Source organism: Ochrobactrum sp. Marseille-Q0166, from assembly GCF_014397025.1.
Taxonomy (GTDB): domain Bacteria; phylum Pseudomonadota; class Alphaproteobacteria; order Rhizobiales; family Rhizobiaceae; genus Brucella.
Genome location: NZ_JACJUO010000001.1, coordinates 173,014 through 288,356 on the forward strand (window position 1 = coordinate 173,014; position 115,343 = coordinate 288,356).

The following is a 115,343-nucleotide window of genomic DNA, read 5'->3' on the forward strand; positions in this document are numbered from 1 at the left end:
CAATGTATGCTTTTTGCCGCCATTCTTTTCCGGCGAAAATGCCGACCCCTTGCGGATGGCCTGCACAGCCAGCCAAACCAGATAAAGCGCACCGACGGTTTTCAACACCGTGAAGGCTGCGGGCGATGCTATGATCAGCGCGGACAAGCCAAGCGCCACCATGCTCGTGTGAAATACGATCCCGGTACTGGCACCCGCCATACACGCAAAGCCTGCAGCCTTTCCTTCCGACAAAGCGCGACCGACGAAAAGCGTCATATCCGGGCCGGGCGTGATGGATAAAATTGCAGTTGCGATCACGAACTGGACGAAGATGGTCCATTCAGGAACAAAGGTCAGGTTTGTCAGGAAAGACATCAAAAGAGACTCCGGGAATTCGCGGCAAGCTAACGCGAATACAATCTGGCCGCCACAGCTTTCTTTCATCCTTTTTGATAAGTGTTGAGCATCCGGCTTGCGCACGGCTTGGCAACTGATAAAAGAACTGCAACATCCTGTTCTACGGCCCTTTGGGCCATCATCGCATCTCAGACGGAAGTGAACTATGAGCAAGCTGAAAGACGTTAAAAAGGTCGTTCTCGCCTATTCGGGTGGTCTCGACACCTCAATCATCCTGAAATGGTTGCAGACTGAGCTTAACGCAGAAGTCGTCACCTTTACCGCCGATCTTGGCCAGGGCGAAGAGCTTGAACCTGCACGCAAGAAAGCGGAAATGCTCGGTATCAAGGAAATCTTCATTGAGGATGTGCGCGAAGAATTCGTGCGCGATTTCGTCTTCCCGATGTTCCGCGCCAATGCCGTCTATGAAGGCGTCTATCTGCTCGGCACCTCGATTGCCCGTCCGCTGATCTCCAAACATCTCATCGATATCGCAAAAAAGACCGGCGCTGACGCCATTGCACACGGCGCGACCGGCAAGGGCAATGATCAGGTTCGCTTCGAGCTTTCCGCCTATGCGCTGAACCCGGACATCAAGATCATTGCGCCATGGCGCGACTGGTCGTTCAAGAGCCGCACCCATCTGCTGGAATTTGCTGAACAGCACCAGATTCCTGTCGCCAAGGACAAGCTTGGCGAAGCGCCATTCTCTGTTGACGCCAACCTGCTGCACTCCTCTTCTGAAGGCAAGGTTCTGGAAGATCCGGCAATCGAAGCGCCTGAATATGTGCATATGCGCACCATTTCACCGGAAACCGCCCCGGATACACCGACCATTATCAAGATTGGTTTTGAAAAGGGTGATGCGGTTTCGATCAATGGCGAACGTCTTTCGCCTGCAACTTTGCTTGCCAAGCTTAATGATTATGGCCGCGACAACGGCATTGGTCGCCTTGACCTCGTTGAAAACCGCTTCGTCGGCATGAAGTCGCGCGGCGTCTATGAAACGCCGGGCGGCACGATCCTGTTGGCGGCCCACCGCGCCATCGAATCGATCACGCTCGACCGTGGTGCAGCACATCTCAAGGATGAGTTGATGCCGCGCTATGCAGAACTCATCTATTACGGCTTCTGGTTCTCGCCGGAACGCGAAATGCTGCAGGCCGCTATCGACCTTAGCCAGCGTCACGTCGAAGGTGAAGTCACGCTGAAGCTCTATAAGGGCAATGTGATTGTGATCGGTCGTGAAAGCGACAAGTCGCTTTATTCCGACAAGCTCGTCACCTTTGAAGACGATCAGGGCGCATATGACCAGAAGGACGCAGCCGGCTTCATTAAGCTCAATGCACTTCGTCTGCGCCCCCTCGCTGCACGCGACCGCCGCTAAGCTTTTTAAAACACGGCAAAAGCCCGCCTTCCGGCGGGCTTTTTATTTTAAAAAAGGACATGGCTGTGCTTCTTTATCTGGCGATGCCCCTTTGCATTTTCCTCGGAATTTATCTGCTGATCCGCTGCATTTCCATTCTTTGGCGCATCATCATGCCAGCGATCCGGCATCGCTTTAAAGCGGACATTAAGCCGTATGTCTTTCATTTACCCAAGGCCGGGCGATACACCCTCAGCATCGTGTTTCCACCGCTGACGATTATTTCGGGAACAGCTTACTTCTCCGCGCAATTTGCAATCAAGGAACACGAGAGCGGCGCAGCAATCGCCTATCGCTCGACAAGCCGTTCTCTGCTCGGTGTCAGACGCACGGATATGCGCGGCTATGCTTCTCATGCCCTTGGCAATTTTGAATGCATGAAGCCCGGTGATTACGCGATAACCTGTCTCACGCCTGAAAAAATCCGGCCAGAATTTCAGCTGAAAATATCGCCCTATGTTTCGTTTCTGAAGCTGGTGCCTGTAATCTTAGGAACGATTCTCGCAAGCGGAATGATTGTTGGCGGGACGATCATGCTTATCCTTTTGCTCGCTGGCAAAATCGGATGATCTTCACACTGCATGACCGATTGACGCGAGCATCTTTTCTTCGCCTGGGCGTAGGGTCAGGACGCGCACGCCATTCGACGTGACGGCCACTGTATGTTCAAACTGGGCTGACAATTTTCCATCGCGCGTCACCACTGTCCAGCCGTCTTTTTCGGTCTTTACCTTGGCTGTGCCCTGATTAAGCATCGGCTCGATAGTGAACACCATCCCTTCCCGCAGACGCGCGCCTGTACCGGGTTTTCCAAAATGCAGAATCTGCGGTTCTTCATGCATTTCGCGGCCAATTCCATGGCCGCAATATTCGCGCACCACGCTATAATCATGACGCTTTGCATGGCGTTCGATAGCATAGCCTATGTCACCGAGCGTCGCACCGGGTCGCACGGCAGCAATCCCCTTCCACAGCGCCTCATAGGTTACGCGGACCAGACGTGAAGCGAACGGAGCGACTTCACCAACCATATAAGTCTTGCTGGAATCAGCGATATAACCGTTCTTCTCCAGCGTAATGTCGAAATTGATAATTTGGCCATTGGCGATTGTTTCATTATCGGATGGCATACCGTGGCAAACGACTTCATTCTGAGAGGCGTTTAACACATAGGGAAAATCATATTGGCCTTTGCTGGCCGGGCGTGCCTGTAGCTCGCGGGTGATATAATCTTCGACCAGATCATTGACCTGCATCGTGGTCATGCCAGCAAGCGGTGTACGGTCGAGAAGCGTAAAAACGGAAGCCAGCAGCGCACCGGAAACTGCCATCTTTTCCACCTCGGCAGGTGTTTTGATCATGATGTCTGCACCGCCAGAACCGGAAGCTCGACTTGTGCCGCACGCAACTGCATCTGCACAATTTCATTGAACGACATTTCCGGATTTGCCTGCGCCAGCATACCGATTTTCATCCAGTATTCGGCCTGTGCATTGATCGATCGGCACATGACATCGCTTGCCTTACGCAGTTCCTCATGCAGTTCATCACCAATTTTAACGATACCCATAGCGCCTTCCACTGAAATATACGAAACATATATAAACCGTATATATGTCACAAGCAAGATCAGCCAATTTCAGCCTGCTGTTTAAATCAGTTGCATTTAATATGGCGCCATACTATATGGCGACGTATGGAAATAATCGAACAAAAACACGATGCTCTTTTAGGCGAACTGGAACGCCGTCATAGCCCATTTGTGAATGCGCTGAAGACCTGCTTTGAGGTGCTGTCGCTGGCGGCAGCCATTGATCGCGATTGCGCAAACAGGCTTGCGCCCCACAAGCTTTCCGAAGGCAAGTTTATTCTGCTGTTTCTGTTGGAGAATTCGCCCGACGGTCTCTCGCCGCACGAGCTTTCAGAACGCGCTGGCGTGACACGCGCAACCATTACCGGTTTGCTGGATGGCCTGGAACGTGACGGTTTTCTCATGCGCCATGCAGACACACAGGATCGCCGCAAGCTCACAGTCAGGCTCACACCAGATGGCGCACATCTGGCAAAACAGCTTTTCGATCAGCATACCGCATGGATTGCGGGCCTGATGAGCGATCTGTCAACCGGTGAGCAGCAGCTGTTAAGCACCCTGTTGCGCCGCATCTGGAGCCGCACCGATGCGGGCCAGTCTTTTAAAATCACTGAAACCCTAAGGGATATGACATGACCTATTACCTGGCAGAGCTTTATTCACCCAAAACAAGCTGGCTGACACTGGATGCAAAAGGCAGGCAGGCTTTCTTTGAAAAGGTCGGCGCCGGGATGGGAGGACTTGCGGCGGCTGGCATCGAAGCTTTGGCTTTAGGCCCAGTTGACGCGACGAAACCCTATGCACCAGAGCAAAGCTTCTTTGCTATCTGGCGTTTTCCGGATGAGGCAGCGCTGGATATGCTGATTGCCGGAATCACTGCCACCGGCTGGCATGATTATTTTGACACCCTCAATGCAGCAGGTGTCGGCACCGATCTTGGCGGCCATCTCGCCCAACTGGCGGGCGTGCCTTTCAAAGAAGCCGCCTGATCTGATAAAGCATGACTACAGCAATGCTTCCTTTTTGGGGGCATTTTTATTATCCACATTTGCTCACAGCTGATCCCGCTTGACTCTTGGCGGAGTCGATTCAATACTGGAACATAAAGTGAACAAATAGCATTCCAGTAAAAGCATAAAGTGGCTTGCGTCTGGAATCGCATCCTTACAAACACAGGGTTTTGAACGTGAGCGGCATCGACATCACGGCGTTGCGGCGCATGGTTACGGCCATCGAAGGCAATGCCTCACAGGCGAGTTTTACAGGCGAGACAGCAACAGGCTGCGGACATGCCGGCAGTTTCACGCTCGGCCTTGCCGGAGCTGATGATGCTTTTCCGCATGGCCTGCGAGGCGATGCGCTGCATGAGGTTTTTGCTGAAAACCCCGGCGCACATATGGCCGCGACCGGCTTTGCGCTGGCAATGGCTTTGCGTGCATCCCCTTCAAGAAGACCCATTATCTGGATTGAGGAAGAAAGCGCCTCAAGCGAATATGGCGGGCTTTATCCACCGGGGCTTCATGCCTTCGGAATCAATCCGTCACGGCTACTGATCGTACGCTGCCCCACCGCACAGGATGTTTTGAAAGCATCAAATGATGCGCTTGAAGAGGCAAGCGGCAAGGCTTCAAATCTCATTTCCGGCATCGTCGCCTCGGTGGCCGGCCAGCCGAAATGTCTTGACCTGACCGCCTCGCGTCGCCTGCTTCTGGCAACCGAAACCGCGCATTTGCCTGTCATCCTGCTCAGGAGCCACCGAACAGGCGTGCAGAGCGCTGCCGTCAGCCGCTGGCGGGTGGCACCTGCCCCCTCCCGTTCCAGCGGCGCGAATGCACCCGGAAAGCCGGTCTTTTCCGCAATTCTGGAACGGAATCGACACGGCACCTGTGGGCAATGGATTATGGAATGGAACAATGAAACCTTCGAATTTGGAGCAGCACAACGGGACGACGGATCGCGTGTTCCTCGCCCTCTGGTTTCCGTTTCTGCCGACCGACCGGCTTCACAGCAGCATTCGGCATGACGGCCCAGAAAAATTGCCGCTTGTCGTCACCGAGCGCACGGCCAATGCGCTGCGTCTTACAGCTGTAGACGCCAAGGCTGCAAAACTCGGCCTTTTCCCCGGCATGGCGCTGACTGATGCGCGGGCGCGGGTGGAAAAGCTTGACGTGGCAACAGCCACACCGGAACGCGATGCGGCCCTGCTCAAGCATCTTGCCCATTGGTGCGAACGCTACACACCGCTTATAGCTTTTGACCCGCCGCATGGGCTTATGCTCGACATCACCGGCTGCGCACATCTTTTTGGCGGACTTGCCGCCATGCGTGAAGACGCAATAATGCGGATTGAACGAACTGGTCTCAACGCACAGGCAGCGATTGCCGATAACAGTTTTGCCGCACGGCTGCTGGCCCGCGGAACCCGAGGCGGTGTTTTCAGCAAGTCTGAAGCCGACCGGCTGTTGCCGCGCCTTCCTCTCTCCTCGCTTGAACTTTCCGAAGCCGCCGAGACAGGCCTCAAGCGGGCTGGGCTGAAACGCATTGGCGATGTGATGGCGCTGCCCCGTTCGGCGCTCACTGCGCGTTTTGGAACCGACCTTGCCACCAAGCTTAACCGGTTGGCACGACAGGAGCGCACACCGATTTCGCCTTTGCGTATCGTGCCGCTCAACATTGCCGAACGCCGTCTCTCCGAACCAGTGACAGCCATGGAACTGGTCGAACATATCCTGCAGGAATTGGCGCAGGAGCTGTTTGCCCTTCTTGAAATCGAGGGCAAAGGGGCGCTTCTGATCGAAGCATCCTTCTTCCGTGTCGATGGTGAGGTGCGCCATATCCGTATCGAAACCGGTCAGCCCTTGCGTGAAAACCGGGTATTTCTCAGACTGGCGCGGGAGCGGCTCAAGGCTCTCACCGATCCGCTTGATGCCGGCTTTGGCTTTGACATGATCCGTCTGGCAGCACTTCGCAGCGGAGCAATTGTCCAGCGCCAGACAGGGCTTGATCAACATGAAGAAGATGAGGCTGGCTTCAGCCAGTTGATCGACCGGCTTTCGGCGCGACTGGGGCAGGAGCGTGTGCTGGCTTTTTTCTCGCGCAACACGCACATTCCCGAACGTGCTTTTGGCCTGCGCCCTGCCCTGCACATGAGCAAGAGCGAAGGCGACTATGAAACCATCCCAACACTTCCCTATGATCCGCCCGCGCGACCCATCAAACTGTTTCGCCCACCGCAGCCAATCGAGAGTATTGCGGAAGTGCCCGACAGTCCGCCTTCATTTTTCCTGTGGCGACGCGTGCGCCATTATGTTCGGCTTGCCGAAGGGCCGGAACGGATCGAGCCGGAATGGTGGCTTTCCATCGGCCATAATGTGCCGCAGCTGCGCGATTATTACCGCGTGGAGGATGATAACGGCCAGCGCTTCTGGATTTTCCGCGAGGGACTTTATAACGGTTCCAATCATCCACGCTGGTTTTTGCATGGGCTATTTGCGTGATGTCCTGTTATTTTGAAATGGCGGTGGCCAGCAATTTCTCCTTCCTCTCCGGTGCATCGCATCCGCAGGAGCTGGTCTTGCAGGCCCATGCACTCGGACTTTCAGGCATCGGTATTGCCGACCGAAACACGCTGGCCGGTGTGGTTCGCGCCCATGCAGCATGGAGGGAGTTTAGTGACAAATGCGACTTTCGCCTGTTCATCGGCTGTCGCTTGTCCTTCATCGATGGCACGCCGGATATGGTGGTCTATCCGCGTGATCGCGCCGCTTATGGTCAATTGTGCCGCCTGCTGACGGAGGGCAAGCACCGTGCTTTAACCAAGGGAGAATGCCATCTCGAATGGGGTGATCTGCTGTTTCGGGCGCGACAATTTCAGATCGCAGTCTTTGCCCCCGACGAAGATGAGCCGGAGTTTGCCGCACGTCTGACAGAGATTTCACAGGCCGCTCCCGGTTCAGTCTGGCTGGCGCTGACCATGCCGCATCAGGGTCATGACGGACGCCGCGCAGAGCGCATCGCACGCTTTGCCGCGGCAGCAAATGTGCCGCTGCTCGCCACCAATGATGTGCTTTATCACCATGTGGATCGGCGTGCCTTGCAGGATGTGCTGACGGCAACACGGCATTACACAACGGTTTTCGCGGCAGGGCAATTGCTTGAAAAAAACGCCGAGCGGCATCTCAAACCACCCCATGAAATGCTGCGTCTGTTCCGCAATTATCCGGCAGCGATTGAGGCCACCGCTGCTTTCGTGGCACCCATCACCTTCAGGCTCGATGAACTGAAATATGATTATCCTGATGAGCCAGTGCCGCCCGGCAAGACACCGCAACAGCATTTGCATGATCTGACATGGGCGGGCGCTGCCAGGCATTATGGCGCGGACAACATACCACCAAAGGTGCAGGGACTGATCCGCAAGGAACTAGCTCTCATTGAGCAACTGCAATATGCGGCTTACTTTCTCACCGTCCATGACATTGTGAACTTTGCCAAGAAAGAAAAGATTCTGTGTCAGGGACGAGGATCAGCAGCCAATTCCGTTGTTTGTTTTTGCCTTGGCATAACGGGCGTCGACCCGGCAGAAGTGGATCTTCTGTTTGAGCGTTTCCTTTCTGTCGAACGCAAAGAACCGCCGGACATTGACGTCGATTTTGAGCATGAGCGGCGCGAACAGGTAATGCAATATATCTATGATCGCTACACGAGAGACCGTGCGGCGATTGTCGCGACCGTCATCAGCTATCGCTCGCGCAGTGCCATCCGCGATGTCGGCAAGGCGCTGGGCTTGACCGAGGACGTGACGGCTGCACTTGCCAACACAGTCTGGGGCATATCGGGCGGCGGCATCGACAAGCAGCATATCCGGCAGGCAGGACTTGATCCCGATAATCCCATCATCCGGCGTGCGGTCGAACTGGCGCTGGAGCTGATCGGCTTTCCCCGCCACCTTTCGCAGCATGTGGGCGGGTTTGTACTGACACGTGACCGTCTGGATGAGACTGTGCCAATCGGCCCGGCTGCAATGGAGGATCGCTCGTTCATCGAATGGGACAAGGACGACATCGACGAAGTCGGTCTGATGAAAGTCGATGTGCTCTCACTCGGTATGCTCACCTGCATCCGCAAGGCTTTCGACCTCATTCATGCGCACAAGCCGCATCTTTATGGTGGCGATAAGCTGACGCTCGCCACTCTGCCGCGTGAAGACAAAGCCGTTTACGACATGCTCTGCAAAGGGGATTCGCTTGGTGTGTTTCAGGTGGAAAGCCGCGCACAGATGAACATGCTGCCGCGTTTGCGTCCTCAAGAATATTATGACCTTGTCATTCAGGTCGCCATTGTACGCCCCGGCCCTATTCAGGGGGATATGGTGCATCCTTATCTGCGGCGGCGAAGCGGACAGGAAAATGTCACATATCCCTCGCCTTCGCCCGAATATGGCGAGCCAGACGAGCTACGAAAAATTCTGGAAAAGACCAAAGGCGTGCCGCTGTTTCAGGAGCAGGCCATGCGCATTGCCATTGAGGCCGCGAAATTCACGCCAGATGAAGCCAATCTGTTGCGCCGTGCCATGGCGACCTTCCGCAAAATGGGCACCATCCACACCATGGAAACGAAGATGATCGATGGCATGGTCAATCGTGGTTATGATCGGACCTTTGCCGAGAATTGCTTCAACCAGATCAAAGGGTTCGGTGAATATGGCTTTCCGGAGAGCCATGCCGCAAGCTTTGCGCATCTGGTGTATATTTCCGCATGGATTAAATGCCATCACCCGGAGGTGTTTGCCGCGGCTCTGCTCAACTCGCAACCCATGGGTTTTTATGCGCCAGCGCAGATCGTGCGCGATGCACGCGAGCATGATGTGAAAGCATTGCCTGTCGATGTGAATTTCAGTCAGTGGGACAATATTCTGACAGAAACGCAGGACGGGAAACTTGCGCTTCGGCTCGGCTTTCGTCAGATCGACGGGTTTTCCGAGCGCAACGCCAAGCTCCTTATTGCTGGCCAGCATGATCCTTATCGCAGCATTGAAGACATGCACCGCCGCCTGCGGCTGGACCGGCGCGCATTCACTCTCCTCGCTGATGCCGATGCTTTCGGCTCACTCGACATTGACCGCCGTGCCGCATTATGGGCCGTGCGGCGTTTACCCAATGATGAAACATTGCCGCTGTTTTGTGCCGCCGAAACAAGCGAACTCGCAGAAGAACCGCGCACGAAACTTCCTGAAATGGCTGCTTCCGAACATGTGATTGCCGACTATGAAACGACCCGGCTCTCGCTCAAAGGTCATCCGCTGCAATATCTGCGTGAAAGGCTAACAGCGGAAGGCGTTTCCACCTGTCGGGCCGTGCAGCAAAGCAAACAGGGAATCCGCATGAAAGTTGCAGGCATCGTCACCGTGCGCCAGCGTCCCGGCAGCGCCAAGGGTGTGGTGTTCCTCACCATTGAGGATGAAACGGGTATTGCCAATATCGTCGTCTGGCCAAAGATCATGAAGACCTTCCGCCGCGAAGTGATGGGGGCACGGCTTATTCTTATTGATGGGCAGGTTCAGCGCAGCCCGGAGGGGGTCGTACATCTGGTGGCGGCAAAAATTCAGGATCGTTCCGCTACACTCATTGAGATGAGTGGGCGCGAACCGCAAAGGCTCATTGCGCCCTCACAGACGACCGCACGTCACCCACGGAATGTGAAGATCATGCCGAACTCACGCGACTTTCATTAGGATTGAGGTTCACGTTCCTACAACAAACACTGCACAGTAATGCAAAGCTGCACCGACCACGACAAAGCCGTGCCAAATGGCATTTTGAAAACGCAAGCGTTCCCAGACGTGGAAGATCACACCCAGCGAATAGACCATACCGCCTGCCGCGATCAGCCAGAAGACGGCAGGCGGCAGAGATTGCACCATGGTGTCATAGACCATGACGCCACTCCAGCCGAGCGCCAGATAAAGCAGGATCGATAAACGATCAAAGCGTCCGGGCATGAAGAGTTTAAGAAAGATACCGACAAACGCCACGCTCCAGACAAAGAGAAGCAGCGGCAAGGCACGATCACCCATATGCATGGCAAAAGGCGTGTAAGTACCAGCAATCAAAAGATAAATGGCGGAATGATCGAAACGGCGGAGGAACCATTTGGTCGGCGAAACCGGCCAGATATTATAAACCGCCGAAATCCCCAGCGCACCCAAAAGACTCGCCAGATAGACGCTCGAAGAAATCGAAGTGGCTGCCGACATATTCGGCAGAAAATAGAGCAACATGGCAATGGCACCGGCAAGCGCCAGAGCAACACCCAGCACATGGATGACGCCATCAGCCCATAATTCGGCCCGGTCATATTTCCAATTGATCGGATAAGGCAGTTTTACATCCATCGCACTTACTCATGTCTTGTAAAAGTGAGAATCGGTTTTGGGATAAACCGCGACACGCTTTTGTTAAGACAGAAAACTGCCATCGCTTTGCAGCGTCAAGATGACAGTTTGTCGAATGAGCTTATTGAGCGGAAGGCGTATAGGAAGCCTGAATTGGTGCGACGCCCGGCAACGGAACAGCTGCTGCATCCGGCAGAGCGGTCGTTTCCGATGATGCCGCTGCAGCATCGCGGGTCGGGCCGCTGTGCTTCCAGCTGCCATCGAGCCCGGTTTCCTGCAACAATCCTTTGCGCTTGGCATCGTAATAATAGCCGCGCGCATAGAAACGAACAGCCTGACTTTCGTCTCCACCAGCCACTTTATAGGCGCCAGAGAGATAACGAACCGCGTATTTCAGGTTCGTCTCTGCATCGAGAAGGCCCTTGGGGTTGCCCTTGTAACCCATACCGCGTGCGGTTGGGTGGCTGATCTGCATCAGACCCCAATAAGGTCCGTTACGGGCGCCGGGATTGAAACGGCTTTCGCGATGGACCACGCGGCGCACGAGGCGCTCCGGCACATCATAGGCAACCGAATATTTTGTAATGAGATCGTCCAGACCTTCGGGCGCATGGTCCGGTGTTTCAAATGCCATATTGGTGGCAAGAGATGCAGGTGAAGTTGCAGCCTGTGCACCAGCAAAAGCTAGCATCGGCTCAGATTGCCCACGAACGCCCGGGATCGGCACAACCGACGGCAGAACGGGATTCTCAAGCGATGCAACTGCCTGCGTTCCGTCAACAGGAGCCGTCACAGAAGCAACCGTTGTGGCGCTTGCAGCTGAATTTGCCTTTTCACCCGTTGCGCTCGTTGTCGCTGAATTATCAGATGGTGAAATAAGGGCGGTCTTTACAGGCTTTCCGTCACTTGTGGTGTTGCAAGCGCTCAGAGCAACCGCGCAACCAAGGAGAAAAGCACCTTTAACAAAGGTCAAAGAAAGTGGATTTGATGGAGCTTGATTACGCATGGCCAACCGATCCTAAGAATCGAAATCTTGTTCAATGCGTTTTTCGAGTTCAACCAGATCTTCTGGCAAAGGCATACCTGTCGCTTTAAGCGTATTGAGCTTCTCGCGAACGATTTCACGAACCTCATGAACGTCTTGCGGCTGGTTAACCATCTGCTCAAACAGCAGAGCGATTTCTGCCTTGATGTCCTCGAATGCCATAAGATCCTCTTGGCTTAACAGGCGCAAGTGCGGCCCGGTTCAGACAATATTCTTTCAATCGATGACAGTGATGTACCACGCTAAATGCGTAAAACGGAAGCCCTGAACGTCATCACCGCGTCAAAATGAATATTTCAAAGCGTAACAGAACGGTTTCAAGCTTCACAAAATGCGGGGCAGCATCGTATCTATCGCATTGAATTCATGTGCAAAAATTCCAAAATCATCAAAACCGAGACCACCATCGGGATCGAACAGATAAATGCTCATCCAGATGAGCGCACATGTTAGCAAAACCGCCAAAATCGTCAGAAGCAGCAGGCGGCGACCGAGAGCTGCCTTATGGCCCGCTCCTTCAGGTGGAATTTTATTCATATTCAATCGTCATTCGTGGCGTTCAGTTCTTCAGGCGGTGTACCATGTTCTGTCGCTGCTGCAAGATAGCCCTGATGCACAAGCGCATTTCGGAGAATAAGAATAATCGCCTCAGTCTGATTGAGGCCAGGATGCGTTTCATTGATGAAACGCTCGAGAGCGTCATGCACGTCAGTGGGGAGATATGTGCTCATCGTTCCTCCTTGATCAGACGATTTTTACAACAACGGAACCAACGCCGCTTACGGTTCCCTCCAGCATGTCGCCACGCTGAACTGGCCCAACGCCCGCAGGTGTACCGGTATAGATGAGATCACCGGGTTGAAGTTCGAACAATGACGAAAGATAGGAAATTGTTTCGCCGACCTTCCAGATCATCTGATTAAGATCGCCCGACTGGCGTGTTTCGCCATTGATTTTCAGAGAGATTTCAGCCGATTCTGGGTGACCTATTTCCGATACGGGCACAATGGCCGAACATGGCGCGGAATGCTCAAAAGCTTTTGCCACTTCCCAAGGACGGCCGGCCTTCTTTGCAACTGCCTGCAAGTCACGGCGCGTCATATCAATGCCGACTGCATAACCATAAACATGCTCGAGCGCGTTTTGGACTGCAATATCCTTACCGCCTGTTTTGAGCGCGACGACAAGTTCGACCTCATGATGTACGTCTTCGCTCTTCGGTGGGTAAGGAAAATCACCACCTTCAATCACAAGGTTATCCGGATTTTTCTGGAAAAAGAAAGGCGGATTGCGCGTTGGATCACCACCCATTTCAATGGCATGATCGGCATAATTCTGACCGACACAGTAGATGCGGTGCACGGGAAAAAGCGCTTCAGTTCCCTTAACCGGCACGAATGGCTGCGGCAAAGGTGCGAAAACATAATTTGTCATGAACGGCTGATCCCGTGAGAATATAACTGGTATTGAATATCATGCAGGCAGGAATCATCTGCCGCAAGCCTTGGCTTTGCAATTTTCTGACATGCTTTATGCTGTTGTAACAACGTAATTTGCATTGCGTGACGTTGAAACCACGAGTTCAGCATTGGGAATATCATTGGAAAATGCACGTTCGCGTGCTGCAACTTCTGTATGCCCATGATCAAGCCAACGCTGGATAAGGCGACGTTCAAGCTCGGCAAACGGAACTTCGAGAAAGATCGTCATATCAAAGAACGGCGTGAGCTTTGTCCATGGCTGCTGATCAAGCAACAGATAATTGCCTTCGACCAGCAAAATCCGATGATCGGCATGCACAATTGCTGCGCCAGCACGTGCAAGATCAAGCGTACGGTCAAAGACGGGAATGACGACGTCTTCCGAAGCATTTTTCAAACGCCCCAGCAAGTCTGCAAAGCCCGCGCAATCAAAAGTGGGCGGCGAACCTTTGCGGCTCCGAAGACCGCGCTCATCAAGGATTGCATTATCCAGATGAAAACCATCCATCGGCACTATAACCGCAGGTTCCGTCCCACCTTTATTGATCGCATCTCGCAAATACTCAGAAAAGGTGGACTTTCCTGCTCCGGGAGGACCAGCGATTGCAACAATCAAACGACCATCGCTATTCGAGAGCTTTGTGAGGATTTCTTCCGGCAGGCTTTCCGGTGGGCATGGTTTCATATGAGTTAACCTGAAATGAGAAATAGGAGTATTTGTGTAGAACAGCACACAGTTTGTTATTTTCAAACAACAAGTTTGATCTATCTTGTCTTGCAATGACCGCAAAGACTGATCAATTGCTATTTCAAAATATTGAATCGAACGGGAAAAATATGACCGTCAAGACAGTTGCCACCACGCCCTTTCAGGACCAGCAGCCCGGCACATCCGGTCTTCGCAAGAAAGTCCCTGTTTTCCAGCAACCGAATTATGCTGAAAACTTTATCCAGTCGGTTTTCGATGTGCTGGACGGCTTTGCGGGCAAGACCCTCGTAGTCGGTGGCGATGGGCGCTTCTATAATCGCGAAGTGATCCAGAAAGTCATCAAAATCGCAGCCGCCAATGGTTTCGGTCGGATTATGATTGGTCAGGGCGGTATTCTTTCCACGCCTGCGGCTTCCAACATGATCCGCAAATACAAGGCTTTTGGTGGTCTCATTCTCTCCGCTAGCCACAATCCCGGTGGCCCGAACGAAGATTTTGGCATCAAATACAATATCGGCAATGGCGGTCCGGCACCGGAAAAGATCACCGAGGCGATTTTTGCCCGTTCCAGGGTGATCGATCAGTACAAGATTACAGAAGCTGCTGACATCGATCTCAACACACTCGGAAACACGAAAATTGGCGAGACCGAAATCGTAATCTTTGATCCGGTCACCGATTACGCCGAACTCATGGAAAGCCTGTTCCACTTTGATGCTATCCGCGCCATGATCAAGGGCGGCTTTGCATTGAAGTTCGATGCCATGCACGCCGTTACCGGTCCCTATGCCAAAGAGATATTTGAGCGTCGTCTGGGTGCGCCGGAAGGCAGCGTTATGAACTTTGTGCCGCTACCAGACTTTGGCGGTCATCATCCCGATCCGAATCTCGTTTATGCCAAAGAGCTTTACGACCTTCTGATGTCAGACAATGCGCCTGATTTCGGCGCAGCATCAGATGGCGACGGCGACCGTAATCTCATCATCGGGCGCGGCATTTTCGTAACCCCATCCGATTCACTCGCCATGCTTGCAGCCAATGCGCATCTGGCACCCGGCTATAAGGGCGGCATCAAGGGGATTGCCCGCTCCATGCCAACCAGCGCTGCGGCTGACCGTGTTGCGGAAAAGCTTGGCATTGGCATTTACGAAACACCAACCGGCTGGAAATTCTTCGGCAATCTGCTCGACCACGGCAAGGTGACGATCTGTGGAGAAGAAAGCTCAGGCACAGGCTCTGACCATGTGCGCGAGAAAGATGGGCTATGGGCAGTTCTGCTCTGGCTCAACATCCTGGCCGTGCGCAAGGAAAGCGTGAAAGCCATCGTCGAAGAACATTGGGCACGCTTTGGACGAAACTATTACACCCGCCACGACTATGAGGCAGTCGATTCCGATATTGCCAAGAAGCTGGTTGCTGATCTGCGTGGCAAGCTCACAAGCCTGCCGGGCACGAGCGTCAACGGTCTGAAGATCGAAAAAGCCGATGATTTCGCCTATCATGACCCTATCGATCATTCGGTAAGCGAACATCAGGGTATCCGCATCTATTTTGAAGGCGGTGCGCGCGTGGTGCTGCGTCTTTCAGGCACTGGCACATCGGGTGCCACCATCCGCATCTATATTGAGCGCTATGAGGCAGATCAGTCAAAGCATGATCTCGATACGCAGGAAACACTGGCAACGTTGATTGATGCAGCAGAACAGATTGCCGAGGTGAAAAAGCGCAGCGGAAGGACAGAGCCAAGCGTAATTACATAATAAAAAGGGCCCGTACGGGCCCTTTTCTTTGGGTTTTATTCAAACACAATGGCCGGGGCAGGCTTTCCAGCCCCGGCGCCTGACTTCATGTTTGCCCAAACCTTGGCTGCGATATCACGATAGATTTTCGCGTGTTCGCTGTCCGGTTCAACGACCGTTATCGGCGTACCGTTATCGGAATGCGCGCGCACATCCATGTGCAACGGCACTTCACCAAGAAATGGTACATTGAGGCGTTCCGCTTCCTTGCGTGCACCGCCGTGGCCGAAAATGTCATAGCGCTTTCCGGTATCGGGCGCGATGAAATAGCTCATATTCTCGACAATACCCAAAAGCGGTACATCGACCTTTCGGAACATCGCGAGGCCCTTGCGTGCGTCTATCAGCGCCAGATCCTGTGGCGTTGAAACGACCACTGCACCAGCCAAGGGCACCTGCTGCGCCATGGTGAGCTGGGCGTCACCCGTACCGGGAGGCATATCGACGACCAGAACGTCGAGATTGCCCCATGCCACTTCGCGCAGCATCTGTGTCAGCGCCGACATAACCATCGGTCCGCGCCAGATCATCGGTGTGTCTTCATCCACCATAAAACCCATCGACATCACTTTGATGCCGTAGTTTTCCATTGGCTTGAGAATGCGGCCTTCAACCGTTTCCGGGCGACCGGACAGACCAAGCAGCCTTGGCATGGATGGGCCATAAATATCGGCATCAAGAATGCCGACCTTCAGGCCATTTGCGGCCATACCAAGTGCCAGATTAACGGCGGTGGTGGATTTACCGACGCCGCCCTTGCCGGATGCAACAGCAATGATTGCACCAACGCCGGGAATCCCAGGCTTGGCCGCCGGGCGCGGTTGTGGTGGCTGGCGATGCGGCGCTCCCGCAGTCTGTGCGGGACGCGGCTGTGGTTTTGGTGGCGGGGGCGCATCATCACTTGTGCGCCCGCCCTTCTTTTCCGCAGTCAGCGTGACAAGCGCACCGGACACACCCGGGATTTCCTTGACCGCCTTTTCAGCAGCCAATCGCATTGGTTCAAGCCCGTTTGCGCGATCCGCAGGAACCGTGATGGAAAAGAAGACCTTGCCGTCGGCAATGAAAATATCCGACACCAGACCGAGCGATACGACATCGCTTTCGAAATCTGGCCCTGTCACAGCTTTCAGCCGTTCGAGAACCTGTTCACGCGTTACGCCTGACATTATTCCAACCTCGTCTGCGGCAAGCTCTCCGCTTGCCCGCTTTACATGTCTTGAGATAATCCAGTTTTAGCCAAAAGGCCAATAGAACCAAGCAAAGAGTTTTTGAGAGACAGGTGAAAAAATGGCCAAAGCCATCCACACGATGATACGCGTTCTTGATGAGGAAAAGTCGGTTTCTTTCTACGATCAGGCTTTCGGTCTGAAAATCGCAGAGCGCATCGATTTCGAGAGCTTTACACTGGTCTATCTGCGCAATGGCGAAGCGGACTTCGAGGTGGAGCTGACCATTAACAAGGGACGTACAGAACCATATAACCTTGGCGACGGCTATGGCCATGTGGCTTTTGTGGTCGATGATCTGGATGCAGAATATGCCCGTTTCACGCAGCTGGGTTTCAAGGTGGGCAAGCTGGTAGACTTTAAGAATGGTGACGTACAGGTCGCACGTTTCTTCTTTGTTGAAGATCCGGACGGTTATAAGATCGAAGTCATTCAGCACGGCGGACGCTATCAGTAAGATTACTCAGGCGTGCGCGCGCATAAAATTGCCGCTCGCCTGAACATCTTCCCATGAACAAGTTTCTATTTGACGCTTGGCAAAGACAGCCGCCCTGGAATAGATAAGGTCTATCCTGAAGGAGATTTTTGGGTTGAACACGTGCGCAGTCCAGTTTCGGGCAACACTGGCAATACGCATTTTGAGCGTATTTGCATTGATGCTCGTCGCTTTCGCGCACAAGCCGGTCGTCCTTGCTTCTCCTGAACAATTGCTGCTCGCAGAATATGTTTTGCCTGATGGCAGCTATCCGGTGCTGTGCATCACCGATCATGCGATCAATGATGAGGGCCATGATCAAAATCAGCATCTGCACGACAGCAATATCTGCGATGCTTGCCGAATTTCATCGGCCTTTCTATGCCCTGCACCTGCTGCATCAACGGGTGCCGCACCCCATATAACCGTGGCATTTGTTCCTCAACCGTCAGAACCTGTGCTCTGGCGCGATATCTATCCACCATCAGCCCCGCCACAAGCGCCTCCCTTCGCCTGAAATCAGTCTTTCCATGATCGCGGGTAACTCGCCGCGTCCCGAAATATGATTATTCAGGTTTGAAACAATGAAAAACGCTCGACTTTTTACATCCGCTATTTCGCTTTTTGCCCTTTGCGCCTCGGTTGGCATGGCCTATGCACATTCATCGCTGGATCAGAGTGAGGCAACAGCGGGAAGCCGTTATAAGGCAGTTATCCGCATTCCACATGGCTGCGATGGCAAGGCCACAACGTCTGTCAAAATTGAACTGCCCGAAGGTTTCGTATCAGCCCAGCCACAAGCCAAAGCCGGCTGGAAAATTGAAACAGCCAAAGGTGACTATGCACAAAGCTACAAAGTGCATGGGAAAGACGTGACGTCTGGCGTTAAGCAAATCACGTTCAGCGAAGGCGAACTGCCAAGCGACTTCTATGATGAGTTTGTCGTAGTTGGCCAGCTTGCCAAGTTCGATAAGGACACGACCCTCTCCTTCCCGGTCACGCAGTTCTGCGGCACAGATGATTCCGTCGCGTGGACCGAAATTGCAGCCGAAGGCCAAAACCCGCATGATCTCGAGCATCCTGCACCGCAGCTGCGCGTATTGGCAGCGTCGGCTTCCGATGATCATTCCGGCCATGGATCGCACGGCGATCATGCCACTCATATGATGGCACCAACCAAAGCAGGCGATCTCAGCATCAGTGGACCTTCGATCCGGGCTATGGTTCCGGGAGCAAAGGTTGCTGGCGGCTTCCTCACCATCAAAAATGATGGCAAGGACGCAGACAAGTTGACCGGTGTGACGACAACAGGCGTTAAGCGCGTTGAAATCCATGAAATGAGCATGGAAAATCAGGTCATGAAGATGCGCAAGCTCGACGGCGGTCTCGACATCCCTGCAGGCGAAACCGTCGAGCTGAAATCGGGCGGTTATCACCTGATGTTCATCCAGCCAGACCATCCTTACAAGGAAGGTGACAAGGTCTCTGTAACACTGGAATTTTCAAAGGCCGGCAAGGTTGACCTGGAATTTCCTGTAACTTCGCAAAGTGGCAAGCCGGAAGATCACTCGAACCATTAATTGATCGCTTAGGGCGGTAACGCGCCTCTCTCCGTGCATTATGCGCCCGTTTGCCGCAACCGCTACCCCGTTGTAGCGGTTGCGTTCTTCGTTTATAGCTATAAACATGACTTTAATAGTCTAGAATAATTCTACACTATTGAAATAATTCACTTTTATAAAAGCTGAGTAATTGACTCCAGATCAATTTACAGCTTTTATGCAGCAGAGTTATTTTGTGCAGCCTTTGATGTTTGGGCCTTGAACCCGTTCGATTGGAGGACCTTATGATCGGTCTGAGTGAGTGCCGGTCCGCAAATGTGGATGGATTGCCGTGGCAACTTCATCTTATGCCGACCGGATATTGCAATGCGCGCGGGGAAACAGAACGCCTCGCAAAGCAAAAGCAGCTATGCTGCGCGTCAGTTCGTACCTCTGAATGGAGGCGAGCATGAATATGCGTATAACAGAGCTGAACGGTGTCAACAGTGTGGGCTATTACGATCGCCTGCCTGAGAAGCTGGTGCTGGAAGGCTATCGCCGCTGGACAGCCGGTTTTGAAACCGGATCGATCATTCCCTGGGAAATGACCTGGGGCCTCTATTCGGAATTGCTTGGAGCATCGGAAGCAAAACGCGCTGTGAGTGAGCTTTCCCAGTTCATCCGTGTGCTGCGCCATTGTGCAAGCTGCCAGTTGCGCGCCTTTCCATTCGATTCGCACCATGTTTGCCGGGAAGAATGCCTGACGCTCGGGTTGATATCCGGCATCCAAAATCAGGATGGCTTGCTGCTCGATACATGCCTTGAAGCAATTGCCTGTAAACGCCGCAATCATGATGTAGCCGATGCGGCCCGCAGTTTTGCCGATACTTTGGCGGATTTCGGACAGACTTTGCTGCCAATACCCATTCATGCCATCGACAGTGCTTTGAATATAACCCGTCGCGCGACTTTTCACTGATCTGGAAACGCTGCACGGAAACCAATTTGGATTGAGGCCGCGAAAAGCGGCACGAGGAGAACAAAAATGCAAGCCAGAACCGAAAGACGCCTCGGCTTTGTAGCAGCGATTGCACTTACGGCATCAGCCTTCGCCATGCCAGCCATATCCACACAGGTGGCACAAGATACCACTGCCCCTGCTACGCTTCATGCATCGGTCGACACCATGAAGTTTGAGCTTTCCCGCCTTGTCGCCTTTGCCGACAGTGCGGCCAAGCCTGTTCATTACGAATAAGCAGAAACATCAAACAACCGGGCTAATACCTCCAGTCAGCACGGTAAAAATGAGAGCGCGTACATTGTGGAATGTACGCGCTCTAATTTTTTTAACCGTGAGCTAACCGATCATCCAACGATGATCGGTGCCTGTCCCTGAACACGATTATAGAGATCGATGATGTCCTGATTCATCAGGCGGATACAGCCCGACGACATCGATTGACCAATCGACCACCATTCCGGTGAGCCATGAATGCGATAGCCTGTGTCACGACCATTCTGGAAAATATAGAGCGCACGTGCGCCTAGCGGGTTCTGTGGCCCGGGCTCCTGACCGTTGCGGTATTTTTCGAGATCAGGCCTGCGCTGAATCATTTCCGGAGGAGGGGTCCAGCGAGGCCACTGCTTCTTGTACTGGACATTTGCACGCCCTGACCATTCAAAGCCTGCCTTGCCGATACCAACACCATAACGCAACGCCTCGCCACCTGGCAGCACATAATAGAGGAAATGATCCTTGGTGCTGACAACGATGGTTCCCGGTGCCTGCCCGGTCGGATCAGGCACGATCTGGCGCCGGAATTGCTTTGGCACCTTCTGGTAAGGGATGGCCGGAAGCGAATACTGACCTTCCTGCACCGCAGCATACATCACATCCGGTGTCGTGATGTTCTTATCGACGCTGATTTGCGGACGCATCGGCGTGATGCCACCCGTCGACATCGGATCAATATTCATCTGAAATGCCGACATGTCCATGGTCTGCGAACAGCCTGCAACACCGCCAAGCATAGCAGCGCCTGTGCCAAGCAGAAAATGACGACGGCTTAATTTCTCAGTCAACTTAGACATACAAATCGCCCAACTCAAAACAACCGGCAAAAATGCCCTGTGATCATTCTGACAATTTGCGTCCTTATGGTTGAGGAAGGGTTAAACGACTCGCGCAAACGTTAAGAAAAAATAGTTACCACGTGCGAGATAAAAAGAAGGCCGGGCAAATACCCGGCCTTTCAATATCATTTACGGATAGATCAATAGTCCTTTTCGTAGAAAATACCGGCACTGGAATCGCCATCGGAACCAACAGCACCCTTGATCTTTAGGTTTCGCGAAATATCGAGATTAACAGTCCCCTTTGTCGCTCCGGCAGATCCCGCTTCCACACCCAGGTAGATGTTATCGCGAATATAGCGCCCCGCACGCACGGCAGTCTGACCTTTGCTATCGGTTACGACATCGATGTCATCCAAGCCCGTACCCTGACGCAGCTTGCTCATCAGAGAGTTATTGGAACCACCAGCCAGTTCTGCGGCGGCAGCTGCAAGCTGTGCTATCTGGAAGGCCGACAATTCGCCGATCGAGCGCTTGAAGATAAGCTGCGCCAGAACTTCATCCTGCGGGAGTTCCGGCGAAGACGAGAAGACGATATTGAGGTTATCAACTGTCCCTGTAACCGTCACAATCGCGGTGATATTATCACCCTCGCTGCGCGCGACAAAATTGATCTGCGGATTAAGATCGCCGACCAGCGTGACACTGCCTTCATCAAACGTAATTCGCTGGCCAAGGATACTGATACGTCCGCGTATCAGGTCGAAAGAACCTACTGGCTGGATATTCGTGACCGGGCCAGTCAGACGCACACGCCCGCCCAGTTCTGTGTCAAGGCCGCGACCGCGTACAAAAATCTGATTTGGCGCATTGACCAGGACATCAAGGCGCGGAACGCTTGGGCGAGAGGTCGGTACAGGCACTTTGCTTTTGCGCGTTTCAACCTTGGCGCGATCAAGCGTTATCTGAACGTTCTTTGGCGTATTTATATGCCGCACTGGAACATAGGTCGCGCCGCCACCCAGATTTTCTGGAACGGTGATTTCAGCGCGTTCAACATCGATACGGCCAGCAATCAATGGATCGCGCATCAGCGGACCAGTGATCGAAATGCCGCCATTGACTGTCGCCACGACAAGCTTGCCATCCGCATAGCGTGCATTGTTGAGCTTGATATCGATATTAGCCGGGAAGTTTGCAGTCGCGTTCGTAGAAATGGTGCCTGTCGCAGACACAGATCCGCCGCCGCCCAAAGCTGCGTTGACCTGACGAAGCGTGATGGTTTCCCCCTCCATCGCACCCATGACATTGATATTGTTGAGGCGGAGATTGGTCTCAGGGTCGACGAACTGGGCACCGGCTGTCGAGAACATGCCGCGCAGCTGCGGCTTGTCAAAGCCACCTGAAACACTTGCGGTCACCGAAAGCGTACCACTTGCCTGCGAGCCACGATCAGCGAGGAACCGGTTGGCAAGCGCCAGTGGCACGCTGCCGGAAACATTGACGCCAAGTCCCTGTCCGGAAAATGGCACCTTGCCGTTGGCAGTGACATTGAGTCCCTGTGGCCCCTCAAGCGTCAGAGACGAAATATCGACAGCCTTTGCAGCATAGTTGCCTGCCGCCTGTAAGCTTATTGGTACGAGGCCATTTTCACGCAAAGGCTTTGCCGCGAGACCCGTTCCACGCAGATTAAACTGGGCCGCCGGATTGGTTAGAGGGCCGGTCACCCGCGCAGTACCGGTAACGTTGCCAGCCAGATCCTGCCCTTTGGCAGCGCCGTTAAGCAATGTCAGAGGCAGATTGGCGAGATTAACATCCACAGCAAGATCGCCCTTGCCAAGTGGCACGCCGCCCTTGGCGGTCACATCAATGCCATTTCCATTGCTGGCACCACCGGTGACATGCGCATCGATGTTGAGACGATTATTGTCAGAACTGCCCTTTGCTTCTGCATCCAGCGGCGCAATACCCTGCTTCTTAAGCTCGGCAGCAGTCACGCCACGCGCAACAATATCAAATGCAGCGTTCGGATTGTCTTTTGTACCCGTAACCCGAGCGGTACCATTGACTAAACCGCCCAGTCCAAGTTCAGGTTTAAACGTGTTGGCGAGAGCCAAAGGCAAGTTGGACAACGCGACCGAGAGATCAAGCTTCTCGCCAACAATGCCGTTGACCTTAACCTGTCCATCCCCCGTATTGACGATAACATCGCCAAAGGAAATGTTACTGCCTTTCATAGCAATATTTGCTGGAGCCGCCAGTGTTGCAGCAAGAGAGCCCTGCTTCACATCGGCAGATGTGAGCGCCAATTCAAAACCGCCATCCTTTGGCTCAAGCGAACCTGATGCATTGGCCGAGGTTCCGATTTTGAGCTTGGTACTGGCCGTGAAATCGGTTTTTGTACCGGTCGCATTTGCTTTGGCGTCAAAATTATCGATACCGAAAGTGCCTACCAGAATATCGCGTGCGCTTGCCGTACCATCAACAACCGGGACGCCTAACAGATCCTGCGCAGAGAGAGCGATATCTGCGGATTTAATGTGGTTATCGTTGATTTTAAGACCATTGGCCTTGGCGTTGACGGTTGCGTTCTGGCGTTCGCCGTTGGCATCGAGTGTAATATCCGCATTCACCGCACCCGTAGCATTGGCAAGAAAAAGCGCTGCCGCTGTCGAAATATCCGGTGCATCAACCTTTAACTGCCCTGCGAACAGACCTTTGGAATTTTGCGAAACATTTCCCGAAAGATGGGCGCCACCCGCGTTAAAAACCAGATCTGTCAGACGTTTCTCATCGTTAACAATGTCGATGACAGTGCCGAGATCAATCTTCTGGCCATTCAGGAATGCGTTACCGGCAAGTTTACCTGACAACGACGCGCCAGTCGTTGCATTGCCATCAAGCAGCGCATTGAAATCGATCACGCCTTCTGTGAGCTTTCGATCCGCCAGCGTTCCCTGCGGCGCATCAGCACGCAGCGCCAATGCAATCAGCTTGTCGTCACCACGCGCACTGCCCTTGATCGTCATACGACCGGAAGCTTTGTCCGACAAAAGCCTGAGGTCCGAGAGCATGACGCCGAAATCAAAGTCGGCCTTATCGGACGCGAAGGAACCATTGGCGGTTATTTCGCTCAGTTCGTTGCCAATGCGGAAATTACGCGCTGCAAAGCCCTGCGTACTACGGACAATCCCGCCGCTCAGCTTCACATCACCATCAAGGATATTATCTACCGCTTCTGTGCCGGTGCGCATGTTCTGCGCATCGCCATCAAGATTAAGGTCGAATGCGCCACTGATCGGTTTAACGGTACCCGATGCCTTGACATCAATGCTGCCTGCGAGATCACGGCCGGCGAGTGCCGCATAGGGCGCCAGGCTTGCAATCTTCGCTGCAATATCGCCGTTGAACGCGAATTCATCGATCTTGCCGTTAAGTTCCAGACTGAGGCCATTGCCCTCAATTGCAGCCTTTGCAAGATCGACAGCAGTGCCAGCCCGCCAGCCACCGGAAATTGCCAGATCAATTTTATCGCCCAACGCTTCCGCAACTTTCGCATCGGTCGCATCGATGCCGCTGACGCCGCCATTCACGTTGAAAGTGACGCGGCGGTTCGAAGCGTCATTTAGATTTTCTGCTACACCGCCCATATCAACCACGATATTGGAAGCAGAAACGGTAGCATTCTTGAAGCCTTCAACAGCAAGCTTGCCGGTCCAGTCATTGGTCGGGCGATCGCCATAGGAAATCTGCAAGGTTGCGTTGTTGATCGATGTTTCACCGCCTTTTACTGGCAAAAGCACCTGGCCCTTGCTGTCATCGCGAATATTCGCATCAACGCGCAGCTTGTTCAGAAAGCCATCACTACCGGACTCAGCTGAGGCTTTGACGTTCAGTGCAGCACTGTTAAGTGCCAGATCATCAAGACGGAAGCCGCCACCATCTTTGAGTAAGCCATTTGCAACGAGTGCAGTCTCCGCTCCAAAGAAGTCGCGGAATGCCGGTGGTACCAGAACGGCGATAGGCCCATTGATCTGCGTCGCAAATATGCGGCCATCAGCCCGACGTACCAGCGTGAAGCCACCGGTGAGTGTGCGGCGGCCATTTGTATCAAGCGCCAAATCGATCTTAAGGTCATCCAGCGTGCCCTTGCCGGTCAAAGTCAGATCAACCGGCGGACGACCATCGATATTAAGCACGTTGGCAACAATACCGTTGGCCGGTTCAGTCACTTTCAAATCAAGATCGAGCTTCTGATCAGCATTGGCATAGGCTGCGCGCAAAGCAAAATTGCCCCCCGGCCCATCAAGGCGCTTAATGTCAAAAGCAGAGGTAAGTGACCCATCGGCGAGCGACAGATTTCCGTTCAACGATACTTCCGACTGGAGCCCAAAAATATCCTGACCAAATTTCAGGCGCGCCACATCAAGGCTATCGATATTGATTGAAAGCGGCAGTTCGGGCAGGCTGAAACTTGTTGCTTCAGGGGATGGCAGACTGTTATCCGGCAATGGCTTGCGGATTAGGTCAATACGCTCAGCAACGAGTGACTGAATACTCAGGCGACCCGTAAACAGCGCTGTCCTGCTCCAGTTAAGTTTCGCATTTTCAATGCGCAGCCACACGCCTTCACGGTCGGCAATGGTGATCTGGGCAACACTTGCCTCAGACGACAAAAGCCCGCTCAAGCCAGAAAACTGGATGCGGCGGTTGGGCGCGGAAAGTTTGCTTTCCACGAAGGAGATAAAATACGACTTTTCCTCTTCCTGCTGCTGCTCCTGAGCAACGACAGGCACTGCGAAAAGGATAAAGGCGAGAAGTGCGAGAAATCTGGTCAAAACGCCTGTCCTATGCCCACGTAGAATGCATAGCTCGGATCGCCCGAGCGGCGGTTAAGTGGAAGAGCAACGTCAAAGCGGATCGGCCCAAGCCCTGTCAGGTAGCGCAGACCAAGACCGGCACCAACACGCATTTCTTCCGAAAAGTCTGGATAGGATTGTTCGCCGACATAGCCTGCATCGACAAAGCCTACGACACCTATGGAATCGGTTACGCGCGTGCGCACTTCCCCCGAGGTCTCCACCAGTGAACGCCCGCCAATCGTTTCGCCGGTCGATGTTTCGACACCAATGCTACGATAGGAATAACCGCGAATGGAGCCGCCACCACCTGCGAGGAACAACTGGTTGGGCGGCAAGTCTGCAATGTCAGCACCGACAACGGAACCCAATTTCACGCGGCCTGCGAGCACAACCCGGTCTGTCGAACCAAAGCCGTAATAAGCTCTGCCCTCAGCAGTGAAGCGCGTCGCAAAATTACCGCGCTGGAACTCGTAGAAGGGCTGTATATTGGCTTCGGCATAAAGGCCGGAAGTTGGATCGGGCTTGTTGTTACGGCCATCATAGAGAAGATTGCCTTCCAGCCCACCGACCGTGAACTCCCGCTTGCCGAAATAATCATCATCGAAGCGACCATGGCTGGTCTTTGCGTAGAGCGCACCAGAAAGCTCGTCGCTAAAAATCTGCGTGAAGCCTGTTTTCGCATTGATCGATGTTTCGGTATAAGCGTCAAGGACCTCCCGCTTAGCATCAAGTGCAGCCACAAAATCCGTATCCGGCGTATAAATACCCGGTTTCGCGAAGCTCGTTCCGAGCGTGTAGGTGAAATTTTTCGGGTCGAACGAATTGTCCTGTGAACCGCCAACACCACTGACCTTGGCATCGAAGCGCAGTCGCTCACCACGGCCAAACAGGTTGCGATGCATCCAGTAACCGGTAACACCAAAGCCATCAAGCGTCGAATATTCCGCACCAAAGCCAAAGCGGCGCGGCTTACGCTCCTGGACATTGAGTGTCATTGGCAGACTCCCATCCGGCTCGATCTTATCAGCTTCTTCAAAATTCATCGCACGGAAGACTTCCATCCGGCCGAGGCGCTTCTTCGCATCTTCAATGTCTTTGGGACTATATTGTTCGCCCGGTTTCAGTCCAGTCATCCACGCGACAAATTGTGGATCCATGCGCGCAGTACCCACGACACTCACTGGCCCGTAATGCGCCTTGCGGCCCGGATCGAGCGAAATATCTGCGGCAACAGTATCCCCGTCGTGATCCGCAACAATGTCCTCGGCGGTGATTTTCGCTTTCGCATAGCCCTGCTGGCGCCATGCTTCTACGGCCAGACGCTCGGCTCTCAGAATAGTGGTTGAGCGGGCAAGCTGACCGGGTGCGAAGCCAGCCTCTTCAGGTGTCTGAATCTTGTTGCGCTTATCAGTCGAAGGCGGCGCGATATTTGAAATGGCTGTTCGTGAGAACAAAAACTTCGGACCGGGATCGACAGAAATATCGATCTTTGCATTGTTGGGAATGTCGGTATCGGCAGGAATATCGGCTGCTTCACGCCCATTCACTTTGATGGAAATCGTGCCACCGTAGCGGCCTTCACCATAAAGTGCTGCCAGAATACGCCGATAATCGCCACGCGCTTTGGCCAAAAGGCCTGCTGAGCCTGAGGCTGGCGTTTGCTCATCAGTGACGAGCCCGGAAGCAGCATCAATCACCGGCTTCAAGTCGGCATCACTGCCGTCCGCATTTTTGCGGGCGCCGGAAGTTGTAACTTCAACAGTATAACTCTTTGGATCGATAATATCGGGATCGGCTTCTTTCTTCTCACCCCAAAGGTGAATGCCGAAAATCTCGAAAGCCATAGCAGGAGAAACAGTCATAGAAGCAAACTGCACAGCAAGTGCGAGTGCTATAAGACCTCTTCCCTGTATCGTCCTGTTACTCAAAGTCATACGCGCAACTGTCCGGTTTTCGTTAAACGGCCGCTTGAGAAGCGCCCCGCCCTCCCCCAATCCCAGGACGATTCAGGGATTACCATAGAGCAGACAGAAGGCTAAATTACAACCCAAGAGCCATTCGACTATCAGAATACAGCTGTCACAATGCCTTTTTTGGTAGCGTAGCCGCCCTAACTGCGCAGGATTGGCACGTAGACAAAAGCAATTGGGTCTGCATCCGATTCTGATTGTCAATCATCCCCTATTTTGAGCTGATTGAGTCAATGGAGCGTTAATTTTAAAAAAACAATGCGGCCCGCTGGACGGAGGAAATCCAGCAGGCCGCCAATCAGGTCATCGGGAGGGGAGAGAATGACCTGATAATTCAGTTTTCAATGAAAGAGGTTGCAAAACCAGACGGCGTTGCACACCACTCCGACATTACCTTCCAGAGTTATACGGGCGTGTATTTCCGATGAGACCTGAAGCGTAGGGTCCACGGGGTTGCCAGTCGGAAGACGTTGTCGGCCTTACCCCTTCGCCAATCCTTGGCGCAGGCGTGGGCAGTGGAGGTGCAACATTGGGTTCGCGATAAGGATCATATCCCGGAGCCCAACCTGGACCCGATGGAGTTCTTGGGCGAGGATTGTATCTAGGCCACCAATTCGTACGCCTGTGATAATGCCATCGCGGTATCCAGTACGGATTAGGATCTTCGTTCCATTGTTCCGCTAAGCCGCCAGCAATAATGACAGTTGTAGAAGATCTGGGATAGACTGGGCCTCGCGTAGAACCACGGAAATTTAGCAAACGAGATGCAACCCAGCCAATATTGCGACCCACCCTGATCTGACACCAGGTACCGCGGCATGGGCCAGCATCGACTCTAATCCCAGCCGGCAACGTGGCTAAACGCATATAATTAACACCCGGCCCACTGCGAACATTGACGTTAGAGGTAACAATCGCCGGTGCAGCAAACGCGTATGTCGGCAATAAAATTGCTGACACCAAAGCGCTCGCCTTTATAAAATTGTATTTAAGAAATCCGTTAAATAATTTCACCGCTAATACTCCAAATAAAAACAAAATAATTGACATATAAAGCGATATACAATTGGCAATATACATCATAAAAAATAAAATATCAAATACACCGTAAAATTGTCAATTATCTTTAAAATATATCGTCTAATATTACTACAATTCTAACTATTATAATCGACAAGATATTTGAAGTAAAATTTTATTAAATATTTATATTAAATAAAAACTTCTCTAAACCATTAGATACTTCCAAATAAAAAAAGCGCCCTGGAGGGAACCAGGGCGCCACGCGGCTTTTAAGGGGGAGAGGGAGGAAAAAGCCGCGCAACCGGGCCGTCAGACCTGGTTAGAGCGATCAGCGGACGGGAACTTAGCCCGCCCTACTGAAATTCACTAAGAGAGTCTTTGTCTGAAAACCGTTTTACGGTTTTCGGGATCGCTCTAAGGCAGATTACGCGCATCATCCGGCGTCATATACATCGGCATCATATTGGTATCGAGGTGATGCATGACCCAGATGGAACCAGCAAGCACGATCGCCAGAATGATAACCGTGAAAATGAGCGCCATAATATTCCACCCATTTTCCGACTTCGGATCAAGGTGCAGGAAATAAACCAGATGCACCACGATCTGAACGGCAGCCATACCGACAACAATTGCTGCGGTCGTCGCTGGCGTAAAGTATCCGTTCATCGCCAACATGAATGGAACGATGGTGAGAATGATCGCGAGAGCCAGACCAATCAGGTAGGACTTCAGGCTGCCATGTGCGGCTTGATCGTGTGTTTCGTGTCCAGAGCTCATCACAATACACCCAGCAGATAGACAAGGGTAAAGACGCCAATCCAGATGATGTCCAGGAAGTGCCAGAAGAGGCTCAAGCACATCACGCGCGTCCGGTTCTTTTCGGTCAGGCCATCACGCAGAAGCTGGGCGGAAAGCACCAGAATCCAAATGAGGCCAGAGGTAATATGCAGACCGTGTGTTCCAACCAGCGCAAAGAACGCCGAGAGGAATGCGCTGCGGCTTGGCCCTGCACCTTCAGCGATCAGATGATTGAATTCATAGATTTCCATCGCGAGGAACGCGAAGCCGAGCAGAAAAGTCACGGCCAACCAGAACAGAACACCTGCACGATTGTTCCTGAACATCGAGAGCGTCGCCAGACCATAAGTCAGCGACGACGCCAGCAGGATCATCGTTTCGGTCAAGACAAACTGTAGATCAAACAGTTCACGACCGGTCGGGCCACCTGCGAATTGATGTGCCAGAACAGCATAGGTTGCAAACAATCCCGAGAAGAGAACGCAATCGCTCATCAGGTAGATCCAGAAGCCGACCAGTGTGGTCGACCCGGAATCATGATGGTCTTCGTGAGCTGGGTGCTCGTTGCCGCCCTTGAAAGGGCCAACTTTATAATAAGTAGCGCTCATGGATCAGGCCTCCTGAGCATTCAGTTGCCGAGTATAAGCGTCTTCGACGCGTTGTACTTCATCGGCCGAGACATAATAGTCTCTGTCATTGTTAAAGGAATGAGCAATTGCGACAGCAAGAACGCCAACAGATGCAGCAATTGCCAGCCACCAGATGTGCCACACCAACGCAAAGCCCAGAGGAATGCAGAGCATACCAATGATGAAGCCTGTACCCGTATTCTTCGGCATGTGAATGCGGGCGAACTTTTCAGTACGACGAACATAGCCGTTCTGCTTCATATCCCACCAGCTGTCGTGATCACGAACATGTGGAACTTCTGCGAAGTTATAGAATGGTGGAGGCGAAGAAATCGACCATTCCAGCGTACGTCCCGAACCCCAGGAATCGCCATCAACGACGCGCAATTTCTCGCGATCACGAATGGAAATCATAATCTGGAGAACCTGGAAGATGATACCAAGCAGAATGATTGCAACACCAATAGCTGCAACGATCAGATAGATGTGCCAAGCTGGATTTTCTGTGTGGTTGAGACGACGGGTCATGCCCATCAGGCCGAGCACGTAGAGCGGCATGAATGCGAGAATGAAACCAACGAGCCAGCACCAGAATGCCTTACGACCGAGACCTTCATGCAGCTTGAAGCCGAATGCTTTTGGCCACCAGTAAATGAGACCGGCAAAGCAGCCGAACAACACGCCGGAGATGATCACGTTATGGAAGTGTGCGATCAGGAATACCGAGTTGTGCAGTACGAAGTCCGCAGGCGGAACGGCAAGCAGAACACCCGTCATACCACCGACAACGAAGGTACACATGAAGCCAATGGTCCAGTACATGGGTGTCGTGAACTGGATGCGGCCCTTATACATGGTGAACAGCCAGTTGAAGACCTTGGCCCCCGTCGGGATCGAGATGATCATGGTTGCGACACCGAAGAAGGCGTTGACACTTGCACCGCCACCCATGGTGAAGAAGTGGTGCACCCAGACGAGGAAGGAGAGAATGGTGATCGCAACGGTTGCGTAAACCATCGACTTATAGCCGAAGAGACGCTTCCCGGTGAAAGTTGCAACAACTTCAGAGAACACACCAAAGCATGGGAGAACCAGAATATAGACTTCCGGGTGTCCCCAGATCCAGATGAGGTTCACATACATCATCGGATTGCCACCAGCATCATTGGTGAAGAAGTGGAAATCCAGATAACGGTCAAGCGAGAGCAGAGCGAGCGTGACGGTCAGGATCGGGAACGCAGCCACGATCAGAACGTTCGAGCAAAGGGCCGTCCATGTGAAGACAGGAACTTCCATCATCGTCATGCCCGGTGCGCGCATCTTGATGATGGTGGTGATAAGGTTAACGCCCGACAAAAGCGTACCCATACCAGAAATCTGCAAAGCCCAGATATAGTAATCGACACCGACATCGGGGCTGAACTCAATACCTGAAAGCGGCGGATAAGCCAGCCAGCCAGTTTTTGCGAATTCACCGATACCGAGCGAAACGTTAATCAGAATTGCACCAGCAACAGTCAGCCAGAAGCTCAACGAATTGAGGTAAGGGAAAGCAACGTCGCGTGCGCCGATCTGAAGCGGTACAGCGAAGTTCATGAGGCCGACAATAAACGGCATCGCCACGAAGAAAATCATGATCACGCCGTGAGCCGTGAAAATCTGGTCGTAGTGATGTGGGGGCAGAAAGCCTTCATTGGCACCGGAGGCAATAGCCTGCTGAGCGCGCATCATTACAGCATCCGAAAAGCCGCGGAACAGCATCACGAAAGCCAAAATAATGTACATCACGCCGATGCGTTTATGATCGACAGACGTCAGCCAATCATTCCAGAGGGGACCCCACTTTTTATAGTAGGTAATGGCTGCGAGAATAGCGAGCGCCCCACCAGCCACCGCGGTCAGCGTGACCATGATGATAGGCTCGTGATAGGGTATCGCTTCGAGCGTCAGTTTTCCGAACATTTCTATTCTTACTTCGATTGGAGTGCGATCAGCAATTCAAGCCCCGGGAACTACGTCCGGGACCGGAATTGCATCGGCATATCAGTTTTCAAGCTGCGACATGCGCTGTGGCTGAGTGAGGCAAAGAATGTCATTTGCCCACTGGCTGAAATCAACCGGTGAAGACTTGCGCAGGTCTGCACGCGCCTCACGCACCATCTGTTCCTGATGCATCATATCATCGATACAGACTGATTTTCCGTCCCAGCAGCGATTTACGATGTTGTGGAACAACGCTTTGTCATTATAGGCGAAATACTGAACAGGGGCCTTTTCACTTGGCTGAACCAGCGAAGCATAGCGTTCACGCGACAGCTCCTGACCGGAAGCCTTTGCGTCAGCAATCCACTTGTCAAAATCAGCCTGATTAAGCGAATGCGCCTTGAAGCGCATCTGAGCGAAACCCTGACCACTATAATTGGCGGAAATACCGTCAAAAACGCCTTCCTGATTGGCAACAAGATGAAGCTTGGTCTGCATGCTAGGCATAGAATAGACCTGACTTCCAAGCGCCGGAATGAAGAAGGAATTCATAATGCTACTGGAGGTCAACTTGAAGTTGACAGGAACATTAACCGGCATCGCCATTTCATTGACCGATGCCACACCAAGATCCGGATAAATGAACAACCACTTCCAGTCGAGAGCAACAACCTCGACTGTGATCGGCTTCGCATCGGAAACAAGCGGACGATAAGGATCAAGCTTGTGCGTTGATATCCACGTCACTGTGCCGAGAACGACAATAATGACGACAGGAATCAGCCAGACCGCAGCTTCAATCTTGTTTGAATGATGCCAGTCAGGCAAATATTCTGCCTTTTCATTGGTGGCACGATACTTCCATGCGAAGTAAAGCGTCATGCCAATGACCGGGAGCACGACCAGCAACATAAGACCGGTCGCAAATAAAATTAGATCGCGCTCTGCCACACCGACCTCTCCTTTCGGAGAGAGCAGGACCTGGTTCTCGCAGCCGGCGAGAAACGCCGTGAGGGCCAAGACGGCGAACGAAACAATCGTCCGGGGGGTGCCGTTTTTCATTTGTCTTTCCATCCTGCGCACGAAACGTTAATTCCAGCGCATGCGTCATTTTCTAGATTTCGGTAAATTCTGAAAATTTCAAAAGTACCGATATAACGAATAATCCCGTTTGTCACGCGCCAGACCAAAAATGTATTGGATCGAAATGTCGCGGCTACATGGGATTGATGAGTCATAATGGACCCATTCAGAATCATATTGGGCAAGCCAATGGCGATTGACGGTGCTCTACAAGTTCAATTAAAAATTTTCAAGACGATATTCAGCGATAAACTGGCTGTGATTAAACCGAAACGTAAAACTTCAAAGAAGAATACATCCAGATTAACAAATGCGAATAATGATTTATATATATATATTAAGAGTTAATCATGCCAATATCACAGACATACACCAATGCACATAATTAGATGATGAAAATAATTGTATGAAATGTACCCCAAATTGGACTCAGAACGATTCCAGTCCGCATTCAGATGCTGTAGTTTCAACTTAAAGGAATTAAAACACATGAGATATGCATGATTTTTGGTAACTGGCCAATTGAGGAAGCTGAGGGTACAGTACTTGGCTATGCAATTGCCGCTGGCACTCACAGCTTTCGTAAAGGCACGCTGCTCACATCGGATCACTTGGCAATTTTGGGACAAGAGGGCGTCACCCATCTTTTTGCTGCGCGTCTCGAAAAAGGCGACATCAGCGAAAACGATGCAGCACTCAGCGTAGGAAAATCACTCATCTCAGAAAATCTTGACGATGGTCCGCCTGTTGCAGGGCGCGTCAATCTTTTCGCCCGTCATGATGGTTTATTTCAAGCCAATGCCGCAGATATTGATGCAATCAACCTGCTTGATCCGCGCATTTCAATTGCCACATTGCGCAATGGCTGCCGCGTTGAGCGCGGTCAGATGGTGGCAACGGTCAAGATCATACCTTTTGCGGTTCCGGAAAACTTGATCAAAAGGCTGCACGCCACGCAAAGCAAAGCGAAAGCGCTTGATGTCAGAGCGTTCAAAGCTATGCGGATTGGCCTCATACAATCGCGGCTACCGTCGATACGCGAAACGGTGTTCGAAAAAACCAAAGAGCTGATTTCCAATCGAGTTAATAGAAATCACGGTACAGTTGTTATTGAGCACCGCATTATACATGAACAGGCGGCACTGTCGCACTCGATCAGTGAAATTGCGGGGCATTGTGATCTGATCATCATATTTAGCGCCTCTTCAATTGCCGATGAAGCTGACATTGTTCCTCGCGCAATCCTCGATTGCGGTGGTGAAATCTTGCGCATAGGTGTTCCGATTGATCCGGGAAATCTTCTCGTTCTAGCCAGCCTTAACGGCAAATCTATTGTTGTCGCGCCGGGCTCAGCACGAAGCGCACGCGGCAATAGCCTCGACTGGATACTTGATCGCCTCATGGCGGGCTTGGAACTGAGCGCGGACGATCTGGGGAGAATGGGCGTTGGCGGGCTTCTACTATAGAACCAGCTTAGCAATTATAATCGAAGACGAGAATGCCATTGATCCCACCCTCTGCGAGTTCGACCAGCTTACCGCCAGCGACCACATGATCGGGATGTGGAAGATAAAGATCGCGTGCAGCTTCATCGATGAAGTCAACAACAAAGCCGTGACGAAAACCTTTTTCCAGGGCTTCTGGGCTAATATTGCTTCCGAGAGTTATGGCAATAATACCGTCAATTTTTTCACGCAATGCAGCAACCTGACTGAGCACTGCATCAATTGCAGCAGCCGAAACATCTGACCTGAATTTCACAAGAACGATATGGCGCAGCATTTAATGTCTCCCCGCAGCATACCGCCAAACATTAAGGCTTATAAGATGAGCAGAAAAGATATTTTTTAACAACCAAAGCAAATGATCAAAGGCTGAAACAGCAATTAGTTTTAAAACGGAAAAGGCCGGGCTAAACCCGACCTTCCGCTTTCATTCTGATTTTGCGCCAGTACATCCGTGGACACATTATCGAACGAATTCCCGATACATGAGCAGATTTAGCATCCGTCCATTTCAGGTTTATGACATTGCCGGTCAATCTGCCGAGAGATCAAGCAGCCAATGGCGTTTCAATCGATGGCGGATAATTATAATTCCAGACTTCTATTAAGCACTGCCGCATCAGATCAAGGTCAACCGGACCGATCCTGCTCAATACCTGATCAAGTTCATCGGGTTCGACTCCTCGATTGAGAAGCTCAACAATTGCCTCGATCAGAACTCTTTTGTCGTCAAATCTATAGCGCTGCATAATCCTGCTCCGCTAATTGCCCCGTTTTGATACAAACAGCCTAAACCAGCATGGTTAACCGAACCTTACGACTCTGCAACTAACCGGAATAAATCTACATGCCCTGAATTCAGCAATAACGATGACAGGGAAAACTCAGCTCACTCAAATAGGCTTTTAAATATAAAAATTATTGAATGAAAATAATAAAAAAAATATCAATACTACCATAATAATTTTTAAATGAGATTTATTTAATCTTATGATTTATCATCAATAATAAAACGCCGGGATAAATCCCGGCACTTTATTATTTATAGCGTTACAAGTAACATCAGAAAATAAATTCTCATTACTTGCCATTTATCAATTTTCAAATTGAAAATCAGTCGAGACCAACAATCTTCCCGTCTTCCCATTTAAAGACGTCAAAGCTCGGCGAAGAAAGATCGCCCGTCTCACCATAAGTCAGCTTGCCAATGACCGTTTCGATCGGCTGGCCATCGCGAAGAACCTTTGCAACGGCTGCTGTATCTTCCGTCGTCCCAGCGCGCTCAATACCATCAGCAAGAACCTGAACGGCGGCATAGGCGTTCATGGTAAATGCTTCAACTGGAATGTTCTTTGCGGTCAGCGCATCGACTGCTTCCTTCGAAGCTGGGTTCTTCGTCGCGTCAACAGCATTGGTGAAGAGCGTGCCTTCGGCATTCTTCTGACCAATGGCCCAGAACTCAGTGTTGGAAAGACCTTCACCGCCGAGGATCAGCGCATTGAGGCCTGCATCATGAAGCTGACGAGCCAGAAGGCCGCCTTCACCATGATAACCGCCGAAATAGACAACTTCCGTTCCGGCAGCTTTCAGCTTGGATACGAGCGCACTGAAATCCTTGTCGCCGGGTGTTACAGAATCATACTGTACTTCCGTAACGCCGTCCTTGTTGATTGCAGCCTTGAAAGCGTCTGCCAGACCCTTGCCGTAGGCGCCTTTGTCATGGACGATAGCGACTTTCTTATCCTTCATGTTCTTCAGGAAGTAGTCAGCCATCACATCGGCCTGCTGGTCATCGCGACCGCAAGTACGGAACACGGTTTCGAGGCCACGAGCCGTCAAATCAGGACCAGTTGCCGTCGGAGTAATCATCAGAACGCCGTTTTCAGCGAAAACATCGGAAACAGGAATTGCAACGCCGGTCGTGACCGGGCCAATGACAAATTTGACGCCTTCACCAACCAGCTGGTTAGCAGCCGAAACACCCTGCTTTGGTTCACCCGCATCGTCAGCAAGCTTCAGAACGATTTTTTCGCCCTTAATGCCACCATTGGCGTTGATAACTTCAACTGCAGTTTCCGCACCCTTTTTGACCTGATCGCCGTAAGCTGCGACAGGACCGGTCAACGGTGCGACAAGGCCGACAGTGATGTCCGCATAGGCGGCGCCCGCAAAACCGAGAGTAGCAGCAAAAGCTACACTAGAAAGAAGCTTGAGGTTCATTGTTTTTCTCCTTTGTGAGGCCTCGTGTTTTCCCGATGACCCCAGACAGCCCATCCCGGTCGAATCGCAGCGCATATACCGCCGCTTCGCCGGGCCCTCCCTTTTATTTCAATCATACGATCTTAAAGGGTAACCCAAAAGCACGCCGCACCGTCCCTTTTTATCAGTGTCAGAGTCATAATATTATTCGAAATTGCAATGTCACTTTCGGATTTATGCTCCGGGACGGCAGCGAGCTTTCATGATATAATAAGAATGCATTTCCAGCTTCCGATTGCAAGGGGCCAAGTACCCGCAACTACAACGAAATCTGCCTCCCATAAAATGCCTATCCTCCTCTCTTCCATGAAGGTGATTGCTTGGCATGAAAGGCTGCAATTCCCTCCGCAGCCTCAGGTGTTTCCCATGTATCGGCGAGACGGGTGAGCGTCATTTCAATCACAGCCTCGTCAATCGGCGTCGTCAGCGCATGAACAAGCCGCTTGGATGCGGCAACGGCGGCTGGCGCTGTTGAAAAATATGGCTCAATTTCCGCCGCAACTGCCGCATCGAGCTGATCTGCTTCCACAACCTGATGAAGCAAACCGATATGCTTTGCCTCATCTGCACCAAACAGTCGTGCTGACGTGAACATTCTCAGAGCATGGGTCTGACCGATCCGCGCCACCACATAGGGGCTGATCGTTGCCGGGATCAGGCCGAGCTTGGTTTCTGTCAGGCCGAACCGCACATCAGAAACACCAATTGCTGCATCGCAAACGCTAATCAGCCCGACACCACCGCCAAAAGCCTGTCCATTGATCCGCCCAATCAGAGGCTTCGGCAAATCGCGCAAGGCTTTCAGCATCAATGCCAATTTGCGCGCGGCTTCTATGCGTTGCGAGCGGTTCGCCTGAACCTGCCCCTGCATCCAGCCAAGATCACCACCTGCGCAAAAGCTTTTGCCGCTCCCTGTGAGAACAACGATACGAACAGCTTCGTCATTTGCCAGTTGCAGCGTTGCGCTGACAAGCTCATCGATCATGAGGCCGGAAAGCGCATTGTGGTGTTCAGGCCTGTAGAGCGTCAGCGTTGCTACACCGCGCTCATCGATAGAAACGATGATCGTTTCGAAGCCGGTCATGCAGCCTTATCCTGCGTCAATGCCTGCGCGAATGAAGCTGCTGATTGCAGCTTTTGAATATCAAGGCCGGTTTCAAAGCCAAGGCGATGCAGCATGTCTGCGACTGCCACCGTATCGACATTGCCTTTGGCTCCGGGTGCATAAGGACAGCCACCCAGACCACCCACCGATGCATCGAACACCCGAAGACCCTTTTCCAGACTGACTTGAAGATTATCAAGCGCCCGCCCGTTGGTGTCGTGATAGTGACCGGCGAGACTATGCCCTGGCGCAATATTAAGCACAGCATCGAGCATAGCGCTCACTGTTTCAGGCGTGCCCCGCCCGATCGTGTCGCCAAGACTCACCTCGTGACAGCCCAGCGAAAAGAGTTGCTCGGTGACATCGGCCACCGCCTGCGGCGCAGTTGGCCCATCATAGGGGCATTCGACAACGCAGCTGACATAGCCGCGGATGGCAAGCCCGTCATTGATGGCTGCGCCAATCACCGGTGCTAACCGCTCAATACTCTCTGCAATCGGGCAATTGATATTGGCCTGCGAAAACCCCTCCGAGGCTGAAACAAAGACGGCAATCTCATCGACACTGGCGCTAGCGGCAAGCGCATAGCCCTTCATATTCGGCACGAGAACCGAATAGCGGACGCTGCTCGCGCGGTGGATACCGCGCATCACGTCTTGCGCATCAGCTAATTGCGGCACCCATCTGGGGCTGACAAAACTGGTTGCTTCGATACGGGAATAGCCACAAGCGGACAGGCAGTCGATCAGGGCAATCTTGTCGGCTGTCGGTACAAAACGCTTCTCATTTTGCAGGCCGTCACGCGCTGCCATTTCGACGATTTCCACATGTTCAGCCATGTTCTACCCCTTTATTATTTGCGCATGATCCTATCCGATAACAGGCATCCACTTTTCGGGATCATGCTCTTCCTCCAGTTGGACTAACAGCGCGCCTTCATTTACCTGATCACCTGCTGCAACGCTCACGGAAGCAATTTTTCCATCACGGGGCGCAGTCAGTGAAAGCTCCATCTTCATCGCTTCCATCGTCACAAGCGGATCGCCTTTAGCGACGCACAAGCCTTCAGCGACCGATACCAGCCGCACAAGGCCCGGCATGGGCGAAAGAATGCGGCTTTCGCCTGAATTCTCCTCCTCCACGCCGGCAGACTGAACATGATGAAAAAGACTGTCGCTGCCATCAAACTGCACGCTTACGTCATGACCGATGCGCGTGACCGATGCCTGTTGAATGCGATCATCTGCGGAAAAACGCACCAGACCATTTTCATGGCTGTGAATTTCGAGTGTGCCAAAGGTAAAGCCGAAAAGCCGTTCGCCCTGAATATTGAAGCTCTGCGTATGACGTTCACCGCCATGCTCCAACAGAACCGAGCGCGATGCCTTCCCCCACATGTGGAACCCGCGCAGGCTCTGCCATGGGTCGCTCTGATGCGGAGCATCCAGCAAATCAAGTGCGCCAAGTGCTGCCAATGCAAAAGCAAATATGGACGGCTGTTCCATTTTAAAAAGCGTGGATGCTTTGCGAGCAATGAGGCCCGTATCAACATCGCCGGAGCGAAAAACTTCAAGCTTGCAAAGATCGGATAAGAACTGCCGGTTGGTAACAAGGCCCGCGATACGCGTCTTGTTCAAAGCGGCTTCGAGACGGTTCAGAGCTTCATCACGCGTTGCTCCATGCGTGATTATCTTGGCAATCATCGGGTCATAGAAAGGCGTGATGGTGTCGCCAGAGCGGACACCAGAATCAACCCGCGCAATGTCCGGCGCTGCAAACAGCGCAAGCTTGCCAGTGGCGGGCAGAAAATCGCGCGCCGGGTCTTCGGCATAAAGCCGCGCCTCAAAGGCCCAGCCATTGATGGAAAGCTCGTCCTGACGCTTCGGCAAGGCTTCGCCGAACGCCACACGCAATTGCCACTCAACCAGATCAAGGCCGGTTATCGCTTCCGTAACCGGATGCTCAACCTGTAGCCGCGTGTTCATTTCCATGAAGAAGAAGCGGTCAGGGTGCAGCCCTTCCGAAACATCGGCGATAAATTCCACCGTGCCTGCGCCGGAATAGCCGATGGCTTGGGCAGCCTTCACCGCTGCATCGCCCATGGCAGCGCGCATGTCGGGCGTCATGCCGGGGGCGGGGGCTTCCTCAATCACTTTTTGATGGCGGCGTTGCAGCGAGCAATCACGCTCAAACAAATGCACGGCGTGCCCAAAATTATCACCAAAGACCTGCACCTCGATATGGCGCGGCTTGGTCATGTATTTTTCAATCAGCACGGCGCTATCGCCAAACGATGCTTCTGCCTCGCGTCGCGCACTGTCGAGTGCAGTTAAAAAATCGGCGGGATCGTCAACCCGACGCATACCCTTGCCGCCACCGCCCGCGCGCGCCTTAATCAGCACAGGATACCCTATGCGACCCGCCTCGCCTTTGAGAAAGGCTACATCCTGATTATCGCCATGATAGCCGGGCACGACTGGCACGCGCGCCTTTTCCATCAGTGCCTTGGCGGCATCTTTCAGCCCCATGGCGCGGATAGCTTTTGCCGAAGGGCCTATGAAGGTGAGACCTGCGGCCTTGACAGCATCCACAAATCCCGCATTTTCAGAGAGAAAACCATAGCCGGGATGAATGGCTTCCGCGCCGGTATCCAGTGCCGCTTTGATGATGGCTTCAATGTTCAGATAGCTCTGCGAAGACTGCGCCGGTCCGACGCGCACAGCCTCATTGGCCATCTCCACATGCAAAGCATTGGCGTCTGCGTCTGAATAAATCGCGACAGTGGCAATGCCCAATTTGTTCGCCGTTCGGATAACCCGGCAGGCGATTTCTCCGCGATTGGCAATCAGTATTTTTTGAAACATCTGATCGCCCTCTTTACATTCTAAACATGCCGAAGCGCGTCGGCTCAGTTAGCGCATTCAGCGTTGCGGAAAGCGACAGGCCAAGCACTTGGCGGCTCTTGCGCGGATCGACAATGCCGTCATCCCAAAGGCGGGCCGATGCATAAAGCGGATGGCTCTGACGTTCGAACATTTCCAGCGTCGGGCGCCTGAACTCCGCTTCCTCGTCCGCCGACCATGTACCGCCGCTGCGTTCGATCCCGTCGCGCTTAACCGTTGTCAGAACACCCGCCGCCTGTTCGCCGCCCATCACCGCAATGCGACTGTTGGGCCATGTCCACAGGAAGCGCGGCGAATAAGCCCGCCCCGCCATGCCGTAGTTTCCCGCCCCATAGGATGCGCCAATCAGCATGGTGATCTTCGGAACATTGGCGGTTGCTACGGCCGTCACCAGCTTCGCGCCATGCTTGGCGATGCCTTCGGCTTCATATTTGCGACCGACCATAAAGCCGGTGATATTCTGCAAAAACACCAGCGGAATATTGCGCTGACAGCAAAGTTCGATGAAATGCGCGCCTTTGAGTGCTGCTTCAGAAAACAGCACGCCATTATTGGCGATAATGCCGACCGGCATTCCATAAAGGCTGGCAAAACCACATACCAGCGTGGGGCTAAAACGCGCCTTGAACTCATCAAACTGGGAACCATCGACTAGCCTCGCAATCAACTCGCGCACATCATAGGGAATGCGCGTATCAGCCGAGACAATGCCAAGAATTTCTTCCGCGTCATAAAGGGGTGCAGCACCATCCCCTCTTGCAATGAATGCGCGCTTTTCACTGTTGAGATTAGCGGCAATGGCACGAGCAATTTGCAGTGCATGAGCATCGTCATTGGCGAGATGATCCGCGACACCGGATAGCCTTGTATGCGTATCGCCGCCACCAAGATCTTCCGCGCTCACCACTTCGCCGGTTGCGGCCTTCACCAGCGGCGGACCAGCAAGAAAGATCGTGCCCTGATTGCGCACGATGACCGTCTCGTCGCTCATGGCAGGCACGTAAGCGCCGCCCGCGGTGCACGATCCCATGACGACCGCGATTTGCGGGATACCTGCCGCCGACATCTGCGCCTGATTATAAAAGATGCGCCCGAAATGATCGCGATCCGGGAACACCTCGTCCTGATTGGGCAGGTTCGCCCCGCCGGAATCAACCAGATAAATGCAGGGCAAGCGATTCTCGCCTGCGATCTCCTGCGCGCGCAGATGCTTTTTCACGGTAATTGGATAATAAGTGCCTCCCTTCACCGTCGCATCATTGCAGACAATCATGCATTCACGACCCGACACGCGCGCGATGCCGGTGATGATACCGCCCGAAGGTGCCACACCATCATACATGCCATGCGCTGCCGTCATCCCCACTTCCAGAAACGGCGAACCCGGATCGATGAGTTGCGCAACACGATCACGCGGCAAAAGTTTTCCGCGTGCGATATGACGTTCACGCGCTTTTTCACCGCCGCCATCCATGGCAATGCGCGATGCCTCAGCGACTACATCAATTGCTGCAAGCATGGCTTTGCGGTTGGCTTTAAAAGCGGCGCTGCGCTTTGAGATTTCAGATTTCAGAACCGGCATCAGCGGGTCTCCTGAAACAGTTCCCGTCCGATCAGCATACGGCGGATTTCCGACGTGCCTGCACCGATTTCATAAAGCTTTGCGTCACGTAAGAGACGGCCGGTCGGATAATCATTGATATAGCCATTGCCGCCCAGCGCCTGTATCGCCTGCAACGCCATCTGCGTCGCGTTTTCCGCAGCATAGAGAATGCAGCCCGCCGCATCCTTACGCGTCGTCTCACCGCGATCACAACTCGCCGCGACCGCATAAACATAGGCGCGAGAAGCGTTGAACAGCACATACATATCGGCAAGCTTGCCCTGCATAAGCTGGAACTCGCCAATCGGTTGGTCAAACTGTTTGCGCTCATGCACATAAGGCATGACGACATCGAGACATGCTGCCATGATGCCAAGCGGGCCACCCGCCAGTACCACCCGCTCATAATCAAGCCCGGACATCAGCACATTGACGCCCTTGCCCACTTCACCGAGCAGATTTTCAGCCGGAACTTCACAATCCTCAAACACCAGTTCGCAGGTGTTGGAGCCGCGCATACCGAGCTTGTCTAATTTCTGCGCAGTGGAGAAACCTTTGAAAGTTTTCTCAATGATGAAAGCGCTGATGCCACGCGAACCAACAGACGGGTCAGTCTTGGCATAAACCACCAGCACTTCGGCATCAGGACCGTTGGTGATCCACATCTTGTTGCCGTTGAGAACGTAACTCTCGCCGCGCTTTTCAGCCGTTAGTTTCATCGAAACGACGTCGGACCCAGCCCCTGGCTCTGACATGGCAAGCGCGCCGACATGCTCGCCTGAAATAAGCTTCGGCAGATATTTTGCACGCTGTTCGGCGGAGCCATTACGCGTAATCTGATTGACGCAGAGATTGGAATGCGCGCCATAGCTGAGGCCAATTGAGGCCGATGCGCGGCTGATTTCTTCCATAGCAACGCAATGGGCCAGATAGCCCATGCCTGCACCGCCGTAATCTTCAGATGCGGTAATGCCCAGCACACCGAGATCACCCAGTTCACGCCAAAGATGCATAGGAAATGCGTTATTGCGATCGGTATCAGCGGCAAGCGGCGCAATGCGGCTTTCCGCAAAACGGCGCACCGTATCACGAAGGGCTTCGATCTCCTCGCCAAGACCGAAATTCATGCCCGAAGCAAACATACTCGTCCTCCACAAGTTCTGCCCGGCTGCTGTTTTTGAAAACAGCTATGTTCCGTTCAGAGTGTCGTGTGGAGACCAATTAGGCAATGGCTTTGCGCGACGTTCTGTGGCTATTTATTCCCCTATTGCGAAATTTTATTTCGTATTATTTTCGGGTGTGCGCTTAGCCCTGTTGAAGATCAGCAATCTCGCGGTAAAGCTCCAGTGCTTGCGGATTTGCCAGGGCTTCACGGTTTTTCACCTCCCTTCCATGCACGATATCGCGCACGGCGAGTTCGACAATTTTCCCTGACTTGGTACGTGGAATATCGCTGACAGCGACAATCTTCGCAGGTACATGGCGTGGTGTGGCGCCAGTGCGGATTTTGGTCTTGATCCGCGCTTTGAGATCCTCATCAAGCGATTCACCCTCAACAAGCCGCACAAAGAGCACCACGCGCACGTCATTGTCCCAATCCTGCCCGATGCAAAGCGCTTCTGCGACTTCTGCCATCTGCTCGACCTGATTGTAGATTTCCGCTGTACCGATACGGACACCACCCGGATTGAGCGTCGCATCCGAACGACCATGGATGATAATGCCGTCATGTTGGGTCCATTCAGCAAAATCGCCATGGCACCAGATATTGTCGAAACGCTCAAAATAGGCCGCCTGATATTTTGCGCCTTCAGGGTCATTCCAGAACTGGAGCGGCATACAGGGGAATGCTTTCGCGCAGACCAGCTCGCCTTTCTCGCCGCGCACGGGCTTGCCATTGTCATCCCAGACATCGACGGCCATGCCGAGACCCGCGCCCTGAATTTCGCCTTGCCAGACAGGTTCTGTCGGCACGCCCAGTACGAAACAGGAAACAATGTCCGTTCCTCCCGAAATGGATGCCAGATGCACATCCCCCTTGATTGCCTCATAGACAAAAGCAAAGCCTTCCGGCGACAGCGGCGAGCCTGTCGAGGAAATGGTGCGAAGTGCAGACAGATTGTGGGTTTCACCGGGACGTAGCCCGGCTTTCAAAACAGCGTCGATGAATTTTGCCGACGTACCGAAATAGGTCATGTCTTCGGACGCCGCATAATCGAACAGAACATTGCCATCGGGATAGAAAGGCGAGCCATCATAGAGCAGAAGCGTTGCGCCTGATGCGATACCCGACGCCAGCCAGTTCCACATCATCCAGCCGCAGGTGGTGAAATAGAAGAATCGGTCACCTTCGCGAATATCCGCGTGCAGGCTATGCTCCTTAAGATGCTGCAACAGTACACCGCCAGCACGATGCACGATGCATTTTGGAATGCCGGTCGTACCCGACGAAAAGAGAATGTAGATCGGGTGGTCGAATGGCAGCCGCATGAACTCGACTGCTTTTTCTCTGATTGGGTTTAGTGCCGCATCAAGTGCAATGCCGTTTGCAACCTTGCCGGCGACCGCCTCCGCTTCGCCGAGATAGGTGACGATAACCGAGCGCTTGCAATCCGGGAGCTTGGCTGCCACTTCGGCAACCTTGTCGCTCACATCAATGCGTTTGCCATTATACCAATAGCCATCGCAGGCAAAGAAAAGCTTGGGGTCGATCTGACCAAAACGATCCAGCACACCCTGTGCCCCGAAATCCGGCGAGCACGAAGACCACACGGCACCGATAGACGAAGCGGCCAGCATCAGGGCCACGGCTTCCGGCATGTTGGGCATCATGCCCGCAATGCGATCACCGGGCTTTACTCCTTCTGCAAGCATGAACTGCTGAAGCTTTGAGACCAGCGCATGAAGGTCATGCCATGTCAGGCGGCGCTCGACCTTGTCTTCACCACGAAAGATGATCGCCTCACCGTTGCCTTTGTAGCGCAGAAGATTTTCCGCAAAATTGAGTTTGGCATCGGGGAAGAATTTCGCCTCACGCATATGACCTCTATCGACCAGCGCCGTTTGACCACGCTCACCGATAACGCCACAAAAATCCCATAAGAGAGTCCAGAAGGCTGCACGATCCTCAACCGACCAACTATGCAGCGTCTGAAAATCAGGGAGCTCACGGCCCGCCTTCGCCTCTGCGCGCACACGAAAATGTTCAAGTGCGCTTGTGGTAATGCGACTTGCATCGGGTCGCCAGAGTGGTTGAGTCGCGATGGACGCGGTCTTAATCATCATTCCTCCCAGAAACATGCCGAGCTGGGATCACTCTCACCATCAGCTCCAAAAACAATTTCTAAAAGAGACGCAGACATCCGTCCATGTTTTTCCAGATGTTACCTAGCTGATTGTTCTGAACCAAGAAAGTTTTCCGTCTCGCTGTTCTGGTTGAGCCATCGGTTTATACGATTGACAAGCCAGCGATTAATTGGATTTTCGAAAACATGCCAGGCTATAAAAGCCACAATAACGCTGGTTGTAACCCCGCCCGCAATTAGCATCACTGCGCCGATTGTGGTATCTCCCCAATGTTGCGGAAGAGCGTTGAAGAAAATCAATCCGACCAATGGATGCAGAATGAAAATACCAAAGCTGTAGGGCGAAAGCCGCAGCAGAACTGGCAGTCGCAGGGGGGTGTAAACATCCTGCATAGAGGCGATGTAGAGAACATAAACTCCACAATAAAGGAAAGCCAGCCGCAACGGCCCTTCAAGTGTGTTGGGTTCACCCGCCATAGCTGGCGGATGATAAAATAGAAAAATCGCCACACAAACAGCAAGCGCCAGCTTAATCGCAAGGACCGGCATTTTCGGATGCACGCGGCGCGCAAGCCACATACCGAAAAGGAAAGAGGGCAACGCACGCAGCGCGCCAACATCGGCAAGTTGAATGCGTGTCAAAGAGGGGGCGCCCAGCTTCTGTGCCAGATACTCTCCAATCGCTACAACAAAGATAACAATAACGAGAACAAAACTCCCCATCCTGCGGCAAAGAATATCAAACAAGGGAAAGCAGAGATACATCAAGAAAAGTGCGCTCAAAGACCAGCTGACGTAATTATAAGAGAGCGTTTTCCCAAGCCCCCAGTCATGAATAAGCAGCAATTGTGTGAGCCCGTCTGACAGGCTCATATTGGGTTCGGCGGAAGGGTGAAGAACACCTGTTGCCGTCAAGACTGACAAAAGGGCAAAGCAGGCAAAGGTTATCGCGTGCAGCGGATAAATCCGCGCCAGACGCTTTCCAATAAAACCAAGATATTGCCGGCGATCCCAGACATAATTTTGCCTTTTCGCAAGAAACAGGCCAGAAACAATAAAAAACACATCGGTAAAATAAGCAAATTGTAATATAATATCTTGCAGTGGGGCGTTTTTCACAGGGATGCGAAAAGAATAATGAAATGCTGCAATTCCAAGACAAAGTAGAAACCGCAGACCGTCGAAATCAGGAAGCCTTTTCACCCAACCGACCGCTAACAATTATTTTGATAAAGCTTCACTATCAAAATTGAGTTAAAAGTCGAGAGAAACTTAATTCTACCGAATATGAAATTGATCAACCACGCCTGACTGGGTTTCTTATTTGCAGTAGGGGAAAAATTGGTGGAGCCAAGCGGGATCGAACCGCTGACCTCTTGCATGCCATGCAAGCGCTCTCCCAGCTGAGCTATGGCCCCATCATGCCTCGTTCGAGGTGGGCCAGACAGAAATTTCTGTCCGGTGTGGCGGCTTCTTAAATGGCGTTTGAAAGAAGATCAAGAGCTAAATCACAACTCTCTTCGTATCGGTGGAAAATAATTTGCCCATTATCCACCCGCTGCCTGCAAAACCTCAAAAAGCAACAAGGCGGCTCTCTGAGCCGCCTTGTTTCAATATAAACGAAGCTAAAGATTAGACTTCTTCATCGTCATCGCCGACGCCGCCGCCGAGAATGCCCGAAACGTCATCGTCTTCATCTTCTTCTTCTTCAAGGAATGCGTCGTCATCGTCATCGCCCAGATCGACATCATCGTCGATATCCGGCAGATCGTCGCCACCCTTTGCTTCGTCATCCGCATCTTCAAGAGAAACGAATTCCGGCTTTTCGAGTGCTGTATCCAGTTCTTCCTCTTCCGATTCTTCTTCAGCCGCACGGCTTTCAGCTATGCTCGCTTCGAAATACGAACGCGGGTAAGAAATGCCGGTGTAAGGCGAAACAATCGGGTCGCGATTGAGGTCGTAAAACTTTTTGCCCGTTTCCGGATCGATGCGCTTGGTACCAAGTTCAGCTTTTGCCACGTTTAGCCTCGTGAGTTGATTTCTCCGTCGCGCCTGCGACGCTTACATGTTTTAAGCTCGCCATCAAACTCCTCAACCGTCGATCGGTCGGGAGAAGGCGGAAGACGCGCCTTACGGTGTTGTTTTGGTGCATAAACGCAATTTGCAGCTTTTGTCAAAGCGAAAGACGCATTCTGCACTCGATCTGTGTATCAAAACACGCATTGGCGGATGACCACGCTTAGTTCCTGTGCTAGGAAGCTGCCGCTTTGATTAATCCAGCGTGCATAACGCCAAAATGAGACAGTGAAAAATCCATGTCCCATTCCGCTACCCCGAAACCTGCAACCGCCCGCCGCTCGGAGGCTTTAACGGGCGAAATACGCATTCCGGGTGATAAATCCATATCGCATCGTTCCTTCATGTTCGGTGGTCTTGCTGCGGGTGAAACCCGCATTACAGGCCTGCTCGAAGGTGAAGACGTTATCAACACAGGCCGCGCCATGCAGGCGATGGGTGCCAAGATTCGCAAGGACGGCGATATCTGGATCATCAATGGTGTCGGCAATGGCTGCCTGTTGCAGCCAGAATCCCCGCTCGATTTCGGCAATGCCGGACCCGGCGCCCGCCTCACCATGGGTCTTGTCGGTACATACGACATGACGACAACCTTTGTCGGTGATGCCTCGCTTACCTCGCGCCCGATGGGGCGTGTGCTCAATCCGCTGCGTGAAATGGGCGTTCAAGTGAAGGCTGCCGAAGGCGACCGCCTGCCCCTTACGCTGACCGGCCCAAAGACTGCAAACCCGATCAGCTATCGCGTGCCTATGGCATCGGCTCAGGTGAAGTCGGCGGTTCTGCTGGCAGGTCTCAATACGCCTGGCGTCACAACCGTCATTGAACCTGTCATGACGCGCGATCATACCGAAAAGATGCTCCAAGGTTTTGGCGCAGACTTGACGGTTGAAACCGACAAGGATGGCGTGCGCCACATTCGCATTGTCGGACAGGGAAAACTTACCGGCCAAACCATCGACGTGCCGGGTGATCCCTCCTCAACCGCTTTCCCGCTAGTTGCGGCTTTGCTTGTTGAAGGTTCAGATGTCACGATCCGTAATGTTCTGATGAACCCGACCCGCACCGGTCTCATCCTGACATTGCAGGAAATGGGTGCGGACATTGAAATCATCGATCCACGCCTTGCTGGCGGTGAAGACGTTGCCGATCTGCGTGTGAAGTCATCGAAGCTCAAAGGTATTGTCGTTCCACCGGAACGCGCACCATCAATGATCGACGAATATCCGGTGCTGGCAATCGCTGCTTCTTTTGCCGAAGGTGAAACCGTTATGGACGGCCTCGACGAGCTGCGTGTGAAGGAATCGGATCGCCTTGCAGCGGTCGCACGCGGTCTTGAAGCCAATGGCGTCGATTGCACCGAAGGCGAAATGTCGCTGACGGTTCGTGGTCGTCCAGATGGCAAGGGTCTTGGCGGGGGCACGGTTGCCACCCACCTTGATCACCGTATCGCGATGAGCTTTCTGGTCATGGGACTGGCCGCTGAAAAGCCGGTCACCGTTGACGACAGCACGATGATTGCAACCTCGTTCCCGGAATTCATGACCATGATGCCGGGACTGGGTGCAAAAATCGAAGTCAGTGAGTCAAAATGACAAGTTTCGTCGTAGCCATCGACGGACCAGCAGCGTCGGGAAAGGGGACCCTCGCCCGACGCATTGCCATTCATTATGGCATGCCGCATCTCGATACCGGACTTACTTATCGCGCAGTGGCGAAAGCGTTGCTCGACCAAGGGCTGACGCTTGACGATGAAGCTATTGCAGCCGATGTCGCGCTCCATCTCAATCTGCATAATATGGACAAAGCGGAGCTTTCAGCCCACGCCATTGGCGAAGCGGCTTCCAAAGTAGCCGTGATGCCTGCCGTTCGGCGTGCTCTTGTTGAAGCCCAGCGCGGCTTTGCCAGTGCATTGCCATCAAGCGTTCTTGATGGGCGTGATATTGGAACGGTGGTCTGCCCGCAAGCCGCTATCAAGCTTTTTGTAACTGCTTCGCCGGAAGTTCGCGCCCAGCGCCGCTTCGATGAGATCATTGCCAAAGGCGGTACAGCCAATTTCAATGAAATTCTGGCTGACCTCAAAAAGCGCGACGAGCGCGACATGAACCGCACGGATTCACCGCTTAGACCAGCGGACGACGCACACTTGCTAGATACGAGCAAAATGAGTATAGAAGCGGCATTTCTGGCAGCAAAAAAGCTGATTGATCACGCTTTTGCGCAGCATCAGGCATAATATTGAGAAAACCATACGGTTTTCTGATATGATCCGCACAGAAATTCTGGAGAATTCTGAGTTTGCTCCTATATAGGGCTCACTCAACTTTATAACCTGACTTCGTGTTCCACGCGCCGGTTGTCTCATTGAGACGGGATCGAAGGACAGGCTTAACGCAACTCTAACCCCCGGCGCCGCATCCGATGTTGATTTATACCGGATGCATCAGGAGTATTTATGTCTGATTTCAATCCCTCTCTCGCAGACTTCGAATCGCTGCTGGCTGAATCCTTTGCCAACAATGATCTTGCAGAAGGTTATGTTGTAAAGGGTCGCATCGTTGCCATCGAAAAAGACATGGCAATCATCGATGCCGGCCTCAAGGTCGAAGGTCGCGTACCGCTGAAGGAATTCGGCGCGAAGGGCAAAGACGGCTCGATGAAGCCGGGCGACGAAGTTGAAGTCTACGTTGAGCGCATCGAAAACGCACTCGGCGAAGCTGTTCTGTCGCGCGAAAAAGCACGTCGTGAAGAAAGCTGGGGCAAGCTCGAGCAGAAGTTCGCAAACAGCGAACGCGTCGACGGCGTCATCTTCAACCAGGTCAAGGGTGGTTTCACCGTCGATCTGGACGGCGCAGTTGCGTTCCTTCCACGCAGCCAAGTCGACATTCGTCCGATCCGCGACGTTACCCCGCTTATGCACGTCCCACAGCCTTTCGAAATCCTCAAGATGGACAAGCGTCGTGGCAACATCGTTGTCTCGCGTCGTACCGTTCTTGAAGAAAGCCGTGCGGAACAGCGTTCGGAAATCGTTCAGAACCTTGAAGAAGGTCAGGTTGTTGACGGCGTTGTCAAGAACATCACCGATTACGGTGCGTTCGTTGATCTCGGCGGCATTGACGGCCTCCTGCACGTGACCGACATGGCATGGCGCCGCGTCAACCATCCATCGGAAATCCTCACCATCGGCCAGTCGGTCAAGGTGCAGATCATCCGTATCAACCAGGATACACATCGTATCTCGCTCGGCATGAAGCAGCTCGAGAACGATCCTTGGGATGGCATTGGCGCGAAGTACCCGATCGGCAAAAAGATCACCGGTACTGTAACCAACATCACCGATTACGGCGCATTTGTCGAAATCGAGCCAGGCATCGAAGGTCTGATCCACGTTTCCGAAATGTCGTGGACCAAGAAGAACGTACATCCAGGCAAGATCCTGTCGACCACGCAGGAAGTCGAAGTCGTTGTGCTCGAAGTTGATCCGGTCAAGCGCCGCATCTCCCTCGGCCTCAAGCAGACCCTCGACAACCCATGGACGACTTTTGCTGACAAGTACCCTTCGGGCACAATCGTTGAAGGCGAAGTCAAGAACAAGACCGAATTCGGCCTGTTCATTGGTCTCGACGGCGACGTTGACGGCATGGTTCACCTTTCCGATCTCGACTGGAACCGTCCAGGCGAACAGGTCATCGAAGAATACAACAAGGGCGAAGTCGTTAAGGCTGTTGTTCTTGACGTTGACATCGAAAAGGAACGCATCTCTCTCGGCATCAAGCAGCTTTCCGGCGACAAGGTCGGTGAAGCAGCAGCTTCGGGTGAACTGCGCAAGAACGCCGTTGTAACCTGTGAAGTCACAGCTGTTACCGATGGTGGCCTTGAAGTCCGTCTCGTTGACCATGATCTCGAAAGCTTCATCAAGCGTTCCGATCTGTCGCGTGACCGTGACGAACAGCGTCCAGAACGCTTCTCCGTTGGCCAGAAAGTTGACGCTCGCGTCATCGCCTTCGACAAGAAGACCCGCAAGCTGCAGGTCTCCATCAAGGCTCTGGAAATCGCTGAAGAAAAGGAAGCAGTCGCTCAGTACGGCTCGACCGATTCGGGTGCATCGCTCGGCGACATTCTCGCTGCAGCAATGAAGAAGTCGGAAAACAACTAAGTTTTCGCCCTTCTAAAAAATATGAGAAAGCCCGCCATTGGCGGGCTTTTTCTTTGAGTAAATTATTATTGAGCGCCCGCCATATGACCATGAGATTTTGCTGCTCTTGGCAACTCCGGAATCTTTCCAGACCTGATACGTTTAACCCGCGCATTCATCCAATGCCGAACGACATGTCGATAAATCAGCCCCCGTAAACGGCCAAATTTCTGCTGATGAAGGGCGTAAAAGTCATCGGGTGTGTCAAACAACCCAAGATCGGCGTTAATTCCAGTGCGTTGTATATAAGTATTCTCACCAATCCATTCGACAGGCGGAGTGGAAAGACAATCAGTTCCAACCCCATATCCGCACAGACTCTCGCCGTCGGGACCGAACCTGTTTTGCAGCGAGAGTAAAAAGGGGCGATCCAGAATAAAACCTTCCAGGTTGATCCAGCGCCCATCATGCCAGATTTCAATCCAGCTGTGCAGAATGCTGTCTGGTGCCAGAGCATAGGCTATTTCAGGTACCACGCCCCGTTGCAGCTCCTTATGAATTGTAAAGCCATGTAAGCGGCAAGGTATTCCAAGCCCACGTAACAACGCCATCAATAACGTGCCTTTGGTATTGCACTGGCCATACCCATCATCCAACACAGAAGACGCCGGGATAGCGTCACTGCGATTGTACCCGAAGGCAATTCGGTCACGCACAAAGTCGTAGGCAGCTCCAACTTTTTCATAAGCAGGAAGGTTTAGCCAACCTCTAGTTGCCAAAAGGCTCTGAATGGGCGTTGAATCGAAGTCGAGAAGTTCTGTTTTTTTGAGGTAATCCGGCTTCATTTCAAGCTTCCTGTTACGCCTTTAGAATTCGTAACACCTCTAGTCACTAGAGAATCAAGCAGAAACTTTCGATACGCATCACGCTGTCTTGGGCGTTATACGATACCAAGCAAGTGGATGAAGCCAAGGCTGATGGCTCCCAAAACCAGTAAGGATAAAATGGCCGTCAGGGTCACCCGCCCGCCAGCAGAAGCCACAGAACGGACATCGACGCCCAGGCCAAGCGCTGCCATGGAAATAATTGTCAGTGCGGTGGACGCAAACTGGATACCAGGAAGAATGGTTTCCGGAATCAGTTGCAGCGAACGCAATGACATCATGACCAGAAAGCCGATGATAAACCATGGAACAAGCTGTAAAAAGCCCGGCTTCGCTTCTGCTTCCTTGTTGCCAGCCAGTACCGAGAGCGCCAGAATGACAGGGCCGAGCATAAGCACGCGCACCAGCTTGACCAATGTGCCAAGTTGCACACTGATGGTGGCGATTGGGGCAGTGGCTGCCAGAACCTGCGGCACCGCATAGACCGTCAGTCCGGCAAGAATACCATATTGGGTGAAAGACAATCCCAGCAATGGCACCAGCAACGGCAGGCACAACACGACAACAACACCCAGAATGGCTGTGAATGCGATGGACGCTGCCACATCTTCACTGTCTGCACCAATTACGGGGGCGGTTGCCGCAATCGCCGAGTTACCGCAGATGGAGTTGCCGCACGCAACCAGAACAGCCATGCGATGCGGCAGCTTCAGCAATCGCCCAATGCCGTAGCTCAATGTGATTGCAACTGCCACGACCGCGGCAATACCTGTAATCAGACCCGGCCCGGCATCAATCACCGCACTTGCGCTGATCGACGCACCAAGCAGCACCACCGCAATCTCGAGAAGCAATTTTGCCGAGAAGCTAATGCCTTTGGAAAACTTCTTGCCGGGGCGGAAAATGGTCCGAATTGCGGTACCAATCAGAATTGCCAATACCAAAGCTTCGAGCCACGCCTTGCCGGTATAATGCTCCTCGACCTTTTCCAAACCGATCGCCATCGCTGAAACAGCGAGGCTGAGTGCAAGCCCTGGGATAATGTTCTGGAATTTTGTGGCAAATGCGGGGGTCATTGGATTTGGAATTCTGACGTTGAGAAAAATTTTCCAATCTGATGCGCCTTTTCTTCTGTTCATTCCATCGCATAATATGGCACAATTCATTCGATAAAATCGAACGATCATAGCTATGACACTGGAACAGTTACGTATTTTCATCGAAGTGGCCGAGCGGGAACACCTGACGCGCGCCTCAGAAGCGCTTCATCTCACGCCATCAGCGGTGAGTTCGGCCATTCGCACGCTGGAAGAACGCTATGGCGCGATGCTTTTCAACCGGATTGGGCGGCGGATTGAGCTGACCGGTGACGGCCGCATGTTTCTGGATGAGGCACGCGCGACACTGGTCCGCGCGCAATCGGCTGAGCGAATGTTGTCAGAGCTTGGCGGCGGCAAACGCGGTATTCTCGCGATCCATGCCAGCCAAACCATCGCAAGTTATTGGCTACCGCCTTATCTGGCACATTTTCATGCGACGCACCCGATGATCGATTTACGCCTGACGCTCGGGAACACCGAGAGTGTCACGCAGGCCACGCAAGAAGGATTGGCGGATATCGGTCTTGTGGAAGGTGCCGTGCAGGTCCCGAATCTCTCGCTGCGCAAGGTTGGTACAGATCAGCTTATCGTTGTCACTGGGCCAGCTCATCAATGGAGCAATACCGCGAAATTGACATGGGATACGTTGTTCAGCGGCCAATGGATATTGCGTGAACATGGATCAGGCACCCGCAGCGTGTTTGAGGATGCGATGCGGGTCGCAGGCTACAATCCCGCCCGTCTTAATATTGCGCTTGAGCTTCCATCAAACGAAGCGATCTGCTCGGCGGTGCTTTCCGGCAATTACGTCACGGCGATTTCGGAACTGGTGGCAGCGCCGCATCTTGCCGCAGGCACGCTGGTCAAAGCCGATTTCACTCTCCCGCAACGCCAATTTCTGATGCTGTCGCATAAAGACCGCTATCAGACCAAGGCGCTCAAATCTTTCGCCGACATGCTGATGAGCGAACCAAACATGTCGCGCACAGAACACCTCTCCGGCGATCAACCAAGCTAGGCTTTCTCCACGGGTCTATCCCGGCATATCCCGGCCCAATATACGGATCGGGAACGATCCGCACGTCAATCTGGAGGAGGTCGACATGAGCAGGAATAGAGGCGTTGTCTATATGCGCCCGGGTAAAGTCGAAGTTCGTGATATTGATGATCCGGTGCTGAGCGCTCCCGATGGGCGCAAGCTGGATCACGCCGTCATCCTGAAAGTGATCACAACCAATATTTGCGGCTCAGACCAGCACATGGTGCGCGGTCGTACCACTGCTATGCCCGGCCTTGTGCTCGGTCATGAGATTACCGGCGAAGTGATTGAAAAAGGCAGCGATGTCGAAATGCTGGAAGTGGGCGACATCGTCTCCGTGCCTTTCAACGTTGCCTGTGGACGGTGCCGTTGCTGCAAGTCGCAGGACACCGGCGTATGCCTCACCGTCAATCCATCACGTGCTGGCGGTGCTTATGGCTATGTGGATATGGGCGGTTGGATCGGCGGGCAAGCGCGCTATGTCATGGTGCCTTATGCCGACTTCAATCTGCTGAAGTTCCCGGATCGCGAACAGGCCATCGAAAAAATCCGGGATTTGACCATGTTGTCCGATATTCTGCCCACAGGGTTTCACGGGGCGGTGAAGGCAGGCGTTGGGGTTGGGTCAATCGTCTATGTGGCCGGTGCCGGTCCTGTTGGGCTTGCTGCAGCCGCATCTGCCCGAATCTTAGGTGCTGCGGTCGTCATGGTCGGCGACTTCAACAAGGAACGGTTGGAACATGCCCGCAAGGTCGGTTTCGAGCCGATTGACCTTTCAGCCAGCGACCGTCTCGGTGACATGATTGCCGAGGTGACTGGCAGCAATGAAGTGGACAGCGCAATTGACGCGGTTGGCTTTGAAGCCCGCGGTCATAGTGGCGGCGAGCAACCGGCCATCGTACTCAATCAGATGATGGAAATCACCCGTCCAGCAGGCTCTATCGGTATTCCAGGTCTCTACGTGACCGAAGACCCGGGTGCTGTCGATAATGCTGCCAAGCAGGGAAGCCTGTCGCTGCGGTTTGGTCTGGGCTGGGCAAAGGCACAGTCTTTCCATACCGGTCAGACGCCGGTGGTCAAATATAATCGCCAACTCATGCAGGCTATTCTGCATGGTCGTCTGAACATTGCCGAGATCGTCAATGCGCAGGTGATTTCACTGGAGGAAGCGCCGCAAGGCTATGAAAGCTTCGATCATGGGGTGGCGAAGAAATTCGTACTCGACCCGCATGATACGTTAAATCACGCTTCTTAATTCGTAAGCAGGGTCTATAGACAACAGATTTGGACAGCCTAGCATTACAAAAATTTAAGGCTGTCCATATTTAATATAGATAACCAAAATTCATCTAAATTTAAAATAATCTGCAAAAATAAAATTGAAACTGAGGCAATAATATCCCATCTCAATCTATTCATAATTATAGAAATTAATATAACAACAGCCATCAAAGATGTAAAAACAAAATTTATAATATAATAATTACTAACCTCACATATATAACAATGCAATAAATCATAAGAAATCTGATTCAATATAAAAATTCCGTAAAACCAAAATCTTATGATTTTAAAGTAATTATAGAAATCTTTGTATTCATCATAATTATCTGGTGCAATAAGTGCCGATAAAAAATAAAAACTAAATGCATATAAAACTATAAATACATATGATGCGTAAGAATATTTTATACCGTAATTCCAATTCAGAACATCCCACCACCAATCTACGACAAATAATGAGCAAGTTATCAGCCAAACAATATGAAGAAAATTTGGCTTGTATTTCCTTTTAAACTGAATGTATCGAGTCAGCGAAGCAAGAATTCTCGACATGCACAAACTAACAAAAACACCAGTTAGAATACGAACATGTAAAAAATATTCATTAACAACAGAACTATAGGCATACTTATCCATAAAGTATCCGTACTAAAATACAAATAAAATTATAAAAAACAAAAAAAATTAATTAATTACTTTATTACTCTATCAATCAAATCATCTTTTGTAAAGCAAGTCGGATTCATAGCGTTCTTCGACTGCCAAAGACCAATCGAGCGACGGGTTTTGAAGCCCGGAAGACCGTCGGCCTTGCCAATATCATAACCATGCGCCTGCATACGCTTCTGCATCGCCAGAATGTCGGAGCGATACATGGTGCCAACATTGCTCCAAGGCGTCTGAAAGTCGCCCGCGCCATAGGCAATGCGGTCGCCAACATGGCCGATAAACAGCGCATAGAGATCGCTCATATTGTAATCTTTGATGACGTAGAAATTCGGCGTCACAATAAAGGCCGGGCCGTAGCGACCGGCAGGCATGAGCAGAAAGCCCTCGCCCCGCATTTCACTCACCGGGAATGCCTTGCCATTGGTGCGGGTAATGCCGAGCTTTGCCCATTCGGCAAATGTCTTGCCCTGATCAGGCCCTTCAAGAGAACAGGAAATATTCTGCGGCACATTGACTTCGTAGCCCCAGTCGCGCCCGGCCTGCCAGCCATGGATTTTGAGATAATTGGCGATGGAGCCAAGGGTATCTGGCACTGAATTCCAGATGTCTCGCTTGCCGTCACCATCAAAATCAACGGCATGTTTGAGATAGGATGTCGGCATGAATTGCGGCTGTCCCAGCGCGCCTGCCCACGAGCTTTTCATCGAACCATTGGAGATGTAGCCGCGTGATGTGATCTGGAGTGCTGCAATCAGCTCTTTGCGGAACATATCCTTGCGTGTGGCCATGAAGGCCTTGGTGCCAAGCACTTCAAAGGCATTGTAAGGAATTTTGACTGTGCCAAAGCCCGATTCGCGCCCCCAGATGGCCACAACAATCCGCCCCGGCACGCCATATTGCTGTTCGATGCGTTTGAGCAGAGCTGCATTCTGTCCAAAGCGCGCCTTTCCGCCGCTTGTTACAGAACCAATCGTTTTGGCGTTGAAATATTTGCCCGGTGCGCCGAACTCAGCCTGCTTCTGCTCTTTCGGTGTTGTTGGCTTTTCGCCCGGAATGACAAGATCCGGCAGTTTCCAGTTGATCGTAACGCCTGCAAAAGCCTGCTCAAATATAGGGCGAGAAACACCTGCCGCCTTTGCTTCGGGCCAGAGGTCTTTTTCAATCCAGTTGCGATACTGGCTCTCAACCTGCGTTTTGGAGGGAGCCGCAAAAGAAGGCGCTACAGATAGGGACGCGGCCAGACAAAGAGCCGTGGTCAGGCCTCGTTTCCAGAATGCAGCCTTCATATACGCCTCCCAAAACAGAACAATGAAAATTAAAGTGTCGTTCGCGCTCGCAATGCAGCCGCAAGCGTGCCTTCATCAAGATAATCAAGCTCACCGCCAACAGGAACACCATGCGCAAGCCGTGTAACACGGACTTCAAAATTCGTTAGCTGATCGGTGATGTAATGCGCTGTCGTCTGGCCTTCGACTGTCGCATTCACTGCGAGAATCACTTCCTTGATGTCGCCCGTTGCAACGCGCTCGACTAGCCCTTTGATATTGAGATCATCCGGGCCGATGCCATCAAGCGGCGACAGGCGACCGCCCAGCACATGATAGCGCACATTCATGGTGCCGGCTCGTTCAAGTGCCCAAAGATCGGACACATCTTCCACGACGATCAGTGTCGCAGGATCACGACGCGCGTCAGTGCAGATGGTGCAGGGATCGGATGTATCAACATTGCCGCAACATGAGCAGATACGCACCTTTTCGGCTGCGTCCTGCATTGCACCGCCCAGCGGCACCAGAAGCGCCTCTTTTTTCTTGATGAGATGCAATGCCGCACGACGCGCAGAACGAGGCCCCAGTCCCGGTACGCGGGCCAGAAGCTGGATCAGTCGTTCGATTTCAGGGCCGGCGATACGTTTGGACATGCTGTTTAAAACGTTGGCTGCTTTATAAAGTTGGGAGGCAAAAAGAAGCAAAAACGGGGAGCAGGGTCGCTCCCCGTATCGTCTTAAAACGGTAGCTTGAAGCCCGGAGGAATCGGCAGACCAGCGGTGAGCGACTGGGTCTTTTCAGCCATTTCAGCTTCGAGCTTAGCCTTGGCGTCGTTGTGCGCTGCGATGATCAGGTCTTCGAGGATTTCAACCTCATCTTCCTTGGCAAGAGACGGATCGATCCGCAGAGCCGACAAGGTGCCCTTGCCCGAAAGCGTGACAGTAACCAGACCGCCACCCGAAGAAGCGGTTGCTTCAAGATTGGCAATCTCGTCCTGCATAGCCTTCATTTTGGCCTGCAGTTCCTTTGCCTGTTTCATCATGCCCATCATGTCACGCATGGGTTCACTCCATCATTTTTTGAACGCGCATCTTACTCCGAAAACCGCTTCGCACTTTTCGGGATGCGCTCTAAAATTCAGTCATCGTCAGCAGGCGCGCCGGGCACGTCTTCGACGATATCAAGGTCTATATCGTCATCACCGCCCTGTTCTGCAACGGCAATGCGGACATCTGTTATCTTTGCGCCCGGAAAAGCTGCAAGAATTGCAGCAACATCGGGATCGGCGCGCGCGTCGGTTACGAGATTATCGCGACGCTCGGTTTCCGCCTCTGCAACGGTCTGCCCGGAAACATCCCGCGCAACCGTAACCACCCAGCGGATGCCGGTCCAGCTCATAAGGCGCTGCGAAATATCGCTGACCAGCGATTTCGGCGCATCATCCGTCAGGCCAATTTCAAGCCGTCCGGGGGCGATCGAGGAAAGACGCACACAATTCTTGACGAGGATCTTAAACTGCATGTCGCGGAATTTATCCGCCAGCGCAACAATGTCATTGAGACTGTTGATCGGAACCGAAGGCTGAGGTGTGCTGTCAACAAACTGCTGCAGTACAGGCGGTTGAACCGGCTGCGGCGGTGTTTCCACCAGACGCATGGCTGTCGCGGGACCACCCGATGCAGGCATCATCGTTGATGCAGCAACCGCATCAACACTACCCCGCGCTTCCGGTTGCGAACCACCATTCGACCTGGCGCTATTTGATGTTTGCGGCCGCGCAACCGAAACAGAGCCGTTTTCGAGCCCACGCAGTGCTTCATCAAGCGTTGGCAGATCAGCGGCATGGGCCAGACGGATCAACAGCATTTCTGCGGCCTGCACAGGCCGCGTCGCCGTATCGACCTCGGCAATGCCCTTGAGCAACATCTGCCAGGTCCGTGAAAGCACGCGCACCGACAGTTTTTGCGCAAACTCGCGACCGCGAACGCGCTCATCTTCCGAGAGCGACACATCTTCCGCCACATCCGGCGTAAACCGCAGGCGTGTCACCAGATGATTGAAATCAGCAAGATCAGTCAGCACGACCGACGGGTCAGCTCCGACATCATATTGCGCACGGAATTCGGTCAAAGCGCCAGCAACATCGCCACGCATGATCATCTCGAAGAGATCAATGATACGCGCACGATCAGCAAGGCCGAGCATCGAGCGTACAGCTTCTGCTGAGACATGACCCGCGCCATGTGCGATGGCCTGATCGAAAATGGAGAGCGAATCGCGTGCCGACCCCTCACCCGCGCGCGCAATCATCGCAAGCGATGTGTCATCGACTTCAATTGCTTCTGCTTCCGCGATGCGGCGCAGATGTGCAGCCAGCGTACCCGATTCGATGCGGCGCAGATCAAAACGCTGACAGCGCGACAGAACGGTGATCGGAACTTTGCGGATTTCGGTGGTGGCGAAGATGAATTTCACATGCGGCGGTGGCTCTTCAAGCGTCTTCAACAGGCCATTGAAGGCCTGATTGGACAGCATGTGCACTTCGTCGATGATATAGACTTTGTAGCGTGCTGAAACAGGGCGATAGCGCACCTGCTCGATGATTTCGCGAATATCATCGATACCTGTATGCGAGGCCGCATCCATTTCGATGACATCGACATGGCGGCCTTCCATGATCGCCTGACAATGCTCACCCATTACGGAGAGATCAATCGTCGGCTGATCGACAGAATCAGTCTTGTAATTAAGCGCGCGCGCCAGAATACGCGCCGTTGTGGTTTTGCCCACACCGCGAACACCAGTCAGCATCCACGCCTGCGCAATGCGACCGGTCTCGAACGCATTTTTCAGCGTACGAACCATCGGCTCCTGGCCGATCAGATCATTGAAATTCTGGGGGCGATATTTGCGGGCGAGAACGCGATAAGCGCCAGTTTCGGATTTTGTGTCCATTGCGACCCTTCCGTTCCCTGTTCGCTTGTTCCGATCAACAAACTCTAAACAGTTTGGACCGCAGACGAAAGTGACTTCGACATCGGCTTATCAGCCATCAACAGCCATGATCGTCATGAAAGAAAGGTGGGAGGCTGGCACGATGACCCGTGCCGTGCTCGTTGGGGCTGCTTCCTTCCGGACCTGACCCGGTTGGCGAGTGGCTCGTCCACCACCAACCTCCCACGCTGCATATCGTCAATAAGTGCGCAAAAAGCAAGCGCCGAGACAAAAAAACTGATAAGAATTCTGATATGGAACAGTTTGAACTCGATAAACGGCTTTCGGCCGACACTTTTTCAGTCGTCTCGCTTGGTCTTTGCGAATTGCGACTTATGAATGACAGGCGCTGGACATGGCTTATCCTCGTTCCGCGCCGTGGCTCATTGAGCGAAATTCACGACATGACGCCGCTTGATCAAACCATGCTGACCTTTGAGACGGGTATTGTCGCACAGGCGCTAAAAAAGCTGACCAATTGCGATAAAATCAACAGCGGCGCGCTTGGCAATATCGTCCGCCAGCTGCACATCCATGTCATTGCGCGCAATGAAGGTGATGCAGGCTGGCCCGGGCCTGTGTGGGGCCACGGCACCCGCGAACCCTATAGCGATGCTGCCGCAAACAAGCTGATTGAAGAAATCCGCGAAGCACTCTGATTCCCTCCCAAACATTTTCCCGAGAACATCATGGCTTTTCGCCTTTACGACCTGCCGGAAACAGAACCGAGTCGTCTTGTCGGCTTTGCAGGCAACCGCATTGATCGCCTTTCCGAAAAGCGACAGGATGATTCCGCTTTTACAGCACTCGAATTGCCTGAAACTCGCGTAATGGTTCTTGGCGGCAACAAGCTGCTTCTCGATTACACGCAAGAAGACGCCCCCCGTGCCCTCCTCTCACTTGAGCAAGCACAGGCATTTTCGCCCGATCTCAACGAGCCGGTCCTGTTGGGTTTACAGGATGGGGCAGCGATAGTGACACTCATGGCACCGCTTGATCCCGATGCCCTTGCAGAGCCATTTCGGGCGCAGGACTATCGTAGTATCTACATGGAAGGGCTTGTGCCTGCAGATATTGTCGGCGCTTTGGCACAAGCCGCAGCACTGACCGCATGGCACAGCAATCATCGTTTCTGCGGGCGTTGCGGCACAAAAAGCGAAATGCGTGCCGGTGGTGGCAAGCGTGTCTGCCCGAATTGCGGTGCCGAGCATTTTCCGCGCACTGATCCCGTTGCTATCATGCTGCCTGTTCGCGGTGAAAAATGCATTCTCGCTCGCAGCCCACATTTTACCGTTGGGTCTTATTCGTGCATTGCTGGTTTCATCGAGCATGGTGAAACAATTGAGGCTGCCGTTCGCCGTGAAAGCTTTGAGGAAATGGGGCTTAAAATCGGCCGCGTTGCCTACCACGCGAGCCAGCCGTGGCCATTCCCTTATTCGCTGATGATCGGCTGCCATGCTGAAGTACTGTCTGACGATTTCACCATTGATCTCTCAGAACTGGAAGATGGTCGATGGTTCGACAAGAGGGAAGTGCGTGCCATGCTTGCAGACACCCATGAAAATGGGCTGCGCGTACCAGCATCCGGCGCTATCGCAACCCACCTGATCAGAGCTTGGGCAGATAGCTAGATCGTGCAAACCGATCCAGCTGCTTTTCTCTACGCATTATCTTATGTGAAACCGGCACGAAACCCGATCCCACTTTCGCGGGAAGTGCCTGTTACTCAGCCGCAAGCAACTGTGTCCCGCGGGTATCTGCCCCTTTATACACACCAAGAATGCGCACTTCCTTCGTGAAGAAGCGCAGTTCCTCCAGTGCGAGCTGGAGGTTCCGGTCTTCGGGATGACCTTCCACATCGGCGTAAAACTGTGTCGCGATGAAACGGCCGCCTATCTGATAGCTCTCCAGCTTGGTCATGTTAATGCCGTTGGTGGCGAAACCGCCGAGCGCCTTATAAAGTGCTGCTGGTACGTTGCGAACACGGAAGACAAAAGTGGTGACGATGCGCTCGCCATTTTCCGGGCGAGGTTCCCACTGCTTGTTCTTTGACAGAACAACAAAGCGGGTTACATTGTCCTCTGAATCTTCAACATTCTCTTCCAGAATATCAAGGCCATAAAGCTCTGCTGCGAGGCTTGGTGCAAGCGCTGCCATCGAACGATCCTGCAAATCTGCAACAAGACGTGCGGCGCCTGCGGTATCACCTGCGATCACCGGCTTCCAGCCATTGCTGCGAATGACATTGCGGCACTGACCAAGCGCATGAATATGACTGTGAACTGTCTTGATTTCGTCGCGCTTGACGCCCGGAAGCACCATGAGCTGAAAGTGGATCGGCAGGAAATATTCGCCAACAATATGCATGTCAGCAAGCGGCAGCAGATAGTGAATATCTGCAACGCGGCCTGCGAGCGTATTTTCGATCGGGATCATCGCGAGATCCGCAGCACCGCTTTCGACCGCATTGAAGGCATCTTCAAAAGTTGGACACGGCAAAGGCTCCATCTCGGGAAACATGTTGCGGCAAGCCGTATCGGAATTGGCGCCTGCTTCACCCTGAAAGGAAATCCGGTTGGTCTTCATCGTGTTCGTACTTTCTCAAATGCTCCACAACAATCAGAGCGTGTTTATCACAATCCCTTTGCGATAATTTCCCGTGCCCGGTCAAGATCAGCCTGCGTATCAACGCCAAGCGGCACCGTCTTAACGATCTCGACTTCAATGCGCATACCATCTTCAAGCGCGCGCAACTGCTCGAGCTTTTCACGTTTTTCGAGGGGCGACGGACCGATCTTCACAAAGCGTTCCAGTGCCGCACGGCGATAAGCGTAAAGGCCGATGTGATGATAAAGCGGACCATCCCCATAAGGGGCCGTAGCGCGTGTGAAATAAAGCGCACGCAGGCGTTCGCCATCTTTCATTGGCGAACCCACGATCTTGACCACATTGGGATTGATCTTTTCCTCATCAACCGTAATTTCGACGCCAAGCGTTGCGATATCGGCAGGTCCATCGACGAGTGGCAATAATGCACGACGGATTGTTTCAGGGTCGATTGTCGGCAGATCACCCTGAACATTGACAATCGCCTCCATCTCACCATTTGGATCGACTTTCTGCAACGCCTCATAAATACGGTCTGAACCCGACTCATGATCGCTGCGCGTCATAATGACCTCATGCCCATGCGCCTGAACCACAGCAAAAATCTCTTCGCTGTCGGTTGCAACAACAGTGCGACCAAGCTTGGCAGCCACTGCGCGGTCGGCCACATGAACGATCATCGGCTTACCGCAAATATCGGCAAGAGGCTTGTTCGGCAGGCGTGTAGAGGCCATTCGCGCCGGAATAAGTGTCAGTGTTTTCAAAGTCTGAAGCATGATCGCCTCTTTATGTTAAATGTGGCCTTACAAGGTCTTAATGCGCCTTCTCTCGACATTTATCTACCCATCCAATGCAGCAAAAGTGTCAAAAAGTCACGGGGCCAGCCCCCCTTATAAGTGTTGCATCCCCCCCTTAAACCACCTAGTTTTCGCCCGATGCCGGGGAGAGACTTGCCAGACTTACACATAGGTTTTGCATGCCGGCCTTTGGAGGCGTTGAGTAGAGGGAGCGCTGACCGGCGATGAATTCAACCCGGACTAACAAGTTTATCATGGCTTTTCTGGCCACAGTTTTTGTTGTCATGACAACGGGCATTCTGTCCGATACACTGTTTCATGCACCCGCACCTGAAAAACCAGGTTTCATTATCGAAGCGGCTGAAGGTTCGGCTGGCGGTGGTGCAGCAGCACCAGCAAAAGAAGAAGTGTCGATTGCAGTTCTTATGCAATCCGCTGATCCTGCGCGTGGCGAAACCGTTTTCAAGCGTTGTGCGGCGTGTCACACCTCAGAAAAAGGCGGTGCCAACAAGGTTGGACCACATCTATGGGATGTTTTGGATCGCCCTGCTGCCTCCGTTGAAGGTTTCGGCTATTCGGCTGCGATGAAAGAATTTGGTGCTGCTGGCAACAAGTGGGATTATGAACATCTCAACAAGTTCCTCACCTCGCCAAAAGGCTTCATCAAAGGCACGGCCATGGGCTTTGCTGGTGACAAGAAAGACAATGAGCGCGCTGATCTGATTGCATTCCTGCGCACACTTTCCGACAATCCGGCTCCGCTTCCAACAGCTGAAGCAGCCCCTGCCGAAGGCAGCGAAGCAAAGCCGGAAGGCGAAACAGCTCCTGCTGGTGAAACTGAAAAGCCAGTTGAACAGGCTCCAGCGGGTGGCAGTGAAACACCAGCCCCGACACAGCCTGCACCAGCAAACTAAGCTGACTACAATGTCGAAAAAGCCGGGTTACAACCCGGCTTTTTTAGTTGAATGAAAAACGACTTTATCAAATTGAATTTGTATCAATCATTTTTTTGCATCGAATATTTTGAATCCATTGGCGTCTTCAAGAACGGTCACATTCTTGAACAAGCTTCTTAATGTCGCTTCATAAGGCAACTGACGGTTTGCGACCATCAGCAGACGCCCACCAATCTTGAGACGGGAAGCGGCGGCAGCGATAAACGTCTGCCCAAGTGATACGTCAGTCACCCGTCCTTCATGAAATGGCGGGTTCATAATGACCGTATCATATATGCCTGCCATTTTTTCACTGGTAACATCAAACCAGTTGAATGAAACCGGCACCGAAGTGCCCAAGCGCTCCAAATTGCCGCGCGCGGCCTCGAGGGCCTCGTAATCAGCCTCAAAAAGATCAATACTCTTGATGCGCTCTGCATATTTGAGACTTTGTGCAGCAAGATATCCCCAGCCAGCACCAAGATCGGCAACACTACCAAAAACAATCTTTTGCATATGCGGAACCAGCATCGCTGATCCCTTATCGATCGCGCCATGCGAGAACATGCCGGGCTCAGTGCGGAACACATCATCAATGTCAGTCGCAAGCGGCTTTAATGCATTGATGAAATCGTCGCTGAGATCAGCAGGGCGCTGTAGCCAAAAGGCCACCGCATGATTCTTGGAGATACGATCGCTGATTTCAGCGATATTGCCGACCCATTTACGGAAACTATCGACACCTAGCTTCTTGTCGCCACAGACAACGATCCAGCTACCCGGCTCGACACGCGCCAAAAGCTCTGCAAACCATGCCTCGTTGCGACCGCGATGTTTTCCCAGCAGCAGCAGCCCGCCGGAGAAACGCTTTTCCTCTCCCCGTCCTTCCCCCAAGGCAGGTCCCAAGTGGGAAATTGCTTTAAAGCCATCCTTGTTAAGTGCCAGCCAGTGAGGACGCCAAGGCTGAAGGAAAGTCAGCGCCTGCTTCCATTCATCTTCCAGAAGGCGGTCAGAAGACAGTCCGCAAGCGAGAAAAGTCTGCCCCTCTTCAGGCATATCCAGAATGCCCTGATAGAAAGGAAGAAAGAGTGTTTGTTGTGCTGGTGTCATCATGGCGCATCCATGGTCTTGAATTGATTCACGTGCAACAAAAAAAAGCGCGCTACGAGAGCGCGCTTTCGATTATTTTCTAAAAGCTGAACCTTGTTGTTCGCATGACGTTATCCAAAAAGTCTGCAACTTTTTGGCATCAAGCGTTATTCAACGTCGGCTTCTGCCTTCTTCTCAGCAACAACTTCCTTGCCGGTTTCCTGATCGACAACCTTCATCGACAAGCGAACCTTGCCACGTTCGTCAAAGCCCATCAGCTTGACCCAGACCTTCTGGCCTTCCTTAACCACATCAGTGGTCTTGGCAACGCGGTCAGCAGCCAACTGCGAGATGTGAACCAAACCGTCGCGCGGACCGAAGAAGTTTACGAATGCGCCGAAGTCAGCGGTCTTAACGACCGTACCTTCGTAGATTTCACCAACTTCAGGTTCAGCAACAATCGAGTGAATCCACTTTTTAGCAGCTTCGATTTCCTTGCCGTTCGACGAAGCGATCTTGACCGTACCATCGTCTTCGATGTTGATCTTAGCTCCCGTCTTTTCGACGATTTCACGGATAACCTTGCCACCCGAACCGATAACATCACGGATCTTGTCGGTTGGAATATTCATGACTTCAATGCGTGGTGCAAACTCACCGAGTTCTGCGCGTGAAGTCGAAAGCGCCTTGCTCATTTCGCCCAGAATGTGAACACGACCGCCCTTGGCCTGTTCCAGAGCAACCTTCATGATCTCTTCGGTGATGCCGTCGATCTTGATGTCCATCTGAAGGGCGGTGATCCCGCTTTCAGTACCGGCTACCTTGAAATCCATATCGCCAAGATGATCTTCATCACCCAGAATGTCGGAAAGAACAGCGAAACGTTCACCTTCCTTGATCAGACCCATAGCAATACCAGCCACTGGACGGATGATCGGAACACCTGCATCCATCAGAGCCAGCGAGGTACCGCAAACGGTTGCCATTGATGACGAACCATTGGATTCGGTGATCTCGGAAACGGCACGGATCGTGTAAGGGAATTGTTCAGCAGCAGGCAGCATTGGATGGATAGCGCGCCATGCGAGCTTGCCATGGCCAACTTCACGACGGCCCGGAGAACCCATACGGCCGGTTTCACCAACCGAGTATGGTGGGAAGTTGTAGTGCAGCATGAAGGATTCTTTGTACGTACCGGTCAGAGAATCGATCATCTGTTCGTCTTCGCCAGTACCAAGCGTAGCAACAACCATTGCCTGCGTTTCACCGCGCGTGAACAGCGCCGAACCGTGAGTGCGTGGCAGAAGGCCAACTTCCGAAACGATCGCACGAACAGTTTTCAGATCGCGGCCATCAATACGGCTACCTGTGTCAAGAATGTTCCAGCGAACGATCTTTGCCTGCAGGTTCTTGAATACGGTTGCGAATTTTTCAGCCGAATATTCAGGCTCTTCCACACCTTCGGGGAAGAAATGTGCCTTAGCCTTTGCCTTTGCAGCGTCAACAGCTGCATAACGTGCCTGCTTTTCGGTGATCTTGTAAGCGTCACGCAGGTCATTTTCGACGACTGCGAGCATTTTTGCTTCGAGTTCCGACAGGTCTTCCGGGTGGAAATCACGTGGTTCCTTCGCGGCAACTTCAGCGAGCTTGATAATCGCATCGATGACTGGCTGGAAAGCCTTCTGACCAAAAACAACGGCGCCGAGCATGACTTCTTCGGAAAGCTCCTGCGCTTCCGATTCAACCATCAAGACAGCGTCAGCAGTACCGGCAACCACCAGATCGAGCTTCGATTCCGGCATTTCGTCGATATTCGGATTCAGAACATATTCACCGTTGATGTAACCAACGCGAGCGCCACCGATCGGGCCCATGAATGGAACGCCGGAAATGGTCAGTGCCGCCGATGCCGCAACCATGGACAGAATGTCCGGGTCGTTTTCAAGATCGTGCTGAACAACGGTCAGAACAACCTGCGTGTCGTTTTTATAGCCATCAACGAAAAGCGGACGGATTGGACGGTCGATCAGGCGCGAAACTAGCGTTTCGTTTTCGCTTGGACGGCCTTCACGCTTGAAGAAGCCACCTGGAATCTTACCAGCAGCGTAGGTCTTTTCCTGATAGTTGACAGTCAGCGGGAAGAAATCCTGCCCCGGCTTTGGTTCCTTGGCAGAAACAACAGTCGCCAGAACAACGGTTTCACCATAGGTTGCAAGAACTGCACCGTCAGCCTGACGAGCGATCTTGCCGGTTTCGAGTGTAAGCGGACGGCCGCCCCATTCGATTTCAACTTTGTGTGTGTTGAACATATCTAGTCCTTATGTGGAGACGCCGCGCAAAAGCGCTGGAACATCATCCGGGTTGGCGGACACGCCACGGGCAAGACAACGGGAAGTTCGTTACGTGTCGCAACATTCATTCGAGAATGTTCGCTGGCACGAACTGCCTGCAATCCTGCCCCATGACTGGTCCAGGTCATGAGCCTTACGGCTCTTAGAGCGGTTCCGTTTAAGATTGAAATCTTGGAGCCGCATCTTACTATTTATCTTACGCATTATCCGACGCAAAATCGCTTCGCACTTTTGCCGGAAATGCTTTAATCGGCATGACGGAATGCACCCGGTGCGCCGTCTCATGCCAATGGGCATTTGCCCGATACAATCGCATCCTCTTTTGGAAAGCGTCTATGCGCATCTCCTTAGGATACCCAAATTAAAAGGGCGACGTTTTGAGACGTCGCCCGATTTTACCATTAACGGCGCAGACCCAGACGGGAAACCAGCGCCTGATAACGTGCCTGGTCGATGCCCTTGACATAGTCAAGAAGACGACGACGCTGCGAAACCAGCTTCAGAAGGCCGCGACGCGAATGATTATCATTCTTGTGGCCCTTGAAATGATCCGTAAGGTTAGCAATACGCTCGGAAAGAACGGCAACCTGTACTTCAGGAGAACCGGTATCGCCTTCCTTGGTGGCGTATTCCTTGATGAGAGCTTGCTTACGCTCAGCAGTAATCGACATCGTACACCCTTTCTTGATGAGAGGAAAAGAGACGCCCGAGCCGGGATGTCGTCCAGCGTAGGCCATTAAAACAAAAGGCAGAACCAATTGTTGCGGCAGCCTATAAAGCAAATCCGCACAAATTGAAAGACCTATCGCTGCAACAGCTACAACCGTCAAGCTGCATTCCATGGCATCCGAGAGAGTAGCAAGGCCATCCCGCACCAGCTCGTAACGCCTGCGAATACCAACATGCAGCCGATAATACCCGCAACACCGAAACCAACAGACCAGCCTGCAAAGCCAGCGGCGACTGAAATCGCTATAAGAATTCCAACTGCAATCTGTACCTGTCGGAAGAGCGATATCTTTGCCGTCTGACCGTTTGCGACCACTGGCAAACCAGCCTCTTTCCAATCATTGATACCACCCTCAAGATTGTAAATCGCGCGTCCAGCTTCTGCTTGTTCAAGCAAATGACAAGCTGCTTCACCACGACGGCCGCTCAAGCACTGGAATATCACCTTGCGTTGAGGAGAAAGGTTCAGCGAGCCGAAGCTTTCTTTCAGAGAAGCCAGAGGCATCGAGGCGGCACATGCGATGTGCTCGGCGCGAAACTCGTCAGGCTCGCGAACATCGATAAGTATCGCCTCGCCATTGGAGAGCATTTGTGCTGCATCGGATGGTTTAATCATATTCATGATATTGGGTCCTTTGCACAAAAATGGGCATACAGTACATCCATGACCTCAATGACGGCCGGATGTTCGATCTTGTAAAACAGCAACCGATGTTCTCGCCGGTAGCTGAGAATGCCCTCATCCTTCAGCTTGTTAAGATGCTGTGACATCGACGTCTGTGCGATACCCGTCGCATTGATGAGGTCGGTCACGCTTTTTTCGCCATTCACCAACTCACAAAGAATGAGAAGCCGATGAGGATTCGCCAGCCCTTTGAGAAAATTCGCCACTATATCTGCCCGAGCTGGCATTTCCTGATTGATCGACACAGCTACCTCTTTACGATTTATATTTTTATGATATTAAAAAAATATAAATTGATATGCAAGTCAAAAGGACTGAACCGTGACCAAAAACTATCGGGACATCACCAAAGACATATCGCAATATACCGGGGAGCTGCGCAAAATGGTGCCCGAAACCATGCAAGCGTTCCATGCGTTAGCTAAAAGTGCAGGCGCTTCCGGTGAACTGGATCAGAAAACGAAAGAGTTGATTGCGCTAGCAATCGGCGTGACGCAGCGTTGCGATGGTTGCATCGGCTTTCACGCAAAAGCGCTTCACAATCTCGGCGCTACTCGGCAGGAAGTGGCCGAGGTTATGGCCATGTGCGTCTATATGGGCGGCGGTCCAGCACTGATGTATGCGGCTGACGCAATTCGCGCCTTTGATCAGTTTCAAGCCGGCTAAAAACAGAGCGCGCCGTGAGCCCATCTGAGCCACGGCGCGCTGAAAGTCTGTAAAAATCAGCAGTCGGCTATGCTGCAGTAAACACCCGCTTAGGCTTGAACTGACCATGTTCGATATAGCCAATTGCAAGCAACTTGCCATGCGATGTTACGCAAGCCTCGTCCGCTTCCAAAGGCGCATCACGACCGCGGATGATGACAGGATTACCAAGTCGCACCCGCTGCGCCTGATCATCGGACAAGGCAACCTGCGGCAAACAATCAAGCGCGGCACCGGTATCTATCACAAGTGCGTCGATTGCCGAGAAATCTCGGCGCGGTGCTGGCTGCTCGATGGCTTCAGCCTCTTCCGTGCCTTCTTCCTTTTTCGGTGGCAGCGGCGGCCATGCTTCTTCAAGCTCTGCCAAGGTCACCATATCTTCATCGGTAAAAGGAGCAACCTCAATACGGCGTAGATCGGAAATATGGCCAAAGCAGCCAAGATCACGTCCCATATCGCGAGCCAGCGAACGTACATAGGTTCCCTTAGAACATTCAACTTCGAACTCGGTGCGGTTTTCGTCCGGGAACTCAACAATTTCGAGACGATCGATTTCGACTTCTCGAGCCGGGATTTCTACCGTTTCGCCTTCGCGTGCCAAATCATAGGCGCGTTCACCTGCAATCTTGATGGCCGAGAACTGCGGCGGGATCTGCGAAATGACTCCGGTATAATTCGGTAGCAGGGCTTCGACATCCGCACGTGATGGGCGGTTATCGGAATTCCTGGTGGCAACACCTTCCAGATCGTCGGTTGAACGTTCTTCACCCCAAGTGACCGTGAAACGATAAACCTTCGTTCCATCCATGACATATGGCACAGTCTTGGTGGCTTCGCCCAGAGCAATTGGCAACATGCCAGAAGCAAGCGGATCGAGTGTCCCGGCATGCCCGGCCTTTTCGGCGTTAAACAGCCACTTGATCTTCGAGACCGCCTCGGTCGATCCCATGCCCTTCGGCTTGTCAAAAATGACCCAGCCGGAAACCGGACGACCTTTTTTCTTGCCTCGTCTTGCCATGCTTTATGCGTCTCCGTTGCGCGAGGTTACATCCTCACCGTCTTCGTCAGTGTCATGTCCAAGATCGCGCGCCACTTCAGGCGAACGCAAAAGCGCGTCAATCTTGGAAAAATTATCAAAGCTCGTATCAGGCCGGAAACGAAATTCCGGCATGTATTTCATCTGGCTAAGACTTGGCGCCATGCGACCACGAATGAATTTCGCGTTTGCAGCCAGTGCCTTAATGACAGCCTGCACATCCGTGCTGCCAAGTGGCGTGATGAAACAGGTCGCGATCTTGAGATCAGGCGACATGCGAACTTCCGAAACGGAAATGACTGTGCGCTCGATCAGGTCATCACGGATTTCACCGCGCTGAAGTACCTGCGCCAATGCGTGACGTACCTGCTCGCCCACGCGAAGCTGGCGTTGGGAAAGACCGCCAGAGCCTTTCGGATCGGGGGAACGTGCCATTATCTCTTCCTCGATAAACAGCCATCGACCAGCGCAATCCCCCAAGGGCTCGCTGATAAAACGACTAAAAATTGATTAGCTCAATCTACCACAATTGCGATGGGAGTCAGACCCTCGGAACCGGGTAATGAAAACCGGACCGTCCAATCGAGGACAGTCCGGCATCAAGACATCAGAGCGTACGGGTAATATGTTCGACGCGGAAAGCTTCGATTGTATCGCCTGCACGGATGTCGTCGTAGTTTTCGAACGCCATGCCGCATTCCTGGCCCATCGGCACTTCTGCAACTTCATCCTTGAAGCGCTTGAGTGTCTTGAGTTTGCCTTCGTGGATAACCACGTTGTCACGGATGAGGCGGACGCCTGCACCACGCTCAACCTTACCGTCAACCACACGGCAACCAGCAACCTTACCGACCTTGGTAATGTTGAAGACTTCAAGAATCTCAGCATTACCGATGAAGGTTTCACGACGCTCTGGTGAGAGAAGACCCGACATCGCCGCTTTAACATCTTCGATCAGATCGTAAATGATGTTGTAGTAGCGAATTTCGGTGCCCTGCTGATCAGCCGCGTCACGAGCCTGCTTGTTGGCACGGACGTTGAAGCCAATGATAGCGGCATTGGACGCTTCAGCCAGCGAAACGTCGCTTTCCGTGATGCCACCCGCACCCGAATGAACGATGCGCGCACGCACTTCCTCGGTGCCAAGCTTGTCGAGTGCTGCGATAATTGCTTCGACCGAACCCTGCACGTCACCTTTGATGACGAGCGGGAATTCTTTCGTGCCATTGACCTGCAACTGGCTCATCATCTGTTCAAGCGAACCGCGCTGACCCGTCTGACGGGCAACAGCCTTATCGCGAGCGAGACGCTGGCGATAATCAGCAATTTCACGTGCCTTGGCTTCGTTGGCAACAACTGCAAAGCGGTCACCGGCCTGTGGAGTGCCCTGAAGTCCGAGAACTTCAACAGGCATTGCAGGTCCAGCTTCCTTAACGTGTTCGCCACGGTCATTAACCAGAGCACGCACACGACCCCATTCGTTACCGGCAGCGATAATATCGCCCGGACGCAATGTGCCCTTCTGAACCAGAACAGTAGCAACCGAACCACGACCGCGATCAAGCTGGGCTTCGATAACGACACCTTCAGCTGTACGCGTCGCATCAGCCTTCAGATCAAGAATTTCAGCCTGCAACAGAACTGCTTCAAGCAGCTTGTCGAGGTTCAACTTCTTCTTGGCCGAAACTTCGACATCGAGCACTTCACCGCCGAGCGACTCCACGAAAACATCGTGCTGGAGCAACTGCGTGCGAACTTTCTGCGCATCAGCTTCCGGCTTGTCGATCTTGTTGATTGCAACAATGATCGGAACGCCGGCTGCCTTGGCATGGCTGATCGATTCAATGGTCTGCGGCATGACGCTGTCATCAGCTGCAACCACCAGAATGGCAATGTCAGTTGCCTGCGCACCACGCGCACGCATCGCGGTAAACGCAGCGTGACCCGGGGTATCGATGAAGGTGATCTTATGACCGTTCTGTTCAACCTGATAAGCGCCGATATGCTGGGTGATACCACCAGCTTCGCCGGAAACCACATTGGCTTGACGAATAGCGTCGAGCAAGGAAGTTTTACCGTGATCGACGTGACCCATGATGGTGACAACAGGAGGACGCGAAACCATTGCACCCTGATCATCGGCAACATCGAAGATACCTTCTTCAACGTCCGACTCAGCAACACGCTTGACGGTGTGACCGAATTCTTCAGCAATGAGCTGAGCCATATCGGCATCAATCACATCACCCGGCTTCATCATTTGTCCCTGCTTCATCAGGTACTTGATGATGTCAACCGAACGCTCGGTCATACGCTGAGCGAGTTCCTGAAGCGTAATGGTTTCAGGAATAACGACTTCACGCGAAATCTTTTCGCGTGTTTCCTGCATCTGCGAACGCTTGAACTTTTCCTGACGACGACGCATTGCCGAGAGCGAACGTGAACGGCCTTCATCTTCCAGATTGCTGGAGATGGTCAGCTTACCACGGCGACGATCGTCTTCGCCCTTCACCACCTTTGGAGTGCGAACTTCCGGCTTTGCCGGTGTGCTGCTGCGACGGGCTCCTGCTGGACCACGACGATCATCGTCATCCACATTTCCACCTGGCTTACGCTGTTGGCTCTGCGGCAGAGGCTTGTTTGCCGTTGGGATAACGTCTGCAATCGCAGGCGATGCCGAACGCTGACCCTGTCCCTGACCGGGACGACCACCCTGCTGCGGCCGACCAGAATGCTGCGGACGGCCACCTTGTGGGGCAGAGCGCTGATCGTCGCGACGTTCCGAACGGGCTTCCGTCTGCGGAGCGCGCTTGGCAGCTTCAGCAGCGGCACGTGCCTTGGCTTCAGCTTCGGCCTTCAGACGGGCTTCTTCCTCAGCCTGACGACGAGCGGATTCTTCGCGCTCCTTGGCACGACGTGCATCTTCCTCAGCGCGACGCTTAGCTTCTTCAGCTGCGCGAACACGATCTTCTGCATCACGAACCAGCGCACCTTCCAAGGCACGGCGACGTGCATCCATTTCAGAACGGGACAGTGTGTTGAGCACCATACCAGAACGATCTGACTGGCGTGGACGCTGTGACTGCTGCCCAGGGCGCTGCTGGCCAGGACGAGACTGCTGATGGCCGGGACGCGACTGCTGCTGTGGAGCTTGCGGCCTTGCAGCAACAGGAGCTGCTGGCTTTGGCTGCTGTGGAGCAGGCTTTGGCTGTTGCGGTGCTGCCGGAGCAGATGAAACTGGCGCGGACGGCTTCGGCGCGGCTGGTGCCGACACCGGGGTGGAAGCAACTGCCGGGGCTGGCTCGGCGGCTGGCGCTGGAGCAGCCACCACCGGTGAAGGGGCTGGCGTTGGTGCGGCCACAGGTGCCGGAGCTGCTGGAGCAGGCGTCGCCGGCTTTGGTGCAAGGGCTTCCGCTTCAGGCTTCTCATCAGGCCGTGAGAATTTGCGCTTCTTCGTTTCAACGACGACAGCCTTTGTGCGACCGTGGCTGAAATTCTGGCGCACGGTGCTCTGCTCAACCCCTGGCCGCTTGATGGTCAGCGTCTTCTTGGAATTGACGCTCAGCGTCTTATCGTCGTTTGTTTTATCGCTCATTACGTTTCCGTTTCCTTCGCAGCTTCTGCTGCTTTACCCGAGCATTATTCAACGTGATCACATCATTTTGAATAATGCTCCGGTCATCCACTTCAGCGCATAATCCGGTTTGGCCAATCAAGCCGATTATCCGGTCTATGCTCCAGAGCGGATCCCGTATCGTCGGGATTTAAGAGAACCGCTCTACTAATTTATACCACAGCAGTGTCGGACTGCCGATTTAATCTTCCATTCAAACCAATGGGCTCTCGCCACGATAGTTGTGCAATAAAAGCACCCTTTGCACGACCCCGGCTGCTGCCTTTCCGTCGAGTACGGCTGCATGTATCACATTTCCACCCCCAAATGCCAAATCCATTTCCTCTCCTGTAAAAAGAGAGAAGGCGGGAATTCGAGGGCCTTCCATATGCACCACCACACGGCGGGCCTGATCAAGTTTGCGCACTCCATCGGAGGCTGCCTCCTTGGCATGCAGTACCAGTGCTGCCGCACCAGAACGAATTGCCTGATCGACCTTCGTCGATCCAGAGACAAGAGCACCTGACTTCCGCGCCAAGGACAGACTTCCCAAAGCAGACTTTGTCAGCAATTGGTCAACCAATGCGCCAAGATCAGCTTGCGGCTTCACATCCTCTTTTAGCCCTCGCGCAAACAACTTGCGCTTGACGGCCTCATCTACCAATCGCCGTTCCGCCTTGACCCAGCAACCCCTGCCCGGCAGGTTTCGCTTCAAATCCGGCACAACCGAACCATCAGGCCCGGCTACAAAACGGATAAGCTCATCCGCAGAACAGCTTTCACGTGTGACGATACAGGTTCTGTCATTCATATCCTGCTCCACACGCAACGCTGGCTTTGCCATGAACTGCCTTTTTCAACTCTAAAACTGGCAGCGACCTAGCAGAGCTAGGGCCACATCACAATATCAAACTCTCATTAGAGCGCGTTTCGATCTGATCTTACCAGATCACACGCTTTAATCATTTTGATGCGCATCTATCCGAAAACCGCTTCGCACTTTCGGGACGCGCTCCAGAGCCGCACCATCTACGCCTAATTTGCATCAAGCAAACACGGCGCGGCCCCTCTGTTCAGTTAAGAAGCGGCTTCTTCGCCACCAGCTTCAGCGTCTGCATCGGTTTCAACCGCAACCAGTTCGTCTTCTGTAATCCAGCCCGCTTTCAAACGTGCGGTCAGGATCATCTGCTCCGCATCAACACGGGAAACATCAAACGAAGAAAGAAGACCGGTATGTGTGATGGTTTCACCATCCTTGCGTTCACGCCAGCCAACAAGGTCGTCAACCGCATAACCGGCAAAGTCTTCAATGTTCTTCACGCCATCTTCACCGACAGCAACAAGCATTGCGGTGGTAAGACCCGGAAGTTCGCGAAGCTCATCTTCAACGCCGAGTTCCTTACGACGCTCATCCTGCTCGTTTTCGATACGATCCAGGAATTCACGAGCACGCTCCTGAATTTCACCGGCAGTATCGTCATCGAAGCCATCAATGGAAGCGATTTCACCTGGTTCAACGTAAGCAATTTCCTCAACCGAGGCAAAACCTTCCGAAGCCAGAACCTGACCAACCATTTCGTCAACGTTGAGTGCTTCCATAAAGAGGTTCGAACGTTCAGCGAATTCTTTCTGACGGCGATCGGATTCTTCATCTTCTGTGAGGATGTCGATATCCCAGCCAGTCAGCTGCGATGCCAGACGTACATTCTGACCGCGACGACCGATTGCCAATGATAGTTGGTCATTCGGAACGACAACTTCAATACGTTCCGCATCTTCATCAAGAACAACCTTCGCAACTTCAGCAGGCTGGAGCGCATTGACAATGAAGGAAGCAGCATCCGGCGACCACGGAATAATATCGATTTTTTCACCCTGCAATTCGGCGACAACAGCCTGAACGCGCGAACCACGCATACCAACACAGGCGCCGACCGGGTCAATCGATGCATCACGCGAGACAACGGCGATCTTTGCACGCGAGCCCGGGTCACGGGCGACAGACTTGATTTCGATAATGCCGTCGTAAATTTCCGGTACTTCCATGTTGAAAAGCTTCGCCATGAAAGATGGATGGGTACGTGACAGGAAAACCTGCGGCCCACGCTGTTCGCGACGAACATCGTAAACATATGCGCGAATGCGATCACCATAGCGGAATGCTTCACGCGGGATCAGTTCATCGCGACGCACGATCGCTTCGCCACGGCCTAGATCAACGATCACATTGCCATATTCCACGCGCTTGACAGTACCATTGACGATCTCGCCAACGCGATCTTTGAATTCATCATACTGACGATCACGCTCGGCCTCGCGCACCTTCTGCACGATAACCTGCTTGGCAGACTGGGCAGCGATACGGCCAAAATCCATCGGTGGCAGCTGATCAGCGATAAAGTCGCCAATCTGCGCATCTGGATTACGATCGCGCGCAGTAAACAGCGAAATCTGTGTGGAGTAATCTTCGACAGTCTCGACAACTTCCAGCAGACGTTGAAGCTTGATCTCGCCGGATTTCGCATTGATGTCGGCGCGGATATTGCTTTCCTGACCATAGCGCGAACGCGCGGCCTTCTGGATAGCATCGGCCATTGCCGAGAGAACAATCTCGCGGTCAATCGACTTCTCGCGTGCAACCGCGTCGGCGATCTGCAGAAGTTCCAGCCTGTTTGCACTGACTGCCATAGGTCTCTCCTTGGTGACGCATCCGTTCTTCTTTGAGAGCCGGATGCCTGAAACTCACTTTGAAACTTATTTCTTTTCTGTTTCGGATTCCGTCGAGACGTCATCCTGAATATCTTCGGTCAAACCGTCGCCCAGCTCATCTCCGGGAATTCGGCCTTCGCGCAGAGCCTTATCCTTCCGCAATGCATCACGAATGAGATCATCGGTCAGAACCAGACGGGCATCAGAAATCAGATCGAATGGAATCCGAACAACCGGCTCGTTACCATAGGAAATCTGATCGCTTTCAAGCACAATTGCATCGGCCTCACCCACCACGATGCGACCACGGAACTTCTTGCGACCTTCATGCACAATCGAAGTTTCCACCTTGGCGATATGTCCGGCCCAATCGGTAAAATCGGATTTGCGAACCATCGGCCGGTCGATGCCCGGCGACGAAATCTCCAAATGATACTTACCACTCACCGGATCTTCGACATCAAGAACAGGAGCCACTGTGCGGCTCAACAATTCGCAATCTTCAACAGTCATCGTGCCATCGGGCCGCTCAGCCATGATCTGCAATGTCTGTCCATTGAGACCGGAAAGACGCACACGCACAAGGCGGAAACCCAGCGTATTGATTACCGGCTCCACAATGCCTGCTATTTTTGCATCGATGCCCGTTTCGCGAATGATACGCTCATCTGCGGTTACGGCTTCAACTGCGTGTTCGTGTTCGCTCACTCGATAAACCTTCTTTACTGAGTCGCAGGTAACAAAAAAGAGCGGGTCCGGGAGGACCCACTCTTGTTCAAACGACCAAGAATTTGAGACTTATATACCATCCGACACGCAATTTTTCAAGACCGCAATTACGCGAAGATCAAAGCCTGATAAATGTCAGATATGCAGCGCGGCGTCCTTCACGGAAGGCTTTGGCTTCGTAGCGCGTACCTGGCCAACCGTCATAAGCATCATTCCAGTCACTCGGGCCTTCCGCCTGCCATTCAAAAGCCGAATGTCTACGGCAATGCTGCAGCGTCCAATTGACATAATGCTCGATGTCGGATGCAAAACGGAACTTCGCACCCGGCTTCAGCAAACGTGCGAAACGATCCAAATTGGCCTCGCTCACAAAACGCCGCTTCCAGTGACGACGTTTGTGCCACGGATCGGGATAAAACAGATCAATTCCAGAAAGCGATGCATCCGGTAACCACTCCAGTACATCGGTCGCATCTTCGTCATAGAGACGAAGATTCGTTCGTGGGCCTTCATGAAGGGCGGCCAGCATCTTCGCCATACCATTTACGAAAGGCTCAACACCAATAAATCCCGACTGCGGATAGCGTCCACTTTCATGATAGAGATGCTCTCCCCCACCGAAACCAATTTCCATACGCACATTTTCAACCGACGCATCAAACAACGTCCGCAGGTCCTGTGGTGCGGGTGTATCGAGGTCAAGTTTCAGGCGCGGCAGCAAATCCTCAAACAGATTATTCTGGTGTGGACGCAGTGGCTTGCCATGACGGCGGCCAAAAAAATTTCCGGCCGCACGTACGGGATGATTTTCATCGTTCATTTAAAACAGTCACGCTGAAAGGGCGCTTTTCAATGCCTTGGTGAGATCAGTTTTTTCCCATGAGAAAGAACCATCACGACCCGGCTTGCGGCCAAAGTGACCGTAAGACGATGTCTTGGCATAGATCGGCTTATTGAGATCGAGATGTTTGCGAATGCCGGTTGGTGACAGGTCCATGACCTTGCGCAGGGCTTCTTCAACCGCCGATTCATCCACTTTTCCAGTGCCATGCAGGTCCACATAGACCGACAATGGCTGGGCGACGCCAATAGCGTAGGAAAGCTGGATCGTGCAACGGTCTGCAAGATTGGCCGCAACCACATTCTTGGCAAGATAGCGCGCAGCATAAGCTGCGGAACGGTCAACCTTGGTTGTATCCTTGCCCGAAAACGCGCCACCACCATGTGGGGCAGCACCGCCATAAGTATCCACGATGATCTTGCGGCCTGTCAGGCCAGCGTCACCGTCTGGACCACCAATAACGAATTTTCCGGTTGGGTTTATATACCAATTACAATTTGCAGCAATCGGCAGATCACCAAGTGCTTCACGGATATAAGGTTCGACAACGGACCGAACCTTTTTAGAATCCCAGCTCGCATCCAGATGCTGCGTGGAAAGAACGATCTGGGTTACTTCCGCAGCCTCCCCATTCTCGTAGCGCACGGTCACCTGGCTCTTGGCATCTGGACCAAGCTTGCCCGGATCACCCTCACCTTTGTGCCGGGCTTCGGCAAGCTTTTCGAGAATCTTGTGCGAATAATAGATCGGCGCTGGCATGAGATCAGGCGTTTCGCGGCACGCATAGCCGAACATGATGCCCTGATCGCCTGCTCCTTCTTCGCCCTGACGGTCGGAAGCATTATCCACGCCCTGCGCAATATCGGCAGACTGCGGATGCAGAAGTACATCAATCTTCACAGTACGCCAATTAAAGCCGTCCTGCTCATAACCGATTTCGCGGATCGCCTTACGCGCCGCCGAACGAAAACGCGATGGATTGATCAGCGGATGCCCCGCCGCGTCTTGCGCGACAGTGCCATCCTTATTCTTCTTCAGGAAAGTATCAGGCACACGCACTTCGCCGGCGATGACCACACGATTGGTGGTGGCAAGCGTTTCGCATGCAACGCGAACAGACCAAGGGTCTACGCCCGTACGGCGCGCTTCCTTATAGATCATGTCTACGATTTCATCGGAAATACGATCGCAAACCTTGTCCGGATGACCTTCAGACACCGATTCGCTGGTGAAGAGATAAGAACTGCGCGACACGGGTAACCCCTCTTGAAAATCCAACGGACCGCTTGTCCGCCTAGGAAACACAGTAGCGCCCGGAACCGTTTATTATGGTCCGGGCACGGCATTGTGTTAGCGAAATTGGGATTAAATCGTCAATGCATATTCTTGCTGCGACACCGTGCTGCCGGAAAAAATCCTTCCCGCAGGCCTTTTTGCGAGCAAAACTTGCGTTACTCGCCTTCTGCGGCAAGCGATTTCACAAGATCGATGATCTTACGACGAACTTTTGGGTCCGAAATCTTGGTGAATGCACGGGTAAGCTGAACACCCTCATTGGAATTAAGGAAGTCAACAACATAAGTTGCTTCATTATCTTCGGCAAAGCCCGCCTGAGTGGTTGCAGATGCACCCGGTGCATCCTCGAAAAAGAAGGACACTGGAACGGTCAAAATAGATGAGATCGCCTGAAGACGGCTGGCGCCAACACGGTTGGTGCCTTTTTCATATTTCTGAATCTGCTGGAAAGTAATGCCCAGGCTTTCGCCTAATTTTTCCTGACTGAGGCCCAACATATTGCGGCGAAGACGAATGCGGCTGCCCACATGCACATCGATGGGGTTGGGCTTCTTCTTATTCTCAATCATACAGTTTCACTCCTCGCGACCGCGAGCTTTCATTCATGGTCTGTTCAGCTGAACAGAGATAAAAATCATTGTGGGAGGTAGTCAGACAGGTTTTCTGATGAAACCGTCGCCGCCCGAGTATAACAACTTAACAAAAATGCCATGTCAATGAACACGCTTGTGGAAAGACAACCTCAACCACACGCATATGGTGAATAATAACAATAGAATTATAAGAGCCTGTTTTCCGGTTGGCGCACTGCCCCAAAATGGCACACGCTCTTCAGGTAAATAAGCATCAATTACGCCTACTGCGTCAAGAGGTAACTCCTGGATGATTCGTCCATAAGCATCTACTACTGCAGATACTCCATTATTGGCAGCACGAACGAGGGGAAGCCCCTGCTCCACCGATCGTACCTGCGCCTGTCGGAAATGCTGATAAGGTCCGGGAGTGTCGCCATACCATGCATCATTGGTGACATTCACAATCGCGGTCACCTTGCGTCCAGTATAGGATAGTTCATCAGGGAAAATTGCTTCATAACAAATCAGCGGCAGGAAGGTTTGCCCTTCCATGACATTGATTGCATGGCGCGCCTTGGCGGCGGTAAAGCCCCCAGGCATTTCGACAACTTCGTGCAAGCCCCAACTGCGCAAAAAACGTTCGAACGGCAGATATTCTCCGAATGGAACCAGATGGACCTTATCGGTATAATCTACGATTTTACCGTCGCCATTAATCGTTAAAATCGAGTTGTAATAGCGTGGGTCACGGCGCGGCACGAGTTCTTCTCGCACAGCGCCCGTCAACAGCACCTGATCATCTCCAACAACATCGGCAATACGTTTAAGAGCCTCCGGCGTCGATGAAAGAATATAGGGAACGGCCGTTTCCGGCCAAATCACCACATCTGGCCTCGGCGCACCCTCTGCCGGTGCCTGTTGCGTCATCGCGATAAACTTATCGAATATCGCGCGTCGCTCATTGTTGTCCCACTTCAGGCTCTGTGCAATGGATGGCTGCACAATACGGAGAGAAAGCGTTGTACGGTCGGTATCGAGCGCCGGCGCATTCGACAGAACCCATGCCCCAAAGCCAATATGGGTGGCGACGAGAACAACTGCCAAGCCAAGGCCAGTCTTTGCAAAACGACCACCACTGAGCAACGCAGGTGCTGAAAACACAAGTGCTGCAAATGCGCTCATACCAATGAGGCCTACAATCTCCACCGATTGCATCATCATCGGTGTCGGCATGAGCGCATATCCAAGCGCATTCCATGGGAAACCCGTGAAAACAAATGTTCGTAGCCATTCGGTCAAACCGAAGCCGAGCGCCATTGCGAAAATACGCCCTATTCCACCGGACCAGAAAAGCCGCGCAATCATCGCGGCTAAACCATAAAAAACAGCCAGAAAGGCTGGAAGGCCGAGAACCGCGAGTGGTATAGCCCAGGCAAATTGTTCTGCATCAACAAGCAGCGCTGTTCCAATCCACCACAGACCGGACACAAAATAACCAAACCCAAACCACCAGCCGATCAGTCCGGCCGGAAAAAAGCGCCTTATTGGGCCTTTTTCTTTATCCGGAACCGCGCCATCAATCAGCCAGACCAAAAATGGGAAAGTTACAAAACCTGCGATAAAAATATCAAAAGGTGGCTGTGTGAGCGTCGCAACAGCACCACTGAGAAAAGCGACCAGCGCACGGCGCCAGCCACTGAAAGCTGCTATCTTCCCCGCAAGCCCCTCGAACATCAGCCCTCTTTGATCACTCCGGAGATATTATTGTCGATGGCCGGCGTAATGCCACCCTGTAGCTTATTGTGACTATCTGCTTCGGAAAGCGGTACAATACGCACCCGCTTCACGCGGCGCGGATCAACTTCCAGCACATGAAACTCATATCCCGGAATAGCCTGCACCACTTCGCCACGAACAGGAATGCGTCCGAGAACCGAAAAGATCAGCCCCCCGACCGTGTCCACATCTTCGCCATGCTCGCCCACTTCAAAAGATGGGCCTATTTTTTGAGCCATTTCTTCAAGATCAGCACGGGCGTCAACAACGAAAACACCGTTGGCTTCCTCGGAGATCATGATTTCTTCGTCGTCATGCTCATCTTCAATGTCGCCGACGACCATTTCAACAATGTCTTCGAGCGAGGCAAGACCATCAGTGCCGCCATATTCGTCAATAACAAGTGCCATCTGAATATGGGCTGCCTGCATCCGTGCCATGAGGCCGCTCGCCATCATCGATGGTGGCACGAACAACACTTTACGCATGAGATTAAGCTCACCGATCTCTCTAGTGAGATCGATCCGGCCCATGTCGAAGCTCGCAGCACTTGCATCGGCTGCCTTCTGACGGGCTTGCTGCGTAATATAATTGAGCACGTCGCGGATATGGATCATGCCGCGCGGATCATCCAGCGTTTCGGCATAGACTGGCATGCGGGAATGGCCCGAACTTTCGAACAGTTCAAGCACTTCCCAAAGCGGGGTCGAGATTTCAACCGCCACGACATCTGCACGGGGGATCATCACGTCTTCGACGCGGATCTCACGCAGGCGCAGAATGTTATGGAGCATCGCCTTTTCTTCAGGCGAGAAAGCAGAATCCTGCTCGCTTTCAGTGCTTGAAAGTGCATCAGCCAAATCTTCGCGCAAGGAAGACGGCTGGCGCGAACGCATGAAGGGAAAAATATTTGCCAGAAGAGAACGCTTTTCGCTCGATTGCGAGCGCTGCGTACTTTGCCCCTCAGTGTCTTGTGTGTCGCTTCGGCTATCGCCAGCGGTCGAGGAATTGTTTTGGTCAGCCATGATCAATCTGTTTCAACGTTTGAATCGGATACAGCATAAGGGTCAGGGATGGCAAGAGCATGAAGGATTTCGCGCTCACGGCGTTCCATCTCCTCGGCCTCCTCCTCAGTTTCGTGATCGTAACCCAAAAGATGCAAAAAGCCATGCACCACGAGATGTGTCAGATGGTTATCGAACGGCTTGCCCTCTTCGAGCGCTTCGCGTTCCACGGTTTCCCGCGCAATGATGATATCGCCAAGCATCGGGCCAGGCTGCTCGCCAGCCTTTACAGGATAAGCCGGGAAGGACAGCACATTGGTCGCTTTGTCCTTGTTACGCCACTCTGCATTAATCTTACGGATTGAAGCATCGTCTGTAAAAACCAGACTCAATTCGCTCTCAGCCGGTTGAAGCTCGAGATTATTCCAGGCTGCCTCTACGGAGCGTTGCACAAGCCCTTCAAGGACCGTTTCTTCCGGCCAGTTGCCGGCTTCGATCATAATATCGATTTGGATCGCGTTATCTGACACTTCTACTGCGGCTTGCGATGAAACAGCCGCTCTATCCTTCCAGCTATTTAAAGAAGCGTCCGCTAAAAAGCGGACGTATTATTTTTAGATCGTCATTATTCTACGGGATTACAAGAATAATTTTTAATTATTCTGACCGCGCATGCTTTTTAGCATCATTGTCGTAAGCACCAACAATTGCAGCCACCAGCGGATGACGGACCACGTCTTTCTCGGTAAAACGCACCTTGACAACGGAATCCACGCCCTCAAGAACACGAAGCGCCTCAACAAGACCAGATTTCTGGCCCGGCGGAAGATCGATCTGGCTTGGATCGCCATTAACCATCATCCGCGAACCTTCCCCAAGACGGGTCAGGAACATTTTCATCTGCATGGATGTCGTGTTCTGTGCTTCGTCAAGAATCACTGCTGAATGGGCCAGTGTCCGACCACGCATAAAAGCAAGCGGTGCGATTTCGATCACGCCAGCGGTAATGGCGCGTTCAACCTTTTCCGCAGGCATCATGTCGTAAAGCGCATCATAAAGCGGACGCAGATAGGGATCGACCTTTTCCTTCATGTCGCCCGGCAGAAAGCCCAGACGCTCACCCGCTTCCACAGCCGGACGAGACAGAATGATGCGCTCGACAAGACCGCGCTCAAGCAGCATCGCTGCATGGGCAACCGCCAGATAAGTTTTACCCGTACCCGCTGGACCAACGCCAAACACCAGCTCCGAGCGTTCAAGCGCACGCATATAGGCGTCCTGAACCGGTGTGCGGGCGAAGATCGTCTTCTTGCGAGTGGATATCTGCGCTGACGAAAGCCTGCCCTTGTTTTCAAGGGTTGGCAGCGTCAGCTGATCATCCGCAGCAATCGCCATGCGAAGCGCGCCATCAACATCCGACGGTCCAAGTTCATGGCCCTTCTGCAGAGTTTCATAGAGGTTGTCCAACGCACGCCGCGCCTGTTCGGTGGCGGTGGGTTCTCCACGAATCGAAAGCTGATTGCCCTTCGAGCGTACATCGACACCAAGCTTCTGCTCAATTCGTGCCAGATTCTCATCAAATTGGCCGTAAAGCGCACTGGCAAGGCGGTTATTGTCGAATGTGAGGACGATATGGGCCATATCGGAGGCCCCGGATGCGGCGCTTGTTGCAGAACTCGCAGCCGAGCTTGAAATTGTGTTTGTTTGCGTATGGATGGTTGGCTTGGCAGGCTTAAGTTTTTCCGTAGCGCTCAAACGCATCTCCCAAAGGTTCACGCATTGCAATCGCAGTACCGGCAGAACGTTCGGTACGAAACTCGAGACACCGCGACTACTGCCTGAACAACATCATGCGCTTAGACGAGCTTTTGCGCAATAAGACTATTGGTACCAGTCCCCGTAATTTTTACGCGGATGATTTCACCGACCTGATCTTCATTGTTATCGATGATTGCTGGCAAAAGCCATGGTGAACGGCCAACCATCTGGCGCTCAAAACGGCCCTTCTTTTCCAGAAGAACATCCATTTCACGACCGACCAGCGAATCCTGAAACGCATATTGCTGTTCGTTGAGCAGAGCCTGAAGGCGTTGAAGGCGCTCATCCTTGACCGATTCTTCGACGTAATCGGGAAGGTCGGCACCCGGCGTGCCGGGGCGCGGGGAATATTTGAATGAATAGGCCTGCGCATAATGCACTTCACGCACCAAACGCATTGTATCTTCAAAATCCTGATCGGTTTCACCGGGGAAGCCGACGATAAAATCACCCGATAGCGCCATATCCGGGCGCACTTCCCGGATACGCTCGACGAGGCGGACATATTCATCAGCCTTGTGGCGACGGTTCATCGCCTTGAGGATACGATCTGAACCCGCCTGAACCGGCAGATGCAGATAAGGCATCAGCTGACGAAGATCGCGATGCGCTGCGATCAGCGTATCATCCATGTCACGCGGATGGCTGGTCGTATAACGCAGACGCGCCACACCGGGAATGCGTGCAAGACGGAACAGAAGTTCGCCAAGCCCCCATTCGCGGCCATCATCGCCTTCGCCATGCCATGCATTGACGTTCTGGCCCAAAAGGGTCAGTTCGCGCACGCCGCTCTCAGCAAGGCGTTCGGCCTCGGCCACGATCTGCGCAACACTGCGCGAAACTTCCGAGCCACGTGTATAAGGCACCACGCAGAATGTGCAGAATTTGTCGCAACCTTCCTGTACCGTAAGAAACGCAGAAACACCGCGCTTGCGGGTTTCTTCGCGCCTTGGTGCTGGCAGATGCTCGAATTTGTCTTCGATCGCGTATTCAGTTTCGACGACCTTTTCGCCGCCACGCACACGCGCAAGCGCACTTGGCAGACGATGATAGGTCTGCGGCCCGATCACCAGATCGACATTGGGCGCACGGCGCAGAATTTCCTGACCTTCGGCCTGTGCCACGCAACCGGCAACGCCAATAGTCAATTCCTTGCCATTTGGTCCGCGGGCATCCTTCATCTTGCGCAGGCGACCCAGCGCTGAATAAAGCTTTTCCGATGCCTTTTCACGAATATGGCACGTATTGAGCAGAACCAGATCGGCATCATCAGGCGTGTCTGTCGCAACATAGCCCTCAGCGGCAAGGCTGTCGGCCATGCGCTGACTGTCATAGACATTCATCTGGCAACCATAAGTCTTCACAAAGACCTTACGTGTGTTGCTGCCATCCGGGTTTGTCTTGATATCGGTCATATTTTCGCTCATGCGCGGCTATCTAGCGTTTTTATCGCCGCTTTGGAAGGCGACAAACTTACGCTCTTAATCCTCAGCGATTTCACGCCCGAGCAGCGAGGTCTGCAACAGTGCCCTCACACGGCTTTCCATTGTACGGGCGAGCGCTTTGCGATCCGTCTCGGCGCTCACCACAATCGGCTCACCAAAACGTATTTCAACATCAATCGCACCTTCTCGCAAAATACCTTTGAGATGCGGTATCAGCTGCACATCGCCGGGCCATGAGGCAATCGGGCGATGATAACGGCCCATCGCCATGCCATGCACGCCGGTATAGGCTATCGCGACAGGCTGAACGATCACCTCCGGCACACCTGCCTCGCGGATTGCTGCGTGCGCTGCTCCAAACAGGGCGGTTTTGAATGGCAGTACACGATTGCCATCTGATGTGGTGCCTTCAGGAAACAGCACCATGGCATCGCCATCAGCCAGACGCCTGGCAATGTCGGAGGTTTGTTCGCCAGTCTTGCCGCGCCGTTCTCGCTCGACAAAAACTGTTCGCTGCAGTACAGCAAAGAAACCAAATACCGGCCAGCTTTTAACTTCGGACTTGGCGATGAAAGACACCTGCCCGGTCGCCGAAAGAACGACGATATCGCTCCATGAGCTGTGATTGGCTACCAACAGCAGTGGCCGACCTTCCGGCATTTCACCGACAACCGTGATCCGAAAACCAAACAGACGTGCAACAATGCGATGGAAAAAATTCGGCAGACGACGCTTCCATGTGTTTTTGAGTTTAAGAAACACATATTGCACGGGAATAAGCGAAAGGCTGAGCGTCACCATAGCCGCAACAACCAGAATGATACGGATCACACTAATCATTTTGGCTTCACCAGATCGCGTCGCAGAATGAAAGCTGATGAGCGGCCATTCGCCGTTTCGTAATAGGCGGGGCGATCACCAACCTTGTTGAAACCCATCCGACGATAAAGAGCCAGTGCCGCGACATTGTTTTCATCGACTTCCAGAAACAGCGTATCTGCGCGTTCCTGATAAAGATAACGCAGCACCGCATCCATCAACGAGCGACCAACACCTTGTTTGCGCACCTCATCGGAAACCGCAATCGTCAGAATTTCCGCCTCGCCCGCGACCAGTCTCGCCAAGACAAAGCCGCAAGCCTCGCCGGGCTTGCCCTCGGGTCTCGCAACAAAGCCAAATACCGAATCCTGTGCAATGAGCGAACGGAAATCATCCGAACTCCAGCCATGATGAAAAGCCAGCACATGAATACGCTGAATTTCGCCACTATCCTGTACGCACAGCGGCTCAATCGAAACGGGTCTACGGCCAAAGCGCCCAAGCACAAAGCTCATCATGACGCTATTCCTCACCCGCCTTGCGCGGCAGTGCAAAACCCGACTGTGGCTTCACATCAGGGCCTCGCATGTAAAGCGGCTTTGGTGCCTCCCCCGGCTCATGCAAGGCTGCGATCTTTGCATAAGTACCGATACGTGCTGTCGGCTCAACGCGCGCAACACTGAAAGAAGCTGCAAGAGTGTCATTGAGTGCCATAGCAGCCGACCCCACCAGAACCGTGTCGGAAGGCTGTCGCTGAATAAGCGCCAGCGCTTCCTCACGCGCGAGCACCATCGGACCCGTTACGGCCACTGCGTCAGCACCAAAGGCTTGAGCATAAATCTCGCCGCGATGCGCTTCCAGCAGAACCAGAACAGGCTGACCGGGATGGCTGACTGTCACGTCCGATGCAAGCGCATCAAACGCACTCACTCCAATAGCCGGACAGCCAAGCGCGAGTGCAAAACCACGTGCAGCCGACACGCCAATCCGCACGCCGGTAAAGGAACCGGGACCAACATTGACGGCAACACGATCAAGATCAGCCATAGTAATTCCGGACTGCGTCATTGCCTGCTCTATATAGTCCATCAGGACTTCGGCATGGCCCTTGCCGATATTCTGGCTAACTTCAGCTAGAACCGTATCATTGCCAGAATCATAGACTGCGGCAGCACACCAGGAAGAGGCGGTATCGAGGGCAAGTATCTTCATGAGCCATCGGGTAAATCAGAAATCGTCCTGCGACAAGCAAAACACATGAAATGATGAAAATTTAACGGAGCTTGCGGGAACAAATTGCTGAGACAAGCGTTTTAAAACTGGATGTGGGGGTGAATTCAATGACCCTATCCAAACCGGCCTTATATGGAGATCCGGCGGGGGCGGTTTAAGAAAGCTAATCTGCTTTCACTCAGGGATATATCAGTCACTGATAGATGAGTCGGATCGTGCAAAGGATATGAGGATCAAATGTCCAAGAAGTCGATGCATGCAACCCGCAACGACCTTCCCTCCAATACCAAGACTACGATGATAGCACTGCTGAATGAAAATCTGGCAGCGACCATTGATCTTGCCCTCATCACCAAACAGGCGCACTGGAACCTCAAGGGTCCGCAGTTTATCGCGGTGCATGAATTGCTTGATACATTCCGTAGTGATCTCGACGATCATGTGGACACGATTGCGGAGCGCGCTGTGCAACTTGGCGGTACAGCCTATGGCACGACACAGGTTGTCGCGAAAGATTCCAAACTCAAGGCCTATCCGACCGATATCTATGCTGTACACGATCATTTGGCAGCACTGATCGAACGCTATGGTGATGTTGCCAACCTCGTGCGTCAGTCAATCAAAGATGCCGATGAGGCAGGCGACGATACCACTGCGGATATCTTCACTGCGGCATCGCGAAGCTTGGACAAGGCGCTGTGGTTCCTGGAAGCCCACGTTCAGGAAAAGAACTGATTTTGGTGCCTTGAGGACCTTAAAAAGCCCGGCTTAAAGCCGGGCTTTTCATTTGAAACAATCATTTGGCCCATTCGCCGCCGCGCATGACAGGCTCGCTGCTGCCATCCGCGTTGATGCCATCAACATCGATCTTGTCGGAACCGATCATCCAGTCGATGTGGATAAGGCTTGAATTGCCGCCCTGCGCTTTGATCTGTTCCGGCGACAGATTTGCACCATCAACAAAACATTTCGAATAGCACTGGCCGAGCGCGATGTGGCTGGCCGCATTTTCATCAAACAACGTGTTATAGAACAGAAGCCCACTCTGCGAAATTGGCGAGGAATGCGGAACAAGTGCGACTTCACCGAGACGACGTGCGCCCTCGTCGGTATCCAGAACTTTGTTCAGCACCTCTTCGCCACGGCTGGCCCTGGCTTCGACAATGCGTCCGCCTTCAAAGCGCACGGAGATATTATCGATCAGCGTACCCTGATGCGACAGCGGCTTGGTGCTCGATACATAGCCCTCAACGCGCAGCGCATGTGGTGTAGTGAAGACTTCTTCGGTCGGGATATTCGGGTTGCAGGTAATGCCATTCTTGGCGGTGGAGGCACCACCATGCCATTCATGGCCATCGGCAAGACCAACCGTCAAGTCTGTGCCCGGTCCCTTGAAATGCAGCGCGCTGTAAGCCTTACCATTCAGGAAGCGCGTGCGGGTTCGCAATGCGGCGTTATGTGCAGCCCATGCACCAACCGGATCGGCGACATCGACGCGGGAGGCTGCAAAAATCGCATCGGCCAATTTGCGGGTCGCAACATCTTCTGCATCATCGGGGAACATCAGCTTCGCCCATTCCGGGTTAGGATAGGAAACTATATTCCAGTTGATGTCGAAACCGGCAATCTTTTCCAGCGCTGGCTGGTAGGCTTTCGAATTAGCGCGGTTGGCGCGTGAAACCTTTGCAGGGTCTTGGGCAGACAACAGCATTGGATTGTCGGCAGCGATAGCCAGACGTGCTGCACCATTGGCATAAGCCTTGGCCATACCTTCATAGAGCCAGCCAGCGGCGCGATCAAAACTCTCATCCGACGCATTTTCATACCGTGCCAGCGCGATTGCATCATCGGAGAAAAATGGCGTTACAACGCCTGCTCCGGCCTTATAGGCGTGTTTTGCGATCAGACGCACCAGCGGCAGGGCCACGACAGGTGCCGTGATGACCAGATCCTGCCCCTCCCGCAATTGCAGCCCGACGCGCACGGCAACTTCGGCCAGACGTTCGAGTTTTACCGGATCGATGACGGGAGCATTATTGTCATGTGCCATATGGCTGCAAGCCTCGTGTTTGAAAGAATCAGTGGCAGTTTAGAGCGCTTTTCAATCTAATTGCATCAGATAAGCGCCTTAACTCCTTTTGGGCGCAAATCTTGTCTGAAAACTGCTTCGCACTTTTCAGAACGTGCCAGGAAAAATGGCTTAATTTCACTGCGCTTTTTCACGCCACTGCGCTATATTCAAATCGCGGTCGATTGAAACTTTTATTCAATGAGAGCAACGGCTATGAAGAAAAGCGTGCTTATTATCCTCGGTGTGGCTGGCCTGCTTGCTGGTTGTCAGACCATGACACCAGAACAACGCCGCGCCGCCGACGAACAGGCTTGTCGCGGCTACGGTTTTAAACAGAAATCGGACGCATTTGCGAATTGCCTGATGCGGCTTGATCTCGACCGCCGCGCAGATCGTCGCGAATGGCAGAACAGAGCTGATTTCTACGACAGGCCGATGGTAATTTATCAGCCCGTTCCGGTAGCAGTGCCTGTGAAATGAAAAAAGCGCCCTCTCAAGGGCGCTTTTCAATTTCTCGTTCAACAGAATTCTCAGAGCGGCGATTCCGGGCGTTCCTGCGCGAGAAGCATTGCGCCTATGGCATCTACATGCTTCTTGTCGGCAGCATATCCCAGTGACACATTCTGTACAGATGGCGCTGTTTCACCAAAAGTCGGCTGATAACTTGCAACCTGCATCAGACCAGGCTTTTCAGCAGGTTTCACAGGAAGTGTCGCCAGTCGATCACCACGCGCCTGTGGACCGACACCACCGTTTTGCTGTGCCTCGTTGGTCTTTGCAGCTTCAGCCAAAGCGACCTGTACCGTTGGCTGAGCCTCTGGAACAGTCCCATCCTGCTGTGTCGTCACGTTATAAAACGGTCCTTCAGGCATAGAGGGCGACTGTGGCGTTGATACGTAAGCGAGATTGTAAGGCGTCTGGGGAACCGGGTTCTGCAATTCACCGTCACGACCACGCTTTTCGTAGAAAGAATTTCCACCGGCGACCAGGACATAGTGCATGTTATTATAAGGGAATTTGAGCCCCGCGGTATGGAAGAACATCGAGTTCTTCAGGGACGGATGGCGCTTACCCTTAAGCACAGCATCGGCTGCAGCCTGAACATCCGGCAGAGCCTTTGAATTCATTTTACGGGTCAGAACGCCGGGAGCGAACTGGTTCTTCTGACCGACAACGCCGCAAATCGTATCCGGATAGCTCCCTGATGCGAGGCGGTTCATAACCACCGTACCAACGGCCATCAGACCATCAGGACTCGAACGGTTCGATTCAAAGAACATCGCACGCTCGAGGCATTCCCTGTCTCTGGCGGTGTATGTGAAAGTCTTGACGCCATTGACCGTCTTGACGTGGCTGGCCGCCGTCTTTTCGGTTTTTGTCTTGGTCGTACCACTGGTCGTCGTGCAACCCGCCACCAAAAATGGTGCCGCGAGCAAACCCAGAATAACCAATGGTTTCTTTGTGGAAGCGCGCGTCAAAGGCTCAATCTCTTAATTTGCATCATTACGACCCTTAATTGATCCAGTCTGATTTCACTTCTTGAAAGCACTTCAAAAAAAGCCGCTACATCAGGCTGGCGTTCAAGCCAAATCGAACGAAAACTAAAATTCAAACGTCTTGCTAATCTTCTTGCCGTGCAAGGATTGCGGATTTTTAGGCAAAAACAAGGCAAAAAATCATATTTCAAAATCGGAGTTATTGCGGAAAACACAGCTTCAGCAACTCGAATCTCCGCTTACCCTTATGTGCTAAGCCATTCTAAATTATTAATAAATAGTTAAAGTATTTATTCAAAACTCATAAGCTGTTGATTACACGCGATTCATTTACCATACGATACGCACCATATGACTGCCTTAATTCGTTAAAGCTTTAACATCCTACTAAGCCTCAGAAATCGACTATGAAAAAACCAGAAATAATTTCGCATACAAGAACCTGCTTACCTTTGGTCAACTTTGTGAAATAATCTGTAACATCGTGTGACATGTGTGATTATGGAACCGTTTTCCCTTAAAAATTACGAATCGGAATGAGTTTTCCAATAGAAAAAAGCCCGCCGCCAGTCAGGCAACGGACCATCATCAAGCTTCGAATAATCCTAAATGATCACCCAAATGAATAGCCTGCACCGCGAACCGTGCGGATCGGATCGAGTGTACGGCCAATATTGATTGCCTTGCGCAGACGCCCCACATGGACATCGACGGTGCGGTCATCAACATAAATATCCGGTCCCCAGACGCCATCCAATAGCTGACTGCGCGAAAAGACCCGTCCCGGAGACATCATGAAATATTCGAGTAAACGGAACTCTGTCGGTCCAAGACGAATTTCTTTTTCCTTGCGATAAACACGATGCTGCTGACGGTCGAGCACAAGCTCGCCAACTTTAAGCACATGCGAGAGAACACTCGGATTGGCACGACGCAGCATGGCTTTGACGCGCGCCAGCAGTTCCGGTGTCGAAAAAGGCTTCACCACATAATCATCGGCACCAACACTCAAGCCCCGAACGCGCTCGCTTTCTTCGCCGCGCGCCGTCAGCATGATCACCGGCAGCCGCTCGGTTTCTGGCCATTGACGCAAGCGGCGGCATAGCTCGATGCCCGAAACCCCGGGCAACATCCAATCGAGAATAAGAAGGTCCGGCACGTTTTCACGCAGCGCAATCTCTGCTTCATCGCCGCGCAATATCGTATCGACGTGATATCCCTCGGCTTCGAGGTTATAGCGCAACAGCACGCTCAACGCTTCTTCGTCTTCAACCACAGCAATCTTGGGTGCCTGTGACATGCAGTGTTTCCTATAGAGTTAAGCCTGGTGGCACATGCAATTCCCCCGTTCGACCGCGTGCCGCCGCGCTTTTTTACATATTCCAATGGCTCACTGGATGGTTACAGCAAGCCATGCGTTCAGGATTTACGAGCCTCATCCACGACAATACCGTGGCTCAGATCTTCTTTCGGGCGTTCTGCAGGCATTTGAAGGCCAGTCACAATGTAATAGACCGTTTCAGCAATATTGGTGGCATGGTCGCCAATACGCTCTATGTTCTTGGCGCAGAACAGAAGATGCGTGCAGGCCGAAATGTTACGCGGGTCTTCCATCATATAGGTCAGAAGTTCGCGAAACAGCGACGTGTACATCGCGTCGATTTCATCGTCACGATCGCGGACGATATTGATCTGCTGGACTGAACGTGTCGCATAGGCGTCGAGAACGTCTTTGAGCTGCGTCAGAGCAAGCTCTGCCAAGGTTTCAAGTCCCCGGTAAAGCTTGCCCGGTTGACGCGATTCCGAAACGGCGGCAACGCGCTTGGCAATATTCTTGCCGAGATCCCCTACACGCTCCAGATCGGCTGAAATACGGATGGAGCCAATGATTTCCCGCAAATCAACCGCCATTGGCTGACGCTTGGCGATGATCATTACGGCCTTGTCATCAATCTCGCGCTCGCTTGCATCGAGGATGAGATCGTCGGAGATAACCCGCTGCGCCAATGCGTTGTCGGCATTGACAATCGCCGCAACAGATTGCTCGACCATGCGTTCCGCATGACCGCCCATTTCGGCAATCTTGTGGGTTAGGAACTGAAGTTCTTCGTCGTATGCGCTAACAGTATGCTGAGACGCCATGATGGACCTCTGATTAAAAATGCAGGAAGCGGAACCACCGTCGGTTCGCGCCTTTGCCAAAATATTGTTTAGCCAAAACGACCAGTGATGTAGTCCTGCGTGCGCTTTTCTGTCGGCGCTGTGAACATCACGTCGGTGTCGCCAACTTCCACCAGATTGCCCAGATGGAACATGGCGGTACGCTGTGAAACACGTGCAGCCTGCTGCATCGAGTGGGTCACGATGACGATGGTATAGTTCTGACGCAGCTCGTCGATCAGCTCTTCGACCTTGGCCGTTGCAATCGGATCGAGTGCCGAGCAAGGTTCATCCATGAGGATCACTTCAGGGCTGACCGCAATCGCACGCGCAATGCACAGACGTTGCTGCTGACCGCCGGACAGGCCGGTTCCAGCATCGTGCAGGCGATCCTTCACCTCTTCAAAAAGACTGGCCTTCTTCAGGCTTGTGACAACGATTTCTTCGAGGTCTGTCTTATTACGAGCCAGTCCATGAATACGTGGGCCATAGGCCACGTTTTCAAAAATGGATTTTGGAAATGGGTTTGGCTTTTGGAACACCATACCAACGCGGGCCCGCAGTTCAACGACATCAATCTTCGGATCATAGATGTCTTCATTGTCGAGCGTAATCTTGCCGGTGATACGACAGCCTTCGATTGTATCGTTCATCCGGTTGAGCGAACGAAGGAAGGTGGATTTGCCACAACCAGAAGGGCCGATCAATGCTGTCACCATCTTTTCCGGTACGTCCAGATCGACTTCAAACAGAGCCTGTTTTTCGCCATAGAACACACAGACCTTGTCGCCACGCATTTTGATCGAAGGGGCGTTGGTGTTCATTTTTTCTCCTACGGCTTTTTCGAGAGATCTTTCGGTCATGAGATTCATCATTTCTCTCCCGTTTACCAGCGGCGCTCAAAGCGGCGGCGCAGAATAATTGCTGCAATGTTCATAACTGCCAGGAACAGGAGCAAGACGATAATAGCGCCTGATGTCCGTTCTACAAAGGCACGCTCGGCTTCATTAGCCCACATGAAAATCTGCACAGGCAGAGCCGTAGCAGGATCCATTGGGGTTGCAGGCATATTGGCAACGAAAGCCACCATGCCGATCAGTAGTAGCGGTGCGGTTTCACCCAGCGCTTGGGCAAGGCCGATAATCGTTCCGGTCAGAATGCCGGGGGCTGCGAGTGGCAGCACGTGGTGGAACACCATCTGCGTTTTCGATGCGCCAAGACCAAGCGCGGCAGAACGAATTGATGGCGGCACAGCACGAAGTGCAGAGCGTGTCGCAATGATGATGGTTGGAAGCGTCATCAGTGTCAGCACCAGACCACCAACGATAGACGCCGAACGCGGCAGATTGAAGAAATTGATGAACACCGCAAGCCCAAGCAAACCGAAAACAATCGATGGCACAGCAGCGAGATTGTTAATGTTGACTTCAATGAGGTCAGTCAGGCGGTTCTTCTTGGCATATTCTTCAAGATAGATTGAAGCGGCCACGCCGATTGGCAGGGCGAGCACCAGCACAATCATCATCATGTAGAAAGAACCAACCAGCGCAACACCCAGACCCGCGGTTTCAGGACGGCTCGAAGCGCCATTCGTGAAAAGACCCCAGTTGAAAGCTTCCCTCATCATGCCTTCATCGGTCAGGGTCTTGATCCAGGCAAACTGGCGGTCCGAAACCTTACGGTTTGCTTCCGGAACTGCGACATCGATCTGGCCCTTATAGGCAGAATCAATATCAGCGGCAGCGAGTACGGGAACGATCTGCGTTGTGCCAATCAGTGATGGATTATCCATCACCATCTGGCGCAGCTGAACACGCACACCATCCGAGAAAAAGCGTCCGACTTCACGCATTTCTGCTCGATTTGATGTCGGAACACCGAGCTTTTCAGCCAAAGCGTTACGCACCAGAAGTGGATAATTGGCGGTGATGAGCACATTCGGATCTGTTGCCAGTTTATTGCCCGGATCGATAACTTGTGCGTCAAGCTTGACCGGCAAATAGATTGTCGTCTGTCCGAAAGCTGTATAGCCCTTCGAGAAAACTGAAAACAAAAGCGCGCATAGAAAGAACACACCTATCGCAATGGCGACCACGCCATAGAGACGGAAGCGACGTTCAGCAGCGTAGCGACGCTTGATCCCGATATCGCGGCGCTGGGGCTTTGGTACCGCCGTGCCGGCATTGAGAGTTGAATCGGACATTATTCGTACTGCTCCCGGTACTTGCGGACGATATAGAGCGCAAAGATGTTCATAATCAGCGTCAGAACGAAGAGGGTGATACCCAACGCAAAGGCAACCAGCGTCTGCGGCGAGTCAAATTCAAGATCCCCCGTGAGCTGACTGACAATTTTCACAGTAATCGTCGTCATTGCTTCAAAGGGATTGGCGGAGAGACGTGCTGCAACGCCAGCTGCAAGAACCACAATCATGGTTTCACCAATCGCACGCGAGGCCGTCATCAGTAATGCACCGACAATGCCCGGAAGGGCTGCTGGCAGAACAACACGTTTGATTGTTTCAGAGCGCGTTGCGCCAAGACCAAGTGAGCCATCGCGGAGTGAACCGGGAACCGCTGTTATAATGTCGTCGGAAAGCGATGACACAAATGGGATCAGCATCACGCCCATTACAAGGCCAGCAGTCAGCACACTCTGCGCCATAATGAAACCCTGACCGCCAGCAATGGCAGCCGAAAGATCACGCAGGAACGGACCAACCGTTATCAATGCGAAGAAACCGTAAACAATAGTGGGGATACCAGCCAGAAGTTCAAGCACGGGCTTAACGACAGTACGAACACGCGGCGATGCATATTCGGCCATATAGATTGCCGAGAAAAGACCGACCGGCACCGCAAACAGCATGGCAACAAAAGCAATGTAAAGTGTGCCAGCCAAAAGGGGGATCAGCCCGAACTGTCCGACTTCACCACCTGAACCGGCAGCTGCAAAGCGTGGGTCCCAGACCGTCCCAAAGAAGAAGTCCATCGGGGCAACCGACTGGAAGAAGCTCACTGTCTGGAACAGAACAGAGAACACGATGCCGATAGTTGTGAGAATTGCGATACCGGATGCAGCGATCAACCCCCAAAGAACAATGCGCTCGACATTGTTGCGTGCACGTGTGCGGCGCTTGATGCCGGAAAGACCGAAAATCAGGCCAGCAACCGCAATAACCAGGGCAATTGCGCTGCCAACGGTGTGGGAAACCTTACTCGCTTTATCAAGGAACAGAGCAACCGGGACCATATAGTCCTGACCTTCTGTTGCAAGCGCCACGCCTTTTGAGCCGAGAACATCACGCGCTTCCTTGTAAGTCTGCGGGAAACTGCCGATTTCAGCCGGCGTCAGCTTTTGTATACCATCAGAAAGACTGCGGATCATGCTGAGCTGCAGACTCCGCTCAGAATATGAACCATCTTCAACGGCGACAGGCATGCGTGCTGTCGCGGTGTGATCCAGATAAACGGATGTGCCAACTGCCCAGACTGCCAGAAAAAGCACAGCAGGCAATGCGGAAACGAGGAAAACCCACCAACCATGATAAAGTGGGCGGGAATGCATTTTCTCTGCGCTTGAGCCTGCAGATTTGGCAGGTTGCGCCTTATCAATTGCAACGGCGCGCTGACGACCTATGAAAAATCCGATCAGTCCGATTGCAACGACACTGACGAGAACCAGAAAGAAGGACATTCAATTTCCCCGGTTGCCCCTAAAAATGCGAAAGCAGCCAGAACTGCAAAATGTGCAGCAAACCGCTTCCACGCGAATGCGCTTGTCTTATAGAACACGCGCGAAAGAGAAAGAACGCGGGGTGTAATGATCCCCACGTTCCACAGATCAAACCTTACTTGACAGCAATAACCTTGCCTTCAGTAAAGGAAGCGCGCTGTGCTTCACGTTCTGCATCTGGAGCTGGCACCAGACCATATTCAGCAAGCGGGCCGTCCGGGCCGACCATCTGCTCGGACAGGAAGAAATCTACATATTCCTTAAGACCCGGAATAACGCCGAGATGTGCCTTCTTTACATAGAAGAACAGCGGGCGCGAAACCGGATATTCACCCGAAGCAACGGTTTCAGCCGTTGGCGTCACACCATTAACAGTTGCAACCTTGAGCTTGTCAGCATTGTTTTCGAAGAAGTAGAGGCCGAAAACGCCAACGCCCTGCTTGTTGGAACCGATGCGAGCCAGCGTTTCGCTGTAATCGCCATCGATATCGACAGCCTTGCCGTCTTTACGGACAGCGATACAGGCAGCAGCTGAAGCTTTGTCATCGAGACCAGTCTTCTTGATTTCTTCAAGAGCGCCCGATGCTTTGCAACCGTCAGCCAGCAGTTTTTCTTCAAAAACTTCACGTGTACCGTGCTTCTCGCCAGGAATATAGGCTGCAATGTCCCAATCCGGCAGGTCTGCATTGACCTGGTTCCATTTGCTGTTTGGATTGTCCACAAGCTTGCCATCGACGATAACCTTCGCAGCAAGTGCCTTATAAAGGTCTACCGGAGTGAGCTTCCAATCCGGGCCATTTACGTCGGTCGCAAAAACGATACCATCATAACCGAAACGGACTTCCTGAACGTCCTTCACGCCAGCACCGATGCAAGATTTGAGTTCGCTGTCCTTCATGGCGCGCGACGCATTGGCGATATCAATGGTGTTTTCACCAACGCCTTTGCAGAACTCCTTGATACCTGCGCCCGAGCCGCCCGATTCAATAACCGGCGTCTTGAAGTTAGGATAGGTTTCGCCAAATGTTTCACCAACGATCTTTGCATAAGGCAGAACGGTGGAGGAGCCGGAAACCTGAATCTGTTCGCGTGCGTTTGCAGCTGAAACCGACAGGACTGCTGCTATTGCAAGCGCTGCGGTCGAGGAAATCATCTTATTCATGAGTACCAGTCCCTATTGTAAAAGACACATGACGTGAAAGCGTCAGCAGCCATCTACGCGCTCTATATAACAGTCATATGACAGTCGTGTTACAGCTTTGTATCATTCGCATCTGCACGCAAATTTGTGATGTAATATGCATTTTTGCTAATATTGCTCATGGTGAGACAACGATCACTCACCGGGGCGTGACAGAACATATATTGCCGAGCCGAGCATAAAGATTGTGACGCTGGCAGCGAGTAACGGACCGGGCTGTGCCGCCCACCAGAACATGCCGTAGCCGAATGCCATACCGAGACAGGCATAGAGTTTCGCTCTTGGCGGAATAGCGCCCCGCTCTCGCCATTTGATAATCATTGGGCCGAAACGTGGATCAGCCAGCAGGCGCGCCTCAAACTTTGGCGAAGAACGTGCAAAAAACCATGCCGCGAGAATAATGAAGATAGTCGTTGGCATCACCGGGAGAATTGCCCCGATAATGCCCAGCGCCAGCATAAGGAAGCCGAGACAAAGATACAGAATACGCTGACCCGCCGCGATTGGCGGCAGTTCTTTGTCAGCATCGTTCTTTTGCGCCTTATCCTGCATGACATTCCATTCTGAAGATGAGCGCTTATAGCAGGATTTTGGATTCTGAATGCATAGGACACGTGAACAAAACTGCGTCATCACGCAGGTTTTCAACAAAAGTTACAGCAAGGACTCCAAACTTGATCGTCAAAACAGCACCCATAGGTTGCATTTTTCGCGAAAAAGGCCGGATTTTGTCATCTTATGGGTTCCGATGGAAAACTAGCCATACAAATAAAAATTGTATTGGCTCGGCTAGGGCATCGCCCTGTCCTAAGCAAATTTGCCTGAGGATCACGCTTAAAAACATGAATCAAGGCAGTCAACCTCCAAATCCTAACGAATCGTAAGCAGATTTACACAGATAATGAGATTCAATCCAAAATATTCCTGATTTCTTCTTAATAGTCTAAATAAACAACGCTGAGTATAGGATGATATTCCGCTGAGATAATCGATTCCAACCGCGCGTTATACACTCAATAACATCACGCCATCGCCACATTTAGATTCCAGTTGGCACCGGCCTTTATAAGTCATGACTGTGAAGGCCTCTCGAAACGACTATTGGAATCACAATGAACTTCAAAATCCGTATGGCTATGCTCGCCGTTGCAACAACCGGTCTGTTCTCGATCACCGCAATGGAAGCTCAAGCTGCGCGCTGTGGCGGTGCTTCCTGGTATGCGCTGACCTCCCGCACGGCATCGGGCGAACGCATGAACCCAGCCGGTTTGACTGCAGCGCACAAAACATTGCCACTGGGCACCAAGGTTAAAGTGACCAATCAGCGCAATGGCAAATCGCTTGTCGTGCGCATCAATGACCGCGGGCCTTTTATCAAAGGACGCGTGCTTGATCTCTCCAAGGGTGCGGCTCAGCGCCTTGGTTTCGTGAGTGCAGGCCATACCAACGTGTGCTTCACACCACTCTAAATATTTGTTTTAATACACTATATTGAAACCGCTATGGCAGCCATAGCGGTTTTTTTGTTTCCATTAACACACGCAAAAGATGCATAAAATCCGCGACACTCGTGTTAACCATTAATTAAGAAGTTGGGCGAAGGCGCCACAGTCTTAATTGACTCAGGTCATGTTTCATATTTTAACTTTTCGTTAATAAATGCCCGTCGCGGGCTGTGAAAAGGGCGTTGAGTATGTTTTGTGTAGTTCGCTCAGGTTTGAAGTTTATCGCTGCTGCCAGCATCGGCATTGCTGCCCTGACGTTCAGCTTTGGTGCACAGGCTGGTTCCGGCGCCTTCATGCAGACCGGCAAACTGACCTCACAGCCAATCGGCCATTACGAATTCTGCAAGCGCGAGACCGCTGAATGCAACATCGTCAGCCGTGATACGCGCGCCCTCTCACTCAACAACAGCAACTGGCAGCTTATCCAGACCGTCAATCTTTCGGCTAATGAACGCATTAAGCCGATGACCGATATGGAAATCTACGGCGTTGAGGAATATTGGGCTTACCCGACCACTGTTGGTGATTGCGAAGACTATGTTCTGCTCAAGCAGCGTGAACTGGCGAAAGCCGGCATTCCGATGACCGACCTGCTGATCACCGTTGTTCGCAAGCCAGACGGTGAAGGCCATGCAGTTCTGACCGTTCGCACGGATCGTGGCGATTTCGTTCTCGACAATCTGACTGATGAAGTTCTGCGCTGGGATGAAACCGAATACACCTACCTCAAGCGTCAGGCCTCAAACAATACCGGCCGTTGGGTCAGCATTGAAAGCCCGGATAACCTGTTGGTTGGTTCGGTTAAGTAAACAGACGAACAACGTATGAGAGCGCAGGGCCGGAGAGTTTTTGACTCTCCGGCCCTCGCTTTTCAACGTATGCCGCAGCTGAACTATTTCCTGCACAATCAAACTGGATTAAACTCTGATTCTGGCCTCTTCCAAGCCTCCCCCCTCCAATCGGGAAAGCGTTTTTCATGCGGGAAATCCAACCATCGAAACAACTGTTCGAGCGAAAGCATGAGGAGGGATTGCTGTTATGCCTCGCATAGGAGGTTTTGATGAAATTATCGGCTCCGGTCTATCATTTGAAACGCCGCGCAAAACTTATGTCGCGTAATGAGAATATCCCGCTCCATGCAGCATTGGATCGCGTTGCCACGCGCGAAGGCTTCAAAAGCTGGAGTATGCTGACACACAAACAATCAGACAAGATTTCAGCGGCAGCTTTGTATACGCGCCTCCACTCTGGCGATCTGGTTCTGGTGGGGGCACGCCCGGGCCATGGCAAAACACTGCTGAGCCTTGAAATCCTCATCGAGGCGATGAGAAAGGGGCAGCGAGGTCTGTTCTTCTCTCTCGATTACACGCGAAAAGATATCGCCAAGCGATTTGATATGCTTGGTGTCGATGAGCGTGATTTTAACGATCTGTTTGTGTTCGACGCATCTGAGGCAATCAGCGCCGATTACATCATGGAACAGTCGCACGGTGAACCACGTGGCACCTGCGTCGTCGTTGATTATCTGCAACTGTTGGATCAAAAGCGTGACAAGCCGGAACTGATGCTTCAGATCCGCGCTTTAAAAGCTTTTGCAAACGACAAAGGCATGACCATTCTTTGCATCTCGCAGATCGACCGCTCGTTTGATGTCGAGATCAAAGCCTGCCCGGATTTAAACGATGTGCGCCTTCCCAATCCGCTTGACCTGTCATTGTTCAGCAAAGCCTGTTTTCTCCATAATGGCATCGTGACCCTTCAGGCAAACTGAACCAATGAAGATCAGCACTTCTGTGGCGATTTTTACGCCACGGAAGACAGCCTCTCTGCACCCATGCGATAGGAAATCGCGCCCGCGAGATGGATGCGGCTGACCTGATCAACACCATCCAGATCAGCCAGCGTGCGCGCAACCTTCAGAATGCGATGATAGGCACGCGCAGAAAAGCGCATCTGCTCGCTGGCATCGCGCAGCAGCTTTATACCAGCCGCATCCGGCTTTGCCACGTCCTCAATCAAATTTGCCGAAGCATGAGCATTGGTCATCCACGTATCAAGCCCGAGAGCCGCATAGCGCGCACTCTGGATCGCGCGGGCCCTCGCCACGCGCTTGGCAACGCTCTCGCTTCGTTCAGCCTGCGAAGGCTGTATAAGATCAAGCGCGGAGACCGCAGGCATATCAACACGCAAATCGATACGGTCCAGTAATGGCCCGGAAATCCGTGCCTGATAATCGCTCTGGCAGCGCGGACCGCGAGCGCATGTATGCCCTGGCTCTCCTGCCATGCCACAACGACAGGGATTCATAGCTGCGATCAACTGAAATCGGGCCGGATAGCTGGTCCGATGATTGACGCGCGCAATCATGCATTCGCCGGTTTCAAGGGGCTGTCGCAAGGAATCCAGAACCTGCGGTGTGAACTCGGGAAATTCGTCCAGAAACAACACACCATTATGCGCCAGTGATACCTCGCCCGGCCTTGCCCGCAAGCCACCACCGACCATTGCCGCCATCGATGCCGAATGATGCGGTGCGCGAAACGGTCGCCGATCTGACAATTTTCCACCCGAAAGTTCACCCGCGATAGACGCGATCATTGATACGTCGAGCAGCTCGCGTGGGCTGAGTTTGGGCAGTATCGAAGGCAGGCGCTGTGCCAGCATGGACTTGCCAGATCCCGGCGGCCCGACCAGCAGCAGATTGTGATTGCCTGCGGCAGCAATCTCCAGTGCGCGCTTGGCTGTTTCCTGTCCCTTTATGTCGGCAAGATCAGGCTGTACTTCGCTTGAAACACGCATTGAGGGTTCTGGTGGAGTCAGCACTTGAGTGCCTTTGAAATGGTTTGCCAGTGCAATCAAGCTACGGGGTGCAAGAATATCAATTTCAGCGCCTGCCCATGCCGCTTCCGAGCCACAAGCATGAGGACAAATCAGTCCCTTATCCTCACGGTTGGCGCTGATTGCTGCGGGCAGCACACCTGCAACCGCGGTTATCGAGCCGTCCAGCGAGAGTTCTCCCAGCACCATATAAGATTGAATCGCATCGGCTGGAATGGCACCAATGGCTGCCATAAGGCCCACGGCAATCGGTAGATCGTAATGCGAACCTTCTTTTGGCAGATCAGCAGGAGCAAGGTTGATTGTTACCCGCTTGGTGGGCATTGAAAGGCCAGAAGCGTGGAGAGCCGCCTGCACCCGCTCCCGGCTTTCAGCAACAGCCTTGTCGGGCAGGCCGACAATCGACATACCCATCTTGCCCGGCGCCACCATCACCTGCACATCGACAGGCACTGCCTCTATGCCTTGAAAGGCAACCGTCCCCACGCGCGCTACCATATGCCCCCGCATAAAACGCAGCACAGCTATAAAGTGAGCAAGTGCTTAAATACAACTATAGGATTTAAGCATTTTTGACAGACACAATCAAGACAAAGGGCCGATCTGATTGTCTCAGACCGGCCCCTTCAATGTTGTCTTCAAGATGCGATCTTATTTGCGCTTGGCTTCAACAGCGTCCCAGAACAGGGCTGCAATGTTGGTGCCGTCGAAGCGCTCAATCTCACGAATACCGGTCGGCGACGTCACATTGATCTCAGTCATGTAATCGCCGATCACGTCGATACCGACGAGAATGAAACCACGTTCTTTAAGCGATGGTCCGATGCGCGCGCAGATTTCCTGCTCGCGCGCCGTCAACTTGCTTTGCTCAGCGCGGCCACCGACATGCATGTTGGAACGTGCATCGGTTTCCGAAGGCACGCGATTGATCGCACCTACCGGCTCACCATCGATCAGGATGATGCGCTTGTCACCCGCACGCACATCCTTGAGATAACGCTGCGCAATAAACGGCTCCTTGAAGAGCTGGCCGAACATTTCAAGAAGCGACGTCAGGTTACGGTCACCATCCGCGAGATGAAATACGCCCGCGCCGCCATTGCCGTAAAGTGGCTTCAGGATGATGTCACCAAACTCGCGACGAAATTCGAGCACTTCCTGCGGGTCTTTTGTGATCAGCGTTTCCGGCATCAGATCAGGAAATTCAGTCACGAAAATCTTTTCCGGGCTGTTGCGGACCCATGCCGGATCATTGACCACCAACGTCTTTGGATGGATACGCTCCAACAAATGCGTGTTGGTGATGTAGTTCATGTCGAATGGCGGATCCTGACGAAGCAGTACCACATCCATATCCAGCATGTTGCGACGCACCGGCTCGCCAAGTGAGTAGTGATCACCCTTAATGTCGCGGACTTCCAGTCTTTCCAGCCGAGCCGTAACAACGCTATCGCGCATGGAAAGCCGATCAGGCGTATAATGATAGAGTTCATGGCCGCGCTTCTGCGCTTCAAGTGACAAAGCGAAAGTGGTGTCACCTGTAATATTGACCGTGCTGATATGGTCCATCTGGACCGCAACTTTTAGCGACATGATTTCCTCGCGATTCTCAGTTGCCGGAACTTAAAACGGATTGCGCACGCAACATAGCCCTTTCTGCTTACACAAATATTTGTAGCTGGATCACACTCACAGGCTTTATTATGCTGAAACGGCTAAGCCCGGGAGGAACAGGTGAGCGCAGTCAAGACAACAATATTTGCCGAACATATTGCCGAGCTTGGAGAGGGGCCAGGGTATGACCCGCTCGCCAGCCAAACCTGGTGGTTTGATATTCTCGGCCAGCATCTGATTGAAAGAGCAGATAGTGGCGAAATTCAAACACATGATCTTGGTATGAAAGCCAGCGCGCTTGCAGTCATTGATCGTGAGCGGCAACTCATCGTCAGTGAGCACGGTCTGTTTGTGCGGGAGCGCGCGAACGGACGCTTGACGCTGCATCAGCCGCTGGAAGCGGATAATGAGGTTACGCGCTCCAACGATGCGCGGGTGCATCCATCGGGCTCTTTCTGGATAGGAACTATGGGCAAGAAGGCCGAGAAAGATGCCGGCTCCATCTGGTGGTATCGCGAGGGACAGGTAAAGAAGCTTTTCTCCGGCATTACAATCACCAACTCGATCTGCTTTTCGCCCGACGGCAAGATCGCCTATTTTGCAGATACAGACCGCAACATCATCTGGCGCGTTGATACGGATCCCGAAACTGGCCTGCCGACATCGGAAAAGAGCGTGTTTCATCACCGTGTGGAAGATGGCGGCGTCGATGGCTCAGTGGTGGACGCAGAAGGTACGCTGTGGAACGCCTGCTGGGGCGGGAGTGCACTCAATGCCTATTCTCCCCAAGGGCGCTTGATACGCTCGATCAAGCTTCCTGTGAGCCAGCCAACATGCCCGGCTTTTATCGGTGCGGATGCTTCGGTGCTTATCGTCACCAGTGCACATGAAGGCATGAATGAAAATGCCCGCAATGCGGATCCACATGCGGGCAAAGTCGTTTTGCTTGATCTTTCCGTCAGCGGTCGTCACGATCCGCCTGTGAGATTATAAAGGTTACACGCCTTCAACGATGACGATTTCACCGTCCGCCACTGTCTGGCGGATGGCTTTTGCAGCCTGATATTCCGGTGAATTGTAGCAATCGAGCGCATGCTGCATCGTTTCAAACTCGATGATGACATTGCGCGCGCGACCCGGTCCTTCAACGGCTTCGGCTTTGCCACCGCGCGCTATGAACTTCGCACCATAACGCTCAAAAGCAGGCTTGGCTGTCGAAACATAATCCTTGTAGCGCTCCGTATCACGGGCATCCACGCGGGCGATCCAATAGGCTTTGGTCATATCATCCTCCTCCGAAAACCGATTAGGCAACCGAGCGCATTTCTTCCAGAATGGCAAGCGCTGAAGCCCTGCGATCGCTTGCGCCGACAATTGGTCGCGCAACGACGAGATGACTTGCACCGGCTTTCAGCGCATCGGCGGGGGTCATGACACGCTTCTGGTCGCCCTTCTCAGCTCCTGCCGGACGAATTCCGGGAGTGACAACGGCCATATCGGGGCCAATGGCCTGACGAATGGAAAAAGCTTCTGCAGCCGACGCAACAATCCCGCCCATGCCTGCATCATGCGCCTGTTGTGCACGCTTGAGAACCAGAGCCTCCGGCGTATCGGAATAACCCGCCTCTTTGAGATCACCCTCATCCATTGAGGTGAGGACCGTCACACCAAGCAGGCAAAGATCAGAACCTTTCGCCGCTTGCACTGCCGAACGCATGGCTTTTGGATAGGCATGAAGGGTCAGCATGGAAACCCCCATCTTCGCGACATTCTCCACACCCTTGGCGATGGTATTATCGATGTCCAAGAGCTTCATGTCGAGAAAGACTTTTTTCTTCGCTGCAATCAGACTCTTTGCGAAATCAAGACCACCTGCAAACACAAGCTGATAGCCGATCTTGTAGAAAGTGGCTGCATCGCCCAGCTCTTCGACAACCTTTTCCGCTTGAGAAACGGTTGGCACGTCGAGGCCCACGATCAGTTTATCGCGCAAATCTGTGGTCGTCATGGTAATCTCCGCTGTGATTTTTGCTCTACAACACCGGCCCAAAAATCAAAAACGATTTTTGGAAACCATGATGCGTAGATCAATAGTTTAGAGCGTCCTTTTGCGCCCGGTTAGACGCACGCGCTCTAGTCGCACAACAGGGCGCGGTACGAAAGATACCGCGCCCTGAAATGTACAGATAGTGTCGATTATTAGCGCCCCGGATTGCTCGAGTGCTTGATCAGGCTCGTGCAGACAGCGCTCAACATCTTTGCCTGGCGCTCATTTTTGAGTGTGTCATCGTCGTTGAAAGCATCGGCAGCACCGCTAACGGAACATTGCTCGGTAATGATTTGTGTTCCTACCGCCATCAGTACCGCGCGTAGATGATAGAGCCCACGCATACCCGCAAACGCACCGTTTGACGTCGAGCAAAGCCCGACCGTCAACCCCGCATAGGGCTTCAATGGCTTGTCACCATCCTTTGAAATACGGCTAATCCAGTCAATGGTGTTTTTAAGAAGCGGCGGAATCGATGCATTATATTCCGGCGAGCAAATCATCAGCCCGTCATGCTCTGCCAACAGACGACCAAGCTTGATTGCATTTTCAGGAATGCCTTCTTCGGCTTCCAAATCCTCATTCATTATCGGCAGCGGATAATCGGCCAGCGACAGACGCGTGACTTTCGCACCCTGTTTTTCGAGTTCTTTTTCAGCCGCATCTGCCATATGGCCCGAAAAGGCTCCCTTGCGGATAGAACCGGCAAAAACCAGAATTTTTGCTGTCATAGAATTGTTTCCTCCGTGGGAATTCAGATGATCGGGCGACGATATACCCAAAGCTGCGCAGGCGGTACATTACGAACGACAAAATCATAATGTTGCACAGTGTAATTACCCTTACCAGCCGGGACCGGCGGACGCGGACCGTAGGTGATCTGAACCAGCGGGCGACCGCGTGGAATACGGGACAGGAGATCATCCATCAGCTGAATGCGGCTCGGCATCGGAAAATTCAGCATCGGCACGGCTGAAATAATGCTGTCAAACTGCTGATCTCTCATCGCACCCAGTGCTGTATTGAGATCAAAAACATCGCCCTCGATAATATTCACATCTGGATAAACCTTATCGAGATGTTCAACAAATGCAGATGAATACTCAACTGAGTAGAGATCGGCAGGCTTCACACCATGGGCAAGAATGGCTTTGGTGATGACACCGGTGCCAGGTCCAAGCTCGAGAACAGGCAAGCCTGATTTCGTATCAATGACACTTGCCATGCGTCGCGCTGTAATCGAACTTGTCGGCAATATCGCGCCGACCGCTTTGGGTCCGTCTATCCAACCTTTGAAAAAACGGATTTCCTCATCGAACTTAGCGGCCAGTTTCCTGCCGAGCTGCACTGCCATTCTTATTGCTCCCATTGTCGCTATCAGACAAGTTTATGCCGCATCAGATTACTTAAGCAAGGCAAGAATAGGGAAGAATATAAAAAAAAGGAGCCGAATGGCTCCCTTTTTTCACTCACCTATACCTTCGAAAAATTCCTTCATCCGAGAGAAGAAGCCTGCTGATTTCGGGCTATTCTCTTTGGACGAGAGTTGTTCAAATTCCTCAAGCAATTCGCGCTGCCGTTTGGACAGGTTTTGAGGAGTCTCAATATCGATCTGAATATAGAGATCGCCCATAGCCTGCTGGCGCAGAACAGGCATGCCCTTGCCCTTGAGCCGGAACTGCTTGGCATTTTGCGTACCTTCCGGCACTTTCACGCGGGTCTGGGTGTTATCCAACGTGGAAACTTCGAAGTCTCCACCCAGCGCTGCTGTGGTCATCGAAATCGGAACCTTGCAGTAAAGGTCAGCCCCATCCCGCTGGAAGAACTCATGCGGTTTCACCGATAGGAAGATGTAAAGATCACCCGATGGTCCGCCACGCGTTCCTGCTTCGCCTTCGCCAGCCAGACGGATACGCGTACCGTCTTCGATTCCAGCTGGAATATTGACCGAAAGCGAACGTTCCTGTGTTACACGACCCTGACCATGGCACTTGCCGCAAGGGTCCTTAATGATCTGGCCGCGACCATTGCAGGTTGGGCAGGTTCGCTCTACCGAGAAGAAGCCCTGTGCAGCACGAACACGGCCCGAACCGGAGCACATGCTACAAGTGGTCGGCTGCGAGCCCGCCTTAGCGCCAGAGCCGGAGCATTCATCGCAAGTGATGGAAGTCGGCACACGAATTTGCGCGGCCTTGCCGGAATAAGCTTCTTCCAGAGTGACTTCCATATTGTAGCGAAGATCAGCGCCGCGTTCGCGCCCGCCATTGGATCGGCGACGACCACCCCCCATCATTTCGCCAAAAATATCTTCGAAAATATCGGAGAAGCCGCCAGCGCCACCAAAGCCGCCACCGCCAAAACCATTGCCCATGCCGCCATTTTCAAAGGCTGCGTGACCGTATCGGTCATAGGCTGCACGCTTCTGCGGGTCCTTTAGCGTTTCATAAGCTTCGCCGATTTCTTTGAACTTGCGTTCGGCATCCGGATTATTTGGATTACGATCCGGATGATACTCCATGGCGAGCTTGCGAAAGGCGCTTTTAAGCACCTTATCGTCTGCTGTTCGCTCCACACCCAGAGCTTCGTAATAATCGATTTTCATAGTTCGTTATCCCGACGGCAGGAGCGCGTGCGATAATTACGGCTCCACGGTCCCATTTCGTGCCGACATATATTTGCCTGCTGGACTATCTTAGTTTGTCCGTCCGGTGCAACCGTCCCGAAAGGCCGCAAAAGCCCGGGAATGACCCGGGCTTGAGCGTTTACGGACAAGGCTTACGACTTTTTCTTGTCGTCGTCGATTTCTTCATAATCGGCATCGACAACATCGTCGTTGGAAGAAGCCTGCTCACCACCGGCAGCACCACCTTCTTCAGCAGCCTGCGCCGCTTCATACATGGCCTGACCAAGCTTCATCGAAGCCTCGGCGAGGGTCTGCGTCTTGGCCTTGATGTCTTCAGCATCATCACCTTCAAGCGCGGTCTTGAGCGCTGCAATTGCGCCTTCGATTGCCTGCTTGTCTTCAGCCGAAACCTTGTCACCATATTCCTTCAGCGACTTTTCAGACGAATGAAGGAGGCTTTCACCCTGGTTCTTGGCTTCGACGGCATCGCGACGCTTCTTGTCAGCTTCAGCGTTTGCTTCCGCGTCCTTGACCATCTTTTCGATGTCGGCATCCGAAAGACCACCCGATGCCTGAATGCGGATCTGGTGCTCCTTGCCGGTGCCCTTGTCCTTCGCGGACACGTTCACGATACCGTTGGCGTCGATGTCGAAAGTGACTTCGATCTGCGGAACGCCGCGCGGTGCCGGAGGAATGCCAACGAGGTCAAACTGGCCGAGGATCTTGTTGTCAGCAGCCATTTCACGTTCGCCCTGGAAAACGCGGATCGTCACAGCCGACTGATTGTCCTCAGCGGTCGAGAAGGTCTGCGACTTCTTGGTCGGGATCGTGGTGTTGCGTTCGATCAGACGTGTGAACACGCCACCAAGCGTTTCAATACCGAGCGAAAGCGGAGTTACGTCGAGCAGCAGAACGTCCTTGACGTCGCCCTGCAGAACGCCGCCCTGAATTGCTGCGCCCATGGCAACAACCTCATCCGGGTTCACGCCCTTATGCGGTTCCTTACCGAAGAACTGCTTCACGACTTCCTGGATCTTCGGCATACGGGTCATGCCGCCAACCAGAACCACTTCGTCGATATCGCCAGCCTTGAGGCCTGCATCCTTGAGCGCTGCCTTGCATGGCTCAACCGTGCGCTGCACGAGATCGTCTACAAGACTTTCGAACTTCGAGCGCGAAAGCTTGATAGCAAGGTGCTTCGGACCAGTCTGGTCAGCGGTGATGAACGGCAGATTGATTTCGGTCTGCTGCGAAGAGGAAAGCTCAATCTTTGCCTTTTCAGCAGCTTCCTTGAGGCGCTGCAAAGCAAGCTTGTCATTCTTCAGATCGATGCCGCTTTCCTTCTTGAACTCAGCGACGAGGTATTCGACGAGACGCATGTCAAAGTCTTCACCACCGAGGAAGGTATCACCGTTTGTGGACTTAACTTCAAACACACCGTCGCCGATTTCAAGAACCGATACGTCGAAAGTGCCGCCACCAAGATCGTAAACAGCGATCGTCTTGCCTTCGCTCTTGTCGAGACCGTAGGCGAGAGCTGCAGCAGTTGGTTCGTTGATAATGCGCAGAACTTCAAGACCAGCGATCTTGCCAGCGTCCTTGGTTGCCTGGCGCTGCGCATCGTTGAAGTAAGCTGGAACCGTGATAACGGCCTGCGTAACAGTTTCGCCCAGATAAGATTCGGCGGTTTCCTTCATCTTCTGAAGGATCATGGCCGAAACCTGCGATGGGGAATATTTCTTGCCGTGAACTTCCACCCAGGCATCGCCATTGTCGCCCTTGACGATCTTGTAAGGTACAAGATCCTTGTCCTTGGTGACCATCGGGTCATCAAAGCGGCGGCCAATCAGACGCTTTACGGCAAACAGAGTGCCTTCAGGGTTTGTGACAGCCTGACGCTTCGCAGGCTGGCCAGCGAGGCGTTCGTCACTATCGCTGAAAGCGATAATCGAAGGTGTCGTACGGGCACCTTCAGCATTTTCAATAACCTTCGCGCTTTTTCCGTCCATGACGGCGACGCAGGAGTTGGTCGTTCCCAGATCGATACCAATAACTTTAGCCATATTTCTCTCCATTCAGCAAACCGCCTGAACCTCTACCGAGCGTTCCATAAGCGGCTCCTATCGGTTTCACAATGCCTGCTTCAAGGTGTGGTGTCGGGAGGGATATTTCAACCTACCCGGCCTTTTATCAAAGCCTCATGCGTGGCGTATATAAGAAAGGGTCTTTTTCACTGCAAGTCACAAGCTGCAAGGGATAGAAAGATTTCTTCCTGACAATTGTTCGAGTGGTCTCATTCCGATATTTGCATCCCTCAGTTACAGACCTCGAGCAAATGGCTCAATACAAAAATGCCACAAGCAAGCTTATGAATCTATTTGATTTTTCGAATTTGACGTTTGAAACCAAACTCATGTCAGCCGCTATTCGAACGTCGAATTCAAACCACTACTCGCACAAATCAGACTTTCACGAAGCCGTCGCTTTTACCAGCGCGATAAATCGCATCGATGAATTTCTGATTGGCTTTTGAGTTTTCCAAAGAAAACAGCATCACGCCTTCGCCCTTCGTAGAGCGCACGAAATTTTCGGCCTGAAGCTGATAGTGGTTGGTATCGGAGAACGACCAATGCGCCGCCTCTGTATGTTCGGCATTGTTGAGCGTAATACGGCCATGACCATATTTGCCTGTATTAAACGGTGCATGAACTTCGATGAAGCCCCTGTCACCGTGGAAAACCATGGCTTGCCGACCGGCAAGCTGCGTTGCAACGTAAAAGCTGAGATCAAAACCATCGAATCGGGCAGATACATTGGCATACCGATCAGTGCCGAACTTCGGGTCGAACTCGACCGACGCCTGAACTGAAAGCGGTTCTTTCTCTGTCACCATGCGCGTAACAACGGTTGGATAAACGCCGATGTCCGGCAGCACACCACCGCCAAGTTCAGGCTGATTGCGCATATTGGTTGGGTCATCATTAAAATAACTGAAAGCGCCCTGTACATGGCGCAACGTTCCGATCGCGCCTTCGTCAAGAAGCTGGCGCAGCTTGATCCATTGCGGGTGGTAATAGACCATGAAGGCTTCGGCGATTGTCACCTTATACTTGTTGCGCGCAGCAATCAGCTGGTCGATATCCTCGGCTTTCAGAGCAATCGGCTTTTCGCAGAGAACATGCTTGCCCGCTTCTGCAGCCTTCAGCGTCCATTCGATGTGCTGTGAGGTCGGCAACGGGATATAGACACCATCCACCTCATCGCTTGTCAGCAATTCCTCATAAGAACCAAAGGCCAGCGGCGCACCAAACCGATCAGCAACTGCACGCGCACGCGCCTGATCGCGACTGGCGATTGCGTGGACCACACCATTATCGGAAGCGCAAAGCGCCGGAATAACCTGCGTAACGCCAATCTTTGCGGTCGAAAGAATACCCCAACGAAACATTCCAGTCCCTTTGCTCATTATGGTCTCAGCCTTCTTTGTCCCAGCTCTGAATAGTCAGTTCTGGCCAGTATTCCAACGCCCGGCGAGCCTTGATTTCATATGTTTCGCGGTTATCGATGGCATGATTGGGCCGAATACGAAACGAAAAAATATCATCCAGTCCAAAAGGAGCGTGAATGGTCAGACTATCGTCATGCTC

At 52.7% G+C, this 115,343-nt stretch carries 107 protein-coding genes, 1 tRNA gene, 1 other RNA gene and 1 pseudogene (2 of these 110 only partly in view); 29 read left to right on the forward strand and 81 right to left on the reverse strand.

The window, feature by feature from the left end; translation table 11 throughout:
* A protein-coding gene (locus H5024_RS00780) for a LysE family translocator (RefSeq protein ID WP_187543547.1) crosses the window boundary here: on the reverse strand, window positions 1-357 show its 5' portion. It extends 303 nt beyond the left edge of the window; only the first 357 of its 660 coding nucleotides appear in the window; its start codon is at window positions 355-357; the stop codon falls past the left edge of the window.
* Between the two features lie 187 nt (window positions 358-544).
* On the opposite strand from H5024_RS00780, the gene H5024_RS00785 reads away from it, so the two are divergent.
* Entirely contained in the window at window positions 545-1,765 is a 1,221-nt protein-coding gene (locus tag H5024_RS00785; RefSeq protein ID WP_187543549.1) for an argininosuccinate synthase, read from the forward strand.
* A 59-nt stretch (window positions 1,766-1,824) separates the two neighbouring features.
* Window positions 1,825-2,373 (forward strand): hypothetical protein, encoded by a 549-nt coding sequence (locus H5024_RS00790; protein ID WP_187543551.1) that lies wholly within the window; start codon window positions 1,825-1,827, stop codon window positions 2,371-2,373.
* Window positions 2,374-2,376: 3 nt separating this feature from the next.
* Here H5024_RS00790 and map read toward each other — a convergent pair whose 3' ends face one another.
* Window positions 2,377-3,165: a type I methionyl aminopeptidase gene (map, locus tag H5024_RS00795; RefSeq protein WP_187543554.1), complete on the reverse strand. Its 789-nt coding sequence runs from the start codon at window positions 3,163-3,165 to the stop codon at window positions 2,377-2,379.
* On the reverse strand, window positions 3,162-3,374 hold the full coding sequence (locus tag H5024_RS00800; RefSeq protein WP_187543556.1) for a ParD-like family protein: 213 nt from the start codon (window positions 3,372-3,374) through the stop codon (window positions 3,162-3,164). The genes map and H5024_RS00800 overlap by 4 nt, the downstream gene beginning before the upstream one ends.
* 126 nt (window positions 3,375-3,500) lie before the next feature.
* On the opposite strand from H5024_RS00800, the gene H5024_RS00805 reads away from it, so the two are divergent.
* The 5 genes from H5024_RS00805 to H5024_RS00825 all read left to right on the forward strand — a co-directional run bounded on the left by H5024_RS00805 (window position 3,501) and on the right by H5024_RS00825 (window position 10,128).
* The gene (locus H5024_RS00805; protein WP_187543558.1) at window positions 3,501-4,031 is read left to right on the forward strand and encodes a MarR family transcriptional regulator; all 531 of its coding nucleotides are present in this window, start codon (window positions 3,501-3,503) and stop codon (window positions 4,029-4,031) included.
* On the forward strand, window positions 4,028-4,384 hold the full coding sequence (locus H5024_RS00810; protein WP_187543560.1) for a DUF6616 family protein: 357 nt from the start codon (window positions 4,028-4,030) through the stop codon (window positions 4,382-4,384). Before H5024_RS00805 ends, H5024_RS00810 begins: the two co-directional genes overlap by 4 nt.
* A 197-nt stretch (window positions 4,385-4,581) precedes the next feature.
* Complete coding sequence (locus tag H5024_RS00815; protein ID WP_187543562.1) at window positions 4,582-5,418, forward strand: hypothetical protein; 837 nt, start codon at window positions 4,582-4,584, stop codon at window positions 5,416-5,418.
* Complete coding sequence (locus tag H5024_RS00820; RefSeq protein WP_348770682.1) at window positions 5,354-6,892, forward strand: DNA polymerase Y family protein; 1,539 nt, start codon at window positions 5,354-5,356, stop codon at window positions 6,890-6,892. Before H5024_RS00815 ends, H5024_RS00820 begins: the two co-directional genes overlap by 65 nt.
* A complete protein-coding gene (locus H5024_RS00825; protein WP_187543564.1) occupies window positions 6,892-10,128 on the forward strand; it encodes an error-prone DNA polymerase in 3,237 nt (1,078 codons plus the stop codon). Before H5024_RS00820 ends, H5024_RS00825 begins: the two co-directional genes overlap by 1 nt.
* Window positions 10,129-10,137: 9 nt before the next feature.
* On the opposite strand, the gene H5024_RS00830 is transcribed toward H5024_RS00825, so the two are convergent.
* The 7 genes from H5024_RS00830 to H5024_RS00860 all read right to left on the reverse strand — a co-directional run bounded on the left by H5024_RS00830 (window position 10,138) and on the right by H5024_RS00860 (window position 13,999).
* A complete protein-coding gene (locus H5024_RS00830) occupies window positions 10,138-10,788 on the reverse strand; it encodes a hemolysin III family protein (protein WP_187543567.1) in 651 nt (216 codons plus the stop codon).
* 121 nt (window positions 10,789-10,909) lie between these two features.
* Window positions 10,910-11,794 carry a lytic transglycosylase domain-containing protein gene (locus tag H5024_RS00835; RefSeq protein WP_187543570.1) on the reverse strand — a complete coding sequence of 295 codons (885 nt, stop codon included), beginning with the start codon at window positions 11,792-11,794 and terminating at the stop codon, window positions 10,910-10,912.
* A gap of 12 nt (window positions 11,795-11,806) precedes the next feature.
* The gene (locus H5024_RS00840) at window positions 11,807-11,995 is read right to left on the reverse strand and encodes a hypothetical protein (RefSeq protein ID WP_187543572.1); all 189 of its coding nucleotides are present in this window, start codon (window positions 11,993-11,995) and stop codon (window positions 11,807-11,809) included.
* A 162-nt stretch (window positions 11,996-12,157) separates the two neighbouring features.
* The gene (locus H5024_RS00845) at window positions 12,158-12,370 is read right to left on the reverse strand and encodes a hypothetical protein (protein ID WP_187543575.1); all 213 of its coding nucleotides are present in this window, start codon (window positions 12,368-12,370) and stop codon (window positions 12,158-12,160) included.
* A gap of 2 nt (window positions 12,371-12,372) precedes the next feature.
* Window positions 12,373-12,564 (reverse strand): hypothetical protein, encoded by a 192-nt coding sequence (locus H5024_RS00850; RefSeq protein WP_187543578.1) that lies wholly within the window; start codon window positions 12,562-12,564, stop codon window positions 12,373-12,375.
* A 13-nt stretch (window positions 12,565-12,577) separates the two neighbouring features.
* On the reverse strand, window positions 12,578-13,267 hold the full coding sequence (locus H5024_RS00855) for a fumarylacetoacetate hydrolase family protein (protein WP_187543580.1): 690 nt from the start codon (window positions 13,265-13,267) through the stop codon (window positions 12,578-12,580).
* A 96-nt stretch (window positions 13,268-13,363) separates the two neighbouring features.
* Window positions 13,364-13,999: a nucleoside/nucleotide kinase family protein gene (locus H5024_RS00860; protein WP_187543582.1), complete on the reverse strand. Its 636-nt coding sequence runs from the start codon at window positions 13,997-13,999 to the stop codon at window positions 13,364-13,366.
* 152 nt (window positions 14,000-14,151) lie between these two features.
* On the opposite strand from H5024_RS00860, the gene H5024_RS00865 reads away from it, so the two are divergent.
* Complete coding sequence (locus H5024_RS00865) at window positions 14,152-15,783, forward strand: alpha-D-glucose phosphate-specific phosphoglucomutase (RefSeq protein ID WP_187543585.1); 1,632 nt, start codon at window positions 14,152-14,154, stop codon at window positions 15,781-15,783.
* 35 nt (window positions 15,784-15,818) lie between these two features.
* Here the strand turns inward: H5024_RS00865 and apbC are convergent, their stop codons facing one another.
* A complete protein-coding gene (gene apbC / locus H5024_RS00870) occupies window positions 15,819-16,988 on the reverse strand; it encodes an iron-sulfur cluster carrier protein ApbC (protein ID WP_187543588.1) in 1,170 nt (389 codons plus the stop codon).
* Between the two features lie 121 nt (window positions 16,989-17,109).
* Between apbC and H5024_RS00875 the strand changes: the two genes are divergently transcribed.
* The 5 genes from H5024_RS00875 to H5024_RS00895 all read left to right on the forward strand — a co-directional run bounded on the left by H5024_RS00875 (window position 17,110) and on the right by H5024_RS00895 (window position 20,319).
* Window positions 17,110-17,505, forward strand: a complete 396-nt coding sequence (locus H5024_RS00875; protein ID WP_187543590.1) for a VOC family protein — start codon at window positions 17,110-17,112, stop codon at window positions 17,503-17,505.
* 199 nt (window positions 17,506-17,704) lie between these two features.
* Complete coding sequence (locus H5024_RS00880) at window positions 17,705-18,040, forward strand: hypothetical protein (RefSeq protein ID WP_247875235.1); 336 nt, start codon at window positions 17,705-17,707, stop codon at window positions 18,038-18,040.
* Window positions 18,041-18,107: 67 nt separating this feature from the next.
* A complete protein-coding gene (locus H5024_RS00885; protein WP_187543595.1) occupies window positions 18,108-19,103 on the forward strand; it encodes a DUF1775 domain-containing protein in 996 nt (331 codons plus the stop codon).
* Window positions 19,104-19,533: 430 nt separating this feature from the next.
* The gene (locus H5024_RS00890; protein WP_187543597.1) at window positions 19,534-20,043 is read left to right on the forward strand and encodes a hypothetical protein; all 510 of its coding nucleotides are present in this window, start codon (window positions 19,534-19,536) and stop codon (window positions 20,041-20,043) included.
* A 66-nt stretch (window positions 20,044-20,109) separates the two neighbouring features.
* Window positions 20,110-20,319: a hypothetical protein gene (locus tag H5024_RS00895; protein WP_187543598.1), complete on the forward strand. Its 210-nt coding sequence runs from the start codon at window positions 20,110-20,112 to the stop codon at window positions 20,317-20,319.
* A 110-nt stretch (window positions 20,320-20,429) separates the two neighbouring features.
* Here the strand turns inward: H5024_RS00895 and H5024_RS00900 are convergent, their stop codons facing one another.
* The 7 genes from H5024_RS00900 to cyoA all read right to left on the reverse strand — a co-directional run bounded on the left by H5024_RS00900 (window position 20,430) and on the right by cyoA (window position 33,467).
* Window positions 20,430-21,155, reverse strand: coding sequence for a L,D-transpeptidase (locus H5024_RS00900; RefSeq protein ID WP_187543599.1), 726 nt, complete (start codon window positions 21,153-21,155; stop codon window positions 20,430-20,432).
* 182 nt (window positions 21,156-21,337) lie between these two features.
* Entirely contained in the window at window positions 21,338-25,975 is a 4,638-nt protein-coding gene (locus tag H5024_RS00905; RefSeq protein WP_187543600.1) for a translocation/assembly module TamB domain-containing protein, read from the reverse strand.
* Window positions 25,972-27,861 carry an autotransporter assembly complex family protein gene (locus H5024_RS00910; protein ID WP_247875236.1) on the reverse strand — a complete coding sequence of 630 codons (1,890 nt, stop codon included), beginning with the start codon at window positions 27,859-27,861 and terminating at the stop codon, window positions 25,972-25,974. Before H5024_RS00910 ends, H5024_RS00905 begins: the two co-directional genes overlap by 4 nt.
* A 1,545-nt stretch (window positions 27,862-29,406) precedes the next feature.
* The gene (cyoD, locus tag H5024_RS00920) at window positions 29,407-29,772 is read right to left on the reverse strand and encodes a cytochrome o ubiquinol oxidase subunit IV (RefSeq protein WP_187543603.1); all 366 of its coding nucleotides are present in this window, start codon (window positions 29,770-29,772) and stop codon (window positions 29,407-29,409) included.
* Entirely contained in the window at window positions 29,772-30,401 is a 630-nt protein-coding gene (gene cyoC, locus H5024_RS00925) for a cytochrome o ubiquinol oxidase subunit III (RefSeq protein ID WP_187543604.1), read from the reverse strand. The genes cyoD and cyoC overlap by 1 nt, the downstream gene beginning before the upstream one ends.
* A gap of 3 nt (window positions 30,402-30,404) precedes the next feature.
* Window positions 30,405-32,384, reverse strand: a complete 1,980-nt coding sequence (gene cyoB / locus H5024_RS00930; protein ID WP_187543605.1) for a cytochrome o ubiquinol oxidase subunit I — start codon at window positions 32,382-32,384, stop codon at window positions 30,405-30,407.
* A gap of 81 nt (window positions 32,385-32,465) precedes the next feature.
* Complete coding sequence (cyoA, locus tag H5024_RS00935) at window positions 32,466-33,467, reverse strand: ubiquinol oxidase subunit II (protein ID WP_187543606.1); 1,002 nt, start codon at window positions 33,465-33,467, stop codon at window positions 32,466-32,468.
* Window positions 33,468-33,988: 521 nt separating this feature from the next.
* On the opposite strand from cyoA, the gene H5024_RS00940 reads away from it, so the two are divergent.
* Window positions 33,989-34,954 (forward strand): molybdopterin-binding protein, encoded by a 966-nt coding sequence (locus H5024_RS00940; RefSeq protein WP_187543607.1) that lies wholly within the window; start codon window positions 33,989-33,991, stop codon window positions 34,952-34,954.
* Window positions 34,955-34,961: 7 nt separating this feature from the next.
* Here H5024_RS00940 and H5024_RS00945 read toward each other — a convergent pair whose 3' ends face one another.
* From H5024_RS00945 to H5024_RS01000, 12 genes are all read right to left on the reverse strand, one after another.
* Complete coding sequence (locus H5024_RS00945) at window positions 34,962-35,270, reverse strand: Dabb family protein (RefSeq protein WP_187543608.1); 309 nt, start codon at window positions 35,268-35,270, stop codon at window positions 34,962-34,964.
* Window positions 35,271-35,541: 271 nt separating this feature from the next.
* The gene (locus H5024_RS00950) at window positions 35,542-35,742 is read right to left on the reverse strand and encodes a hypothetical protein (RefSeq protein WP_187543609.1); all 201 of its coding nucleotides are present in this window, start codon (window positions 35,740-35,742) and stop codon (window positions 35,542-35,544) included.
* A 364-nt stretch (window positions 35,743-36,106) separates the two neighbouring features.
* On the reverse strand, window positions 36,107-37,213 hold the full coding sequence (locus tag H5024_RS00955) for an ABC transporter substrate-binding protein (protein WP_187543610.1): 1,107 nt from the start codon (window positions 37,211-37,213) through the stop codon (window positions 36,107-36,109).
* Between the two features lie 328 nt (window positions 37,214-37,541).
* Complete coding sequence (locus tag H5024_RS00960; RefSeq protein ID WP_187543611.1) at window positions 37,542-38,336, reverse strand: crotonase/enoyl-CoA hydratase family protein; 795 nt, start codon at window positions 38,334-38,336, stop codon at window positions 37,542-37,544.
* Window positions 38,333-39,196: a hydroxymethylglutaryl-CoA lyase gene (locus H5024_RS00965; protein ID WP_187543612.1), complete on the reverse strand. Its 864-nt coding sequence runs from the start codon at window positions 39,194-39,196 to the stop codon at window positions 38,333-38,335. The genes H5024_RS00960 and H5024_RS00965 overlap by 4 nt, the downstream gene beginning before the upstream one ends.
* A gap of 30 nt (window positions 39,197-39,226) precedes the next feature.
* Window positions 39,227-41,221, reverse strand: coding sequence for an acetyl/propionyl/methylcrotonyl-CoA carboxylase subunit alpha (locus H5024_RS00970; protein WP_187543613.1), 1,995 nt, complete (start codon window positions 41,219-41,221; stop codon window positions 39,227-39,229).
* Between the two features lie 13 nt (window positions 41,222-41,234).
* On the reverse strand, window positions 41,235-42,842 hold the full coding sequence (locus tag H5024_RS00975) for a carboxyl transferase domain-containing protein (RefSeq protein WP_187543614.1): 1,608 nt from the start codon (window positions 42,840-42,842) through the stop codon (window positions 41,235-41,237).
* Window positions 42,842-43,990 (reverse strand): isovaleryl-CoA dehydrogenase, encoded by a 1,149-nt coding sequence (locus tag H5024_RS00980; RefSeq protein WP_187546483.1) that lies wholly within the window; start codon window positions 43,988-43,990, stop codon window positions 42,842-42,844. The genes H5024_RS00975 and H5024_RS00980 overlap by 1 nt, the downstream gene beginning before the upstream one ends.
* A gap of 178 nt (window positions 43,991-44,168) precedes the next feature.
* The gene (locus H5024_RS00985; protein ID WP_187546486.1) at window positions 44,169-46,145 is read right to left on the reverse strand and encodes an acetoacetate--CoA ligase; all 1,977 of its coding nucleotides are present in this window, start codon (window positions 46,143-46,145) and stop codon (window positions 44,169-44,171) included.
* 101 nt (window positions 46,146-46,246) lie between these two features.
* A complete protein-coding gene (locus H5024_RS00990; protein ID WP_187543615.1) occupies window positions 46,247-47,371 on the reverse strand; it encodes an acyltransferase in 1,125 nt (374 codons plus the stop codon).
* 139 nt (window positions 47,372-47,510) lie between these two features.
* Window positions 47,511-47,586, reverse strand: a tRNA-Ala gene (locus H5024_RS00995).
* A gap of 214 nt (window positions 47,587-47,800) precedes the next feature.
* On the reverse strand, window positions 47,801-48,187 hold the full coding sequence (locus tag H5024_RS01000; RefSeq protein ID WP_187543616.1) for a TIGR02300 family protein: 387 nt from the start codon (window positions 48,185-48,187) through the stop codon (window positions 47,801-47,803).
* Window positions 48,188-48,483: 296 nt separating this feature from the next.
* Here H5024_RS01000 and aroA point away from each other — a divergent pair, with 296 nt between their 5' ends.
* The 3 genes from aroA (at window position 48,484) to rpsA (ending at window position 52,397) form a co-directional block, all read left to right on the forward strand.
* The gene (gene aroA / locus H5024_RS01005) at window positions 48,484-49,836 is read left to right on the forward strand and encodes a 3-phosphoshikimate 1-carboxyvinyltransferase (protein WP_187543617.1); all 1,353 of its coding nucleotides are present in this window, start codon (window positions 48,484-48,486) and stop codon (window positions 49,834-49,836) included.
* Window positions 49,833-50,477, forward strand: coding sequence for a (d)CMP kinase (cmk, locus tag H5024_RS01010; RefSeq protein WP_187543618.1), 645 nt, complete (start codon window positions 49,833-49,835; stop codon window positions 50,475-50,477). The genes aroA and cmk overlap by 4 nt, the downstream gene beginning before the upstream one ends.
* A 219-nt stretch (window positions 50,478-50,696) precedes the next feature.
* The gene (gene rpsA, locus H5024_RS01015; protein WP_187543619.1) at window positions 50,697-52,397 is read left to right on the forward strand and encodes a 30S ribosomal protein S1; all 1,701 of its coding nucleotides are present in this window, start codon (window positions 50,697-50,699) and stop codon (window positions 52,395-52,397) included.
* Window positions 52,398-52,462: 65 nt separating this feature from the next.
* On the opposite strand, the gene H5024_RS01020 is transcribed toward rpsA, so the two are convergent.
* Together H5024_RS01020 and H5024_RS01025 are read right to left on the reverse strand one after the other, a co-directional pair.
* Complete coding sequence (locus H5024_RS01020; protein WP_187543620.1) at window positions 52,463-53,221, reverse strand: transglutaminase family protein; 759 nt, start codon at window positions 53,219-53,221, stop codon at window positions 52,463-52,465.
* A gap of 95 nt (window positions 53,222-53,316) precedes the next feature.
* Entirely contained in the window at window positions 53,317-54,336 is a 1,020-nt protein-coding gene (locus tag H5024_RS01025) for a YeiH family protein (protein WP_187543621.1), read from the reverse strand.
* A gap of 115 nt (window positions 54,337-54,451) precedes the next feature.
* Here H5024_RS01025 and H5024_RS01030 point away from each other — a divergent pair, with 115 nt between their 5' ends.
* Both H5024_RS01030 and fdhA read left to right on the forward strand, forming a co-directional pair.
* Window positions 54,452-55,378 (forward strand): LysR family transcriptional regulator, encoded by a 927-nt coding sequence (locus tag H5024_RS01030; RefSeq protein ID WP_187543622.1) that lies wholly within the window; start codon window positions 54,452-54,454, stop codon window positions 55,376-55,378.
* Between the two features lie 85 nt (window positions 55,379-55,463).
* Window positions 55,464-56,654 carry a formaldehyde dehydrogenase, glutathione-independent gene (gene fdhA, locus H5024_RS01035; protein WP_187543623.1) on the forward strand — a complete coding sequence of 397 codons (1,191 nt, stop codon included), beginning with the start codon at window positions 55,464-55,466 and terminating at the stop codon, window positions 56,652-56,654.
* 44 nt (window positions 56,655-56,698) lie between these two features.
* On the opposite strand, the gene H5024_RS01040 is transcribed toward fdhA, so the two are convergent.
* The 6 genes from H5024_RS01040 to ffs form a co-directional block, all read right to left on the reverse strand.
* Window positions 56,699-57,319 (reverse strand): hypothetical protein, encoded by a 621-nt coding sequence (locus H5024_RS01040; RefSeq protein WP_187543624.1) that lies wholly within the window; start codon window positions 57,317-57,319, stop codon window positions 56,699-56,701.
* Window positions 57,320-57,375: 56 nt separating this feature from the next.
* The gene (locus H5024_RS01045; protein ID WP_187543625.1) at window positions 57,376-58,638 is read right to left on the reverse strand and encodes a lytic murein transglycosylase; all 1,263 of its coding nucleotides are present in this window, start codon (window positions 58,636-58,638) and stop codon (window positions 57,376-57,378) included.
* A 29-nt stretch (window positions 58,639-58,667) separates the two neighbouring features.
* Window positions 58,668-59,273: a recombination mediator RecR gene (gene recR / locus H5024_RS01050; protein ID WP_187543626.1), complete on the reverse strand. Its 606-nt coding sequence runs from the start codon at window positions 59,271-59,273 to the stop codon at window positions 58,668-58,670.
* Window positions 59,274-59,356: 83 nt separating this feature from the next.
* Window positions 59,357-59,680 carry a YbaB/EbfC family nucleoid-associated protein gene (locus H5024_RS01055; protein WP_007872953.1) on the reverse strand — a complete coding sequence of 108 codons (324 nt, stop codon included), beginning with the start codon at window positions 59,678-59,680 and terminating at the stop codon, window positions 59,357-59,359.
* 77 nt (window positions 59,681-59,757) lie between these two features.
* Window positions 59,758-61,575 (reverse strand): DNA polymerase III subunit gamma/tau, encoded by a 1,818-nt coding sequence (locus tag H5024_RS01060; RefSeq protein ID WP_187543627.1) that lies wholly within the window; start codon window positions 61,573-61,575, stop codon window positions 59,758-59,760.
* 126 nt (window positions 61,576-61,701) lie between these two features.
* Window positions 61,702-61,798: signal recognition particle sRNA small type (gene ffs / locus H5024_RS01065), an RNA gene on the reverse strand.
* A 70-nt stretch (window positions 61,799-61,868) separates the two neighbouring features.
* Between ffs and H5024_RS01070 the strand changes: the two genes are divergently transcribed.
* Together H5024_RS01070 and nudC are read left to right on the forward strand one after the other, a co-directional pair.
* On the forward strand, window positions 61,869-62,273 hold the full coding sequence (locus tag H5024_RS01070; RefSeq protein WP_187543628.1) for an HIT family protein: 405 nt from the start codon (window positions 61,869-61,871) through the stop codon (window positions 62,271-62,273).
* 30 nt (window positions 62,274-62,303) lie between these two features.
* Entirely contained in the window at window positions 62,304-63,245 is a 942-nt protein-coding gene (gene nudC, locus H5024_RS01075; protein ID WP_187543629.1) for an NAD(+) diphosphatase, read from the forward strand.
* A gap of 91 nt (window positions 63,246-63,336) precedes the next feature.
* Here the strand turns inward: nudC and H5024_RS01080 are convergent, their stop codons facing one another.
* Window positions 63,337-64,200, reverse strand: a complete 864-nt coding sequence (locus H5024_RS01080) for a prephenate dehydratase (RefSeq protein ID WP_187543630.1) — start codon at window positions 64,198-64,200, stop codon at window positions 63,337-63,339.
* 47 nt (window positions 64,201-64,247) lie between these two features.
* Window positions 64,248-64,997 carry a 3-deoxy-manno-octulosonate cytidylyltransferase gene (locus H5024_RS01085; RefSeq protein WP_187543631.1) on the reverse strand — a complete coding sequence of 250 codons (750 nt, stop codon included), beginning with the start codon at window positions 64,995-64,997 and terminating at the stop codon, window positions 64,248-64,250.
* Between the two features lie 245 nt (window positions 64,998-65,242).
* Here H5024_RS01085 and H5024_RS01090 point away from each other — a divergent pair, with 245 nt between their 5' ends.
* On the forward strand, window positions 65,243-65,932 hold the full coding sequence (locus H5024_RS01090; RefSeq protein ID WP_187543632.1) for a cytochrome c family protein: 690 nt from the start codon (window positions 65,243-65,245) through the stop codon (window positions 65,930-65,932).
* Between the two features lie 87 nt (window positions 65,933-66,019).
* Here the strand turns inward: H5024_RS01090 and H5024_RS01095 are convergent, their stop codons facing one another.
* The 5 genes from H5024_RS01095 to H5024_RS01115 form a co-directional block, all read right to left on the reverse strand.
* The gene (locus H5024_RS01095) at window positions 66,020-67,066 is read right to left on the reverse strand and encodes a class I SAM-dependent methyltransferase (protein WP_187543633.1); all 1,047 of its coding nucleotides are present in this window, start codon (window positions 67,064-67,066) and stop codon (window positions 66,020-66,022) included.
* Window positions 67,067-67,209: 143 nt separating this feature from the next.
* Window positions 67,210-69,351: a polyribonucleotide nucleotidyltransferase gene (pnp, locus tag H5024_RS01100; protein ID WP_187543634.1), complete on the reverse strand. Its 2,142-nt coding sequence runs from the start codon at window positions 69,349-69,351 to the stop codon at window positions 67,210-67,212.
* Between the two features lie 443 nt (window positions 69,352-69,794).
* Window positions 69,795-70,064 (reverse strand): 30S ribosomal protein S15, encoded by a 270-nt coding sequence (rpsO, locus tag H5024_RS01105; RefSeq protein ID WP_187546493.1) that lies wholly within the window; start codon window positions 70,062-70,064, stop codon window positions 69,795-69,797.
* Window positions 70,065-70,219: 155 nt separating this feature from the next.
* Window positions 70,220-70,744: a rhodanese family protein gene (locus H5024_RS01110; protein WP_187543635.1), complete on the reverse strand. Its 525-nt coding sequence runs from the start codon at window positions 70,742-70,744 to the stop codon at window positions 70,220-70,222.
* On the reverse strand, window positions 70,741-71,052 hold the full coding sequence (locus H5024_RS01115) for a metalloregulator ArsR/SmtB family transcription factor (protein WP_348770673.1): 312 nt from the start codon (window positions 71,050-71,052) through the stop codon (window positions 70,741-70,743). Before H5024_RS01115 ends, H5024_RS01110 begins: the two co-directional genes overlap by 4 nt.
* Before the next feature lie 76 nt (window positions 71,053-71,128).
* Between H5024_RS01115 and H5024_RS01120 the strand changes: the two genes are divergently transcribed.
* Window positions 71,129-71,473: a carboxymuconolactone decarboxylase family protein gene (locus H5024_RS01120; protein WP_187543636.1), complete on the forward strand. Its 345-nt coding sequence runs from the start codon at window positions 71,129-71,131 to the stop codon at window positions 71,471-71,473.
* A 67-nt stretch (window positions 71,474-71,540) separates the two neighbouring features.
* On the opposite strand, the gene truB is transcribed toward H5024_RS01120, so the two are convergent.
* The 17 genes and pseudogenes from truB to tsaB form a co-directional block, all read right to left on the reverse strand.
* The gene (truB, locus tag H5024_RS01125) at window positions 71,541-72,530 is read right to left on the reverse strand and encodes a tRNA pseudouridine(55) synthase TruB (RefSeq protein WP_187543637.1); all 990 of its coding nucleotides are present in this window, start codon (window positions 72,528-72,530) and stop codon (window positions 71,541-71,543) included.
* 3 nt (window positions 72,531-72,533) lie between these two features.
* On the reverse strand, window positions 72,534-72,983 hold the full coding sequence (rbfA, locus tag H5024_RS01130; RefSeq protein ID WP_187543638.1) for a 30S ribosome-binding factor RbfA: 450 nt from the start codon (window positions 72,981-72,983) through the stop codon (window positions 72,534-72,536).
* A 172-nt stretch (window positions 72,984-73,155) separates the two neighbouring features.
* Window positions 73,156-76,143 carry a translation initiation factor IF-2 gene (gene infB, locus H5024_RS01135; RefSeq protein ID WP_187543639.1) on the reverse strand — a complete coding sequence of 996 codons (2,988 nt, stop codon included), beginning with the start codon at window positions 76,141-76,143 and terminating at the stop codon, window positions 73,156-73,158.
* Window positions 76,144-76,375: 232 nt separating this feature from the next.
* Complete coding sequence (locus H5024_RS01140; protein WP_187543640.1) at window positions 76,376-77,005, reverse strand: RNA-binding protein; 630 nt, start codon at window positions 77,003-77,005, stop codon at window positions 76,376-76,378.
* 233 nt (window positions 77,006-77,238) lie between these two features.
* Window positions 77,239-78,849 carry a transcription termination factor NusA gene (gene nusA, locus H5024_RS01145; RefSeq protein WP_187543641.1) on the reverse strand — a complete coding sequence of 537 codons (1,611 nt, stop codon included), beginning with the start codon at window positions 78,847-78,849 and terminating at the stop codon, window positions 77,239-77,241.
* A gap of 66 nt (window positions 78,850-78,915) precedes the next feature.
* Entirely contained in the window at window positions 78,916-79,578 is a 663-nt protein-coding gene (gene rimP, locus H5024_RS01150) for a ribosome maturation factor RimP (protein WP_187543642.1), read from the reverse strand.
* A 139-nt stretch (window positions 79,579-79,717) separates the two neighbouring features.
* Entirely contained in the window at window positions 79,718-80,419 is a 702-nt protein-coding gene (locus tag H5024_RS01155; RefSeq protein WP_187543643.1) for a tRNA (guanosine(46)-N(7))-methyltransferase TrmB, read from the reverse strand.
* A gap of 9 nt (window positions 80,420-80,428) precedes the next feature.
* Window positions 80,429-81,694 carry a methionine adenosyltransferase gene (metK, locus tag H5024_RS01160; protein ID WP_187543644.1) on the reverse strand — a complete coding sequence of 422 codons (1,266 nt, stop codon included), beginning with the start codon at window positions 81,692-81,694 and terminating at the stop codon, window positions 80,429-80,431.
* 197 nt (window positions 81,695-81,891) lie between these two features.
* Entirely contained in the window at window positions 81,892-82,305 is a 414-nt protein-coding gene (locus H5024_RS01165; RefSeq protein ID WP_187543645.1) for a helix-turn-helix domain-containing protein, read from the reverse strand.
* 144 nt (window positions 82,306-82,449) lie between these two features.
* Window positions 82,450-84,045 carry an apolipoprotein N-acyltransferase gene (gene lnt, locus H5024_RS01170; protein WP_187543646.1) on the reverse strand — a complete coding sequence of 532 codons (1,596 nt, stop codon included), beginning with the start codon at window positions 84,043-84,045 and terminating at the stop codon, window positions 82,450-82,452.
* 74 nt (window positions 84,046-84,119) lie between these two features.
* Window positions 84,120-85,112, reverse strand: a pseudogene (locus tag H5024_RS01175) (hemolysin family protein); the annotation flags it as partial.
* 2 nt (window positions 85,113-85,114) lie between these two features.
* Window positions 85,115-85,621 carry an rRNA maturation RNase YbeY gene (ybeY, locus tag H5024_RS01180; protein ID WP_187543647.1) on the reverse strand — a complete coding sequence of 169 codons (507 nt, stop codon included), beginning with the start codon at window positions 85,619-85,621 and terminating at the stop codon, window positions 85,115-85,117.
* A gap of 127 nt (window positions 85,622-85,748) precedes the next feature.
* The gene (locus H5024_RS01185) at window positions 85,749-86,846 is read right to left on the reverse strand and encodes a PhoH family protein (RefSeq protein ID WP_187543648.1); all 1,098 of its coding nucleotides are present in this window, start codon (window positions 86,844-86,846) and stop codon (window positions 85,749-85,751) included.
* 101 nt (window positions 86,847-86,947) lie between these two features.
* Window positions 86,948-88,336: a tRNA (N6-isopentenyl adenosine(37)-C2)-methylthiotransferase MiaB gene (gene miaB / locus H5024_RS01190; RefSeq protein WP_187543649.1), complete on the reverse strand. Its 1,389-nt coding sequence runs from the start codon at window positions 88,334-88,336 to the stop codon at window positions 86,948-86,950.
* 54 nt (window positions 88,337-88,390) lie between these two features.
* Entirely contained in the window at window positions 88,391-89,194 is an 804-nt protein-coding gene (locus H5024_RS01195; protein ID WP_187543650.1) for a 1-acyl-sn-glycerol-3-phosphate acyltransferase, read from the reverse strand.
* Window positions 89,191-89,691, reverse strand: coding sequence for a ribosomal protein S18-alanine N-acetyltransferase (rimI, locus tag H5024_RS01200; RefSeq protein ID WP_187543651.1), 501 nt, complete (start codon window positions 89,689-89,691; stop codon window positions 89,191-89,193). The genes H5024_RS01195 and rimI overlap by 4 nt, the downstream gene beginning before the upstream one ends.
* A 4-nt stretch (window positions 89,692-89,695) precedes the next feature.
* On the reverse strand, window positions 89,696-90,385 hold the full coding sequence (gene tsaB, locus H5024_RS01205) for a tRNA (adenosine(37)-N6)-threonylcarbamoyltransferase complex dimerization subunit type 1 TsaB (protein ID WP_187543652.1): 690 nt from the start codon (window positions 90,383-90,385) through the stop codon (window positions 89,696-89,698).
* Window positions 90,386-90,643: 258 nt separating this feature from the next.
* Between tsaB and dps the strand changes: the two genes are divergently transcribed.
* Window positions 90,644-91,141, forward strand: a complete 498-nt coding sequence (gene dps, locus H5024_RS01210) for a DNA starvation/stationary phase protection protein Dps (RefSeq protein WP_187543653.1) — start codon at window positions 90,644-90,646, stop codon at window positions 91,139-91,141.
* A 61-nt stretch (window positions 91,142-91,202) separates the two neighbouring features.
* Here the strand turns inward: dps and H5024_RS01215 are convergent, their stop codons facing one another.
* Complete coding sequence (locus H5024_RS01215) at window positions 91,203-92,456, reverse strand: aminopeptidase (RefSeq protein WP_187543654.1); 1,254 nt, start codon at window positions 92,454-92,456, stop codon at window positions 91,203-91,205.
* A 234-nt stretch (window positions 92,457-92,690) separates the two neighbouring features.
* On the opposite strand from H5024_RS01215, the gene H5024_RS01220 reads away from it, so the two are divergent.
* Window positions 92,691-92,957: a hypothetical protein gene (locus H5024_RS01220; protein ID WP_187543655.1), complete on the forward strand. Its 267-nt coding sequence runs from the start codon at window positions 92,691-92,693 to the stop codon at window positions 92,955-92,957.
* A gap of 50 nt (window positions 92,958-93,007) precedes the next feature.
* On the opposite strand, the gene H5024_RS01225 is transcribed toward H5024_RS01220, so the two are convergent.
* From H5024_RS01225 to H5024_RS01260, 8 genes are all read right to left on the reverse strand, one after another.
* Window positions 93,008-93,955 carry a cell wall hydrolase gene (locus H5024_RS01225; protein ID WP_187543656.1) on the reverse strand — a complete coding sequence of 316 codons (948 nt, stop codon included), beginning with the start codon at window positions 93,953-93,955 and terminating at the stop codon, window positions 93,008-93,010.
* A gap of 631 nt (window positions 93,956-94,586) precedes the next feature.
* Window positions 94,587-95,273, reverse strand: a complete 687-nt coding sequence (gene phoB / locus H5024_RS01230; RefSeq protein WP_187543657.1) for a phosphate regulon transcriptional regulator PhoB — start codon at window positions 95,271-95,273, stop codon at window positions 94,587-94,589.
* Window positions 95,274-95,392: 119 nt separating this feature from the next.
* Complete coding sequence (gene phoU, locus H5024_RS01235; protein WP_187543658.1) at window positions 95,393-96,115, reverse strand: phosphate signaling complex protein PhoU; 723 nt, start codon at window positions 96,113-96,115, stop codon at window positions 95,393-95,395.
* 68 nt (window positions 96,116-96,183) lie between these two features.
* A complete protein-coding gene (gene pstB / locus H5024_RS01240) occupies window positions 96,184-96,957 on the reverse strand; it encodes a phosphate ABC transporter ATP-binding protein PstB (RefSeq protein ID WP_247875197.1) in 774 nt (257 codons plus the stop codon).
* A gap of 62 nt (window positions 96,958-97,019) precedes the next feature.
* Window positions 97,020-98,336, reverse strand: coding sequence for a phosphate ABC transporter permease PstA (gene pstA / locus H5024_RS01245; protein ID WP_187543659.1), 1,317 nt, complete (start codon window positions 98,334-98,336; stop codon window positions 97,020-97,022).
* Window positions 98,336-99,829, reverse strand: coding sequence for a phosphate ABC transporter permease subunit PstC (gene pstC / locus H5024_RS01250; RefSeq protein ID WP_187543660.1), 1,494 nt, complete (start codon window positions 99,827-99,829; stop codon window positions 98,336-98,338). The genes pstA and pstC overlap by 1 nt, the downstream gene beginning before the upstream one ends.
* A 154-nt stretch (window positions 99,830-99,983) precedes the next feature.
* The gene (locus H5024_RS01255) at window positions 99,984-101,030 is read right to left on the reverse strand and encodes a substrate-binding domain-containing protein (RefSeq protein ID WP_187543661.1); all 1,047 of its coding nucleotides are present in this window, start codon (window positions 101,028-101,030) and stop codon (window positions 99,984-99,986) included.
* Window positions 101,031-101,204: 174 nt separating this feature from the next.
* Window positions 101,205-101,621 (reverse strand): YbaN family protein, encoded by a 417-nt coding sequence (locus H5024_RS01260; protein WP_187543662.1) that lies wholly within the window; start codon window positions 101,619-101,621, stop codon window positions 101,205-101,207.
* A gap of 560 nt (window positions 101,622-102,181) precedes the next feature.
* Between H5024_RS01260 and H5024_RS01265 the strand changes: the two genes are divergently transcribed.
* The 3 genes from H5024_RS01265 to H5024_RS01275 all read left to right on the forward strand — a co-directional run bounded on the left by H5024_RS01265 (window position 102,182) and on the right by H5024_RS01275 (window position 104,345).
* A complete protein-coding gene (locus H5024_RS01265; RefSeq protein ID WP_187543663.1) occupies window positions 102,182-102,538 on the forward strand; it encodes a septal ring lytic transglycosylase RlpA family protein in 357 nt (118 codons plus the stop codon).
* Window positions 102,539-102,762: 224 nt separating this feature from the next.
* Complete coding sequence (locus tag H5024_RS01270; protein WP_187543664.1) at window positions 102,763-103,383, forward strand: transglutaminase-like cysteine peptidase; 621 nt, start codon at window positions 102,763-102,765, stop codon at window positions 103,381-103,383.
* 251 nt (window positions 103,384-103,634) lie between these two features.
* Window positions 103,635-104,345: a DNA helicase gene (locus H5024_RS01275; protein WP_187543665.1), complete on the forward strand. Its 711-nt coding sequence runs from the start codon at window positions 103,635-103,637 to the stop codon at window positions 104,343-104,345.
* A gap of 32 nt (window positions 104,346-104,377) precedes the next feature.
* On the opposite strand, the gene H5024_RS01280 is transcribed toward H5024_RS01275, so the two are convergent.
* Window positions 104,378-105,910, reverse strand: coding sequence for a YifB family Mg chelatase-like AAA ATPase (locus H5024_RS01280; protein ID WP_187543666.1), 1,533 nt, complete (start codon window positions 105,908-105,910; stop codon window positions 104,378-104,380).
* 153 nt (window positions 105,911-106,063) lie between these two features.
* Window positions 106,064-107,005: a glutathione synthase gene (gene gshB, locus H5024_RS01285; RefSeq protein WP_187543667.1), complete on the reverse strand. Its 942-nt coding sequence runs from the start codon at window positions 107,003-107,005 to the stop codon at window positions 106,064-106,066.
* Between the two features lie 141 nt (window positions 107,006-107,146).
* Here gshB and H5024_RS01290 point away from each other — a divergent pair, with 141 nt between their 5' ends.
* A complete protein-coding gene (locus H5024_RS01290; RefSeq protein WP_187543668.1) occupies window positions 107,147-108,019 on the forward strand; it encodes an SMP-30/gluconolactonase/LRE family protein in 873 nt (290 codons plus the stop codon).
* 3 nt (window positions 108,020-108,022) lie between these two features.
* Here H5024_RS01290 and H5024_RS01295 read toward each other — a convergent pair whose 3' ends face one another.
* The 8 genes from H5024_RS01295 to H5024_RS01330 all read right to left on the reverse strand — a co-directional run.
* The gene (locus H5024_RS01295; RefSeq protein WP_007872716.1) at window positions 108,023-108,310 is read right to left on the reverse strand and encodes a DUF1330 domain-containing protein; all 288 of its coding nucleotides are present in this window, start codon (window positions 108,308-108,310) and stop codon (window positions 108,023-108,025) included.
* Window positions 108,311-108,332: 22 nt separating this feature from the next.
* Window positions 108,333-109,034 carry an orotidine-5'-phosphate decarboxylase gene (gene pyrF / locus H5024_RS01300; protein ID WP_187543669.1) on the reverse strand — a complete coding sequence of 234 codons (702 nt, stop codon included), beginning with the start codon at window positions 109,032-109,034 and terminating at the stop codon, window positions 108,333-108,335.
* A gap of 191 nt (window positions 109,035-109,225) precedes the next feature.
* Window positions 109,226-109,804, reverse strand: coding sequence for an NAD(P)H-dependent oxidoreductase (locus H5024_RS01305; protein ID WP_187543670.1), 579 nt, complete (start codon window positions 109,802-109,804; stop codon window positions 109,226-109,228).
* 23 nt (window positions 109,805-109,827) lie between these two features.
* Complete coding sequence (gene pmtA / locus H5024_RS01310; protein WP_187543671.1) at window positions 109,828-110,427, reverse strand: phospholipid N-methyltransferase PmtA; 600 nt, start codon at window positions 110,425-110,427, stop codon at window positions 109,828-109,830.
* Between the two features lie 111 nt (window positions 110,428-110,538).
* Window positions 110,539-111,675 (reverse strand): molecular chaperone DnaJ, encoded by a 1,137-nt coding sequence (gene dnaJ / locus H5024_RS01315; protein WP_187543672.1) that lies wholly within the window; start codon window positions 111,673-111,675, stop codon window positions 110,539-110,541.
* Window positions 111,676-111,848: 173 nt separating this feature from the next.
* Window positions 111,849-113,759, reverse strand: coding sequence for a molecular chaperone DnaK (gene dnaK, locus H5024_RS01320; RefSeq protein WP_187543673.1), 1,911 nt, complete (start codon window positions 113,757-113,759; stop codon window positions 111,849-111,851).
* A gap of 398 nt (window positions 113,760-114,157) precedes the next feature.
* On the reverse strand, window positions 114,158-115,144 hold the full coding sequence (locus H5024_RS01325) for a Gfo/Idh/MocA family oxidoreductase (protein WP_187546499.1): 987 nt from the start codon (window positions 115,142-115,144) through the stop codon (window positions 114,158-114,160).
* Between the two features lie 25 nt (window positions 115,145-115,169).
* On the reverse strand, window positions 115,170-115,343 hold the final stretch of the coding sequence (locus H5024_RS01330; RefSeq protein ID WP_187543674.1) for a nucleotidyltransferase family protein. The gene runs 441 nt beyond the window's last position; the window shows 174 of its 615 coding nt (coding positions 442-615); its start codon lies beyond the right edge, outside the window; it ends in the stop codon at window positions 115,170-115,172.

Coding starts and splice junctions, on each gene's coding strand:
- H5024_RS00785 (WP_187543549.1), top strand. CDS start 545: ATGAGCAAGCTGAAAGACGTTAAAAAGGTCGTTCTCGCCTATTCGGGT.
- H5024_RS00790 (WP_187543551.1), top strand. CDS start 1,825: ATGGCTGTGCTTCTTTATCTGGCGATGCCCCTTTGCATTTTCCTCGGA.
- map (WP_187543554.1), bottom strand. CDS start 3,165: ATGATCAAAACACCTGCCGAGGTGGAAAAGATGGCAGTTTCCGGTGCG.
- H5024_RS00800 (WP_187543556.1), bottom strand. CDS start 3,374: ATGGGTATCGTTAAAATTGGTGATGAACTGCATGAGGAACTGCGTAAG.
- H5024_RS00805 (WP_187543558.1), top strand. CDS start 3,501: ATGGAAATAATCGAACAAAAACACGATGCTCTTTTAGGCGAACTGGAA.
- H5024_RS00810 (WP_187543560.1), top strand. CDS start 4,028: ATGACCTATTACCTGGCAGAGCTTTATTCACCCAAAACAAGCTGGCTG.
- H5024_RS00825 (WP_187543564.1), top strand. CDS start 6,892: ATGTCCTGTTATTTTGAAATGGCGGTGGCCAGCAATTTCTCCTTCCTC.
- H5024_RS00830 (WP_187543567.1), bottom strand. CDS start 10,788: ATGGATGTAAAACTGCCTTATCCGATCAATTGGAAATATGACCGGGCC.
- H5024_RS00835 (WP_187543570.1), bottom strand. CDS start 11,794: ATGCGTAATCAAGCTCCATCAAATCCACTTTCTTTGACCTTTGTTAAA.
- H5024_RS00840 (WP_187543572.1), bottom strand. CDS start 11,995: ATGGCATTCGAGGACATCAAGGCAGAAATCGCTCTGCTGTTTGAGCAG.
- H5024_RS00845 (WP_187543575.1), bottom strand. CDS start 12,370: ATGAATAAAATTCCACCTGAAGGAGCGGGCCATAAGGCAGCTCTCGGT.
- H5024_RS00850 (WP_187543578.1), bottom strand. CDS start 12,564: ATGAGCACATATCTCCCCACTGACGTGCATGACGCTCTCGAGCGTTTC.
- H5024_RS00855 (WP_187543580.1), bottom strand. CDS start 13,267: ATGACAAATTATGTTTTCGCACCTTTGCCGCAGCCATTCGTGCCGGTT.
- H5024_RS00860 (WP_187543582.1), bottom strand. CDS start 13,999: ATGAAACCATGCCCACCGGAAAGCCTGCCGGAAGAAATCCTCACAAAG.
- H5024_RS00865 (WP_187543585.1), top strand. CDS start 14,152: ATGACCGTCAAGACAGTTGCCACCACGCCCTTTCAGGACCAGCAGCCC.
- apbC (WP_187543588.1), bottom strand. CDS start 16,988: ATGTCAGGCGTAACGCGTGAACAGGTTCTCGAACGGCTGAAAGCTGTG.
- H5024_RS00875 (WP_187543590.1), top strand. CDS start 17,110: ATGGCCAAAGCCATCCACACGATGATACGCGTTCTTGATGAGGAAAAG.
- H5024_RS00880 (WP_247875235.1), top strand. CDS start 17,705: ATGCTCGTCGCTTTCGCGCACAAGCCGGTCGTCCTTGCTTCTCCTGAA.
- H5024_RS00885 (WP_187543595.1), top strand. CDS start 18,108: ATGAAAAACGCTCGACTTTTTACATCCGCTATTTCGCTTTTTGCCCTT.
- H5024_RS00890 (WP_187543597.1), top strand. CDS start 19,534: ATGAATATGCGTATAACAGAGCTGAACGGTGTCAACAGTGTGGGCTAT.
- H5024_RS00895 (WP_187543598.1), top strand. CDS start 20,110: ATGCAAGCCAGAACCGAAAGACGCCTCGGCTTTGTAGCAGCGATTGCA.
- H5024_RS00900 (WP_187543599.1), bottom strand. CDS start 21,155: ATGTCTAAGTTGACTGAGAAATTAAGCCGTCGTCATTTTCTGCTTGGC.
- H5024_RS00910 (WP_247875236.1), bottom strand. CDS start 27,861: ATGACTGTTTCTCCTGCTATGGCTTTCGAGATTTTCGGCATTCACCTT.
- cyoD (WP_187543603.1), bottom strand. CDS start 29,772: ATGAGCTCTGGACACGAAACACACGATCAAGCCGCACATGGCAGCCTG.
- cyoC (WP_187543604.1), bottom strand. CDS start 30,401: ATGAGCGCTACTTATTATAAAGTTGGCCCTTTCAAGGGCGGCAACGAG.
- cyoB (WP_187543605.1), bottom strand. CDS start 32,384: ATGTTCGGAAAACTGACGCTCGAAGCGATACCCTATCACGAGCCTATC.
- cyoA (WP_187543606.1), bottom strand. CDS start 33,467: ATGAAAAACGGCACCCCCCGGACGATTGTTTCGTTCGCCGTCTTGGCC.
- H5024_RS00940 (WP_187543607.1), top strand. CDS start 33,989: ATGATTTTTGGTAACTGGCCAATTGAGGAAGCTGAGGGTACAGTACTT.
- H5024_RS00945 (WP_187543608.1), bottom strand. CDS start 35,270: ATGCTGCGCCATATCGTTCTTGTGAAATTCAGGTCAGATGTTTCGGCT.
- H5024_RS00950 (WP_187543609.1), bottom strand. CDS start 35,742: ATGCAGCGCTATAGATTTGACGACAAAAGAGTTCTGATCGAGGCAATT.
- H5024_RS00955 (WP_187543610.1), bottom strand. CDS start 37,213: ATGAACCTCAAGCTTCTTTCTAGTGTAGCTTTTGCTGCTACTCTCGGT.
- H5024_RS00960 (WP_187543611.1), bottom strand. CDS start 38,336: ATGACCGGCTTCGAAACGATCATCGTTTCTATCGATGAGCGCGGTGTA.
- H5024_RS00965 (WP_187543612.1), bottom strand. CDS start 39,196: ATGGCTGAACATGTGGAAATCGTCGAAATGGCAGCGCGTGACGGCCTG.
- H5024_RS00970 (WP_187543613.1), bottom strand. CDS start 41,221: ATGTTTCAAAAAATACTGATTGCCAATCGCGGAGAAATCGCCTGCCGG.
- H5024_RS00975 (WP_187543614.1), bottom strand. CDS start 42,842: ATGCCGGTTCTGAAATCTGAAATCTCAAAGCGCAGCGCCGCTTTTAAA.
- H5024_RS00980 (WP_187546483.1), bottom strand. CDS start 43,990: ATGAATTTCGGTCTTGGCGAGGAGATCGAAGCCCTTCGTGATACGGTG.
- H5024_RS00985 (WP_187546486.1), bottom strand. CDS start 46,145: ATGATTAAGACCGCGTCCATCGCGACTCAACCACTCTGGCGACCCGAT.
- aroA (WP_187543617.1), top strand. CDS start 48,484: ATGTCCCATTCCGCTACCCCGAAACCTGCAACCGCCCGCCGCTCGGAG.
- cmk (WP_187543618.1), top strand. CDS start 49,833: ATGACAAGTTTCGTCGTAGCCATCGACGGACCAGCAGCGTCGGGAAAG.
- rpsA (WP_187543619.1), top strand. CDS start 50,697: ATGTCTGATTTCAATCCCTCTCTCGCAGACTTCGAATCGCTGCTGGCT.
- H5024_RS01020 (WP_187543620.1), bottom strand. CDS start 53,221: ATGAAGCCGGATTACCTCAAAAAAACAGAACTTCTCGACTTCGATTCA.
- H5024_RS01025 (WP_187543621.1), bottom strand. CDS start 54,336: ATGACCCCCGCATTTGCCACAAAATTCCAGAACATTATCCCAGGGCTT.
- H5024_RS01030 (WP_187543622.1), top strand. CDS start 54,452: ATGACACTGGAACAGTTACGTATTTTCATCGAAGTGGCCGAGCGGGAA.
- fdhA (WP_187543623.1), top strand. CDS start 55,464: ATGAGCAGGAATAGAGGCGTTGTCTATATGCGCCCGGGTAAAGTCGAA.
- H5024_RS01040 (WP_187543624.1), bottom strand. CDS start 57,319: ATGGATAAGTATGCCTATAGTTCTGTTGTTAATGAATATTTTTTACAT.
- H5024_RS01045 (WP_187543625.1), bottom strand. CDS start 58,638: ATGAAGGCTGCATTCTGGAAACGAGGCCTGACCACGGCTCTTTGTCTG.
- recR (WP_187543626.1), bottom strand. CDS start 59,273: ATGTCCAAACGTATCGCCGGCCCTGAAATCGAACGACTGATCCAGCTT.
- H5024_RS01055 (WP_007872953.1), bottom strand. CDS start 59,680: ATGCGTGACATGATGGGCATGATGAAACAGGCAAAGGAACTGCAGGCC.
- H5024_RS01060 (WP_187543627.1), bottom strand. CDS start 61,575: ATGGACACAAAATCCGAAACTGGCGCTTATCGCGTTCTCGCCCGCAAA.
- H5024_RS01070 (WP_187543628.1), top strand. CDS start 61,869: ATGGAACAGTTTGAACTCGATAAACGGCTTTCGGCCGACACTTTTTCA.
- nudC (WP_187543629.1), top strand. CDS start 62,304: ATGGCTTTTCGCCTTTACGACCTGCCGGAAACAGAACCGAGTCGTCTT.
- H5024_RS01080 (WP_187543630.1), bottom strand. CDS start 64,200: ATGAAGACCAACCGGATTTCCTTTCAGGGTGAAGCAGGCGCCAATTCC.
- H5024_RS01085 (WP_187543631.1), bottom strand. CDS start 64,997: ATGCTTCAGACTTTGAAAACACTGACACTTATTCCGGCGCGAATGGCC.
- H5024_RS01090 (WP_187543632.1), top strand. CDS start 65,243: ATGAATTCAACCCGGACTAACAAGTTTATCATGGCTTTTCTGGCCACA.
- H5024_RS01095 (WP_187543633.1), bottom strand. CDS start 67,066: ATGATGACACCAGCACAACAAACACTCTTTCTTCCTTTCTATCAGGGC.
- pnp (WP_187543634.1), bottom strand. CDS start 69,351: ATGTTCAACACACACAAAGTTGAAATCGAATGGGGCGGCCGTCCGCTT.
- rpsO (WP_187546493.1), bottom strand. CDS start 70,064: ATGTCGATTACTGCTGAGCGTAAGCAAGCTCTCATCAAGGAATACGCC.
- H5024_RS01110 (WP_187543635.1), bottom strand. CDS start 70,744: ATGAATATGATTAAACCATCCGATGCAGCACAAATGCTCTCCAATGGC.
- truB (WP_187543637.1), bottom strand. CDS start 72,530: ATGGCAAGACGAGGCAAGAAAAAAGGTCGTCCGGTTTCCGGCTGGGTC.
- rbfA (WP_187543638.1), bottom strand. CDS start 72,983: ATGGCACGTTCCCCCGATCCGAAAGGCTCTGGCGGTCTTTCCCAACGC.
- infB (WP_187543639.1), bottom strand. CDS start 76,143: ATGAGCGATAAAACAAACGACGATAAGACGCTGAGCGTCAATTCCAAG.
- H5024_RS01140 (WP_187543640.1), bottom strand. CDS start 77,005: ATGGCAAAGCCAGCGTTGCGTGTGGAGCAGGATATGAATGACAGAACC.
- nusA (WP_187543641.1), bottom strand. CDS start 78,849: ATGGCAGTCAGTGCAAACAGGCTGGAACTTCTGCAGATCGCCGACGCG.
- H5024_RS01155 (WP_187543643.1), bottom strand. CDS start 80,419: ATGAACGATGAAAATCATCCCGTACGTGCGGCCGGAAATTTTTTTGGC.
- H5024_RS01165 (WP_187543645.1), bottom strand. CDS start 82,305: ATGATTGAGAATAAGAAGAAGCCCAACCCCATCGATGTGCATGTGGGC.
- lnt (WP_187543646.1), bottom strand. CDS start 84,045: ATGTTCGAGGGGCTTGCGGGGAAGATAGCAGCTTTCAGTGGCTGGCGC.
- miaB (WP_187543649.1), bottom strand. CDS start 88,336: ATGAGCGAAAATATGACCGATATCAAGACAAACCCGGATGGCAGCAAC.
- H5024_RS01195 (WP_187543650.1), bottom strand. CDS start 89,194: ATGATTAGTGTGATCCGTATCATTCTGGTTGTTGCGGCTATGGTGACG.
- rimI (WP_187543651.1), bottom strand. CDS start 89,691: ATGATGAGCTTTGTGCTTGGGCGCTTTGGCCGTAGACCCGTTTCGATT.
- tsaB (WP_187543652.1), bottom strand. CDS start 90,385: ATGAAGATACTTGCCCTCGATACCGCCTCTTCCTGGTGTGCTGCCGCA.
- dps (WP_187543653.1), top strand. CDS start 90,644: ATGTCCAAGAAGTCGATGCATGCAACCCGCAACGACCTTCCCTCCAAT.
- H5024_RS01215 (WP_187543654.1), bottom strand. CDS start 92,456: ATGGCACATGACAATAATGCTCCCGTCATCGATCCGGTAAAACTCGAA.
- H5024_RS01220 (WP_187543655.1), top strand. CDS start 92,691: ATGAAGAAAAGCGTGCTTATTATCCTCGGTGTGGCTGGCCTGCTTGCT.
- phoB (WP_187543657.1), bottom strand. CDS start 95,273: ATGTCACAGGCACCCAAGATTGCTGTGGTTGAAGACGAAGAAGCGTTG.
- phoU (WP_187543658.1), bottom strand. CDS start 96,115: ATGGCGTCTCAGCATACTGTTAGCGCATACGACGAAGAACTTCAGTTC.
- pstB (WP_247875197.1), bottom strand. CDS start 96,957: ATGAACACCAACGCCCCTTCGATCAAAATGCGTGGCGACAAGGTCTGT.
- pstA (WP_187543659.1), bottom strand. CDS start 98,336: ATGTCCGATTCAACTCTCAATGCCGGCACGGCGGTACCAAAGCCCCAG.
- pstC (WP_187543660.1), bottom strand. CDS start 99,829: ATGTCCTTCTTTCTGGTTCTCGTCAGTGTCGTTGCAATCGGACTGATC.
- H5024_RS01255 (WP_187543661.1), bottom strand. CDS start 101,030: ATGAATAAGATGATTTCCTCGACCGCAGCGCTTGCAATAGCAGCAGTC.
- H5024_RS01260 (WP_187543662.1), bottom strand. CDS start 101,621: ATGCAGGATAAGGCGCAAAAGAACGATGCTGACAAAGAACTGCCGCCA.
- H5024_RS01265 (WP_187543663.1), top strand. CDS start 102,182: ATGAACTTCAAAATCCGTATGGCTATGCTCGCCGTTGCAACAACCGGT.
- H5024_RS01270 (WP_187543664.1), top strand. CDS start 102,763: ATGTTTTGTGTAGTTCGCTCAGGTTTGAAGTTTATCGCTGCTGCCAGC.
- H5024_RS01275 (WP_187543665.1), top strand. CDS start 103,635: ATGAAATTATCGGCTCCGGTCTATCATTTGAAACGCCGCGCAAAACTT.
- H5024_RS01280 (WP_187543666.1), bottom strand. CDS start 105,910: ATGGTAGCGCGCGTGGGGACGGTTGCCTTTCAAGGCATAGAGGCAGTG.
- gshB (WP_187543667.1), bottom strand. CDS start 107,005: ATGTCGCTAAAAGTTGCGGTCCAGATGGACCATATCAGCACGGTCAAT.
- H5024_RS01295 (WP_007872716.1), bottom strand. CDS start 108,310: ATGACCAAAGCCTATTGGATCGCCCGCGTGGATGCCCGTGATACGGAG.
- pyrF (WP_187543669.1), bottom strand. CDS start 109,034: ATGACGACCACAGATTTGCGCGATAAACTGATCGTGGGCCTCGACGTG.
- H5024_RS01305 (WP_187543670.1), bottom strand. CDS start 109,804: ATGACAGCAAAAATTCTGGTTTTTGCCGGTTCTATCCGCAAGGGAGCC.
- pmtA (WP_187543671.1), bottom strand. CDS start 110,427: ATGGCAGTGCAGCTCGGCAGGAAACTGGCCGCTAAGTTCGATGAGGAA.
- dnaJ (WP_187543672.1), bottom strand. CDS start 111,675: ATGAAAATCGATTATTACGAAGCTCTGGGTGTGGAGCGAACAGCAGAC.
- dnaK (WP_187543673.1), bottom strand. CDS start 113,759: ATGGCTAAAGTTATTGGTATCGATCTGGGAACGACCAACTCCTGCGTC.
- H5024_RS01325 (WP_187546499.1), bottom strand. CDS start 115,144: ATGTTTCGTTGGGGTATTCTTTCGACCGCAAAGATTGGCGTTACGCAG.